Here is a 111639-nt window from a genome sequence, read left to right as displayed (position 1 = left end):
GAAAGCCGTAAAGCCTAGAGAAATCATAGCTTTACGGCTTTTTTATTGCCCAGGCTTTCTCACCTATTCCCAGCGCATCCCACGGTTGACGGGGGCATGTATCCTGCGTTACCAAACAGCTCTATCCGATTTTCGGTAGCGGCCACTGAATTCAAGCAGCTTCCCGACGTTCAGCGTGAGTTTCTTGGCACGATACCAACCTGCATACCGAACGGGTTAAACACGCTATTCAAGGTCTGGACGGTCGGATTGCTTTCATCATGCTCTAGCTGCCGCAAAGCCCGCAGGGACAGCTTACACATCTGTGCGAACCTTGCTTGCTGCAACCCTGTCACGTCCTTGCGTAATCGCCGCACGGCCTCTCCGATTGTCATGTCTCCAGAAGCCAGCTGCTCCTGTAGCTCGGTGAGAATTCTGTCGCGCTCAAGAATGTCCATTAGATGAGTCCCCAACTTTTGAGCCGTTGAGGCAGATCTCGCAACGCGATGCGCGGATGGTTCATTGTCGCTGCGGGCAACCCATCAGCACTCAGCAAGTCAGGCAAAGCCAGAAATGTTTGTGCTGCTGCCCTGAGCCGCTGAAATAGCTCATCAGCCTCGACCCACTCAGCCGCTTCATTGCAGGCAGCTTGCCAGTCGACCTGACCGGCCACCTCAATTTGCTTTGGCCATTTTGTTGTACGCGTTACACCTTCATCATCCCTAACCATGGGAGCCAGATCATAGATTGGGGCCAGGCTCACGCCTTGCTCAGTCCGAAGGATTGAAGTGTTTCGCCCATGATTGTCTGAATTGCCAAGGATCTGATTCAGTAGATCACGCCGCATGTACTCGAAGACTAAGTCACCCACCTGGTGGGCCTGTCCAACGTTTTGCCATAACGCAACCAAGTTGCGTAGCACATCCGAATGCGACATATAGCTGCCAGCTTCGACTACGCCCGACAGTGAATACATCGACTCAACAGCGACACGATTAACCCCGGCAGGACCAACCCCACGATCAAAGCGATGCATCCACAGGCTGGGCTTCTTTCCCTCCTCCAAAGCCAATCCTTCAGCCGCAATGGTATCGAGCCCCAACTGCCGAACCGCTCGATAGAAGCAGTACTCGCTGCGGAGAATGTCCTGATCAGTCTGGCTGGCTTTGTTGCGGGCGAATTTCACAAACCAGTGCTGCACAGCATCTGCATCGGGCAATACAGCGTCGGGGTGCAATGCGCCATGGCGATCTTCGGTTAACAGTAGCTTGGGCGCTTCACCGCCTGCTCCAGTAGCGCCACCAATGGCTGCGCCCTGCTCGTAGGCATACTCCAGAAAGCGTGAGTCGCGACTGACCACTTCGTCTCGCGTGAACCCCAACACAGGGCTGCCTGCAATAACGTCTGCCGACTCTTTGATGCGCAAATTTCCAATAGGCGCTGGAGTACAGCGCCCCAATAGAAACAAATCCAGGCTCATCCCCTCCGGGCGCTCACCACTCAAGCGCTTCAGCAAAAAGCGTCTCGCCGCACCGGCAGGCAAAATATCGAAAAGAAAGGCCGGGGCCTGCTTACTTCGCCAAGAGTCCCAACCCAAGGGTAGCGTGGCACTGACCGCAGCATTCAGACGAGTGCTAATCGAGTCGAGGGAGCCCACTAGATAGCCCTGCTCGTACCCATACGTACAAGGACCATCCAACCCGAGGTCAGGCTGCTCGAAACCAATCCCCATGGCGTCCTGCCATTCACCACCGGCATAGATTTGTAGAGTGAGCTTGTGCATAGCGGTCACCGGCAACTTAATGCCCAAAACCTTATCCAAGCCATATAAAAAAGGCAATTAAATACCGAAAAGACTCTGAAACAATCAAAAATAGGCACTTTAATGCCCCCAAGACTTTTTACCCAGTAGCTATACAACCCAACACAGTGCTGGTTCAAATCCGCCGGGGTCGTTTGAACTAGACGATCAAGGCTATGATTTTAAAGGATTATATTGGTTTCATTGATTGCATGGATACAGCTCGGGATACAGCAAGCCGCGTGCTGCAACCTGTCAGCCCCTGGCCGTGACGGGCTAGCTGAAACTTTTTAATTCGCGGCTGTGTAAAAGCTACTGGGCGTTCGGTGTTGGGTCTTTGAGGCTCCAGGGATTTGGCTACCCCCCCCCATGGGCTTGCCGGGACCAGTAGCGGTGCAGGTTGTGGTGTGCCTGGCCAGGTTCTGGGGTGTATTGCCGTGTCCACCTTGCCACCTTTTCTTCAGGTGACGGACGCGAGGAAAAACAACACGTTAGGAGTTCGATCTGTCTGCTTTATAGCCAAAAAGGGTGGACAAAAGGCGCCGATTTCGCCGGGCCGGAAAATCCGCGAGCCGTGCGGGCCTGACGACCGTAGGCGCCAGATGGATGGCCAGAGGGATCCACTGGTCTGTCCGCTTACGGCGCTGACGATGCGGTGGTGGCTAGCTGCACCTATCAATAGGTTTTCTGATAGCGTTTCTGTCAACCACCCACCCTAGGATAGGAACCCACATGCGGCGCCAAAGAAAAATACAAATCATGCCAAGAGGCTCATCTAAATCTAAAAAACTGCAAACTGATAGCGCAACTAGCGCGCTGGACATATGGCTTTCGCGAATCAGTCAAATTTCACAGTTTGGTTTGTTTGCACTTACGGTGGGAGTATTTTATTTCACAGTAATACCTCTGTATAAAGTTGCGATGCTGGAAGAAAGCATCGCTCGCCGGGAACTTGAGTTAAATGAAACTAATGAGAAGCTAAAAGCAGCGACGCTTGACCTTGAGACGAAGGGTCGCGAGCTTTATGAGCGCGACCGCCAAGAAATAGTCGAAGGTATAGCCTACGTCGCACCATTTTGCTCTGGACTCATGGAGCCACCTAAAACAGGCGCTCCTGAAGAATCCAGCGAGCTTGGCGACAACATACTAAAGATCAATTCAGCGCAATGCTTGAGGGATAGAGTCAAAGAAAGCAAGTCTGAAGAAATACTTAGTCCTGCCGATAATTCCTACTTGGCACTAGCCATAGACAACATAGTCGCCAGGCTAGAGAAAGCCCAAAAACAAGCCTCGTTAGATATCGCCTCACTTCCAGAGCGAGCTGCGAAAGATCCGTCCATTCTCGCACAGAAGGGTTTTAACGAAGAGCATCTAGAAAACTTGCTAAATATCTTATCGCCTGGTTTTGTAAACGAGGAAGTTGCTCAGAAAGCTGCAATTGAGAGAACGCAGACAGAAATTGTTTTTGATTTCGCAGATTTTGTTCAGAAAGAAATTACCAAGCTAAGAAAAATTGAATGGCCTGATAGTAAGTCGAGAATTTAGCAAAACTGTTCCGACACAGAGATAGCTCACGTCCTCATACCGACTCCCCTGTAATCAATTCCTGACCGGGCGCCCAGCCCCGCCGTCTCTGGTGTGGGTGGCAGGGGCCGGGGTTAGCCGGTCTTGCTTATGTCTTGGCTTTGCCGCTCTCGGCCGGACTGTGCAGGGCGGCAAAGCCGCGTTCATCGAGCCAGGCATGCCAGCGCTCCAGGGCCTGCCGTTTCTGTGCCTCGGCCGTGGTGTGGATATAGGTCACGTCCAGGGCCTTCAGCGCATGGTTCAGCAGCAGCTCGCCAATCAGGTAATCAATGCCCAGGTCTGCCCAGGCTGTACGCGCGGTTTTCCTAAGGTCGTGGCTGGTCCACTCATCGCCCGCCAACACGGCAAAGGCGAGCTGTGCCGGCGTTTCGCTCAACGGTTGTGCCAGTGCTCTTTGCCCTGGGTGCGTGTCACGACGTAGAAGCTGCCGCGCTCGCGGTTCTTGCGGTAACGAAAGCGGAGCGGGCGCTGGGTGTCGCGCAGTTGGGTGATTGAGCTATCGCCTGCGTGCCGCTTGATCGCGGTTTCGGACAGGCTGACGGCAACGGATTTAGACATGGGGAGTCTCCAGGGTTGAGGTGATTTGGCGTGTGGTTTGCTGGTCGTAGTGCGCGCGCAGCTCGGAGCCGGCCGGGCAATGCGTGGGGGATTCTTCTCGCGCTTCGTCTATGAGGGCTTGTTTCGTTGAGCCTGCAACAACCTTGTTCGCCTTAATAATGCGCTGTGTCGTACTCATGCTGATGCCCAGCCGACTTGCAATTGCTGGCAGGGTGAAGCCGGCTTGGCGGAGTACCACGGCCTGAGCACTCTGGTCGGGAGTAGATTTTTTCCCAGACATCGTCATACCTCATCTTCAATGATGAGTAGCAGGGCTGGTTTCGGCGGGAGCTTGGCGAGTGCAAGTAGCTCGCTTTCTAGGCGGTCCCAGTTACTTGCAACTGTTACTGCTGGAAAGCCAGAAAATCGAGCAATCTCACCGATTTGAAAAGGAGCGAGCATCTCAAGGCATATACCAGACGGCCTGAGCGCTTCGGTGAGGGCGGTTACGATGGATTGTCGACTACGACTGCGTTGCGAGATGCTGGCAGCAGGCTGGCTGCGGCAGCGACGCCGAGAGGCGATGTCGTGTGTACGGCAGAAGTGGTAGGCCGAGTCTTTTGTCCAGCGTATGCCGTCTGAACGTGGGTGGCTGTTGTTCAGGTGTTCGGCTAGACGTCGGTACGAGTTGATTGGATTGCTGAGGAACTCACGCGCTTGATTTTCCAGGGACATCGTCTGTTTTCTTCCTATGGTGGTGTAGGGCTCTGGTCATGGTTGATTTCTCTCGTCGTGTTTATAGTTAATCTGCCACTGCGGGCAGTGCTTGCATCATAGGCGCTCTAGCGTCTAGCGTCTACATCTGTGAATCATATAAATCGTTGATTTGCAAGCGTTTTCTAGATCTTGTTCCAGTGTCGCTTTATGGTCGCTATTCCCAAGCCCGTCTTTTCAGCGACTTCAGCCTGACTCAGCATTTGTGCTTTTAGTCGCTGGACTTCTGCTGTGGTTTTGACAGCTTCTGGGCGTCCGAGACGCTTGCCTTCGGCTTTAGCGCGCCGCAACCCTGCTTGGGTGCGCTCAATGAGCAAATCACGCTCAAACTCCGCGACCGCCCCTAGAACCTGCATCGTCATTTTTCCCGCTGCGGATGTCAGGTCGACGCCACCAAGGGCAAGGCAGTGGACCCGGATTCCGACAGATGCGAGCGTCTCAACAGTGGTTCGAACATCCATGGCGTTTCTTCCGAGGCGATCTAGCTTACTGACGATCAGTACATCGGCTGACTCCATCCGCTCCATCAGCTTCTGAAATCCTGGCCTCTCCTTAGCAGCGATGCTGCCAGAGATGACTTCCTCTACGACCCGTTGAGGCTGAACGTCAAAACCTGCTGCTTTAATTTCTTGCACTTGGTTTGCGGTGGTTTGGCCGTCAGTAGAAACGCGAGCGTAAAGGAAGGTGCGGGACATGTAGGCTTTCCAGATCGGTATCGTTTAAGGTGGTATCATTGTTATCTGGTATCAACAATTCGTCAAGGCTAATTTGTTGTGTTGGTTTGGTGGTGGTTCTATTGGCATCATTTAATGGTCGTTTGATGCGACTGGGGATGTTGCATTGCTGTAGCCGTTTAGGCATGCCTTTTCGCTGCTGGCCAATGCCTTTACCGCGCGCGAGTGGGATATGATCTGTGTTGATTCATTCGGCATGGTGTAGAACATCTGCCGGTATTTGGTTTTTTAAATGGACATTCGGTGCGCTTATTGTACTTACCCGTAGTCCTGTCTCTGAGCTGAAAACATGGAGATTTTGATGAGTAATGTCTCGCTGGAGGAGGAAATTTCTACAGCTGTTGGCGAGGTTCGGACAGACTCGTTCGATATGACTTTTGGTGAAATTGCAAACTTGCATGTGAATAAAGAGCTGGTCATTCAACCCGAGTATCAACGCTTATTTCGTTGGTCAACACAGCAAAAATCTCACTTGATTGAATCAATACTTTTAGAGCTGCCTGTGCCGCAGATTTTTGTCATTGAAAATCCGGATGGTGTTCTAGAATTAATTGATGGACTGCAAAGAGTTAGCACTATTCTTCAGTTTATGGAACCCGAGAGCATTGGTTTAGAGCAATTGGTTTTGGATGGATGCTCTCTGATTCCCGGGCTTAATAATATTACTTTCTCCGGATTGCCTTTATCTCTTAGGCTACGCCTTAAGCGCTCCCCCATAAGGGTTGTGGTAATCAAGAAGCAGAGTAAGGGCTTCTTGCGTTATGAAATGTTTAAGCGCCTAAACACCGGAGGCTCTAATCTAGAACCTCAAGAGATTCGCAATTGCTCTGCAAGGATGGTGGGTGAGGCTGGCATAAACTTCTATAACTTCCTGGTTCGCTTATCAGGCAGTGAAGATTTTTCTGCGTGCGCAGAGTATCTATCTCAGCCTGACAAGGAGAAAAAGGCGGCCGAGGAGCTTGTATTGCGTTTCTTTGCAGTAAAAAATTACATCAACGAATTTAAAGGCAGCGTAAGAGACTGGTTAGATAATTACATGGAGGGAATATTGCTTGAGGTTCTCCCATTTGATTATGAAAAAGAAGAAGTTTCATTTATTCAAACATTAGCTTTGGTTCGGTCTAAGTTAGGCGATACTGCATTTCTTCGCTACAGAGGTGACATGCCTGTAGGCTCGCTACCTCCAGCATATTTTGAAGCCATTGCAATGGCCTTCAACTCCGAATTCGATAATGTCAAAGATAAGGCTCCTGATGTTTTGCGGCGTGCGGTATCTGAATTAATTCAAGGAGATGAATTTCGGAATGTCACTGGGCCAGGCGCAAACTCCAGAGAGAAAATGAGGGCGCGTATTAGTCTCACGGCACAAGCAATTGTGGCTGCATAATGATCTTTGATCAGGCAATTGAAAATGATCTCAAGTGGAGAGAGGCAGAACTAGCCTCTCTTAAGCGCTTAGCTATAACTGCCCCAGAGGGAAGCGTCTCAAGAAAAAGCATCTTACGTGCAATGTGGGCTATTCTTTATGCGCACTACGAAGGCTTTACTAAGTTTTGCTGGGATACGGTGTTTGATCACATACAGTTAGAGGGAATCCCTAAAGGGGCGCTGTCTGAAAACTTCTCGTTGATCGCTATGGAACGAAACTTTAAAGAGCTAAGGGGGAGAATGGATGCGGCATCGCTATTGCGCTTTTTTAATGGCGAGCTAGCTGCGATCCTGGCCGAAAATGCAGAATTCCCGGAGGATTTTCGGCTTAAGACTGAAAGTAATCTCTGGCCAAATGTTTTCGAGCGCGAGTCATTACGAATTGGCTTAATCTGCCCCGAACTGAATAATCATCGATCTCGAATAAAAACTTTGGTAGGGCGCAGGAATGAAATTGCGCACGGCAATGGAATTGTAATTAACACACTAAATGAATATAACGAATACGAGAATTCAGCTATCTGTTTAATGCACGATTTAGCTTTGAAAGCAATTGAGCTATTGGATGGAAAGCATTATTTGGCGGAAAGGTAATTTCTGCCAGGACATTTATCTGGATTGCCTCTCGAAATATAAAGCCCGCCAGTTAGCGGGCTTTTTTAAAACTCATATTATTCTAGGCCGTCTGCTCCGATGGCTTTTTATACTCTTGACAAGAGTCTCTCCAAATCGCTCCACAAAATCTACCTTATAGCTTGTGAGCCCCCGAATGGCGTCAGGCATTGGCAGTAGATTCAGTGCTTCCAGCTTGTGCCGAACTGCGGCACCGCCGTCGTAATGCATTCCTCCCATATCCTGGGCGACGCGCCCAGATATTGCATCAGTTACGGTTTTGTCTATTGTGCTATTTAGCTGCTCTTCAGGTGCATGGCCTGTGATTAAGTCAATAATGTGCTGTCCTGCCTTGCGTTCCCCGTCACGCCGAGCGTGTCGCAAGTTGGTCTCTAACGTATGGCGGAACGAGTAAAGACTTTTGCCATCGTTTGCTTTGTGAACGCCTATTGCGACTAAATAGCCTTTCGGGCCTTCATTGAAAAACTTGCCGGCGCTTTTAGCCCACCCTTCCTTGTTATGGTCAACCTCCTCGCTCCGTGCTGGCAGGTAGGCGAGACCATCTCCAAACAATTTTTTCTGGCGTTCGCGCCGCTGGCTATCTAAATAGTCAAGAAAACCCAGCTCAATCAGGCGTGGATGAATTGGAACCTGCCTAGCTTCCTCTGTCTTGACTCGTTTTGCCTCAAAGGCTCTCGGGTCGTCCGGGCAGAAGTCGAAGCAAGGGTGCCCTTCAATTTCTCGAATGTCGGCAGTGTCGAGCTGGGCTATTTCGTTTGTCCTGGCACCAGTGAAGTAGGCAACCAATGGGAGCCAGAACCAGAAAGGGTAAGCTTTGGTTCTGTTGCTTGGCGGAGCACCTTGGTAGATGTAACCGGAGAAAATTGCTTCAACATCCGATGGCGAAAATGGCACACCGTCATGACTTCGTTTCGTTACCCGCGTCTGCACTGGCTTGATTAACAGGTCATCTGCTCGGATCGTGGTCAGGTCAAGAAACCGGGCGTGCTCTTGCATTTGTTTCATGGAGCCGATGAGAGCTCTTACCCGTTCGTGACCGGCCATCTCCTCCGGGTCTTCGGTCACGAAATCGGTAAGAGATGTCGGCGGGTCAATTGAAGCTTTGGCTCCGGACTTCACTTTGCGTGCGGCGTCGTAGGCCGCCTGCCAATCATTTTTGCTTAGCTGGCATACGGGCTGGTGCTTCGTCAGTATGGTCATTGAACGGGCCCGCCGTTCGCGCTCTTCCAGCGTTCCGCCATGCTTGGCCTGGCCACCCCTTGCAGTGGTGTCGGCCCTATCCCGCTCAAGCTGGTGTTGCCAGACCTGATAAAGCGTCCAGCCAGCCATTGCAGGGTCAACGCTAATTGTTGGGGGCGATGCCTGCGCCGCACCAGCACCAGCACCAGCACCAGCACCAGCACCAGCACCAGCAATTCTGCCCCGCGCCAAATCTTCCCGTAGCTTTGGCAGAATCGCTCGCAACTCTGTTGGATTGTAGGTACGGGAGCGTTCAAGCAAGTCTTGTGCTGTGCTCTCTAGGTCGATTGGGATCGGGCGGCCATAGGCACCTGTCAGCAGACGTTCAACTTCACGGCGACGCTGGCGGGCCTCGCTTTCCTGCTCGGAAAGAATAGGCTCGTCCGGCTTGCTCTCGTCCTTCGGGCTTGAGAAGTCCAACAACTGCTCGGTTTCCGTCCGTTTCAGGGATGAAGAAAGCTCCGGGTGTAGCTCAAGCAGGTCTGCATAGTCCGCATCTGTGAAACCTAGTTCGTCACGCTCTAGCACGCGTATTACCCTGTCAAAGGCCGCTTCATAGCGGGCAGCATACTGCCGGGCACGCCTACGGGCCAGCCTAAGGCTGTCTGTTCTCAGGGTTCGTCTGATTTCACGCTGTCCGTTGAGCACGGCGCGAAGCGAGCGCGGAATCACAATGCGAAAGTAAAAGGTTCCATGACGATTGAGCGTCAGGTAGGAGGGTGAAGGTTTCATGCTGGGCACCAGATGATGCCCCACATGAATGTGTCACCTCAGTGTCACACCGGCCTGAGGTGGCCGGTGTACTGAGCACAGAAGCCCGAAATCAGGCCGCTGTGTAAGGATATGGTGGAACCGGGGGGATTTGAACCCCCGTCCGCCAGTTCTCCGCTATTGGTTCTACATGCTTAGCCGTGTCTACTGAGTTAACCCTTGGCCGCCCGACGGGCAGGGTGCTTTGGGCGAGTTGTGTAAGTTTTAGGCGCTTCGTCCACAACGTACTAGGCGACGATTCTGTTCTATATGACAATCATTTCGGGTTTACAGACATCCCCTAATGATTGCTGGAGCCGAAGCTACCAGAAGTGCGACTAGGCTGCTTACGCAGCTAGTTGGGCACCGTAATTGTCATCATTGGCAATTATAGAGTTTTGCAACAGTGGATTTACGAGTTCTGTTACCAACTCGGCATGCCCCTCAAGTTTCGCTACCGGCGTCGAATCCTAATCGGCCCCAAAACTTGTGTTGCTGGTACTGGGACGCGAGTTTACGCCAAAGGTTCCACAGCGTCGACCCGGCAATTGCCGGGCGGACGCTGATGCGGCTTACCGGCTATGATTGCATCCTGCAGATTCGCTATGTCTTTTTGATGAGACTTCTCGTATGCCGCGCGCGTCGCGTTACCCTTTGCGTCAGTGGATCTGGCGCGCTTTTGTGCAGAGTGCGCTGATTCCGCTGATTCTGGTCGAGTCGGTGTTGATCACGGTGTACCTGCTGAGCAATGCGGCGATTCGCGATGCGCAGATCGAGCATTTGCAGCAGAGCGCGCTGGAAGATTTGTCGGCGGCGGTGGCGCGTGAAGGCCAGGTGATCGATGGCCGCCTGCGTTCGGTGGAGGCGCAGGTACAGATTTTCCGTGATGCGGCGCGCAATGCCCTGGATAACTCTACGTTTCAGCCCGATGCGCTGGAGCGCCAGCGCCATGCGCTGACTGAGAGCGGGGTGTTCTACAGCCGTAGCGATGATGGCCGGGCGGCTTCCTTTTATGCCAACAGCACGCCGCTGGCCCAGCAGGACCACGCCAAGGCCCTGCGTCTGTCGCAACTCGATCCCCTTATGCGTTCGATCCAGGCGGCTAACCCGCGCGTAGCGGCGGCCTATTTCAATAGCTGGGACAGTTATAACCGCATCTATCCCTTCTTTATGACGCCTGAGCAGTATCCCCATGACATGGTGATACCCGATTACAACTTCTATTACCTGGCGGATGCCAAGCACAACCCCGAGCGCAAGGTGGCCTGGACCGATGTCTACCTCGACCCGGCGGGCATGGGCTGGATGATGTCGGCGGTGGCGCCGGTGTATCGCGGGGATTTCCTCGAAGGGGTAGTGGGCCTGGATATCACGGTCGGGCAGATGCTCGGTGAGATCGGCGAGCTGGATGTGCCCTGGCAGGGCTATGCCATGTTGGTCAGTCGTGATCACAACATCATGGCCTTGCCGAGTGCTGGTGAGGAGGATTTCGGTCTGCGCGAGCTGACCGAATACTCCTATGCCGAGGCGGTGCGTCGCGAAGTGCTCAAGCCCGAAGACTTCAGTTTGACCAAGCGCGCGGAAATGCAGCCGCTGTTACAGGCCATGGCCGCCGGACAGGGCAATGTGCAGGAGGTGCTGCTGGGCGGGCGCAAGCAACTGATCGCCTGGAGCGAGATTCCGCAAACCGGCTGGCAACTGCTGCTGGTGGTGGATGAGGCGCATATCTTCAGCGAGACCAATCGTCTGGCCGAGCGCTACCTGCATATCGGTTACCTGCTGATCGTCGGCCTGGCGCTGTTCTACCTGTTGTTCTTTGTGCTGATGTGGCTGCGTTCGCGGCGTCTGAGCGAGCAGTTGGTGCGGCCGATTGATGGGATTGTCGGGATGATGCGCGAGCTGGGGCAGGGCAACTATCAACCCGCCGCGCCGAGTAGCCAGATCGACGAATTGGTGAGCATGGCGGCAGCGGTGCAGCACACTGGTGAGCAGCTGCAGGCCAGTGAAGTGCAGCGGGTGGAGGCGCAGCGGATTCTCCAGCTGGTGCTGGAAAACACCACGGAAAGCCTGTGGGAGGTCGAAGCGCGGAGCATGAGCATCACCCTCAGTGAACGCTTCCTCAAGCGCTTCGGCCTGACTCATCCGAATATGAGTTTCAGTGAGTTCAACCAGCGTGTGCACCCCAATGACTTGGAGCGTATTCGCCATCTGCGTCAGCTGTTCGCCAGCAGTGGCGAGGAGCGTTTCGAGGCGGAATACCGTTACGCCGATGCCAATGGCCACTACGTCTGGCTGCTCAGTCGCGGCAAGGTGCTGGAGCGTGACAGTGAGGGGCGCGCCTTGCGCGTGGCCGGTACCCATGTGGATATCACCCGGCTCAAGCAGGTGCAGGAAGACCTGCGCCGCGCCAGCCTGGATGCCCAGGCCGCCAGCCAGGCCAAGAGCCGCTTTCTGTCGAGCATGAGCCACGAGCTGCGCACGCCACTCAATGCGATTTACGGTTTTGGCCAGTTGATCGAGATGGAGGCACAGGACAAGCCCGAGGCCAAGCTGGAAGCCGATTACGCCCGCGAGATCGTCAATGCCAGCCGTCATCTGACCTCACTGGTGGACGACATTCTCGACTTATCAAGCATCGAGAGCCGCCGCCAGCAGCTCAAGTTACAACCCGTGGAAGTCGGCGCGCTGCTGCATGGCTGCGCCGAGCTGGTGCAGCCGGAAGTGCAGCAGCGCCAGTTGCAGTTGCAGGTGTTGGCCGAAGCCGACGCCGGCCTGTACGTGCAGGCGGACATGCGCCGGGTGCGCCAGGTGGTGCTTAACCTGCTGTCCAACGCGATCAAGTACAACAGTCCGCAGGGCCTGATTCGTATGGGCTACGAGGTGCGCTCGAACTGTGTGCGGTTATGGGTTGAGGACAACGGCGCGGGGCTGACGGCCGAGCAGCAGGCCAATCTGTTTCAGCCGTTCCAGCGTCTGGGTCGGGAAAACTCCAACATTCCTGGCACCGGAATCGGCCTGGTACTGTGCCGTGAGTTGGCCACCTTAATGGCTGGCGAGATGGGCTTTAGCAGCAACGCTGGCACGGGTAGCCGCTTCTGGATCGACCTGCCCGGCGCTGCGCCGCCCGCAGCGCAGGCTGCTGCTGATATGGCGTGCGTGTCAGCGCAGCCCAAGCAGCTGGCCGAGGTGCTGTGTGTGGAAGATCACCCGGCCTGCCTCAAGGTGGTTCAGGAAGCCCTGCGTGAGTTTGCCGAGGTGCGTGGCGCCGGCTCGGTGCAACGGGCGCTGGCTGAGCTGGAACAGTGCACGCCGACCCTGCTATTGCTCGATCTGGACTTGCCCGATGGCGACGGCATGCAGGTGCTGGATGCGATGCGCCTTAACCCGCGCTTGCAGGCGGTGCCGGTGTTGGTGATCAGTGCGGCGGCGGATGAGGCCGTGTTTGCCGAAGCGCGGCGGCGCGGCGCCCAGGCGTGCCTGGCCAAGCCGATTGACTTGGCTCAGGTTCGTCGCGTGGCGCTTAGCTTGCTGGGACAGGCGCTTTGAACAACCCTTCGACGTTCAGCCGGTTCGGGCTACTCGCTGGCTTCGAGTAACTGCAGCGCTTCACCCAGCACCTTGACCGACTCGCCATGGTTGCCGGCCTTGTGCAGGGCTTCGCCTTCGGCGCGTAGCTGCTGGACTTGCGCGAGTACCGTGGCATCGCCCGGTGGGTCGGTTTTCAGCAGTCCATCGATCTTGGCCATATCCGCCGGGCAGTGCATGGCCCAGAGCGAAGTGCTGAGAAGTGCTGTAGCAAGGAACGTGGCAATACGGCGCATGGTGTGGCTCCAAGGGTGTGGGTAAGGTTTCAGTATAGAAAGCCCTCACCCAGTGACTGAGCCGTTGGTCACTCAATGCGTGGCGCAGCTGACCCGATCCAGCAGATAGACCAGCCCGTGGTAATCGATACCGCCGTGCTGGCTCAGGCCGATTTCGCAGGTGCGGCTGGTGCTGATGCCTTCTTCACAGTACTGCACCGCGGACTTCAGGCTGCGCAAGGCGTGGCCGTTCAGCTCAGGGGTGGTAAAACCCTTGTCACCGGCAAAGCCGCAGCAGTGGATGCCTTCGGGAATGACTACCTCATTGGTGCAGCGACGCACGATATCGATCAGCCCCTGCGCCTCGCCCAGGTGCTGGGTGCTGCAGGTGACATGCACCGCCACCGGTTTGTCCTGCGGGGTGATCTGCAGGCGGTCGAGCAAGTGCTCGCGGATAAACTTCACCGGATCGTGCAGGTTCAACCGGGCGTCGAGGCCGTCCTGCAGCAGGCGCAGGGTGCAGGGGCTGGTGTCGCAGTAGATGGGGTCGAGGCCGCCGCGGCTGGCCTTGAGCAGGGCGTCGATCAGCTCCTGCTTCTTGCGTTCGGCCTGCTCGCTGTAACCCTTGGAGGCAAACGGCTGGCCGCAGCAGAGGTTGTCCAGCTCAGCCGGGAACACCACCTGGAAGCCGCCTTTCTCCAGCAGCGCGCGGGTCTTGTCGAGCAGCGGCATTTGCTCGCTATCTGTTGCTGCAGGACCCATGGCGCGGGACACGCAGGCCGCCAGATAGACCACCCGCGGTCGTGCATCATCAGTGGCCTTGGGCAGGTACAGGCGCTGCACGGGTTGCGGCAAGGCCGGGGTCCACTGCGGCAGGCGGCCCTGGCTGGCCTTGCTCAGCGCTGCCGAGGTGCGGCTAAGCAGCGGCGCGCCCAATAGCAGGCGCGCGCCGTTGGCCACCTGCAGCATCAGCCGCGCGCCCTGCATGGCGCGGCGGAAGTTGTTGGCCAGCCAGTCGGCGCTGCGCTGGTGGTGGGCGTCGCGGCTGCGCAACTGGCGCACCAGATCGCCGGTGTTGATGCCCACCGGGCAGCGTTGGGCGCACAGGCCGGTGGCGGCGCAGGTGTCGATGCCCTGGTACTGATAGGCCGCTTCCAGCTCGCGGGTGTCGATGCCGGCGCGTTTTTTCGCCTGGATATCGCGCCAGATCACGATGCGCTGGCGCGGGCTCAGGGTCAGCCCCTTGGAGGGGCACACCGGCTCGCAGAAGCCGCACTCGATGCATTTGTCGACGATGGCGTCGGCGGCCGGCAGCGGCTTGAGATTTTTCAGGTGGATATCGCGATCCTCGGAGAGGATCACGTCCGGGTTGAGAATGCCCTGGGGGTCGAGCAGGCGCTTGATCTGCCACATCAGCTGGTAGGCGTCCGTGCCCCACTCCAGCTCGACAAAGGGCGCCATATTGCGCCCGGTGCCATGTTCGGCCTTGAGCGAACCGCCAAACTCTACGGCCACCAGTTGCGCTACGTCGTCCATAAAGGCCGAGTAGCGGGCGATCTGCTCGGGCGTTTCGAAGGCCTGGGTAAACACGAAATGCAGGTTGCCTTCCAGGGCGTGGCCGAAAATGATCGCCTCGTCGTAGCCGTGTTTATCGAACAGCGCGAGCAGGCGGTTGACGCCTTCGGCCAGCTGTTCGATGGGGAAGGTCACGTCCTCGATGATCACCGTGGTGCCGGTCTGCCGTACTGCGCCAACGGCGGGGAAGGTGTCCTTGCGTATTTTCCACAGCAGGTTGTAGACGGCCGGGTCTTCGCTGAAATCCACCTGCTTTTCCAACGGGAAGTCGGCGATGGCGACCATGATCAGTTGCAGTTGTTCGTGCAGCAGGCTCTGGCTGGCGGCGCGCGATTCAATTAACAACGCACAGGCGCTCGTAGACAAACCCTTGACCCATTCCGGCATGCCGGGTTTGTCCTGCACCGAGCGCAGGCTGCGCCGGTCCAGCAGTTCCACGGCGGACACCGGCTGCTGCTTGAGCAGGGTCACCGCGCGGCAGCAGCTCTGCACATCGGGGAACACCAGCAGGGCGCTGGCCTTGTGCGGGTGGTCGGGCACGGTGTGGTAGGTCACCGCGCTGATAAAGCCCAGGGTGCCTTCGCTGCCGACCAGCAGGTGGCTAAGGATATCGATGGGCTGGTCATAGTCGACCAGTGCATTCAAGGACAGGCCGGTGGTGTTTTTCAGCCGGTACTTGTGGCGAATCTTCGCCGCCAGTGCGCTATTGGCGCGGGTCTGCCGGCCCAGTTCGGCGAGCGCTTCGAGCAGGTCGGCATGGCTGGCGGAAAAGCGCGTGACGCTGAGCGGGTCTTCTGTGTCCAGCACGCTGCCATCGGCCAGCACCAGGCGCATGCCGGCCAAGGTGTGGTAGCTGTTCTGCGCGGTGCCGCAGCACATGCCGCTGGCGTTGTTGGCGACGATGCCGCCGATCTTGCAGGCGTTGATCGACGCAGGGTCAGGGCCGATCTTGCGCAGGAAGGGCGCGAGTACGGCATTCGCCGCCGCGCCGATCACCCCGGGCTGCAGGCGGATCTGCCTGCCCTGGCCGCGCACTTCCCGGCCGTTCCAGTTATCGCCCAGCACGATCAGCACCGAGTCGCTGATGGCCTGGCCGGACAGGCTGGTGCCGGCGGCACGGAAGGTCACCGGCACCTGATGGACGCCGGCCAGCCTGAGCAGGTCGACCACTTCCAGCTCCGCCTCGACGCGTACCACCAGCTTGGGGATCAGCCGGTAGAAGCTGGCATCGGTGCCGAAGGCCAGGGTGGAAAGCGGGTCGTCGAAGCGCCGTTCCGTCGGGATCAGGCGCTCTACGGCGGTGAGAAAAGCGGCGGGCAGGCTCATGCAGGCTCCGAAGGTCTGGGGTTCTGTGTCTGTAGGAGCCAGCTTGCTGGCGATCGGCGTTCGGCACAGCATCGCCAGCAAGCTGGCTCCTACAAAAGCGGGGCAGCAGTCGGTTAGCGGCCCAGCTCCCGCACCAGCGAATCGGTAGTGATCTCGCTGATCGATTTGGCCCCGGTCAGCACCATGGCCACGCGCATTTCCTTCTCGATCAGCTCCAGCAGGTTGCTTACGCCCTCACCACCAGCGGCGGCCAGGGCGTAGATAAAGGCGCGGCCGAGCATCACCGTGTCGGCACCCAGGGCCAGCATGCGCACCACATCTAGGCCGGTGCGGATGCCGGAGTCGGCGAGAATCGCCAGCTCACCCTTCACCGCATCGGCAATTGCCGGCAGGGCGCGGGCGCTGGACATGACGCCATCGAGCTGCCGGCCGCCGTGGTTGGAGACGACGATGCCGTTGGCGCCGAAGCTCACCGCGTCCTTGGCGTCCTGCGGGTCGAGGATGCCCTTGATGACCATCGGGCCGTCCCAGAATTCGCGAATCCATTCCAGGTCTTTCCAACTGATCGAGGGGTCGAAGTTGTTACCCAGCCAGCCGATATAGTCGGCCAGGCCCGTGGGGTTGCCCCGGTAGGCGGAGATATTGCCCAGATCATGCGGCTTGCCCAGCAGGCCGACATCCCAGGCCCAGCGAGGGTGGGTCATGGCTTGCAGCATGCGCCGCAGCGGGGCGTTCGGGCCGCTCATGCCGGAATGGGCATCGCGGTAGCGCGCACCGGGCACTGGCATATCGACGGTGAACACCAATGTGGTGACACCGGCGGCCTTGGCGCGCTCCAGGGCGTTTTTCATAAAGCCGCGGTCTTTCAGCACATACAGCTGAAACCACATCGGCCGGTCGATGGCCGGCGCCACTTCTTCAATCGGGCACACCGAAACGGTCGACAGGGTAAAGGGGATGCCCTTGGCGGCGGCGGCCTTGGCGGCCTGCACTTCACCGCGACGGGCGAACATGCCGGTCAAACCGACCGGGGCCAGGGCCACCGGCATACTCAGGGTTTCACCAAACAGACGGGTTTCCAGGCTTAGCTGCGACATATTGCGCAGCACGCGCTGGCGCAGGGCAATGTCTGCCAGGTCGGCGACGTTGCGCTTAAGCGTGTGCTCGGCATAGGCGCCGCCGTCGATGTAGTGGAATAGAAACGGCGGCAGCCGGCGTTGGGCGGCGGCGCGGTAGTCGGTGGAGGCAGAAATGATCATGGGCTTCACTCGATGCAGAAGGTCAATGCGCGCCCCGCGAGGCACGCCACAGTGGCGGTCAGTTGGCCATCAGTGGGTCGCTGATACCCAGCACATATACGGCAAGCAGCGCGATCAGGCCGGTAAACAGCACGTAGTACAGGGTAGGCCAGACGGTCTTGCGCAGGGTGCTGCCTTCGCGGCCCAGCAGGCCCACGGTGGCCGATGCCGCGACGACGTTGTGAATCGCTACCATATTGCCGGCGGCAGCACCAATCGCCTGCACCGCGACGATCAGCGCGCTGGAAATGCCCAGGCTGCTGGCCACGCCGAACTGGAACTGGCTGAACATCATATTGCTGACGGTGTTGGAACCGGCGATAAAGGCGCCCAGGGCACCGACGCTCGGCGCCAGCAGCGGGTAAATGCCGCCCACGCTATCGGCCACCCAGCGCGCCATCAGGATTGGCATGCTCGACAGCTCGGCGGCGTTGACCCCGGAGTTGATCAGGATGCGCACCATCGGCACGGTGAACAGCAGCACAAAGCCGGCGCTCAGCAGCACGCCCGAGGATTCCTTGACCGCCGAACCGAGGTCGCGCAGCTTCATGCCGTGGAAGAAGAAGGTGGCGATGACCACGGTCACCAGAATGCCACCCGGCAGGTACAGCGGCTGGAAGTTGGCAGCGATGCCGGTTTCGCCGAGCAGGTCGGGGAAGTTCAGCATCACGCCTTTCAGCGCCGCACTCACCTCGGGGAATACCCGGCTGATCACCAGCAGCACGCCCACCAGTACATAGGGCAGCCAGGCGCGCAGGGCGCTCATCGGCTTGGCGGTCAGTTGCTCGAGTTTCATTTCCACGCTGCCCAGCCACTCGGCTGGCCATTTGTCCACCGGAGCGAAATCCCAGGTGCTTTTCGGCAGCAGAAAGCCCAGGCGTGCGGAGCTGGTGACAATCGCCAGGCCAAGCAAACCACCGCCCAGCGACGGGAACTCCGGACCGAGAAATACCCCGGTCAGCGCATAGGGAATGGTAAAGGCCAGGCCGGCGAAGAGGGCAAATGGCAACACTTCGAAACCGGCTTTCCAGCTTTTCTCGGCGCCGAAGAAGCGCGTCAGCATCAGCACCATCACCAGTGGCATCACGGTGCCGACGGTGGCGTGGATGATCGCCACTTCACTGGTGATCAGCTGCAGAAACTGCGCCCAGGACGAACCTTGCTCCACCAGTTGCGCGCCGATGCTGGCCGAGTCCAGGCCGGTGTTGATGCCAACGATGATCGGCGTACCCACCGCGCCGAAGGACACCGGTGTGCTCTGCACCAGCATGCCGAGCATCACCGCCGCCATGGCCGGGAAGCCGATGGCCACCAGCAGCGGCGCGGCGATGGCGGCAGGTGTACCAAAGCCGGACGCGCCCTCGATAAAGCAGCCGAACAGCCAGGCGATGATGATCGCCTGAATGCGCCGGTCCGGGCTGATGGTGGCAAAGCCGGCGCGAATCGCGGTGATGCCGCCGGAATGCTTGAGGGTGTTGAGCAGCAGAATCGCGCCAAAGATGATCCACAACAGCCCAAGGGTGATCAGCAGGCCTTGCACGGTGGAGGCCAGCACGCGGTTAAAGCTCATGTCCCAGGCAAACAGCGCAACGCCAGCGGTAAGCAGATAGACCAAAGGCATGGCGTGTTTGGCCGGCCAGCGCAGGCCGATCAGTAGAACGGCGGCTAGCAGGATGGGCGAAAAGGCCAGTAGAGCAAGAAGACCCGTCGACATGCTGGTCTCTCCTTAACGCTGCGCGATGCGCATGGGTGAATGCGGATGTGCGTCGGCGTGCAGCGCTGCGGCGGGGATAAGCAATAAAGCCGGCATGGGGGAGACCTCGTTGGATTCTTGGAATTGTTCTGTTTTGGCAAATTGGTAATACCAATTTACAAGACTGCGCGGTCAGGTTAAAAGTGCAGACGCTAGCCTGTCAATTGGTCGCCTTGCGACTTTGGTCGTAAGGCGGCGTCTTGCTAGGCTGGGATTGCGGCGATAGGCTTGCCGGCAGCGGGCCGCAAAGGCCCATGGCAGGTGGTCAAACCAATGGAGTGCGGGCTATGGAAGTGGGGTCGGTGCGTCAGCGCCGTTTGTCGGACGATATCGTCAGCCAACTGGAGACCATGATCCTCGAAGGCACGCTCAAGGCCGGCGAACGTCTACCGGCGGAGCGGGTACTGGCCGAGCAGTTCGGCGTATCGCGGCCATCGCTGCGTGAGGCGATCCAGAAGCTGGCGGCCAAGGGCCTGTTGGTCAGTCGGCATGGCGGCGGCAACTATGTCGCCGAGACCCTGGGTTCGACCTTTAGCGACCCGCTGCTGCACCTGTTGGAAAGCAACCCCGAAGCCCAGCGTGACCTGCTGGAGTTTCGCCACACCCTGGAAGGCTCCTGCGCCTTCTATGCCGCGCAGCGCGCCACTGAGCTGGACCGCCAGCGCCTGGGCGAGGCCTTTGCCGCGTTGCAGGATTGCTACAGCCGCAGTGGCAAGGTAAGCCGCGCCGAAGAAGGCACTGCCGATGCCAACTTCCACCTGGCGATTGCCGAAGCCAGCCACAACGCCGTACTGCTGCACACCATCCGTGGCCTGTTCGACCTGCTCAAGCGCAACGTGCTGACCAATATCGGCGGCATGTACGCCCAGCGCGACGAAACCCGCGACATGCTGATCGAGCAGCACCGCAATCTGTACCAGGCGATTATCCAAGGCCGCGCCGAGGATGCCCGCGCGCTGTCCAACCGGCATATCGACTATGTGCAGGAAGTGCTCGCCGAAGTGCAGCAACAGGCCCGCCGCGAACAGCGCGCACAGCGCCGGGGCAGCACGCGTTAGCGTCTGGGTAAACGCGGTCTATGTGCGCTTGTGGGGTGACAAATGCTTTCCGTGGGTAGGTTTTTACTCGCTAAGGGTGAACAAACCCGGCAAGCTCCAGAGCGCTGTTGTAGCAACCTTTCTGTCAGGCACTTAAACGCCAAAACGCTCGGAGATAGTTATGCCCCCTATGGATACTGAGCAACAACTGGCGGCCCGTCTGGCCATTCTGGAAAACCCTGAGGCGCAGGACTGCACCGTGTATCGCGCGGATGACCAGGACCCGGAAGCCGAGGAAGTGGACCTGGGTGATGCCAAGGTGCTGTTCTGTGGCCCGTTCGAAGCCCCGGCCGACTGGGATGCGGCAGAGCGTGAAGATTATTTCGGCGACAGCGCGCCTGAGCTGTTCGTCAATGCACGCATCGAGTGTGAGGCCAAACCGGGTTCCAAAGGCCATTTCACCGTGGACATCGGTGACTACGTGGCCGCCCAGCCCGGCCTGGGGGAAGTCGTGATGTTCTATGTGCACGACTACCTGGAAGATGACACCGGCTGCACCTATGTGCTGCTGCGTGATGAGGAAGTGCTGGAGTAATCCGGCCTTTCCTTCTGCTATGTACCGCCTTGGTAAGTGTGACGTGCGCAGGTAGGTTGGTGTTGAGCGCAGCGAAGCCCAACGGGCAGAGGCATGTCTCGTTGGGCTTCGTCGCCTTGCTCCTCAGCGGAACGCCGCCCGACCCAACCTACTCGCTTTGCCCATTTTTCCGCTGACCGTCTATCCGTCGTCTGCCCTGTAGTACCGGGTTATTACCCGCGCCTGATGGATCGGGATAACACTCTGTGCTTGTCAATTCATTGAAGGGAGCAGGCACATGACAGCGAAGAAGATTCTCATGCTGGTCGGCGACTACGTCGAAGACTACGAAGTGATGGTGCCGTTTCAGGCGTTGCTGATGGTCGGTCATCAGGTGCACGCCGTGTGCCCGGACAAGACTGCCGGGCAAAGCGTACGCACCGCCATCCACGATTTTGAAGGCGAGCAGACTTACAGCGAAAAGCCGGGGCACAACTTCGCCCTCAACTTCGACTTCGCTCAGGTCAAGGCCGAAAACTACGATGCCCTGTTGATCCCCGGTGGTCGCGCCCCGGAGTACCTGCGCCTGAACGCTCAGGTGCTGGCGTTGGTGCAGGCCTTCGACACGGCTGGCAAGCCGATTGCGGCGGTTTGCCATGGCGCGCAATTGCTCGCTGCTGCTGGCGTGCTTAAAGGCCGCGAGTGCAGCGCTTACCCAGCCTGTGGCCCGGAAGTTACCCTGGCGGGCGGGCGCTATATCGATATCGCCGTGGACCAGGCCCATGTGCAGGGCAATCTGGTCACCGCTCCGGCCTGGCCAGCGCACCCTAACTGGCTGGCCGCATTCCTCGGCCTGCTGGGTACGCAGATCACGCTGTAAACTGCTGGGGCCAACCCGGCCTTAACATTCAGGGAGGTGAGCCGCCATGTGCGAGCTGTATGTCAAAGCCGATCCGATTCTCTACGAGTCCCGTGCCCGCTCGCTGCGCATTCGTGGCGTGGTCACCACCCTGCGTCTGGAAAATCAGTTCTGGGACATCCTGCGCGAAATCGCCGAAGTCGATGGCATGACCACCAATCAGCTGATTACCAAGCTGTATGACGAGGTGATGGACTACCGCGGTGAGGTGGTGAATTTCGCCTCGTTTCTGCGCGTCAGCTGCACCCGTTACCTCAGCCAGCGTCGTGCGCCGGCTGAGCTGAGTCTGGTGCGTTCCATCAGTCAGTAGCCGTCACTGCGGCGCAGGGGCTGTGATGCGCAGTTGCGGATCACCCAATGGATGGCTGAGTGCATCAAAGAAGCGCAGTGCCACCTGCTGTTCGGCGAACAGGCTGCTGAAGTGCTGCTTCTGCTGCGCAATAAACAGCGGGTTGTGCGGGTAGATCGAGATGGCCAGGGTCTTCAGTTCGGCTTGCTGCAAGGCCTGGATCAGGTGCTGATCCTGCGCCGCCAGGCTGTGGCCGAAGATGCACAGCTTGTCCTTCGGCTGCGCCAGCTGGCTGTAGCAGAACGACAGGTAGTCGGAGCTGCGGATGGCCTTGAGCTTGTCCGCGCTGCTGCCTTCGTTGACGAACAGCGGAATATCGCCCAGCTGGTTGATGGCGAAGCTGGCCAGCAAGGTGCTTTCCGACGAATTGAGGATGCGCGTGCTGCCATCGATATTTTTCACCAGGTGCATGCCGCCGTGCAGGTAGAGCATGCGTGTGGCATTGCCCTGGCGCTGGCAGTCGCCGGGGGCGAAGGTCGAGTCCGCGCCTCTGAACATATCTTCAAACGCGTCCGGGGCCTGCATCACGGCCCAGTAATTGAGCAGATCGTAATTGCCGGAATACACCGTCTGGTACTGGCTAAGCGCACTGTTGATCCGCGCCAGGCTGGCGGCCTGCATCTGACTCCAGGGAATATGCACCGCACGCACGGCGTGGATCAGCGCTTCCTTGATGGCGAAGTAACGATGGCGCGGCGAGGAGGAGTTGATGGTCAGCGCGGCATTCACCCGGATGCTGTTCTTCAGTGCGCTGAGCACCTGCTCGAAGTTACTGGTATCCAGGGCGCGGAACACGCTGAGTTCGGTCGCGCTGAGCGGGCGGTTGCGCGTGGTCTGCGCCTCGTCAAACAACGAGAAGTAGGCGAACTTGCGCCATACCGCCAGGCTCGCGCCGTTGCCGATCAGCAGCTCGGGGAAGCCGATGCTGCTGTTCAGGCTGTTCCAGTCTTCCAGTTCGCCAGTAAATGCCGGGGTTTGCATAATCGCTAGTTGTCACCTTGGGATCAGGGCGCGACTTTAACATGGGGCGGGGCAACTGCCGGCTTGGCCGCTGCGGCCCATTGCACCGCCAGGATGCTACCTAGCACCGCAATCAAGCCCAGCAGCGCCACGCCGGTGATGCTCTGCCCGAGCAATGCCCAGCCGAGCAGCACCGCCACCAGCGGGCTAAGCAGCCCCAATGACGACACCGCCACCGGCGCCAGCCGAGCGATACCGCGAAACCACAGCACATAGGCCAGCAGTGCACCGAACAACGACAGGTAGGCATAACCCAGCCACTGCAACGGGCTCAGCTGCGGCAGCGGTGGGTCGATCAGCCAGGCTACCGGTAGCAGAAACAGCCCGCCAATCAGCAATTGCCAGCCGGTAAAGGCCAGCAGCGGCACAGTCGGCCGCCAGCGCCGCGTAAGATAGGTGCCGCTGGCCATGCAGGCGGTGCCGACAAAGGCGGCGGCAATCCCGATCGGGTCCCAGCTGGCCCCAGGTGCCAGCAGCAATGCAGCCATCCCTGCGATACCGACCACGCTGGCGACGACCGCCACAGACGCCGGCCGCTGCTGATCCATCGACCACACCAGACCCATCACCAGCAGCGGTTGAATCGCCCCGACCACCGCCGCCAAACCGCCCGGCAAGCGGTACGCGGCGACAAACAGCAGCGCCTGGAACAAGCCGATATTCAATGCCGCCAACACCAGCAAGCGCGGCCATTCGCCGCGCTTAGGCAGATAGCGGCTGTACAGTACCAACAGCAGGCCGGCGGGCAGGGCACGCAGCAGGGCGGCGGTAAAGGGCCGGTCCGGCGGCAGGATCTCGCTGGTGACGATATAGGTCGAGCCCCAGATGGCCGGCGCTAAAGCCGTGATCAACCCATCCAGCCAGGTGCTACGCGATGCTGAGCTGCCCATGCATTTGTCTCGCATTCAAGATAAAATGCGAGGCTAATAGCGACTTGTCTTGAGTTCAAGATAAATTTCCAGGGGTAAGCCAATGGCAGTCCAGCGACAGATGGATGCGGTCGATGCAATTCTTCAGCAGTGGCGCCGCGAGCGGCCGGACCTGGATGTCAGCCCGATGGGCGTGATCGGCCGGCTGGGGCGCTGTGCATCGCTACTGCGGCGCGAGCTGGACAAACTGTTCAGCAGCTTTGGCCTGACCGCCTGGGAGTTCGACGTGCTGGCCACCTTGCGCCGCTCCGGCGAGCCCTACCGGCTGGCCCCGACGACGCTGTTCTCGACCCTGATGGTCACCTCCGGCACCATGACCCGGCAGTTGCAGCAACTTGAAGGCGCAGGCTGGGTCAGTCGTCTGGCCAACCCCAGTGATGCGCGCAGCCTGCTGGTGCAACTGACCCCGGCCGGACTGGAGCTGATCGACCGTGCGGTAACCGCGCATGTGGCGAACGAAGCGCGGCTGCTGGCGCCGATTGCCGCCACCGAGCTGACGCAACTGGAGGCGCGGCTATCCGAACTGCTAGCGGTGCTGGAACCGACTGGCGAGTGAGTTTTCTGCAAACCCGGCCGTAAGCAGGCCTGCTAGACGAGGTGCATGATGAGCAACGAATTGGTGATCGAAGATATTCAACTGGGCGATGGCAAGGAAGTAGTCAAAGGTGCGCTGATCACCACCCAATACAATGGATTTCTCGAAGATGGCCGCAAGTTCGACTCCTCCTATGATCGCGGCAAGGCCTTCCAGTGCGTCATCGGCACCGGTCGGGTGATCAAGGGCTGGGATATCGGCATGATGGGCATGCGCGTCGGTGGCAAACGCAAGCTCTTCGTCCCCGCCCACCTGGGTTATGGCGAGCGCGAGTTCGGCGCGCATATCAAACCCAATTCCAACCTGATCTTCGAGATTGAACTGCTGGAAGTGCTGACGCGCGATGATTGAGCCGTGCTTCCAAAGGGCCTGCGCTTGGCGGTTATAGACCCAGTTGCGAGAGCCCTGGATGGTTATCGGGACGACGACCCAAGGGCCAGCGGAATTTGCGCTCGGACTCTTGAATCGGCAGGTCATTGATGCAGGCAAAGCGCTGGGCCATCAGGCCGTTTTCGGCGAATTCCCAGTTCTCGTTGCCATAGGAGCGAAACCAGTTGCCCGAGTCGTCGTGCCATTCGTAGGCATAGCGCACGGCGATGCGGTTATCGGTAAAGGCCCATAGCTCCTTGATCAGGTGGTACTCCAGTTCCTTATGCCATTTGCGCTCTAGAAACGCCTGCGCCTCGGCACGGCTGGAGATGAACTCCGCGCGGTTGCGCCATTGGGTGTCCGGGGTATAGGCCAAGGCTACTGTCGCTGCATCGCGGCTGTTCCAGCCATCTTCGGCGACACGGACTTTCAAAGTGGCAGACTCACGGGTAAAGGGTGGCAACGGTGGGCGCGTTTCTGTTCTGGACATGGCGGTGGCTCCTGTTTGTGTATAGAGGTGAATAGCCGACTAGAGATCCAGCACCAGAGGTTGGATACCACTTTCTTGCTGCGCCGGCACCGCGCAGCAGATCAGCACGCTGTCGCCCTCCGGCAGTTGCGCGGGGGGATTGGGGTAATGCACGTGACCGCTGACCAGGCGCGTTTTGCAGGTGCCGCACGAGCCGCCACGGCAGCTGAAGTCGGGGTTAAGGCCACGGCTTTCCGCCAGCTCCAGCAGGCTGCCACTGCCCGGTGCCCAGCGCGCCTCCTTGGCCGATGAGGCGAAGTAAACCGGCACCGGCGCACTGGCGGCGGGTAGCTGAATCGGCGCAGCCGACTGTTCAACCGCCAGGCGTTGCAACGTCGAGGGGCCGAAGGCCTCGGCATGGATGCGCTGATCGGCAATGTTCAGCGCCCGCAGCCCGTCGTACATGGCCTGCAGAAAACCGCCGGGGCCGCACAGGTAAAAGTCGTAGTCATCCAGCGGCAGTCGCGCCTTGATCTGGGCGAGGTCGAGGCGGCCGGTGATATCAAAGTCACGGCCAATAACCGCCTCAGTGCCTGGGCTGCTCAACGCGCGGTGGATATGCAGGTGTTTGGCATCGCGCTGTTGCAGCGCCTTGAGTTCAGCCTGGAACGGCAAGTCTTCCAGGGTTCGGGCGCTTTGAAACAGATGCACAGGGCGCTGCCGCTGCTGCTGATGATTTTGCGCGGCCAATTCCCGGAACATCGAAAGCAAGGGCGTGATGCCGACCCCGGCAGCGATCAACACCACCGGACGCTCGGTATCCGCTGTAAGGATGAAGCTGCCCATGGGTGGACGAACCTCTAACACATCGCCCACCTGCACCTGCTTATGCAGGTGGTGCGAGACCGGCCCCTGGGCTTTAACGCTGATGCGGATATACCCGTCGGACGGCGCGCTGGAAACGCTGTACGTACGGACCAGCGGTGCCCCAGCGCCAGGGACGTGCAGGCGCACCGGCATATGCTGCCCAGGCGTGAATGCCACCGCCGCCTGATCCAGCGGCTGGATATAAAGCGAGCGGATGTCCTGGCTCTCCTGCTGCACCCCGGTCACGCGCCATTGCTGCCACTGCCGGCGTTGCTCCCTTTGCTGCAGCTTCTCATCCGCGTCAGCCCAGGTGCCGGTGGCCAGGCTGGTGGGGGCGTAGTCGTGAAACTCCCAGCGCAGCGAGGTTGCCGCCGGGCGCAGCACTACCTGTTCAACATCGAAGGTCCAGAGGCGCTCGGCACCTTCAAACGCGTTGATCATCGGGCTGTCGAGAATCAGCTCGGTGCGCCCTGTGAGTTGCAGCATGTCGCCCGTGGCGAAGTCGACAAACAACAAGCCGGCAACAGGATTGGCCTGCAGGTTGCCCAGGGTGTTGAAGAACAGGTTGCCGGCGTAATCGGGGATGGTCAGCCGGTTGCCCTCGACTTTGACAAAGCCGGCGCGGCCGCCGCGATGGGATACATCCACCGAACGGCTGTGCGCGTCATGGTCAAAGTAGCTGGCGATAAAAAAGGTATCCGCCGCGCGGATCATCGCGGTGGTGCGGGCATTCAGGACGGTGAAATCTTCGCGTGGGGCGCGCTGCTGCAGTGGCTGCGGCGTGCGGCTATAACCGCGTGCCTGGATGTACTTGGGGCAGTTGCCGTAGGAGTGCTCGACCGCCACGGCAAGGCCAGCAGCAGACACCTGCTGGATCACCCCGTTGATGCGGTTGCGCCGGCGCGTGTGCAGCTCGATGCCGAGCAGGCCAATCGCCTGGCCGGCCTGCAGGCCGCTGGCGGCCGGGTCCTGCGCGTCGGGCTGAACCGCCAATAGCAACTGCTGCGGATCGGGCGAGGTGACGAAACCTTGCGGCCCCTCAAGCAGAGTCGCCCAGGGCCGCTGCTGTGCATCGACTGCGCCGACCAGCATAAACGGCAGCTGCTGGTAGAACTCGCGGTGCTGCTCGGGCATGTAATCGCGGATGACCTTCTGCCCGATCACCTCCAGCCGTTCGGCGACGCTGTAGATTTCCTGCAGCTGTTTTTCCCCGGCATGCCAGGGCGAGTGACGGTGCTTGGGCCGATGGTCCATGGAACGTGCTCCTCAAGAGGGCTCAGACTGCCTGCAGACCTGCTGCGGTGCGCGGCATAGGCACAAAACCCGGCAGCGCTTCGACCCGCTCCAGCCAGACGCGCACATTCGGGTAAGGCTCAAGCGAGACATTGCCTTCCGGTGCATGGGCGATATAGGTGTAGTTGGCGATATCGGCGAGGGTCGCTGTGTCACCCGCCAGGAAAGGTGCGCTAGCCAGTTCACCGTCCATCACCTTGAGCAGGGCGTGGGAACGCGCGATCACCTCTGCGGCATTCAATGCCGCGCCGAACACCGTGATCAGTCGGGCAGATGCCGGGCCGTAGGCCAGTTGCCCTGCCGCCACCGACAGCCAGCGCTGAATGCGCGCAGCCGCGACGGGCTCTTCAGACAGCCAGGCCCCCTTGCCATATTTTTTCGCCAGGTAAACCAGAATGGCGTTGGAGTCGCTAAGGATGGTGCCGTTGTCATCGATCACCGGCACTTGCCCGAAGGCGTTGAGGGCGAGGAATTCAGGCTTTTTATGTGCCCCATTGGGGATGTCGACAAATACCAACTCGGTGGGCAGTTGCAGCAGTGACAGCAACAGCTCGACGCGATGGGCGTGACCGGAAAGCGGGACACGATAGAGTTTGATGGCGGGCTGAGGCATGGTGCGGCTCCTTAGTGAGGGTCAGATGAACCAGCGCGCGTCACGCTACGTCGGCGGCTCTTGCGCTGGTAGGTTCATGCTGCGCTCACTCGCGGTTGGGCAGAATCCCCATGCAGAGCAATGCATAATTTCGTTTTATAAAAGAATGGCGTTGCAGGCGGGCGTGACAGCTGCGCCCTGTTAGGCAAGAAATGCCGGGTGGGCGCGCAGTCTGGGTGTGGCGAAATCGATAAAGGTGCGCACCCGCGCTGCGGCCCGGCGACCATCGCGGTAGAGCAACTGTGCGGGCAGGTCCGGGCTGGCAAAGTCGCTCAATACTGGTTCAAGCAGGCCGCTCTGCAGTTCGTGGTGCACCTCATAACTCATGCAGCGAATCAGTCCTAACCCCAGAGTCGCGGCATGGATGGCCGCTCGCTGGGTGGTGCAGGTCAGCACCGGCGCGGGTTTTACCAGGCGCGTGGCGCGCTCGCCGCGAAAGCGCCATTCGTTGTGTTGGCCGAGCGCCGTGGTCAGTACGCTGCGATGTGCTCTGAGGTCGTCAGGCGTTTGCGGGCGCCCCCACGTTGCCAAGTAGTCGGGAGAGCCGCAGACAATCGGCTGCACCCGGCCCGCCGGCATGGCGAAGCCAGACGAGTTCGGCAAATGGCCCACCACCAGGGCGATATCAAGGCCTTCCTCAAGCAGGTTGGGCACCTCTTCGCTGGCCCGGGTGACCAGCTGCACATCGGGGAAGGCATCAAGGTAGTCGAGGGCGATGGGCATCAACACCTGCTGATCCATCAGCAGTGGTAACGACAGGGTCAGTTGCCCGGCGGGGTGCGCATGCACGCCGGCGGCGGAGCGTTCGGCAACTGCGGTGTGTTCAAGGATCTGCCGACAACTCACGGCAAACTGCTCGCCCGCCGGACTCAGGTCAACGCCGCGCGGCCCGCGCAGCAGCAGCGTGTTATTCAGTCGCGCTTCCAGTGCGCCAATGCTGCGCATGATGGTCGCGGGGGAAAGCGCCAGCTGCCGCGCCGCTGCTGCCAGACTGCCGGCTTGCACCACAGCGGCGAACACCTGCATCTGCCGATAGCGGCTCATGCGCTAGGCACTCCCGACCTGTTGCAGCGTCGGGTCCTGTAGGAAGCGGCCGGTACAAAAGTCGACAAAGGTGCGCACCTTGGCCGGCACCCGACCGCTGCCTTGATAGAGCACATGCACCGGTATTGCTGCAGCCTCAAAGGTATCGAGGATGATCTCCAACTCACCCTTCGCCACCCGCTCGGCCACCTGATACGAGAGCACCCGCGTCAGCCCCCAGCCCAGGCATGCGGCATTGATCGCCGCCTGATTGGAACTCACCAGCAGGCGCGGCGTGGGGTGCAGGGTGAGGCAGCTGGTGCCGAGGTTGAACTGCCAGTCGGTGAGCAGGCTGCTGGCCGAGGACATCACGATGGGCGCGGTCATTACCTCCCTGGGCTCCTGCGGTCGACCAAAACGTTCGAGAAAGGCCGGCGCGGCGCAGACAACCGGACGAATCTGCCCAACCTTGATGGCCTGCAGGCCGGTTTCCGGCAACTGACCGATACGGATGGCGACATCCACACCTTCATCGACCACGTTTATCAGGCGATCCACCAGCAGGGCGTTGATTGTCACCTGCGGGTGGGCTGCCAAGTACTCAGTAATCAGCGGAATCAGGTACAGCTCGCCGAACATCACCGGTGCCGTCACGGTCAGGTTACCCCGTGCCCGAATACTGCTGCCGGTGGCCAACTCTTCGGCTTCGTCCAGCTCCAGCAGGATGCGCTTGCAGTCGTCCACATAGCGCCGGCCCGCTTCGGTCAGGCGCAGGCTGCGCGTGCTACGCGCCAACAGCAGTGTGCCTAGGCGTTTCTCCAAGCCGGCAATCACTCGGGTCACGCTGGGCGGCGACATGCCCACCAGTTTGCCGCCCCCGGCAAAGCTTTCCGCCTCTGCCACGGCCAGCAGTACCTTCATCTCCTGAAACCTGTCCACACTCACCGCCCAAGGTCGAGACTGACTTAAAAAATTGCATAAGGCGCTACTAGCTTAGCGTTGTGCATGCAAACAACGTCATTCCCAATGCTTTCTCCAGCTTGGCAAGTTGCGTGGATACTGACGGCTGCGCCAAATGCAAAGCCCTGGCTGCTTCGGTGACATTATGGAAAGGCACAGTTTCCAGAGCATGCGCTGATCCTCGGCCGCCCCGGCGAAACCTGGTTTCGCAAAGGCATTCTTGAGCGCGAATGGTTGATTGAATAGATTACCAGCCGATCACACCCACTGATCATTGCGCTTGCGCCGCACCCGCAGCATGGTCGGCAGAATCAATCCTGCGAGTAGCCCGCCACCGGCGATGCCGCCGCCGTAGGCCATATAGCGCATCAGTACCTGCTGGTTTTCCTCGCCTAGCTGCGCTTGCAATTCGCGCAACTCAGAGTTCGCTCGGCTCAGTTCGATATCCAGCGCCGAGCGCGCGGTTTGCAGTTCGTCGATCAGGGCTTTGCGTGAATCCAGGGTTTCCTGCATGCCTTGTACGCGGGTTTTCCAGGTGTCGTTGATGCCGTCCAGTTCGGCGCTGAGTTCCGTCACTTTCTGTTCCAGCTGCGGCAGGCGCTCGGCTTGGCCGGGCACGTCCTGCAGGTCGCGGTTGGCGATCCATACGGCGCTGCCGTTTTCGCCACGCACCTGGCTGTAGTCGCCAGAGGTTTGCAGCAGGGTGACCTTTTGCCCGGAGACCAGGGTGCCGACGATACGGTAGCCGTCGGTTGGGCCACTGCGGACATAGGTGTTCAGGCTGTCGCTGACCCAGCGGTTGTTGCCGGTCGCATCTTCGGCGTGGGTGCTGGCGCTTGCCAGTAGGCAGGCCGCGAAGGCCAGCTTGTGCAGAGCGGGAAAGGTCGTGGCGTGATGACGGGATAGGGACATGGGGCAATCTTCACATGGCGATTAAACGAAACCCTCAGGCGGGTGCGATAAGTGCCGGCCAGGCGCATAGCGGTGAGCCATTGGACGGCCGGAATGGTGCGGCGCCATGCAGCTGCGCGCTGGGCAAATGGCCATGCAACCCACCCGGCGGGCCGACAGCAGGCAGACACTGGGCGAGCGCGGGGAGTTCACTCGGCGGCGGCTTGCGGGATGGATGGTTGGTGTTTCTGCCCAGCTTGTTGCTTGGTTCACAGCCTGGGGCCGCGATCAGCCAGCGCTAAAAACAACAAACCCTGCACGTGGCCGGGTTTGTTGGGGTTGCAGTTGGGCTTACTTGATCTCGACCGCCAGGCTGTCGTGGATCTTTTTGTTCCAGATCGCCGGGCCGGTGATGTGCACCGACTCGCCCTTGGTGTCGACGGCCACGGTGACCGGCATGTCCTTGACCTCGAACTCGTAGATGGCTTCCATGCCCAGCTCGGCGAAGGCCACCACGCGCGACTTCTTGATCGCCTGGGCCACCAGATAAGCGGCGCCGCCGACGGCCATCAGGTACACGGCCTGGTTGTCCTTGATCGCTTCGATGGCAATCGGGCCGCGTTCGGATTTACCGATCATCCCCAACAGGCCGGTGCTTTCGAGGATCTGCCGGGTGAACTTGTCCATCCGCGTGGCGGTGGTCGGGCCGGCTGGGCCTACCACTTCTTCGCGCACTGGATCGACCGGGCCGACGTAATAGATAAAGCGGCCTTTGAGGTCCACCGGCAGGCTTTCGCCTTTATTGAGCATGTCGACCATGCGCTTGTGCGCGGCATCGCGGCCGGTGAGCATCTTGCCGTTGAGCAGCACGGTTTCGCCCGGCTGCCAGCTCTGCACGTCTTCCGGGGTCAGGGTATCGAGGTCGACGCGGCGAGCGCTCGGGCCGGCTTCCCAGACGATTTCCGGGTAGGCGGACAGGTCCGGCGCTTCCAGCTCGGCCGGACCAGTGCCGTCGAGCACGAAGTGGGCGTGACGGGTGGCGGCGCAGTTGGGGATCATGCACACCGGCAGGCTAGCGGCGTGGGTCGGGTAATCCATGATCTTCACGTCCAGCACGGTGGTCAGGCCGCCGAGGCCCTGGGCACCGATGCCCAGCTGGTTGACCTTGTCGAACAGTTCCAGACGCAGTTCTTCGATACGGTTGGAAGGGCCGCGGGCCTGCAGTTCGTGGATGTCGATGTGCTCCATCAGCACTTCCTTGGCCATTACCGCGGCCTTCTCGGCGGTGCCGCCGATGCCAATGCCGAGCATGCCCGGCGGGCACCAGCCGGCGCCCATTTCCGGCACGGTCTTGAGTACCCAGTCGACGATCGAGTCGGACGGGTTGAGCATGGCCATCTTCGACTTGTTCTCGGAGCCGCCGCCCTTGGCCGCGACATCCACTTCCACCTTGTCGCCGGGGACGATGGAGTAGTGGATCACCGCCGGGGTGTTGTCCTTGGTGTTCTTCCGCGCGCCAGCTGGGTCGGCGAGGATCGAGGCACGCAGGACGTTCTCCGGCAGGTTGTAGGCGCGGCGCACGCCCTCGTTGATCATGTCGTCGACGCTCATGGTGGCGCCGTCCCAGCGCACGTCCATGCCGACTTTGATGAACACGGTGACGATGCCGGTGTCCTGGCAGATCGGCCGGTGGCCGGTGGCGCACATGCGCGAGTTGATCAGGATCTGCGCCATGGAGTCGCGCGCGGCGGGGGACTCTTCGCGCAGGTAGGCCTCATGCATGGCCTGGATAAAATCCACGGGGTGGTAATAGGAGATGAATTGCAGGGCGTCGGCGACGCTCTGGATCAGGTCGTCTTGCTTGATCACGGTCATGCTTGGCGCTCCTTTTTGTAGGGGTAGGAGTAGGGCAGGAACTTCGAACCACGCGGGGTCACGGCCCGGCGCAGGGCTATCAAGGTCAAAGGACAAGGCCAAAGCACAAGATAAAAAGGCGCGATAGTATACCGCGCGCACCGTCAGGCGGACACCTGTACGGCCCGAGACCATGGTCGCTGATCGGCCACTTGAGCCGACTAATGACGCAGCAGCGGCCTAGGCATTGTGTGATCACAGGGGTACAGTGGCGGCTAGATGCCAGCATGGGACGGAGCCCATAAACCCATGAGCCTAAGCAGCCAGCGGGTAACCCAGCGATCTCTGCAAAGCCTGCTGCTGAAGCGTTTCGGCATGGCAGTGGCAACCTATGCGCTGACCGGTCTGTTGTGCTGGATCGGCGTATTTGCCGGGCTGCTGCATGCATCACCGGTCATGGCCTAGACCATCATGGGCCTGGCTGCACTCAGCCAGCTGCTGTTCCTTTGCCTGTTTCTGTCGCACGCCAATCTGCGTTTCGCCGATCCCAGCCTGACTGAACCCCAGGTGTTGGTGGCATTGACCTGGCTGACGGTGTTGCTGTCGCTGTTTAGCCAAGGGCGCGGCAGCATGCTGGTGATTTATCTGCTGATCTTGTTGTTCGGCGTGTTTCAGCTGCCGCCGCGGGTCTTCGCCCGTTGCGCGCTGTTTGCCTTTTTTGGCTTTGCCGGCCTCAACCTCTATGAAGCCTATACTCTGCAGCTGAGTGAGCCGCGCGTGGCGCTGATGCAGGCGAGCGTGCTGGCGGTGGTGCTGATTTGGCTGTGCCTGTTTGCCAGTTACGCCCAGGCCCTGCGTCAGCGCATGCGCCAGCGGCGTTTTGCCCTGCAGGCGCATCAGGACACCCTGCGTGGCATGATGCGCCAGCTGGAAGACCTGGCCGCCACCGATGAGCTGACCGGCCTGTGCAACCGCCGGCACTTCCTGCGTCTGGCCAGTCGTGAGCTGGAAGGGCTGCGCAGCGGACGTCAGCATGGCCTGGCGTTGCTCGATCTGGATCATTTCAAGCGGATTAACGATGCCCATGGTCACGCTGCGGGAGATCGCGTCCTGCAAACCTTCGCCGCCGTCGCCCGCGCCTGTTTACGTGATGGTGATGTGGTGGCCCGCTACGGCGGTGAGGAATTTGTGTTGTTGTTACCCAATACCGAAGCCGATCAGTTCACCGCCTGTTGCGAGCGCCTGCGTGAGGCCTTTAGCCGTGCCGAGCCGCTGGGCGTCAAGGTGGCCAGCTTGAGTGTGTCCATCGGCATGACCCTGCTGACCGTGCACGATGATCTCGACGAAGCCCTGCAACGTGCCGACCAGGCGCTGTACCAGGCCAAGCGTGACGGGCGTAACCGTTGCGCGGCGACCTGGGAGGATATGGATGCCTGAGTTGCGGGTCGCTGAACACTGCCTTGAGGTCGCCCCCGCCAGTAACCTGCTGGACAGTCTGCTGGCTGCCGGCATTGCGGTGCCCTACAGCTGCCGCGCGGGCAGTTGCCATGCTTGCCTGGTGCGCTGCGTGGGCGGCGAGTTGCTCGATGGCAAACCGGAAGCCCTGGACGCTGCGCGGCGCGAACAGGGCTGGCGCTTGGCCTGCCAGTGTCGGGTAGTCGAGGACGTGCAGGTCGAGGTGTTTGACCCGCTGCGCGATGCGGCTCCAGCGCTCATTCACAGTTGCGATTGGCTCAGCCGCGATGTGCTGCGTCTGCGCCTGACTCCACAGCGGCCGCTGCGCTACAGCGCCGGCCAGCACCTGCAGCTCTGGACGCCCAGCGGGATTGCCCGGCCTTACTCATTGGCCAGCGTGCCGGGCGATGATCCCTGGCTGGAATTGCATATCGATTGCCGCCAGGGCGGCGCGTTTGCCAGCGCGGCGCGAGCGTTTCAGCCCGGTGACAGCCTGCGTCTGGGTGAGTTGCGCGGTGCGGCGTTGCACTATGACCCGGACTGGCAAACCCGCCCGCTCTGGCTGATGGCTGCCGGCACTGGGCTGGCGCCGCTGTATGGGGTGCTGCGCGAGGCGCTGCGCCAGGAGCATCAGGGGGCGATCCGGGTTATTCACCTGGCCCATGATGCGTCCGCGCATTACCTGGCCGAGCCCTTGCGGGCACTGGCGGCCAGCCATCCGCAGGTGCAGGTGGAGCTGCTGGTGGCGGCCGAGTTGCCGGCAGCTTTGGCCGAACTGCGCCTTGTTTCACGGCAAACCATCGCCTTACTCTGCGGCCACCCCGACAGCGTCGAAACCTTTGCGCGCCGCCTGTATCTGGCAGGTTTACCGCGTAGCCAGGTGTTCGCTGACGTCTTTTTGCCCCACGCGCGCTAGCCGGTCAGGTTCTCAGCTCGCGGGTGGCCTGCCGTGAGGATTGATGATGAGCGAGCACCTGCTGGTTGAGCGTGAACAAGGGTTGCTGACTCTGCGCATGCACCGCCCCGAGAAAAAGAATGCCCTGACCCGCGCCATGTACAGCGGCATGGCCGACGTGCTGGTGCAGGCCGATCAGGATAAAAGCGTGCGTGCCGTGCTGATAACCGGTGGCGAGAGCTGTTTTACCAGCGGCAACGATGTCGCCGACTTTATCCAGGCGCCGCCCAGCGGGCTGAACAGCGAAGTGTTCCGGTTTATGCAGGCGCTGTTCGAGTTCAGCAAACCGGTGGTGGCCGCGGTTAACGGCCCGGCGGTGGGCATCGGCACGACCCTGCTGCTGCACTGCGACCTGGTGTATGTCAGCCGTGATGCCACGCTGAAGATGCCCTTCGTCAACCTGGGTCTGTGCCCCGAATACGGTTCCAGCCTGATCCTGCCGCGTTTGCTTGGCCACGCCCGCGCTGCCGAGTTGCTGCTGCTCGGGCAGAGCTTCACAGGCGAACAGGCCGCCGCCTGGGGCATGGCCAATCAGGCGCTGGAGAGCGGCGTTGAAACTCTAGCCAAGGCCCGTGAAATGGCCCTGCGCTTTCAGCAACTGGCTCCGGCCGCTGTGGCGGACAGCAAACGCCTGATGCGCGCGCCGGGTCGTGAAGAGTTGCGCCGGGTAATCGAAGAGGAGGGCGCGCTATTCGGCCAGCGCCTGCGCTCGCCGGAGGCCATCGAGGCGCTGACCGCTTTTATGCAGCGGCGCACCCCGGATTTCTCTCGGTTCACGTAGGGCGTGGATGGGTTACGGCACAGCAGATTTTGTGCAGGCCGTTGCCCTGACGTTAGGCGCCTAACCCATCCTACGGGGCTTGGCGCAATCCAGGCGGCGCGATTGAATGTCCGTTGTGAATAAATTGCAGTGCGGATTACACCAAGGCTTCGCCTACATGCAGCAGCTTCATGGTGTTGGTGCCGCCGATCGTGTGGTAACTGTCGCCCTTGGTCAGAATCACCCAGTCACCGGCCTGCACCACGCCGCGCTTGAGCAGTTCATCCACCGCCGCCTGGCTGACTTCGCTCGGCTGCAGCGCCGCCGGGTCGAAGGGTACCGGGTAGACGCCACGGAACATGGCCGCGCGGGCCTGGGTCTCGCGGTGCGGTGAGAAGGCGAAGATTGGCACCGAGGAACGGATGCGCGACATGATCAGCGGCGTGTAGCCACTTTCGGTCAGGGCGATGATTGCTTTGACGCCGGGGAAGTGGTTGGCCGTGTACATGGCTGCCAGGGCGATGCTTTCGTCGCAGCGCTCGAACTCGGTGCCCATACGGTGGCTGGAGGTCTTGCTGGTCGGGTGCTTTTCCGCGCCCAGGCAGATGCGCGCCATGGCCTGCACCGCCTCCAGCGGATAGGCGCCGGCGGCGCTTTCCGCCGAGAGCATCACCGCGTCGGTGTAGTCGAGCACGGCGTTGGCCACGTCGGAGACTTCCGCGCGGGTCGGCATCGGGTTGTGGATCATCGACTCCATCATCTGCGTGGCGGTGATCACCGCCTTATTGTGGCGGCGCGCATGCAGAATGATTTTCTTCTGGATGCCGCACAGCTCGGCGTCGCCGATTTCCACACCGAGGTCGCCACGGGCAACCATGACCGCGTCACTGGCGCGGATCAGGCCGTCGAGGGTTTCGTCATCGGCCACGGCTTCGGCGCGCTCAATCTTGGCCACCAGCCAGGCGGTACCGCCGGCTTCGTCGCGCAGCTGGCGGGCGTAGTGCATGTCGTCGGCATCGCGCGGGAAGGACACGGCCAGGTAATCCAGCGCCATCTCGGCGGCGAGCTTGATGTCGGCCTTGTCCTTCTCGGTCAGGGCTGGTGCCGTCAGGCCGCCGCCGCGGCGGTTGATACCTTTGTGGTCGGACAGCGGGCCACCGATGAGCACTTCGCAGTGCAGGGCATCGCTGGTGGCGCTAACCACGCGCATCACCACGCGGCCGTCATCGAGCAGCAGTTCGTCACCGACGCCGCAGTCCTTGACCAGGTCCGGGTAGTCGATACCGACGATATCCTGGGTGCCGGCAGTCAGCGGGTGGCTGGTGGAGAAGGTAAAGCGGTCGCCGAGTTTGAGTTCGATGCGCTTGTTGGCGAATTTGGCGATGCGGATTTTCGGGCCTTGCAGGTCGCCGAGCAGGGCGACATGCCGGCCATGCTTGGCGGCCAGTTCGCGCACCAGCTTGGCGCGGGCCTTGTGCTCGTCGGGCGAGCCGTGGGAGAAGTTCAGGCGGGCGACATCCAGGCCGGCGATGATCAGTTGTTCAAGTACTTCGGGGCTGTTGCTGGATGGGCCAAGGGTGGCGACGATTTTGCTGCGGCGAATGGTCATGCACGGACTCCTGAGTTGCGAATGAGCACGAGGCTACTATGGCGCACCCCTGTAGTCATTGTTCCTCTGCACTACCTGGCCCGGCCTGCTAGCGATTAAGCGCCTGGTCCAGATGGCGGGCGGCCTTGTGGTTCAGCGCGCTGCTGGGATATTGCACCAGCAGGCGGCGCAGGTAGGTGATGGCCTTGTCGCGGCTGACCTGGGGGTTGTCCGGGGCCAGGTGCATAAGGCCGAGCTGGTACAGGGCCTTTTCCTTGATATCGGCGGGGATGCCGGGGTCGCTCAGGGCCAGCAGGTACAGTTCTTCGGCTTCGCCGACGCGGTTTTTCAGTACGGCGCGCCGCGACAGCAGGGTCATGTCCGGGTCGAGGCTGGGCTTATACAGATCAAGCTGCTGATTGGGCTTCCAGTGCGTGAGCAGCTCGCGTGAGGTCTTGTGCACCGGCTCGTCTGCGCGCTCGCGGATCATCAGGATGCGCGCCTCGGCCCGTTCGGCGGCGCGGCTGGCGGGGAACTGGTTGAGCACCTGATAGAAATAGTTGAGCGCCTTGTTGTCGTCGCGCTGCTCGTTGAAGCGGTTCATATAGAGCAGGCCGATCTGGTACAGCGAGATGGCGCGCACCTCGTCGCTAAGCTTCTCGTCACGGTAACCGCTCAGGTACAGCTGCTCGGCCTGTTCGCTCTTGGCATCGCGGATGGCCTGGGCGCTGTAGGTCAGCAGGTCGCCTTCATCCTCAATGGCGGCGAGCATGCGGTTATTCTTCAGGGTTTTGTATTCGACCACTTCGTTGGTGGTGATCTGCGCAATAAACAGCGGCGTGGTGGGCGAGCAAGCGCTCAACAGCGTGCTACACAGCAGCACGAGCAGGCGAGATGGCGACGACATGACAGCTCCTGGGCACAATGGCCGTTGCGCGCCAGTCTAGTCAGGCATGCGGACGCTGGCCAAGTGGCGAGCGGCATTACCCATCAGAGGATATGGTGCTGCAGAATTTTCCCGGGCAGTCGATACACTGCTCATTGAGGAGAGGCTTATGCGAATTCTTGTGTTGGTACTGCTGGTGCTGAGCGTGATGGGGTGTAGCCGGCATAGTCTGGACAGGCATTTGAACAATGCCTATGAGGCCTATGAGCGTGGCGAATGCGAGGAAGTGATCCTGTCTCTGTCCAAGGCAGAGCGCCGCAGTCGCTCGCGCAGCTATATACAGCCGGAAATCTCTCTGCTGCGCGGCCAGTGTCTGGAGCGTCAGGCGCTGTTCGTCGATGCCATGCAGACCTATCAGTTTATTGCGACGCATTACCCAACCAGCGAGTACGCCTACCGTGCCCGCGCGCGCATGGATACCTTACGTCAGTTGGGGCATGAGAGTGTCGATGCGCCAGTCAAGGTCACCCCGGTCAAACCCTGACCGCTGGTCGTTACAGGCCATAGAAGGCTATTCTCGGCGGTAAGCTGAGCATTTACGGGAGGGAATCCATGCGCATCTTGTTGTGCCTGTTGTTACTGCCAGGGTTGGCAGCTGCGGAAATCTATCGCTGGACCGATGCCAATGGCCAGGTGCATTTCGGCCAACGTCCAGCGGCGGCTGGGGCCGAGAAGGTTGAGGTCAAGCCGCAGGTGGTTGAGCGTGACCAGCTGACCCGCGAGCGCGAAGAACGGACCACTCGTTTTTACGATGCGCGTCGTGAAGAGCAGGCGCAGGCCTCGGCGGTGGCTGCGCAACACCAGGCCAAACGCGCCGAGGAGTGCCGTGAGCTGCGCCGGCAGTTGGCCTCTATTCCCGAAGGACGCAGCTATTACCGTACCGAAGCGGATGGCCAGCGCAGCTTCTATACTGATGAGCAGGTCGATACCGCTCGTCAGCAACTGCAAAGCCGAGTGTCTGAACGCTGTTCCTGAAACTGGTTTAAGCGCAGTAGTGGGGCCATACTCAATGGCCATCTATAGCGATTTGCCACTATGCAAAAGCATGTTCAGCGCAGCATCGAGCGCCATCAGTTGCCCTACTACCTGAAGGTGTTCAACCGCATTACCGACAAGCCCATGGGCTATATCGGTAACGTCTCCCTGGACGGGCTGATGCTGATCAGCCAGCTGCCTCTGCTGGTGGGTGCGCGCTTTGATATGCGCCTGAAGATTCCAGGGCGCGATGCGCCGCACTGCATCGATTTCTCGGCTACCTGCCAATGGTCTCGCGAGGATGTCACCCCCGGCTGTTATGACTCTGGCTTCGCTTTGGTTGCGCCGCCGGGCGATTATGTCGAAATGGTCGATGCGCTACGCCATTACTTTAGTTTCCGGCCTATGGCCGCGTCGGCCTGACGGCATTTTTAAGCGATTTCCAGGCATTAAACCCTTTGGCAGGGCTCACAACCGCACTGCGGCATTGCCTCGTTTGGTGCCCGCCGCATGATTGAACGGGGCGCTCTGAGCGCGAGGCTGGTTGCGCTTTAGGCAAAAAACTACGCCCCGACTCAATCGCGGCGTAGGGAGCGGTCCGCCTCGGTTAAGCGGGTTTCACAATCAGAATAAAGCCGGCTCTCGGGCGCGCCAAGGTCTAGCGATATTCACACAGGTAGGCGGTATCAGCTGCTACCTTAAGCTGGAACTTGCTGTCGGCCGGCACGGTGAACTGGCTGCCGCTGCTGAAGGTTTGCCAGTTTTCGCTGCCTGGCAGTTTCACGGTCAGGGCGCCGGCGACCACGTGCATGATTTCCAGCTGGTTGGTGCCGAATTCGTACTCGCCTGCAGCCATTACGCCAATGGTGGCCGGGCCTTCAGCCATGCCGAAGGCGATGGATTTGACGGTGCCGTCGAAGTATTCATTGACCTTGAACATCTGCAGTTCCTCGAAAGGGGATTAAAAAGGCTGGTTGCCAGTAGCGGCAGGCCATAAAAAAGGCATGCCAGTATGCCCAAGCGGTTTTTCTGCGTCATCTGCTTTGCACCGGCAACACCAGCGGCAGCAGCCGGGCGGTATTACGCGCATCGGTCAGGGCGCGGTGCTGCTGGCCCTGGAACTGCAGGCCAGCCAGATTCAGCGCCATCTTCAGGCCAATCGGGCTGGGCAGTTGGCGGGCTTCGGCGAAGCGTTTTTTCAGGTTGAGATGGGCGATCTGGCTCAGTTGGCTCTGCAGTTCGTGGGCGCGCCATTCCTGTTCGAGCTGACGGCGATCGTAGTCGCCCCAGCTGGCCCAGCCCGCCAGTTGCCCTTGATGGGCCAGCAGCCAGCGTTCGAATTGCGCCCACACTGCACTCAGCGGCGCGGCGGCATCGACATCGGCCTGGCTGATCTGGGTGAGCTGACGGCAGAAGTGGGTCAGGTGCGGGCGCCGGGTGGGTCGCACGAAACGCTGGAAATACGCGATTTCATGGCCGCCAGGGTTGACCAGACTGGCGCCAATTTCGATGATTTCCATCTCTGTGACCGGCCAGCCGCCTTCTTCGGTGGTGGCTTCCAGGTCGATTACCAGCCAATACTGCATAAGCCCTCCTTAGCGTGCGGCGAGTATGGAAGCAGTTTCGGCGTTGGGTAAAGCCTATTGGTCGGGTGCATCTATACAGTTTTGCCCTATGGCTGTACTGGCGCTGATCCCATGTGGCGGGCATGCTTGCAGGCGGGTTCGTATCCGCCATACCGCGCGGATATGCGGTTAACTAGAAGTGCGCTGCGGATGGCGCCCGACAGTAGAGGTGGATATGGCAAAGCTGGCGTTTATCGGGCTGGGCGTAATGGGTTATCCGATGGCCGGGCACCTGGCGCGCGCTGGGCATCAGGTGTGTGTGTACAACCGCAGCGCCGCCAAGGCCGCGCAGTGGGCCGCCGAATACCCTGGCAGCCTCGCGCCAACCCCGCGTGAAGCGGCCGCGGGTGCCGAATTTGTGATGGTCTGCGTGGGCAATGATGATGACCTGCGCAGCGTGGTGCTGGGCGAGCAGGGCGCTTTCGCCGGTATGCAGCCTGGTGCGGTGCTGGTCGATCACACCACAGCCTCGGCGCAGGTCGCCCGTGAATTGGCCGAATTGGCAGCCGCGCGCCAGCTGGGCTTTCTCGATGCGCCGGTGTCTGGTGGTCAGGCGGGGGCGCAGAGCGGTGCGCTGACCATTATGGTCGGCGGTACGGCTGCGACCTACGCCAGGGCTGAGCCGATCATTCAGGCCTATGCACGCATGGCCCGGCTGATGGGCGAGGCCGGCAGCGGCCAGCTGACCAAGATGGTCAACCAGATCTGCATCGCCGGGCTGGTTCAGGGCTTGTCTGAGGCCCTGCATTTCGCCGAGTGCGCGGGCCTGGACGCGCATGGCGCGATGGAGGTGATCAGCAAGGGCGCAGCGCAGTCCTGGCAGCTGGAAAATCGGCATAAAACCATGCTGGCCGGCGAGTTCGAGCACGGCTTTGCCGTGGACTGGATGCGCAAGGATCTGTCGATCCTGCTGGCCGAAGCCCGCAGCAATGGCGCGCAGCTGCCGGTCACCGCGCTGGTCGATCAGTTCTATGCTGATGTCCAGGGCATGGGCGGCGGCCGTTGGGACACTTCCAGCCTGTTTGCCCGTCTGCACAAGCGCTAAAGCGCCTGAGATTGCCTGGCGGCCGAGAACGGCCGTCTATACTGTGCGCAAAGCCAGGCCGGATTCGGCGCTGTTTTCACTATCCCAGGCACTGTTCATGGATGATCAATTTGCATTTAGCGACGACAACCTCCCAGGCGCTCCCCGTCAGCCCGTGTGGCGCGTGTTGGCCGTTGATGATGACGCCGACTTTCAGCGCGCCACCGCCTTCGCCCTCAGCGAACTGGAGCTACTGGGCGGGCGTATCGAGCTGATCCAGGCCTTTAGCTGCCGTGAAGCCTCGATGCTGTTGGCCAAGCACCATGATATCGCCCTGGTATTGCTCGATGTGGTGATGGAAACCGAAGATGCCGGCCTGCGCCTGATCAAGGCGTTGCGCGAGGTGATCGGCAACCGCGAAACCCGTGTGGTGATGCTCACCGGCGAGCCTGGCCTGGCCCCGGCCCATGAGGTGATGCGTGATTACGACATCAATGATTACTGGACCAAGAGCGAGCTCGGTGCCGAACGTTTGCTCACCGTACTCACCGCTGCGGTACGCGGTTATGCCCAGCTCAGGGCGGTAGCCAACGCCCGGCGTGGCTTGCAAATGATCGTCGAGTCGAGCAATGCGTTGTTCTGCTCGAAAAATACCCGCGAGCTGTCAGCCAAGATTCTCTCGGAAATCACCGCGCTGCTTGGGCTGCAGACCGAGGGCATTATCTGTGTGCGCGCCGACGAGGGCGACAGCACAGCGGTGCCGAATGCGCGGATTGTCAGCGCCAGTGGGCGCTTCTTCGCCAGCATCGACGCTCATCTGGACGTGTTGCAGTCGCCGGTTGCCGCGGCTGTGCGGCAATGCCTGCAAGCGCAGCAGACCCTGCGCCTGAGCGATTGCACGGTATTGTTCTTTCCGCGCTTTCAGGCCGGTGCCGACTACGTCTGTTATATCGACAGTACGCGGACGCTGGATGACACCGAGCTGGAGCTGCTCAAGGTGTTCAGCGCCAGCATCAGCCGTGGCCTGTACAACGTTGCACTGTTCAGTCGCCTGGAGGAAATGGCCTATCAGGATGACCTGCTGAAGATCCCCAACCGCAATGCGCTGATCCGCATGCTGGACATGACGCTGAAGTCCGAGGCCAAGGATCAGCGGGTGCTGGTGTTGATCGATATCGACAATTTCTCCGGAGCCAACACCGCCTTTGGCACTGGATATGGCGACTTTATCCTCGGCCTGGTGGCGAAGAAGCTGCGCGACGCCTTCACCCATGAGGTGCTGATTGCGCGGGTGCGCGATGACCTGTTTGCCATCCTCGGCCCGCCAACGCAGGTCAATGCCGCTGACGTGGTGGCACTGTTTCGTCGGCATAAGCGGCCCTATGAACTGGGTCAGGTGCACAGCCTGAGCAGCGTGACCATGCACCTGGCCGACTTTACCGGCAGCGCCAGCGTGGCTCTGCAGGATGCGCTGCTGACCCTGAAACAGGCCAAGCGTCTGGGCCATGACCAGCACGGCGTCTATGATCCGCGCCTGCAAGGTGCGCATGCCGAGTCCTACCGCATGCTGCTGGCCCTACGTGATGCGGTGGAGGCCGGGCAGATCAGCGTCGAGTTGCAGCCACAGATCGACCTGCAAACCCGTCGCGTCACCGGTGTGGAAGCCCTGGCGCGCTGGCGCAAGGCCGACGGCAAGATGGTTCCGCCCTTGAGTTTTATCCCCCTGGCCGAGGCCACCGGTTACATCCTGCCGTTGGGCGATCTACTGATGCGTTTGGCCCTGCAAGCCGCGAAGCAGCTGGCCGATGCCGGTTACCCGCAAATCCGCGTCGCGGTCAACGTTTCCGCGCCGCAGCTGCTGCAACATGACTTTATCGAACGGTTTAATTCGCATTTGCAGGCCGCTGGGGTCGCGCCTGAGCAGATCGAGGTGGAAATTACCGAATCGGTGGCCATGCGCACCTTCGATACCGTCTGTGAAAAGCTCCGCGCGCTGCGCGCCATGGGCGTGGAGGTGGCCATCGATGACTTTGGCACCGGCTTCTCATCGCTCAGCTACCTGCGTTTGTTGCCGGCGGATCGGCTGAAAATCGACCGCAGTTTTATTCTGGAAATTGGCGAGGTCAGCGACCAGCAGATGATCGCCGAGGCGGTGATCCAGATTGCCGCACGGGTCGGTATGCAGGTAATTGCCGAAGGGGTCGAGACCCAGCAGCAGGCCGACTGGATTCTCCAACACGGCTGTCGGCAGGCGCAGGGCTATCTGTTTGCCAAGCCGATGGCCTGCGCCGATTTGCTCAACTGGCTAAGCGCCTGGCCGGAGCGCCCGACCTGATGCAGCAAGCCTGGCGCAGTCGACTGTTAGCGCAACCGGTCAGGCGCAACCTGTTGCTGTTATTTGTGCCGTGGACCCTACTGATTCTGCTGCTGATGGCGCTGCTCTATGAGCGCCTGCTGGATGCGCGGCTGGAGCCGCTACTGCGCGATCAGCAGATCAGCCTGAATGAGGGCGGCGGCGTGCTCAATCGGCACCTGGCGACCTTGCGCGGCAATCTGCAATTTCTCACGCAACAGCCGCTGTTGGCCGAGGTGCTGCGCGACCCCAGTGCGGACAACCGGCGTGCCCTGAGTCAGCTGTTTATCGAGTTCGCCCGCAGCAGCGCGGTCTATGACCAGATTCGTTGGCTGGACGAGCGAGGCGCGGAGCAGGTGCGGGTCGATTGGCTCGATGGTCAGCCGCAGGTTCGCGAGCAAGCACACTTGCACAACCAGGCGCAGCATTACTACTTCGTGGAAACCATGAACCTGCCGCAAGGCGCATTCTACCTCTCGCGTTTTGATTTGAATGCCGACTCCGGCGCCGTCGAGCGACCGCTCAAGCCCACGCTGCGTGGTGCCGAGCCGATCTTCGATGGCGAGGGCAAACGGCGCGGCATTCTGATCCTCAATTATCTGGGGCAAGTGCTGCTGCAGCGTCTGGCCGAGGTGTCCAAGCTCTATGGCAACAACCTGACTCTGGTCGACCATGAAGGTTACTGGATGCTTGCCGCCGATGCGCAGGATGCCTGGGGCTTTGCCTTGGGCAAACCTGAGGCAACGCTGGCCAGCCGCTTTCCCGATAGCTGGCGGCGTATGCAGGCCGCACGCAATGGCGTGTTTAGTGATAGTGCCGGCTACTGGGCGTTCAATCAGTTCGACCCTTATCAGCGTGGTAATAAAACGGTAGAAACGGGTGAGCGCTGGCTGCTGGTTTCCCATCTACCCGGTCAGCAGGTGCAGGCGCTTAGGATGGCCGTGCTCTGGCAGGTGCTGTTGTTCGTGTGCGTGATGCTCTGCCTCGGTCTGTTGGTGGTCTTGCGTCTGGGTTTAGCGGAGTTTGAGCGTAATCAGGTGCGTGAGGCGCTGGAAGTCAGCAGTCAGGCGTTGCAGCAGCGCAATACTGAGCTGCGTGACACGGTTGAGCAGCTGCAGCGCACGCGCGGCGCCCTGATCCAGGCGGAAAAGCTCTCTTCGCTGGGCACCCTGGTGGCCGGCGTGGCGCATGAGCTCAACACCCCGATCGGCGCGGCCAGCATGGCTGCGTCAACCCTGGATAAAGGCAACCAGAGCCTGCAGAAGAGCCTCACTGAAGGGCTGCAGCGTTCGGCGCTGGAGCGCTATGTGCAACGCAATGATGAGGGTCTGGCGATCATCCTCAATAGCCTGACGCGTATGGCGCAACTGACTCGGGCCTTCAAACAACTGGCCAGCGACCGGGCGAGTACTGAGCGGCGCCGCTTTGATCTGGTCGAGTTGGTGGGCGAGGTCATGCTGCTGTTTACCCCCAAGCTCAAACAGTCCAACCATCGTGTGCAGCTGGAGTTGCCGCAGAGCCTGATGCTCGACAGCTATCCGGGGCCTTTGGGGCAGATTCTGCAAAACCTTATCGACAATGCGCTGATCCACGCTTTCGACTCGGGCATGAACGGCGTGGTGACGGTGCGGGTTGACCATGACAAGGTGCGCTGCGAGTGCGTGATTGAAGTCTGCGATAACGGCGATGGCATGAGCGAAGAGGTGCTGGGCAAGATCTTTGATCCGTTCTTTACCACCCGCCGCGGGCGTGGCGGCACCGGGCTTGGTTTGCACATCACCCACCAGCTGGCGGTGGGTATTCTTGGCGCAGAACTGCAGGTACGTAGCGCGCCGGGGCAGGGCACGCAGTTTCGCCTGCGCCTACCGCTCGCCTGAATCTGCACGTGACCGGCTGCCAAGCCGCCTACGCCCACGTAGAATCGTCGGCCTGTGCCCCGTGCTGTTGTGTTTGAGGTTTTCCTGTCATGAATTGCCGTGCCGGCTGCGGCGCCTGCTGCATTGCCCCCTCGATCAGCTCCCCCATCCCCGGTATGCCCGCTGGCAAACCGGCGGGTGTGCGCTGCGTGCAGCTGGATGCCAATAACTTCTGCCTGATCTTCGGCCAACCCGAACGGCCTGCGGTGTGTTCGGCGTTTCATGCCGCCGAGTATGTGTGCGGCAGTACTACGGCAGAGGCCCTACAGTTGATCGGCTGGCTGGAGCAGAGCACGGCAGTTGCCGTCTGATACTGTGGCGCTAGGTTGTCGGCTGGCGGAGGCATGATGGTGCGCTTTACAGGGCTGTTCTTGGGGCTTGCCGCGTTGCTGGCGATGAGCGGGGCGCAGGCGGCGCCATGGCGTCTGGTCAAGGATGAGGCGGGCATTCAGGTCTATCTGCAGCAGGTTCCCGGCTCAAGCTTTCAGGCGTTTCGCGGGGTCACCCGTATACGGACGGATATGCCGCGCCTATTGGCCTTACAGGATGATGTCAGTGCGGCGTGCGCCTGGATTCATGCCTGCAGCGAGCAGCGGCTGCTCAAACATGAGGCTGATTTAAGCTGGGCTTACAGCCGCTTCCATACACCCTGGCCGGTGCAGCCGCGTGACTCGATTCTGCAGGTGACTACCACGCGGGATGCCGATGGCCGGGTGACTCGCACCCTGCGTGGGGTGGCCGATTATTTGCCGCTGCAGCCAGGCTTTGTGCGGGTGAGCAAGGTCGAGGGTTTCTGGAGCCTGATACCGCGTGGGGGGGAAATCGAAGTGATCTATCAGGTGCATTCCGAGCCGGGCGGCAGCGTGCCGGCCTGGTTGGCCAATAGTTTTGTCGTGGATGCGCCGTTCAACACCTTGCAGGGGCTGCGTCAGCTGGCTGAACAGCCGTAGAGCGAGCTATCCAGATGACAAATGGCTGAGGCCGGCTACTCGGCCGCTGCGTGCCGTCTGGTAAGCGCCAGGGCCAGGGGCCTAACGGGTCGGCATTAGCCAGCCGGCGCTGCTTAACTGTGGCGGGAGCGGGGCTTACTGCTGTACTTTCAGGTCCAGCGACAGGTCACGCGCCGCTTTGGTGGCCAGTACGCCCATCAGTTGGCTGATTTCATCCTGGCGGCTGCTGGCACCGTCGCTAGCGCCCCCCATCATCACGCTCGGCACCGGCGCCTGGGCAGCCGCTTGCGCCCAGACCTTGTTGATCGCGATCAGTGCATCGAGCTTGGGTTGCAGCGCGCCGTCGGCCTTGATCACTGCTTCACGGGCATAAGCCTCGGCATCGGCGGTGATCTTCGTCGCGTCGGCGGTGATCGCCGCTTTGTCGCGCAGCAGCTCGGCGGTCTGCTTCTCGATCTCGGCGCGGCCTTTTTCCCGTTCGGCGTTGATACGTGCCAGTTGCTTTTCGGTTTCCGCCTGGGTGGTGCGTTCGATCTGGTCGCGCAGGGTTTCCTGGCGGCGCGCTTCGACTTCCTTTTCACCACGGGCGGTCACCAGCAGCTTCTCTTCTTCTTCCTTGAGGCGGTTCTGCCGCGCTACGGCCAGCTCAGCCAGGGCCTGCTGCACCTTGACCATGCGCTGCTTGTATTGCGGGTTGGGGTCGACGTTGGTGATGCGCGCCTCGACCACTTCCACGCCGTATTTGCGGAACTGCTGTTGCTTGCGTACCGGAATGCCCTTGCTGTCCATGACCTTCTCGGTGACGAATTGGCTGACATTGTTGTCGCCGAATGCGCCTTGCTCGGTACCTGCTTGCAGAATCGCGGTCTGGCTCGGCTGATGGCCACGCGGGCCGCGAATTTCTTTGCGCTTGATCAGGTACAGGCCGTCATTCAATTGATTTTCGAACTCGGCGGCAAATTCGCTGCGCGCGCCGGCATAAAAATCATCGGCGCTCATCAGCGAAGCGGTGGCCTGCAGGGTTTCTTTGATAGCCGGCACCAGCGCGGTTTTGATGAAATTCTCCGGGTTGCGGTATTCCTGGGCGATTTTCAGGAATTGCTCGCCCGCGGGCAGGCGAAAGCGTGCCGAGGACTCGACCTTGGCGTCGACGTTGCCGAGAAACACAATGGGGAAGGCTTCGATGGTCGCGCCGAGTGAGTCGTTATCGCTGCTGTCGTCGATGGCCAGGGCTTCGGTGAGTACCGATTGCACGCTCAGGGCCTTCTTCCAGGCGGTGGCGCGGCCGAACCATTTGGTGGCGTAGCCAACGTCATCGATCACTTTCTCTTCACCGAAGATGGTCCGCACGTGGGTGGCAAAACCGGCTTCGTTATAGAAGAACACGCTGTTGAAGGTGACAAAACTCAGCGCAATTAGGGCGGCGGGGGCGATGGCGTATTTGAACAGGTATTCCTTGCTGAGCAGCATGATCGATCCTTGATGGCGTTTTGAGGTCGCCGATGCTGCTGATCGGCGAGTCGTCCGTCAAGAGGCGGCGTTCAGCGCTTTGTGCGCGCCGTCAAGGTTTCACGCAGGTTCAAGAGCGAAGGCGCTTTGCTGCATGCCTTGGCGGTCTGCCTGCAGTGCCCAGCCTTGTTTATCCCAGTCGCCCAGCACGATGCGTTGCGCGGGTTGGCCGTTGACTTGCAGGTGATGGATGGCGGGGCGGTGGGTATGGCCGTGAATCAGGGTGCGTACGCCATGCTCGACCATGACTCGCGACACTTCGTCTGGGGTGACGTCGATAATCTCGCTGGCTTTCATCCGCGTTTGCGTGCGGCTTTCATTACGCAGTTTGCGCGCCAGTTTTTGCCGGGTGTTCAGCGGCAGGTTGCGCAGGATAAACAGCGCAATCGGGTTACGCAGCCAGCGGCGCAGCTTCATATAACCGATGTCCTGGGTGCACAGGCTGTCGCCGTGCATCAACAGCACGCGCTCACCGTTCAGTTCGATCACGCAGGGGTCGGGCAGCAAGGTGCAGCCGGCTTCGCGGCAGAAGGCCTTGCCGATTAAGAAGTCGCGATTGCCGTGCATCAGGTAGAGGCGCGTGCCGCGCTCGCTGAGTTGGCGCAGGGCCCCAGCAATCTCGCGTTGAAAGGGGCTGATGGCATCGTCGCCGATCCACACCTCGAAAAAATCGCCGAGGATATACAGCGCCTGGGCCTGGACCGCGCGGGTTTCGAGAAAATGCAGAAACGCCCGGCTGATGTCCGGGCGCTCCTGTTCAAGATGCAGATCGGAGATCAGCAGTATCACTCAACGATCTCGGCGCGCTCGATGATCACGTCATCAACCGGTACATCCTGGTGGCCGGATTTGCTGGTGGTGGCTACGCCCTTAATCTTCTCGACCACGTCCATGCCTTCAACCACTTCACCGAACACCGCGTAGCCCCAGCCTTGTACGGTCGGCGCGCTGTGGTTGAGGAAGCTGTTGTCGCCGACGTTGATAAAGAACGGCGCGGAGGCCGAATGCGGCTCCATGGTGCGGGCCATGGCCACGGTGCCGATCTTGTTGGCAACGCCGTTGTTGGCTTCGTTCTTGATCGGCGCGCGGGTGGCTTTCTGCTTCATGCCCGGCTCGAAACCGCCGCCCTGGATCATAAAGTTGCTGATCACGCGGTGGAACACCGTGTTGTTGTAATGACCTTCTTCGACGTACTGCTTGAAGTTGGCCACGGTTTCCGGGGCTTTGTCTTCGAACAGGTTAAGGGTGATAACGCCGTGGTTGGTGTGCAGCTTGATCATGGGGGAATCGCTCTGTCGATAAATCCGTGAGCCGCTGAATTTCCAGCAAAGGGCATTGCAGCGGTTCTTGGGCCTGTCAGGGGGTTGACAGCTTCGGCTATCATAAGCGCTTTGTTTTAGTCGGCCTACCCTGAGCGCCTGTTTCGACCCGTTGAGCTTCGGCCTGCCGGATCATCAACGGCCTGCTAAGCCGCGCCACGCAACCGTTAAGGACACCATGAGCAAGCCTACCGCCGAAAAAGCCGCCAACTTCTTGCGCCCCCTGGTCCAGGCCGATCTGGATGCTGGCAAGCACGCCAAGATCGTCACCCGTTTCCCGCCGGAGCCCAATGGCTACCTGCACATTGGTCACGCCAAGTCGATCTGCCTGAATTTCGGCCTGGCCGAGGAGTTCGGCGGCGAGTGCAATCTGCGTTTCGACGACACCAACCCGGCCAAGGAAGACCAGGAATACATCGACGCGATCAAGAGCGATGTCGAGTGGCTGGGCTTCAAATGGGCGGGCGAGGAGCGTTATGCCTCCAATTACTTCGACCAGCTGCATGCCTGGGCCATTGAACTGATCAAGGCTGGCAAGGCCTTTGTCTGCGACCTGAACGCCGAAGAAATGCGCGCCTACCGTGGCAACCTCACCGAGCCGGGCAAGAACAGCCCGTTCCGTGAGCGTTCGGTGGCAGAAAACCTCGACCTGTTCGCTCGCATGAAGGCCGGCGAGTTTGCCGATGGTGCCCGTTCGCTGCGCGCGAAGATCGACATGGCCTCGCCGAACATCAACCTGCGCGACCCGATCCTCTACCGCATTCGCCACGCCCATCACCACCAGACCGGCGACACGTGGTGCATCTACCCGAGCTATGACTTCACCCACGGTCAGTCGGACGCCATCGAAGGCATCACCCATTCGATCTGCACCCTGGAGTTTGAAGACCACCGCCCACTGTACGAGTGGTTCCTGGCGCAGTTGCCGGTGCCGGCGCAGCCGCGTCAGTACGAATTCGCCCGTTTGAACCTGAACTACACCATCACCAGCAAGCGCAAGCTCAAGCAGTTGGTTGACGAGAAGCACGTCAATGGCTGGGACGATCCACGCATGTCGACCCTGTCCGGCTTTCGTCGCCGTGGCTACACCCCGGCGTCGATCCGCAATTTCTGCGACATGATCGGCGTCAACCGCGCCGGCGGCGTGGTCGATGTGGGCATGCTGGAGTTCGCCATCCGTGACGACCTCGACGCTAACGCCGGCCGCGCCATGTGCGTACTGAAGCCGCTGAAAGTGGTTATTACCAATTATCCGCAAGGCCAGGTCGAGAACCTGGAGCTGCCGCGCCATCCCAAGCAGGATATGGGCGTACGCGTGCTGCCGTTCAGTCGCGAAATCTATATCGACGCGGGCGACTTTGAGGAAACCCCGCCGGACGGCTTCAAGCGTCTGATTCCCGGTGGCGAAGTGCGCCTGCGCGGTAGCTACGTGATTCGCGCGGATGAGGCGATCAAGGATGCCGCCGGTAATATCGTCGAATTGCACTGCAGCTACGACGAAAACACCCTGGGCAAGAACCCCGAAGGCCGTAAGGTCAAGGGCGTGATCCACTGGGTGCCGGCCGCCGAGAGCGTGGAGTGCGAAGTGCGCCTATACGACCGCCTGTTCCGCTCCGCCAACCCGGAGAAGGACGAGGAGGGCGGCAGCTTCCTCGACAATATCAATCCAGAATCATTGATTGTGCTTAAGGGCTGCCGCGCCGAGCCATCGCTGGCCGAAGCTGCACCGGAAGAACGCTTCCAGTTCGAGCGCGAAGGCTACTTCTGCGCCGATATCAAGGACAGCAAGCCGGGTGCGCCGGTGTTTAATCGTACTGTCACCCTGCGCGATTCCTGGGCTTGATCAAGCCGAACGCGTCATAGACCGGGCCAGCGCGCTGGCCCGTGGTTTTCCAAGGAACCCCGATGCTCTCGATCTACAACACGCTGACCAAAAGCAAAGACGTCTTCAAACCGCTGGTGGGCAACCAGGTGCGCATGTATGTGTGCGGCATGACGGTTTACGACTTCTGTCATATCGGTCATGCGCGGGTGATGGTGGCGTTCGATGTGGTGACCCGCTGGCTGCGCCATCGCGGCTATGAGGTGACCTACGTGCGCAATATCACCGACATCGACGACAAGATCATCAAACGCGCGGCCGAGAACGGCGAGCCCTTCGAGGCGCTGGTCGAGCGCATGATTGCGGCCATGCACGAAGACGAAGCGCGCCTCAATGTGCTGCGCCCGGATCAGGAGCCGCGTGCCACCGGGCATATTGCCGGCATGCACGCGATGATCCAGACCCTGATCGACAAGGGCTTTGCCTACGCGCCGGGTAATGGCGACGTGTATTACCGCGTCGGCAAGTTCGTCGGTTACGGCAAGCTGTCGCGCAAGAAGATCGAAGACCTGAAGATTGGCGCGCGCATCGAGGTTGATGAAGCCAAGCAGGACCCGCTGGACTTCGTCCTGTGGAAGGGCGTCAAGCCGGGCGAGCCGAGCTGGCAGTCGCCTTGGGGCGCAGGGCGGCCGGGCTGGCATATCGAGTGCTCGGTGATGTCCACCTGCTGCCTGGGCGAGACTTTCGACATTCACGGCGGCGGCCCGGACCTGGTGTTCCCGCACCACGAAAACGAAATCGCGCAGAGCGAAGCGGCCACCGGCAAGCTCTACGCCAATGCCTGGATGCACGCCGGCGCGGTGCGCGTGGATGGCGAGAAGATGTCCAAATCCCTGGGCAACTTCTTCACCATTCGCGAGGTGCTGGAGAAGTATCACCCGGAAGTGGTGCGCTACCTGCTCGTATCCAGCCACTACCGCAGCCCGATCAACTATTCCGAAGACAGCCTGCGTGAAGCCAAAGGCGCGCTGGAGCGTTTCTACAACGCACTTAAGGGCCTGCCCTCTGCTGCACCTGCGGGCGGTGACGCCTTTGTCGAGCGTTTTGCGGCAGCCATGGACGATGACTTCAACTCGCCAGAAGCCTGCGCCGTATTGTTCGAACTGGCCCGTGAGATCAACCGTCTGCGCGAAAGCGATCTGCAGGCCGCTGCTGGTCTGGCGGCGCGTTTAAAGGAGCTGGCCGGGGTGCTCGGTGTGTTGCAGCTGGAACCTGAGGCTTTCCTCCAGGCCGGTGCCGCCGGCAAGGTCGATGCTGCCGAAGTCGAAGCATTGATTGCTGCACGTCTGCAGGCCCGCGCCGAGAAGAACTGGGCTGAGTCCGATCGTATTCGCGATCAGCTCAGCGCCATGGGCGTGGTGTTGGAAGATAGCAAGGGCGCTACCACCTGGCGTCTGGCCGACTAGCGCCGTTGTTTGAATGGAAAAGGCCGCTTTCGAGCGGCCTTTTTTACTGCGCGCGGGTTGCTAGTTCCATATCCAGTTCCACAGCCCCGGCAGGCGGGCGTATTGCAGTGGGTCGCCGAGGGCGCGTCTGAGGGCGGCGCGTTGCAGGGCGTCGCGCTGGCCATAGAACGGCTGTTTATCGGTGGCCAGGCCCACATCTTCGGCCACATCCATCAGGATCTGCAGGTATTCCTGCATATGCCGCGCGGTGTAGGGGTTGAGGTCATGGAAGGTCACCACCACCGGGATCACCCCATCGACAGCCGGCAAGGCGCCGACGCTGATCTGCTGTGCGGCCCGCGCCAGCTGGTCACGCAAATTGCTGCGCCGGCGCAGGCTGCCGTTGATACCCCAGGTCTTGCCATCGTTGGCGCTCAGGTCGGTCAGCAGCAAGCGCAGGCCGTGCGCCTGGTAGGCGGCGAAGGTGCGTTCGTCGTAGTTCCAGAAGGGTGGGCGTACCAGGCGCGGCGCGGCGCCGCTGATGGCGGTCAGGTCGGCTACGCCATCTTTCAATGACTGTTCCAACGCCGCAGGGCTAAGGAAGCGGTGATTGGCATGGCCTGGGGTGGCCGTGTGAAAACCCAGTAGATGCCCCTCACGTTGCTGACGGCGCAGCAACGCCTGACCCTGCACGCTGCCACCGGCTCCGGCAGCGCGGGTCTGGACAAAGAACAGGGCCTTGATTCCGGGCTGGATCGGGTTGTCCGCCAGGCTGTCGAGGATCTGCTCGGTTGGATTATCGCGGGTGCTGGCACTGGGGCCGTCATCGAAACTCAGGAGAAAGCGTATCGGCTCAATTTCGGGGTTGGGTGGGGGCGGCGCAACGCTGCTGCAGGCGCTCAACAGCAGCATGCTGATTAAGGCGTAGGCCAACTGCGTGATTCGCGAAAAGGCGTTGGTTGGAGTTGCGGGGTAACGCATTAGGCTATGGCTCGCGAGGGAAAGGATTGGCAGGGCGCAGGCGCGGGTGGTCGAGGGTGCGCGGAGTCTATGCGGCGGTGCTCGCAGTGGGAACCTGTAATTAGCGATCTAGCTGTTTCGACCCTATCCGGGCCGTATAAGTCCATGGCTGGTGAATAAGGTTGCCTCAGGCCGGGTTCGCAGGCGATTTAGCGCGCCGCCAGGCCCACTTCCCGTAGCCGCTTGTACAGCGTGTTGCGGCTCACCCCGAGGCTGCGCGCCAGGTGCGAGATATTGCCGCCGCAGGCCTGGTACTGGCTGGCTAAGTCATCCGCACTGGCCAGCGGTTGCAGTGGCGGCTGGGTGGTAGCTGTTGGCCCGGTGGCTGGCTGTAAATCGGCAAAGAAATCATCCGGCAGGTGTTCGGCACGGATCTGCTGGTCCTCGGCCATGGCCAGGGCAATCTGCAAGACGCTGCTCAGTTGACGCAGGTTGCCGGGCCAGGGGTGACGCTCGAACAGGCTCAGCACCTCCTGACTTAGCCCTGCCCATTGCTGCGGCTCGCGGTGGTAGTCCCAGATGCGCTGGACCATGGCGGCCTTGTCGGTACGTTCGCGCAGCGGCGGCAGCTCCAGGTTGAGGCCGCTGATGCGGTAGTAGAGGTCCTGGCGAAACAACCCGCTTTCCACATCCTGGCGCAGCGGACGGTTGGTGGCGGAGATCAGGCGGATATCCACCGGGTACAGCTCACTGCTGCCCAGCGGTTGCACGCAGCGCTCCTGCAATACCCGCAGCAGACGGGCCTGCACGCGCAGCGGCATATCGCCGACTTCGTCGAGAAATAGCGTGCCTTTATCGGCCTTGCGGATCAGGCCGATGCTGCCTTTCTGGTTGGCCCCGGTAAACGCGCCTTTTTCATAGCCGAACAGCTCGGACTCCACCAGCTCGGCGGGAATGGCCGCGCAGTTGACCGCGATAAACGCCTGGCTGGCCCGCGAGCTGGCGTGGTGCAGGGCTTTGACGAAGACTTCCTTGCCGACCCCGGTTTCGCCATGTACCAGGATCGGGATATTTTTTTCCAGCAGGCGCTCGGCCTGGCGCACGGCTTTATCGACCCGTGGGTCGCCGAGGTTGAGCGAGGCCAGGGTGAATGGGCGGCGAGTGGCGCTGGCCGGCGGCTGCTGGGCTTGGCGAAAGTCGCGCGCCTGGATTGGTAAGGGTTGCTGCGGGCGTTTGATCTGCGCGTGAAAGCGAAAGCGTCCGCTGGCGCGCAGGTTGAACGGCAGCGCCTCGGGTTGATTGAGCAGTTGCTGCAGCGGTACATCGAACAGGCTTTCGATATTCACCTGGGCCAGGCCTACACCCAAAAGGCTGTCGGCACGGCGGTTGGCGGAAACCACCTGGCCTTGCTCATCAAAAATCAGCAGGCCGGCCCAGGGGCTGCTGAGGTTATCCAGGCTGGTGTTGAAGCTCAGCTGGAAGTAGCGCTGCTGGAACAGGTTGAGAATCAGGCGGTTCTCCACCGACTGGCTCATCATCTTGACCATGCCCAGGGTGTGCGAGGGCGGCAGGTAGCTGTCACTGGAGACATCCAGTACCGCGATCATCTGCCGCTGCTCATCAAAAATCGGCGAGGCCGAGCCGGTCATAAAACGGTTGGCTTTGAGAAAGTGCTCATCGTGCTGAATGTGGACGGCCTGGGCGCAACTCAGGGCGGTGCCGATGGCATTGGTGCCGGTGTAGCGCTCCAGCCAGGTGGCCCCGGCGACGAAGCCGGCGGCGCGGCTGGGCTCGATAAAGCGTTGGTCACCCCAGGACTGCAGCACCTGGCCCTGGTGGTCGGCCAGCATGATCAGGCAGTTGGAGTTGGCCAGGATGGTGCCGTAGTAGGGCAGCACTTCCTTGTGGGTGGTGTGCACCAGAGCGTGCTGGCTTTCCAGCAGGGCGCTGACTTCACCGCGCTCGGGCTGGTTGAAGATCGGGGTGCTCTGGTGGGTCAGGCCGTAGTCACGGCAGCGGGTCCAGGAGTCCTGGATGATGGTCTCGTGGGGCAGGGCGGTGACAGCGTCAGCCATGACAGGGTTCTCGCGCGGGTTCTTGTTGTTATGGGCCACGGTCTGCGCCGGGTCTGTGCAGTGTCGCCGAAGGCTGTTCAATGTCAACGCTGTGACTGTTCAGTTGTTCACTGTGCACTGTTCAAAAGTGTTCAGTGGTGTTTGGGCTGGCTGCCTAAATTCACCTGCAGTTGTTTTAAATCAATGGCTTGGAGTAGTTGAAACGGGTTGGCACGGAACTCGCCTTGTAGCTGGGCAGATAACAAGAAAAAGGACGGCCCATGTCACTTACCCTGGAGCATGTCACGCGGATCGTTGATCACCAGCTGTATATCGACGATGCCTGCCTGAGCTTCGAACCCGGCTCCTTCAATGTGCTGCTGGGGCGCACGCTGTCTGGCAAGACCAGCCTGATGCGCCTGATGGCGGGTCTGGATAAGCCCACCAGCGGACGTATCCTGATGAATGGCGCGGACATGACCAATGTCTCGGTGCGCCAGCGCAACGTTTCCATGGTTTATCAGCAGTTCATCAATTACCCGACCCTGACGGTGTTCGAGAACATCGCTTCGCCGCTGCGTCAGGCTGGGGTGAGCAAGGCCGAGATTCTGGAAAAGGTCCACGCCACGGCGCAGATGCTGCGTATTGAGGGTTTGCTCAAGCGCTACCCGCTGGAGCTGTCCGGCGGCCAGCAGCAGCGCACGGCGATGGCGCGGGCGCTGGTCAAGGATGCCTCCTTGATTCTGTTTGATGAGCCGCTGGTCAACCTCGACTACAAGCTGCGTGAAGAGCTGCGCCAGGAAATGCGTGAGCTGTTCCAGGCCCGCCACACCATTGCCATCTATGCCACCACCGAGCCCAATGAGGCCCTGGCCCTGGGCGGCACCACCACCATCCTGCATGAGGGGCGGGTGGTGCAGAGTGGCAAGACCGCCGAGGTCTATCACCGCCCGCAGCAGGTGCTGGCCGCCGAGCTGTTCTCGGAGCCGGCGATCAACCTGATGCCGGGGCGCGTCAGCGGTACCGAAGTGAGCTTTGCCGATACCGTGCATTTCCCGCTCAACCCGGACCTGCAAGGCATTGCCGAAGGTGAATACCGCTTCGGTGTGCGCCCCAGCCATATCGGCCTGGTGCCGTCCAACGATGACGATCTGGAGTTGGCGGTAACGGTCGAGCTGGCCGAAATCAGTGGTTCGGAAACCTTTCTGCATGTGCGCAACGAGCAGTTCGTGCTGGTGCTGCATCTGCCGGGGGTGCATGAGTACGACGTGGATACGCCGATCCTCATCTATATCCCCACCCACAAGCTGTTTGTCTTCGCCGCTGACGGGCAGTTGATCCAGGCGCCCAGCCGCCGCTTGGGGAGGGTTGCCTGATGGCCGAGATCCGTTTGCATAACCTGGCCCACAGTTACAGCCGCGCGCCGGCTGGCGCGGCCGACTACGCCATCCGCGAGATGAACCATGTCTGGGCGCAGGGCGGCGCCTATGCGCTGCTGGGGCCTTCGGGCTGCGGCAAGTCGACCCTGCTGAATATCATTTCTGGCCTGCTGAGCCCGTCCCATGGCGAGGTGCAGTTCGATGGCAAGGTGGTCAATGCCTTGGCCCCGGAGCAACGCAATATCGCTCAGGTTTTCCAGTTTCCGGTGGTCTACGACACCATGACGGTGTTCGACAACCTGGCCTTCCCCTTGCGCAACCAGGGCATGAACGAGGCGAAGATTCTCAGCAAGGTCAACGAAATTGCCGAGGTGCTGGAGCTGCACCCGTTACTGCACAAGCGTGCCCGTAATCTGACCGCCGACGAGAAGCAGAAGGTCTCCATGGGTCGCGGTCTGGTGCGCGATGACGTGTCGGCGATTCTCTTCGATGAGCCGCTGACGGTGATCGACCCGCACCTGAAGTGGAAGCTGCGGCGCAAGCTCAAGCAGATTCACGAGCAGTTCAATATCACCATGGTCTACGTCACCCACGACCAGCTGGAGGCCTCGACCTTCGCCGACAAGATCGCGGTGATGTACGGCGGGCAGATCGTCCAGTTCGGCACTCCGCGGGAGTTGTTCGAGCGACCCAGCCATACCTTTGTTGGCTACTTTATTGGCAGCCCGGGGATGAACCTGATCGATGTGCTGCCCTATGCCGGCGGTGTGCGCTTCAACAACACCGTGCTGCCGTTGTCGCCGGCGCTCAATCGGCGCCTGGCCGAGCTGCCTGGGGCCAAGCTGAAAATCGGTATCCGCCCGGAGTTTGTCCACGTCTGGGATGGCCCCAACGAAGACGCGCTGTGTGGCGAGGTGGTGCACGTCGAAGACCTCGGCACCTACAAGATTCTTACCCTCAAGCTCGATGGCCAGTCGCTCAAGGTGCGTCTGCAGGAAGACCAGCCCGTGCCGCAGCAGCAGGTGTACCTGAGCTTTCCGGCGCAGTGGCTGATGCTCTATGCCGATGACTTTCTGGTTGAGGCGCAAGCGCTGGAGGTGCAGCCATGAAGGTGCAGAACAACAAGGCCTGGTGGCTGGTGCTGCCGGTATTTCTGCTGGTGGCGTTCAGCGCCATCGTGCCGATGATGACGGTGGTCAACTATTCGGTGCAGGATATTTTCGATCATTCCACGCGCTATTTTGTTGGCGTCGACTGGTACAAGCAGGTGCTGCAGGACACCCGCCTGCATGACTCGCTGCTGCGCCAGTTCATTTTCTCCGCCTGCGTGCTGCTGATCGAAATTCCCTTAGGCATTGCCATCGCCCTGTGCATGCCGACCAAGGGGCGCATGGCCTCGCTGGTGCTGATCGTGCTGGCGATTCCGCTGCTGATTCCGTGGAACGTGGTCGGCACCATCTGGCAGATCTTCGGCCGTGCCGACATCGGTTTGCTCGGCTGGAGCCTGAACAGCCTGGGCATCAGCTACAACTACGCCTCCAACACCAGTGACGCCTGGGTCACGGTGCTGATCATGGACGTCTGGCACTGGACCTCGCTGGTGGCGCTGCTGTGCTATTCGGGCCTGCGCGCCATCCCCGATGTGTATTACCAGGCCGCGCGCATCGACCGCGCCTCCGACTGGGCCGTGTTCCGCCATATCCAGCTGCCCAAGCTAAAGAGCGTGCTGCTGATCGCGGTGATGCTGCGCTTTATGGACAGTTTCATGATCTACACCGAGCCCTTCGTGCTGACTGGCGGCGGGCCGGGCAATGCCACCACCTTCCTCAGTCAGACCCTGACGCAGATGGCCATCGGCCAGTTCGACCTGGGCCCGGCGGCGGCGTTCTCCTTGGTGTACTTCCTGATCATCCTGCTGGTGTCTTGGCTGTTCTACACCGCCATGACCCACAACGATAAGACTCGCTGAGGCCGACCATGACCCTACGCAAGAAGGTGGTACTGGGGCTGTATGTCCTGTTCCTGCTGGTGCCGATCTACTGGCTGCTGAACATGTCGTTCAAGAGCAACACCGAGATTCTCGGCGGCCTGACGCTGTGGCCGCACGGCTTCACCCTGGACAACTACAAGGTGATCTTCACCGACCCGAGCTGGTACGAGGGCTATCTCAATTCCCTGTATTACGTGTGCCTGAATACGCTGATTTCGCTGACGGTGGCGCTGCCGGCGGCCTATGCGTTTTCGCGCTACCGCTTCCTCGGTGACAAGCACCTGTTCTTCTGGCTGCTGACCAACCGCATGGCGCCACCGGCGGTGTTTTTGCTGCCGTTTTTCCAGCTGTACTCGTCCATCGGCCTGTTCGATACGCATATCGCCGTGGCGCTGGCGCACTGCCTGTTCAACGTGCCGCTGGCGGTGTGGATTCTCGAAGGCTTTATGTCCGGGGTGCCGAAGGAAATCGATGAGACCGCCTATATCGACGGCTACAGCTTCCCGAAATTCTTCGTGAAAATCTTTATCCCGCTGATTGGCTCGGGCATCGGCGTCACCGCGTTTTTCTGCTTTATGTTTTCCTGGGTCGAGCTGCTGCTGGCGCGCACCCTGACCTCGGTGGATGCCAAACCGATTGCCGCGGTGATGACCCGCACGGTGTCGGCGTCGGGGATCGATTGGGGGGTGTTGGCGGCGGCGGGGGTGTTGACCATTCTGCCGGGCATGCTGGTGATCTGGTTTGTCCGTAACCATGTGGCCAAGGGCTTTGCCCTGGGCCGGGTATAGGAGTCGCGACTATGGATTGGATGGCCTGGACCCTGCCGACGGCGTTGTTTTTCGGCTTTATCGGCATGCTGCTGGTCGGTATGACGATCTGGGAGCTGCGTTCGCCCTGTATCGAGCGCAAAGGCTGGTTGCCGATTGCCACTACTCGTGGTGATCGGCTGTTTATCGGTCTGCTTGGAAGTGCCTACCTGCACCTGCTGGTGGTGGGCGTGACCGATTGGAGTGTCTGGATAGCCTCGCTGCTGTCCCTATTCTGGTTGTTTGCTGTGATGCGTTGGGGCTAAGTCGGGCGGCCCTGGGCGCGCCCGTTGCTTGGGCGTGGCCATGACCCGCTTGCCTCATTCCAAACCCTGAGATGGAGGTCTCTATGTTCGACAATAACAACAAAACTCGACATAGCATGGCGCTGGCTGCCCTGCTGACATTGTCCGGCTTGAGCGGCGCAGCCTGGGCTGATGCCTACGAAGAAGCGGCAAAGAAGTGGATCGGCGAGGAGTTCAGTCCCTCGACCCTCACGCCCGAGCAGCAGCTCGAAGAGTTGAAGTGGTTTATCAAGGCCGCCGAGCCGTTTCGCGGCATGAGCATCAGTGTGGCCTCGGAAACCATCGCCACCCACGAGTATGAGTCCAAGGTGCTGGCCAAGGCCTTCAGCGAAATCACCGGGATCCAGCTCAAGCACGACCTGATGCAGGAAGGCGACGTGGTCGAGAAGCTGCAAACCCAGATGCAGTCGGACAAGAACATCTACGACGGCTATATCAACGACTCCGACCTGATCGGCACGCACTTTCGCTACGGCAAGGCCGTGGCGATCAGCGACATGATGGAAGGTGAAGGCAAGGCCGTCACCTCGCCGACCCTGGATCTGCAGGATTTTATCGGCCTGTCCTTCACCACCGGGCCCGACGGCAAGCTGTACCAGTTGCCTGATCAGCAGTTCGCCAACCTGTATTGGTTCCGCGCCGACTGGTTCGAGCGTCCGGAGTTGAAGGCCAAGTTCAAGGAAATTTACGGCTACGAGCTGGGTGTGCCGGTCAACTGGTCGGCCTATGAGGACATCGCCGAGTTCTTCTCCGAGAAGGTCAAGGAAATCGATGGCCAGCGCATCTATGGCCATATGGATTACGGCAAGAAAGACCCGTCGCTGGGCTGGCGCTTCACCGATGCCTGGTTCTCCATGGCCGGCGGCGGCGACAAGGGCCTGCCCAACGGCCTGCCGGTGGACGAGTGGGGCATTCGCGTCGACGGTTGCCGCCCGGTGGGTTCCAGCGTTGCCCGTGGCGGCGATACCAACGGCCCGGCGGCGGTGTATGCCACCAGCAAGTATGTCGACTGGATGCGCCAATACGCGCCGCCGGAAGCCCAGGGTATGACGTTCTCTGAATCCGGCCCGGTGCCGGCGCAGGGCAGCATCGCCCAGCAGATTTTCTGGTACACCGCTTTTACCGCCGACATGACCAAGCCCGGTCTGCCGGTGGTTAATGAGGACGGCACACCGAAGTGGCGCATGGCGCCTTCACCGAAAGGTCCGTATTGGGAAGAGGGCATGAAGCTGGGTTATCAGGACGCCGGTTCCTGGACCTTCCTCAAGTCCACCCCGGAGAAACAGCGCCTGGCGGCCTGGCTGTATGCGCAGTTCGTCACCTCGAAAACCGTCTCGCTGAAGAAGACCCTGGTTGGCCTGACGCCGATTCGTGAGTCGGATATCAACTCGCAAGCCATGACCGAGGCCGCGCCGAAACTCGGCGGCCTGGTGGAGTTCTACCGCAGCCCAGCACGGGTGCAGTGGACCCCAACCGGCACCAACGTGCCTGACTACCCGCGTTTGGCTCAGCTGTGGTGGCAATTCATTGCCGAAGCCGCCAGTGGCGACAAGTCGCCACAAGAGGCGCTGGATGGCTTGGCAGCGGCGCAGGACACCATGCTAGGCCGCCTGGAGCGTTCCGGCGTACTGGGCGAGTGTGGGCCCAAACTCAACGAGCCGCGTGACCCGCAGTACTGGCTGGATCAGCCGGGCGCACCGAAGCCCAAGCTGGCCAACGAGAAACCTCAGGGCGAAACCATCAACTACAACGAGCTGCTGAAATCCTGGGAACAAGCCCGCGACTGACGCTGCGGATTGAGCCCGGTCTAAAAACTATGCCCAAGTTGCGTGTTGCCAGGCGCTAAACCCTGGTTGGATTGAGGCGTACAGCGAAGCCCAACGAGATATGTCGATGCTTGTTGGGCTTCGCTACGCTCAGCGCCAGCCTGGCCTTTGCAGGCAGCACCTAACCCAGGCATAGCCGTAAAATGCCCCCCGAGCAGGCTGGGTAAAAACCTCGAAACCTGCAGGCGAGTTGGAATCAATGCCCGAATCATGCGATACGGGCATTGTTGTTTATGGGCGATAGCCAAGTGAAGCTCGTCAGCAGGGCGACCTGTGTCCGCCAGTGCTGGAAGACTCGGTTGCAGGAGCAGCCGTGCCGGTGATCAGCGCCATTGTGGCGGGCCTGAGCGCAAGACTGGCTGAGGCTCAGGCAACAACGCAAACGCCCCGAGTCAATCGGGGCGTTTGCTGTGGTCTGGTTCAGTTCAGCGCGTTTTCACCGTCTCTGTGCTGGACGGTGTGGGTGGGCGGTCTCCAGGCTTACTGCGCGAGCATCTGGGCGATGGTCGGGTCCTTGAAGGCGCGAGTCAGGGCGTCGCTCAATACATCGCTGATCAGCTTGGTGTTGGTTGCCTGGTTGGGCACCATGCCGAAGCGCTGGTTCAGCGACGCGCCGTAACGGCCGCTGTAGCGACGGCTGCTGTTTTGTACATCGACGCGGAAGGTCGCGGTCATGTCAGCTTCGGTCACGTACAGGCCCTCTTTCGGCGACTGGTACTTCAGTTCCGCCAGGGTCAGGGTCAGCTGTGGCGCGTTGTAGGCATTGGCGCTGGGGGTAAAGCCAAGCAGGCGCACGGCCGCTTCCGCCTGGGCCTGCAGCTTGGGCAGGATGTCCTGGCCGGTCACGCTGATGGCGCTGGTTTCTGGGTAAAGACCGCCACGGGTGCCCAAGACTGGCGAAGGACGACCATCGGCCACCCGTACCACCACCGGCTGGCCCTGGCCAACGGCGGTCAGCGGGCTATTGAGTTTGGGTTGTGGGCTGAGTTGTTGCGGGCTGTGGGCGCAACCCACCAGAGTAAGGCTGGCAACAGCCACCAGACCAAACAGCAGACGATGCAGCATGCTCAACTCTCCATAAATAAGGGGCAGAAGTGGTACGCAGTATAACCAGCGTGGTAAATGCCTGACAGCGCTGCTTGCTAGGACGGTTGTTGTGACCGCAGGTTCCCGTAACGCTCTTGTCATGCGCGTCAGGCATAAGACTTTAGTCTTCCCTGTTCGTGAGTGACTCGTCATGTTTTCACTGCGTAGCCTGCTCGCCCCGCGCCGTCCGATGCGCTCATTCGTTCTCCTCGATGCGCAAGGCATCTGCCGCGCCTTGCGCCAGTCAGCCCAGGCGCCACAAGGCTCTGGCTGGCTTGAGGTGCAACACAGCTGCCTGAGCTGGCTCAATCGACCGCTGCCAGCCGGCGTCAGAACCGCCCAGGTCACACCATGCCTGCGCGTACGGCAAACGCTGGCGGCCTGACCGGTGGAAGAAGAAAAGTCACGCCAGGCGATCAATTTTCCTGCTTTGCCCTTATAATCGCGCCCCGATTATAAGGACGCCTCCTGTTCGGGCCCTGCCGTCACGCTGATGCACCATTCATCGGCCGCGCCCCAGAGAGTCGCCCACTTCGCGCTGCCTTCCGGCTGCCGATTTTCCCATTGTGAAATGCCATGCAGTTGCTGCAATGGTCGCTTTACGTCGCGGAAAAGTCGGCCCGGGCAGACGTGTTTTGAGGTTCACGACTCCAAAAGAGCGTGAAAAAACGGTTTGGAAAACTTCACAAGAGTGTGGCGAAAATGAACGATCTCGCGGTTGGCATCTGCACCCAGAAGCCTGCTTCCTGCAACCCTGAGCGTCTCGCCGACTGCTGATTGGCTGTGTGCATACACAGGCTGACTAACGTCTATTGAGTGCTGGTTTGCGGAGAAGTGGTAATGGCGCAAAACGATTACGAAACAATGGATGTGGTGCTGGTTGGTGCCGGCATCATGAGTGCGACCCTGGCCGTACTGCTGAAAGAGCTCGACCCGGCGATCAAGCTGGAAGTCCTCGAAATGATGGCCTCCGGCGCGATTGAAAGCTCCAACCCGTGGAACAACGCGGGCACCGGCCACGCCGGCCTGTGCGAGCTGAACTACACGCCGGAGTCGGCGGACGGTTCGATCGACATCAAGAAGTCGGTGACCATCAACACCCAGTTCGAAGAATCCAAGCAGTTCTGGGCCTACCTGGTCGAAAAAGGCCGCTTTGGTTCGCCCAAGTCGTTTATCAACCCGGTGCCGCACCTGAGCTTCGTTCGCGGCCAGAAAGGTATCGACTACCTGAAGAAGCGCTTTGCCGCGCTGACCGTGCACCACGCCTTCGCCGAGATGGAGTACACCGAAGACCGCGCCACTATGGCCGAGTGGATGCCGCTGATGCTGCCGGGCCGCGACCCGCACGAGCCGATTGCCGCCACCCGGGTGATGGCCGGTACTGACGTCAACTTCGGCACCCTGACCAAGCACCTGCTCGACCACCTCGGCCAGCAGGCAGACGCCAAAGTTACCTGCAGCCAGAAGGTTGTCGGCCTCAAGCGCAATGCCGATGGCTGGCGCGTCAGCGTCAAGGATCAGCAGAACGGCAACAGCCGTGAGATCCAGGCCAAATTCGTCTTCCTCGGCGCCGGTGGCGCGGCGCTGCCGCTGCTGCAGATGTCCGGCATTGCGGAAGGCAAAGGTTTTGGCGGCTTCCCGGTCAGCGGCCAGTGGCTGCGTTGCGACAACCCGGACGTGGTCAAGCAGCACCAGGCCAAGGTCTACAGCCAGGCTGCAGTCGGCTCGCCACCGATGTCGGTACCGCACCTGGATACCCGCGTGGTGGATGGCAAGACCTCGCTGCTGTTCGGTCCTTACGCCGGCTTCTCGACCAAGTTCCTGCGCCACGGCTCCTTCCTCGACCTGCCGCTGTCGGTACGCCCGAACAACATCGGCCCGATGCTGGCGGTGGCGCGCGACAACTTCGACCTGACCCGCTACCTGGTCAAGGAAGTGTTGCAGTCCGAAGAGCAGCGCCTGGAAACCCTGCGCGGCTTCTACCCGGAGGCCAAGGCTGAAGACTGGCGTCTGGAGATGGCCGGCCAACGCGTGCAGATCATCAAGAAGGACGCGAAACACGGCGGCATCCTGCAATTCGGTACCGAACTGGTGGCTGCCGAAGACGGCTCCATCGCCGCCCTGCTCGGCGCCTCGCCAGGTGCCTCGGTTACCGTGTCGATCATGCTCGACCTGATCCAGCGCTGCTTCGGCGCGCAGGTCAAATCCGAGCAGTGGAGCCGCAAGCTGAACGAGATCTTCCCGGCTATGGGTGCCGTGCTGGCCCGCGATGCCGAACGCTACCGCGAAGTGCAGGCGCGCTCCGACGCGTTGCTGCAGCTGGAACAGACCGTCAGCGCTTAAACCATCGCCGCGGCGTGAAAACGCGCTGAACTGAGGTTGGTCAGAATGCCGGCGCCCCGATTGATTCGGGGCGTTGGCATTGTTGCTGGCTAAACCTCAGCCTTGCACTCAGGTCCGCAGTTCAGTCATGCGTGCCGGCCGAGATTCCCTCGCCTGGCCTGCGGGGACAGAGAACAACAAGGCCCGCACTTAACCATGCGGGTCTGGTGTGCAGCTTGCCGGCAGGCCGCCAGGTTTTCTTCTGCCCACTATTGCTCGGGGCTTTTTTACATCGGTGTTTTGCTGCCTACGGCAAGCACCCTGGCTTCAGGCGGCTTCGCTGTAAAACTCGGGCAGGCTTATGCCGGTGCGCGTGTCTATGTCTGGCAGGGCGTAATGCTCATGGCCGCCCATGGCGCAGTAGACCAGCCAGTGGTCGTCCTGCACATTGAAAGACAGCCCGTCGATGACGGCATCCACGTCATCCAGCGAGTCGATCAGGTAGTCGCGGTCTTGCGGTTGGGCGTGCAGCATGCGGTATTCCTCCATGGATGTTTAAGACCTGTCGCCGTGCTTGAGCCTTTTGGGCCGCAGCATTGGGACGAGTGTTAGACCATAGCTCAGGTAGATGACAGTATTTAGACCACTTGGTCATAGCGACTGCGATTCGTCGGAATCGAACCGCGAGCGCGGCAACCTTAGGTAGACTCCGCGGCCGTATTTGGACTGCCCGATAGTGCATCGGGTGTGCTGCTAATCAGGCGCGGTGTTGATCGCCTGCCTTATAGACGTAGAGGTTGAGCATGTCGTTGCAAGCGCTTTGGTTGCTGATCGAAGGTCAGCCTGGGCAGTGGCTGAATGGACTGGCGCTGTTTTTTGCCCTGGCCGGTGCCTGGTTGCTGTTGGCCACCCGCATGCGTGAGCAACGTGCATCGGCGCGTCTGCTGGCCGGCAGTGAACTGAATGAGTTGGCGCAGGAGGCCTATGCCTGTGATGAGCCGACGCTGCGCCTGAACCAGTTTTTCTATCGGTTTGGCTACGCCTGCCTGGCGTCGGCCTTGCTGCTGTCCTGGTTTAGCACGCAGCTGTAACTCGATTTCTCGGCTAATAAAAACGGCAGCCAATGGCTGCCGTTTTTTCTGGCTGGGCTTTGCCTACAGCGGCAGGCCGGCCTTGATCCGGTACTGGTTACGCACCGGGTTGGCGTATTGCAGAATCAGGTAGGGCTGTTGCTCGCTCGGGCAGTTGGCCAGGCGCCGTTGCCACTCGCTCTTGGCGGCGCTGAGTTCTGCGGCGGGGAATAGCTCGGCGGCGCTGGGCACGGCCAGTTCCGGGTCGCGCTCAGTCCACATGGCATAGGCCAGGTAATGCACGGGAAACAGCCGATAGCCGCCGAGAATCTGCCGGTCCATTTCCGCTGCCAGCAGTTTGCTGTCTTCCAGGCCCTGGCTGACCGGCGCGCCGAAGTGTATGTGCACGCGGCCTTTATAGCCGGTGATGCCGAGGGCGATGCTCTGGTCATCCTCGCCGGCGGTCTTGGTGTAGCTGCCACTGCTGGCGCGGATAGACAGCTCTCGGGCCTTGGCCTGGTCGCAGGGGTCGTACTCGTAGCTGATCGATACCGGCGTCAGACGCAGGGCATTGATCACCTCGGCGAACGGCTCGCCCTTGCGGCTCATATGGAACATCTTGAGGATCGCCGAATCGGTACGGTCATCACCATCCTTGGCGCGGCCCTCGGCCTGGGCGATCCAGATCGACTCGCCATCAGTGCGGATCGAGTGATTGATATAGGCCGACAGCAATTGGTAAGCCGCCAGCTTCTCGCGCCGTCCGCTGATCGAACGGTGCACGATAAAGCTCTTGTTCAGGCGCATCAGGTCGCTGACAAAGGGCTTCTGCAGCAGGTTGTCGCCGATGGCGATACGCGGCGTTGGCAGACCGGCGTGGTACACCGCGTAGTTGACGAACGCCGGATCCATGACGATATCGCGGTGGTTGGCGAGGAACAGGTAGGCGTTGCCGGCCTGCAGGTGCTCGATACCGGAATAGCTCACACCATCGGTGGCCTGTTCGATGGTGCGGTCGACATAGCTCTCGATGCGCGTCTGCAATTGCGCCACCGAACTCACATCGCGAAACTCAAGACGCAGGCGATAGGCTATAAGTGGTTTAAGCAGCCAGCCTAAAGGTGCCGCCAGGCGCGGGAAGCGGAATTGAGTGAGGATGCCGAGAAACGCATCGTCGGCCAGCAGGCGCGCCAGCACGGCCGGGACTTCGGCGTCGGCGTAAGGTCGGATGGCATCGAATTCGCCCATCATGTTCTCTTGTTGTGGTTGGCTATGGATATACGTACTGCGCTGGTCGTCGCGCATGACAATGCTTATTGCGCGACCGCAGGGCCAGCTATAGACCGGCGATTATACGCCCAAGTCACAAGGAGACAGCGATGCTGGAAAGCCAGGACTACCAATGCCCCTATTGTGGTGAGCAGGTTGAAGCGCTGCTCGACCTGTCGGCCGGCGATCAGCAGTACATCGAAGACTGTCCGGTGTGCTGCCGGCCCATCGTGTTTTCGTTGCAGACCGATGGCGAGGACTGGCACCTGGACGTGCGCGGGGAGAATGACTGATGCAGCGAATCTACGAGCCGCAGGACCTGATGGAAGGCGAGCTGCTGCTGGGGATGCTCGCCAGCGAGGGGATCGACGCCTACCTCACCGGGCAACACCTGGCTGGCGCAGTGGGCGAGTTGCCTGCCTGCGGTCTGCTCGGGGTGATGGTTGAGGATGAACAGGCGCCCCGCGCACAACAGCTGATCGCCGCGTACAATGCTGCGCTGCCGCTGCCCGGTGATGAGCCGGAAAGCTTTCAAGGTTCGTTACTCTGCTAAATCTAGTCTGCTGGCGCACCTGATTTACTGCTTGCTGGCCGCCAGGTCGGTGCATTGACTGCTGAACGCTATCGAGTTGCCCATGTGTGGACGTTACGCCCTGTTCCGTTGGACGCCAGCATTTGCGGCAATCCCCGGTTTTCCTGCCGATCAGTTACCGCACTGGAGCATCTCGCCCAATAGCCAGGTGCTGCTACTGCGCAATATTGAGGGCGAGCGCCAGTTGACCCGTGCGCGTTGGGGGCTGACGCCGCCCTGGTTGACCGACCTGACCAAGACGCCCGCCCAGGCCCGTGCGGAAACCCTGGCCGAGCAGCCGATGTTTCGTGAGGCGTTTCGTCTGCGTCGCGGTCTGCTGCCGGCCAATGGCTTTTATGAGTGGCGCGGCACCGCGCGCAAACGCCCGTACTGGCTCACTGGCGAAACCACGCCGCTGTACTTCGCTGCTTTGTGGGAAGCCTACCCGGTTGCGGGGTGTGTCTACCTGAGTGCGGCGGTGGTGACTCAGGCGGCAGCCAGTCAGCGACGCCCGCTGATTCTCGATGAGGCCGGCCAGGCCGCCTGGTTGGCCGCCGATACCCCAGCAGCCGAGTTGCAGGCCTTGCTGGCGAGCCCGCCGCCGGCGCTGCGCGAGCGGGTGTTGGCCACGCTGATCAATGACCCCAAGCTCGATGCGCCCGAGTGCCTGACCCCGGCGTAGCCAACGCAATATAAAAAAGGGTGGACTGTACGGCAGTCCGCCCTTTTTATTGCAGCTTGATCAGACCTTGAACTGGTTGATCAGCCGGCGTTGCTGTTCGGCCAGCTTGGTCAGTTCGGCGCTGGCCTGGCTGGCTTCGTCGGCACCGCCGGCCACTTCATTGGCGACCTGGCCGATATTGGTGACGTTGCGGTTGATGTCTTCGGCCACCGCGCTTTGTTCTTCGGCGGCACTGGCGATCTGCGTGTTCATCTGATTGATCACCGAGACCGCCTGGGTGATCGACTCCAGCGCTGCGGCGGCCTGACTGGCCTGCTGCACGCTGATCTCGGTCTTGCCCTGACTGTCCTCCATGACCTTGACCACGTCGCGCGTGCCCTGTTGCAGCTGCTGGATCATGGCCTGGATTTCTTCGGTGGCCTTCTGGGTTTTCTGCGCCAGGTTGCGCACCTCATCGGCCACCACGGCAAAGCCACGGCCCTGTTCACCGGCGCGGGCGGCCTCGATGGCGGCGTTGAGCGCGAGCAGGTTGGTTTGCTCGGCAATCCCACGAATCGCCACCAGGATGGCGGTGATGTTCTCGCTGTCCTTGGCCAGCGTTTGCACCACGGTGACCGCGCGGCCAATTTCCTGCGCCAGGGCGGCAATTGCCTCGGCGGTGTGCTGCACGGTCTGTTTGCCCTGGTTGGCGGCGCGGTCGGCATGGTTGGCGGCCTCGGCGGCATGGGTGGCGTTGCGCGCCACGTCCTGGGCGGTGGCGGTCATTTCATGCACGGCAGTGGCGACCAGCTCGATCTCCGCCAGCTGTTTCTGCACGCCGGTGTTGGTGCGGATGGCGATGTCGGCGGTGTGTTCGGAGGAGTCGCTGACTTGCTGCACCGAGCTGACCACCTGGGTAATCATGCTTTGCAGCTTGCCGAGGAAGGTATTGAAGCCCTTGGCGATATCGCCCAGTTCGTCGCTGCGATCCACCTCCAGGCGGCGGGTTAAATCGCCATCACCCTGGGCGATATCGTCGAGCATGATCACCATCTGCCGCAGGGGGCGGGCGATGCCATAGCCGACGAACCAGATCAGCAGCATGCCAGCAGCGGCGACCAGAAGACCGACCAGGGCCATGCCCAGGGTGTCAGCCTCGGCCTGTTCGGTAAGACCGGTTTGCAGTTCTTGCAGGTCGGCGAATACCGCGCTGGTCGGCAAGACGATAGCCAGGGTCCAGCGTGTCGAGGTGCCAGCGACGTGGAAGGGCTGCAGCAATTGCAGCAGCTGGCGTTGCTCGTCGAGTTTGTTGATCGGCTGATTATTGCTGCTCTGCTTGAGTTGATTGAGCAGTTCGGCGTCGATGGCCTTGCTGGCTGGTTGGCCAATCAGGCTGGCATCCTGGGTCGCGGCAATCAGGTTGCCGTTGGCGGCGATCAGGGCAAGCTCGCCCGCGCCATCGTACAGTTCGCTTTTGGCGATATTCAGGCGCTCCTGGATAAAGTCCAGGGCCAGATCATTACCGGCAATGCCGCGGAACTGGCCATTGACCATGATCGGCGCATTGAAGGCGGCGACCAGCACCTGCTTGCCGCCAAAGTCGTAGGAGGCTGGATCAATCACGCAGGGCTTGCCGGTTTCCTTGGGGCACAGGTAATACTCGCCGGTGCGCACCCCGGTAGGCTGAACTTCCTCGCTTTCCATCTGCGCCACGGTCAGGGCGTCGAGCTTCAGTTGGTCGCCATCGCGGTACCACCAGGGCATAAAGCGTCCGGTCTGGTCATAGCCGTTTTCCTGCTGATTGACGTAGAGATCGTCGTTCTGATCGAAGGCGTTGGGTTCCCAGCCAATATAGAGGTCGAGCAGTTCCGGGTTGGCCTTGAGGTAGTCACCGACCAGTCTGCTCAGTTCCTCGCGGGTCAGGCTGATGCCGTTGCTGGCGTCAGTGCTGGCCATTTGGCTGTTGAGGGTGGCCAGGGTTTTTGCCACTGTCATGGGGTGTTCGAATTGGCGCTGCAGTTGGCCGACCTGGGCTTGGGCCAGGGCGCTCAGGCGCTGATCGATGACATCTTCCAGTAGACTTTGGGTGCGCTCTTGCACCTGGGCCTGGGTGCGTGCTCCGGCAAACAGGGCGTAGAGCACCAGGGCGACGACCACTGCGAGGATGCTGGCCCCCGCCATAAGTGCCACGGAGGACTGGATCGACTTGAATCGCATGGGGACTCCTCAAGGTGCTGGTTGCGCCTGTGTCTGGCTATCGGCCGTCTAGCGCCAAAGCATTAGCAGGCCGTTGAAAAACTACCGGCGTGGCCGATACGGCATGCCCGCTTCCCTCATCCGGCGCTTCGCACCACCTTCTCCCGGCGGGAGAAGGGCATAAGGAGGGCGTCGCTGCGCGACTTTCACGCTAAAAACGCTCATTTACAGCGCGTAAACTCCGCTTTTTACTCGCTTCGCTCACCCTGCGGGCCAGCCTTCGGCTGTTACTCCGCTGCGCTACGTTTTGCCTGTTTTTGCCTTGTCTCGGCTGCCTCGCCTACATTTTTCAACGGTCTGTTAGTGCTCTTGCAACTAGCAAAGAAGTTTGTGGGTCATAGCGCAAGTGGTGCAGGTTGTTTTGCCCAGATGCACGGCCTAGCATACGGTCCCTGTTGTGAAGGAGAGCTGACATGAATACCCCATTTCGGCTGGCCAGCCTGGCGCTCTGCGGCCTGCTGACGGCCTGCCAGGCGGTGAACACCACCAGTGGTGGCGCCGTAGGTGTTGAGCGCAAGCAGTACATGTTCAGCATGCTCTCGAGCCAAGAGGTCAATCAGATGTATGCGCAGTCTTATCAGCAGACCCTCGGCGAGGCGTCCAGCAAGGGCGTGCTGGATAGAACCAGCAATAACGCCAAGCGTCTGCGCGCGGTTGCCAATCGCCTGATCCCGCAGGCGCCATTGTTCCGCCCGGACGCGGCGCAGTGGCAGTGGGAGGTCAACCTGATCAAGAGCCCTGAGCTGAACGCCAACTGCGGCCCGGGCGGCAAGATCATTTTCTACAGTGGGATCATCGACAAGCTGAAGCTGACTGATGATGAGATCGCCGCGATCATGGGCCACGAAATGGCCCACGCCCTGCGCGAGCACAGCCGTGAGGCGATGTCCAAGGCCTATGGTGTGCAAATGGCCAAACAGGGCGCGGGCGCCTTGCTCGGCCTGGGTTCTGGCGGCATGGCCATGGCCGATGCGGCGGTGCAGTACGGCATGACTCTGCCCAACAGCCGTGGCAATGAGAACGAGGCCGATCTGATTGGTCTGGAACTGGCGGCCCGGGGTGGCTACAACCCTAATGCCGCAATTAGCCTGTGGCAGAAAATGGCCGCCGCCAGCGCAGGTGCGCCGCCTGAGTTTATGAGCACGCACCCCTCGTCGAGCAGCCGTATTAGTGCCTTGCAGGCGGCAATTCCGAAAGTGATGCCGTTGTACGAACAGGCCCGCTAAAACCCGCGCACAGCAAAAAGCCGCCTGAGTAGGCGGCTTTTTGCTGTGCGCTAGTTATTCAAGGCAACGCCTTGGCGGCAAAGGGTTGGGTGGCCAGGCCCAGTTGCGCGCGGAAGCTTTCCATGTCGAACATAGTGCAGATTTCCTGGATTTCATTGCTCGGGGTAAGGGTCCAGAAGGCCATGGCCGAGATGCTCAGCACCTTGTCGCTGGGCGGGTAGCCGAGCGCAGGCTTCTGGATGGTGCCGATCAGGGTGCTCCAGGTGACCACCTTGTTGTCCTCGGCGATGCATTCCTCGATCACCACCTGCAGGTCCGGCATGGCATGGCGGATGTCCTGCACCATCTGGGCAAAGGCCAGGCTGCTCAGCGGCCTGCCGATAAACGAGCTCTTGTAGAGAAAGTCTTTGCTGTGCAGTTGCTCGGCCAGTGCAGTACGGCCTTTATTCCACGACAGGTCGATATGCTGGCGTACCAGTTTTTTTCGATTATCCAGTGACATAGGTGTCTCCCTGACGGCTGAGTGGGCAGGATGTTGCGCACTGTAGCAGCCGTCTGGAAGCTGGGGTATTGGCCGAAACGCCAGCGTCCTGGCGTCAACCTGATGTCAAATCAGCCCGCTGAATTTCAGCGCCTGATACCCCGCATACACGGCCAATGCGGCAAAGGCGCAAGCGGCCATGCGGCGAATCAGGGTCAGGGGCAGGCGTTCGGCGGCAAAGTTACCGGCTAGCACCACCGGCACGTTGGCGATCAGCATGCCCAGGGTGGTGCCGATCACCACCAGGATAAAGTGTGGGTATTGCGCGGCCAGCATCACCGTGGCGACCTGGGTCTTGTCGCCCATTTCCGCGAGGAAGAAGGCGATCAGGGTGGTCAGGAACGGCCCGTAGCGCTTGAACTTGGAGCTTTCACCGTCATCCAGTTTGTCGGGGATCAATGTCCACAGCGCTACCGCAACAAAACTGGCGGCGAGCGTCCAGCTCAGGGTGGCGGGGGAGAAGAAGCTGGCCACCCAGTTGCCAATCGCGCCGGCAGCGAAATGGTTGGCCAGGGTGGCGACCACGATGCCGCAGATGATCGGCCGGGGCTGGCGAAAACGTGCAGCCAAGAGCAAGGCGAGCAGCTGCGTCTTGTCGCCGATTTCGGCCAAGGCCACGATAAAGGTTGGAACAAACAGGGATTCGAGCATCAGCCTTTCCTAAAGGGGCGGGTCGACATGGCTATGACACGTACAGCCTTCCCGCCCCGGGTAAGGTGTGCGTGTCATAGGTCTGGTCAAACCGCAGGCCCCGCTGAGTGGGCCTTGGGTCGCACGCGCCATGCTCTGCTGAGCAAGTATGTTGACGCGTGCCGGGCGAGCTGGCGCTCGCGGGAGACTACTCCCCTAGGACGCGCGCATTCTGCCCGCGCATCCCTGATAGGGCAAGCCCCGTTCAGCCTTTGCGGGCGCGGTAGATGCGAAAGCCCTTGGCGTCGGCCAGGGTCTCGCAGGGGCCGAGGTGCTGTTCGATCAGCGGTGGATATTTGAGAAAGCTGTTGGCCACCAGGCGCAGTTCGCCTTGGCTGGCCAGGTGCTGGCTGGCTTGGCGCAGCAGGTGTTCGGTGGCCTGGTAGTGGGTGTGCACGCCCTGGTGAAAGGGCGGATTGCTGAGGATCGCACTCAGCCCTCTGGGCGCGGCATCGATGCCGTCACCATTGATCACGTCAGCTTGCAAGCCGTTGGCGGCCAGGGTCAGGCGGCTGCTTTCGACGGCGAAGGCGTCGACATCCAGCAGGGTGATCTGGCTGTCCGGGTAGCGGCGCTTCAGCGCCGCGCCGAGTACCCCGGCTCCGCAGCCAAAATCCAGGATATGCCCGCTGGGCAAGCCGTCGAGGTGCTCAAGCAGCAGCGCGCTGCCAAGGTCCAGGCGGCCATGGCTGAAGACGCCCGGCAGGCTGAGTACCTGCAGCGGTCCGTCGGCAAGGGCCAGTTCATAGCGTTGCGCCAGGCTGTGCAGGTCCGGTGTGGCGGGGGCGTGCTCAACCCGTACCTGCCAGAGCTGGCAGTGGCGCGCGCTGTCGAGCTTGCGCGCCTGGCCAAAGCTCGCCAGCTGCTTGGCGGCGCGTTCAATGCCGGCGCGTTTTTCACCCACCAGAAACAGCTCGCGGCCGCCCAGGCGCGCCGCCAGGGCATTGAGCAGGTAGTCGGTCAGCTCGCGGGATTTCGGCAGAAACAGCACCGCGGCCTGAAACTCATGCGCGGGCGGGCTGACGCCGAAGTGGCAGCGCTCGGCAAAACGCGCATCGAGCAGCGTGTGCTCGCCGGCATGCCAGCTCCAGCCATTGGCCTCGGGGAATTGACCGAGCAGGTCATCCGCCGGCAAGCCGGCCAGTAGCAGCGGGCCGCTGAACAGATCGGCCTGGCGCAGCAGTACTTCGCTTCGCGGGTCCATAAGCGCTCCTTGAAAAAAGTCGCGTAGCTTAGCGCTTAGCTGACAACGCGCACAGGCGCGCCGTTGAAGAAGGCCAAGGCGTTTTCACTGAGTTGGCCGACGATACGTTGCCGCGCTTCGCGGCTGCCCCAGGCGCTGTGCGGGGTGATGATCAGGCGCGGAATATCGGCAGCGAGCAAGGGGTTGCCGTCTTTCGGCGGCTCCTGGGTCAGCACATCGGTTGCCGCGCCGCCCAGGTGGCCGGCGCGCAGGGCGTCGGCCAAGGCCTGTTCGTTGATCAGGCCGCCGCGGGCGGTATTGATCAGAAAAGCCGTGGGCTTCATCAGGCGCAGTTCGCGGGCGCCGATCAGGTTCAGGGTGTCGCTGTTTAGCGGGCAGTGCAAGGTCAGCGCATCGACCTGGGGCAGCAGTTCATCCAGTGGTAGGCGGTCGGCACGGGTTGGTCGGCCGGGTAGCTGGCCGAGCAGCACACGCATGCCAAAGGCTTCGGCCAGGCTGGCGACTGCGCCGCCCAACTCGCCATGGCCAAGCAGGCCGAGGGTCTTGCCGTGCAATTCGATGATCGGGTAGTCGAGCAGGCAGAACTGCTGCGCCTGTTGCCAGCGGCCGGCGCGCACGTCGCGTTGGTAGTCGGGCAGGCGCGTGGCCAGCGCGAGTAGCAGCATCAGCGTGTGTTGTGCCACCGATGGCGTGCCGTAGCCCTGGCAGTTACTGACCACCACGCCATGGGTGCGGGCGGCAGCCAGGTCAATCGGGTTGGTGCCGGTGGCCGCAACCAGGATGAGCTTCAGCTGCGGGCAGGCGGCGAACACCTCGGCATTTAGCGGCACCTTGTTGCTAATGGCCACCTGTGCGCCCTGCAAGCGTTCGATGGTTTGCGCCTGGGTGCTGTGCGGGTACAGCTGCAGGTCGGCAAAGCAGGCGCTCAGGCTGGACAGATCGAGGTCGCCCAGGTCGAGTGAGTTGTGGTCGAGAAAGACGGCGCGGTGACTGTTACTCATCAGCTGTATCTATCCTGCGGGTTTGGGCGGGGAGTATGGTGGCGAGCCTAACAGAATCGTTTCGACGTCGCGGAGCCGCCCCATGTACTGGACCGAGTTTTTAGCTGTGGCGCTGATCCACTTGCTGGCCGTGGCCAGCCCCGGCCCGGATTTTGCGATTGTGGTGCGCGAGAGTGTGGCGCACGGGCGGCGTGCCGGGATCTTCAGCGCGATTGGGGTGGGCTGCGGGATTTTTATCCATGTGGCCTATTCGCTGCTAGGTATCGGCTTGATCGTGTCGCAGTCGATTGTGCTGTTCAACGCGCTGAAATGGTTGGCGGCGGCTTACTTGTTGTATATCGGCATTCGGGCGCTGCGTGCCAAGCCGGCAAGCCCGCGTGACGCCGAGTTGAGCCTGGCTGAAGGTCCGCGTTCGTCGCGTGCGGCCTTTGCCGCCGGGTTTGTCACCAATGGCCTGAATCCCAAGGCCACGCTGTTCTTCCTGTCGCTGTTTACCGTGGTGATCAACCCGCATACGCCGCTGCCGATTCAGGCGGGCTATGGGGTTTATCTGGCGGTGGCCACGGCGCTGTGGTTCTGCATGGTCGCGCAGCTGTTCAGCCACCAGCGGGTGCGTGCCGGCTTCGCGCGCATGGGCCACTGGTTTGATCGCTTGATGGGCGCGGTGCTGGTGGGGCTCGGGGTGAAGTTGGCCTTCAGCGAGTTGCGCTAAGCCAAGCGCTGTAATGAAAACGCCCCGTATCAGCGGGGCTTTTTTGCTAGTGCAGAGCCGATTTACTCGTCTTTGCCTTTGCTGCGCATCGCCCGCTGCACTTCGCGGTCGGCGTCGCGTTCTTTCTCGGTGTGGCGCTTGTCGAAGTCCTTCTTGCCCTTGGCCAGGGCGATCTCGCACTTGATCAGGTGCGCCTTCCAGTAAAGCGACATGGCCACGCAGGCATAGCCTTTCTGCTGCACGGCGCCGAACAGCTTGTCCAGCTCGCGCTTGTTCAGCAGCAGCTTGCGGGTGCGCGTCGGGTCGGCGATCACGTGGGTACTGGCCGCTGTCAGCGGGGTGATGTGGCAGCCCATCAGCCAGGCTTCGTCGTTTTTCAGCAGCACGTAGCTGTCGACCAATTGGGCCTTGCCGGCGCGCAGACTCTTCACTTCCCAGCCGGACAGGACCAGGCCAGCCTCGAACCTGGATTCGACGAAGTAGTCGTGCATCGCCTTCTTGTTTTGCGCGATGGTGCCTTGCGGGTGTTTCTTTTGTTTAGCCATAGGGCGCGCATTATAGGGAGTCACTGGCGCCGGCGCTATGTGTGCGGCAGGGCAAAATCAGCTTTGCCAGGCGCCGGGTGCTGCGCGGCGTCGGCTGCGCTTGAGCCGCCCTGGCGAATCCCCGACAATGCGCGATCTTTTTAATAGAACGGGCTAGCCGAGCATGGCGAACGATAAGGTTTCGATACACGGCGCCTGGGCCAGTCGTTGGGTGTTTATTCTGGCGGCGACCGGCTCGGCCGTCGGCCTGGGTAATATCTGGAAGTTCCCCTATATGACCGGCATGTACGGCGGCGGGGCGTTCGTGATGATGTACCTGGTGTGCATCTTTATGGTCGGTCTGCCGATCATGCTGGCGGAAACCCTGATCGGTCGGCGTGGCCGGCAGAGCCCGGTGAATACCCTGAAGACCCTGGCCATCGAATCAGGCGCTTCGCCGAAATGGTCCTGGGCGGCGTTGGTGGGGATGGTTGCCGCCCTGCTGATTCTGTCGTTCTACAGCGTGGTGGCCGGCTGGTCGCTGGATTACATCCTCAGCATGGGTGGCGGCCAGTTTGCCGGCGTCAGCGCCGAGGGCGCTGGGGCCGCGTTTGGCGCGCTGACGGCCGATCCCTGGCGGCTGACCCTGTGGCATACGCTGTTTATGCTGCTGACCGGCTTTGTTATCGCCCGTGGCGTGGTGGCCGGGCTTGAGCGCAGCCTGCGGATCATGATGCCGCTGCTGTTTGTGCTGCTGCTGGTGCTGCTGGGTTACAGCATGACCACTGGCTATTTTATGCAGGGCTTCCACTTTCTCTTCGATTTCCAGCCGGATCGCGTGCTTGATGGCGTGCTGGCGGCCATGGGCCATGCCTTCTTTACCCTGAGTGTCGGCGTGGGTTCGATCATGGTCTACGGTTCGTATATGCCGAAGAACGCCTCGATTGGCGGCACCATTCTCACCGTCGGTATTCTCGATACCCTGGTGGCGCTGACGGCCGGTATGGCGCTGTTTCCCATCGTCTTTGCCGGCGGTTTGGAGCCAGGCGCCGGGCCGGGGCTGATGTTTGTCACCCTGCCGGTGGCGTTCGGCAATATCGCCTTTGGCCAGGTGATGGGCACGCTGTTCTTTATCCTGGTGCTGATCGCGGCCTGGACTTCGTCGATCTCCATGCTGGAGCCGGCGGTGGCCTATCTGGTCGAGCGCACCAAGCGCAGCCGGGTGCTGGTGACCAGTGTGCTGGCGTTGCTCTGCTGGGTGGTCGGCATGGGCACGGTGCTGTCCTTCAATCTCGGGGCTGAGGCGAAGTTCTTTGTCTTCGGCGAGGATGGTTTCCACCTGTTCCAGTGGGGCGCCGAGGGTGGGCGGAATTTCTTCGACAGCATTGATTACCTGACCAGTCGCATTCTGTTGCCGTTCGGCGGCCTGGCGTTCGCCCTATTCGCCGGCTGGGTGCTCAAGCGTGAGGCGGTGCGTGAAGAGCTGGCGCTGCAAAGCCCGCTGCTGTTCAACCTGGTGTACTGGCTGATCCGTGTGGTCGCGCCGATTGGCGTGCTGATCGTGTTTATCGCAGAGCTGAGCAAATGATCGCCGGCCTCCTGTTTAGCCAAGTGGTTGGGTTATGAGTACGCATATCCAGCGTTCGGCGCTGTTGCCTTATCCGGCGCGGGCGCTGTTTGATCTGGTCAATGATGTGGCCAGTTACCCGCAGTTTCTGCCCTGGTGTTCGGCCAGCGAAGTGCTTGAGGCCAGCGACACGCATATGCGCGCCAGCCTGGTGGTGGCCAAGGGCGGCTTGAGCCAGCGCTTTGTCACGGCCAATACCCTGGTGCCGGGCGAGTTGATCAAGCTGAGCCTGGTCGAGGGGCCGTTCACCCAGCTGTATGGGCATTGGGAGTTCAAGGCGTTGGGCGACAAGGCCTGCAAGATCAGCCTCGATCTGACTTTCGACTACGCCGGGCCACTGGTGCGGGCAACGCTTGGACCATTGTTCAACCAAGCCACCAATACCCTGGTCGACGCTTTCTGCCAAAGGGCCAAGCAACTCTATGGATAAGCCAAACATCGTAGTTGAGGTGGTCTATGCCCTGGCCGACAAGCAGAAGCTGCTGCGTCTGAGCCTGCCTTATGGCACGACCGTGCGGCAGGCGGCGTTGCAGTCCGGGATGCAGGCGCACTTTGCCGATCTGGACCTGCACAACAGCCCACTGGGAATCTTCGGCAAGGCGGTGAGCAAGCCCGATGAGCGCGTGCTGGAAGATGGTGAGCGGGTAGAGATCTACCGACCGCTGATCGCCGACCCAAAGGAAGTGCGCAAGCAGCGTGCGGCCAAAGCGGCGCAAGCCAAGGCCGAGGATGCTGGGCAATAAGCGTTGATGCTTGGCCCCAGGCTCGGCATAGCCGTACGGATAGCACTGCGCCAGCCGGGTGGCCGGCGCAGTGCGGCTAGCGGTTAACCGCGGTAGTAGCGCTGCGGCACAAACGGGGTCTTGGCCACTTTCATCGCTACGCGCTTGCCGCGCACCAGGGCCCATACCTCGGTATCCAGGGCGATATGGCTGCTCTGCAGATAACCCATGGCCACCGGGGCGGCCAGGGTCGGGCCGAAGCCGCCGCTGCATACGCTGCCGATCACGTTGCCGTCGGCATCGACGATTTCCGCACCTTCACGCACCGGTACCCGCTCCTGCGGCAGCAGGCCGACGCGCTTGCTGGCCACACCTTCTTGCTGTTGAGCGAAGATCCGCGCTGCACCGGGGAAACCGCCGGCACGGGCGCCATCGGCGCGGCGCGGTTTGGACATGGCCCACAGCAGGCTGGCTTCGATCGGCGTGGTGGCGGTGCTCATGTCGTGGCCATACAGGCATAGACCGGCTTCCAGGCGCAGCGAATCGCGTGCGCCGAGGCCAATGGCCGCCACTTCCGGTTCGGACAGCAGGCTGCGCGCCAGGGTTTCGGCGTGCTCGGCCGGCAGCGAGATTTCGAAACCGTCTTCACCGGTGTAGCCGGAGCGGCTGACGTAGCAGTCGACGCCGAGCAGACGCACTGGGGCGAACTGCATAAAGGTCATCTTCGCCACCTCGGGCGCCAGGCGTGCCAGCACCTCGAAGGCTTGCGGGCCTTGCAATGCGAGCAGCGCGCGAGCTTCGAACAGGCTTTCGATTTGGCACTGGCTGCCAATATGCTTGTGCAGGTGGGCCAGGTCCTGCTCCTTGCAGGCGGCGTTGACCACTAGGAACAGCGTGTCGTTACCCAGGTTGGCGACCATCAGGTCGTCGAGGATGCCGCCGTTGTCATCGGTGAACATGGCGTAACGCTGCATGCCCACGGGCAGGTCGATGATATCCACCGGCACCAGGCTTTCCAGCGCCTTGGCAGCCTCTGCGCCGCGCAGGACGATCTGGCCCATATGCGAGACGTCGAACAGGCCGGCGGCTTCGCGGCAGTGCAGGTGTTCTTTCATCACGCCGAGCGGGTACTGCACCGGCATGTCATAGCCGGCGAACGGCACCATGCGCGCACCGAGTTCGAGATGCAGGGCGTGTAGCGGGGTTTTCGCCAGGGTTTCAGTGGTCATGCGGTTCTCCATTGATATCGTGGGTGGGGCGAATTTCGACCCCTCTCCCTAGCCCTCTCCCCAGAGGGGTGAGGGGATGGTTTCAGTGTTGTGGCTGAGGGCGGCGGAAATCCGCGAGCTCGCAATCGGCGATCAGCATTCGATAATATTGACCGCCAGGCCGCCGCGGGCGGTTTCCTTGTACTTGTTGTTCATGTCGGCACCGGTCTGGCGCATGGTGCGGATGACTTTATCCAGCGAAACGAAGTGCTGGCCGTCGCCGCGCAGGGCCATGCGTGCGGCGTTGATCGCCTTGACCGAACCCATGGCGTTGCGTTCGATGCAGGGCACCTGAACCAGGCCGCCAATCGGGTCGCAGGTCAGGCCGAGGTTGTGTTCCATGCCGATCTCGGCGGCGTTCTCCACCTGGTTGACGCTGCCGCCCATGACCTCGCACAGCGCGCCGGCAGCCATCGAACAGGCCACACCAACCTCGCCCTGGCAACCGACTTCGGCACCGGAAATCGAGGCGTTTTCCTTGTAGAGGATGCCGATGGCGGCAGCGGTGAGCAGAAAGCGCACCACGCCGTCGTCGTTGGCTCCGGGGATAAAGCGGCTGTAGTAGTGCAGCACCGCCGGCACTATGCCGGCCGCGCCATTGGTGGGCGCGGTGACCACGCGGCCGCCGCTGGCGTTTTCCTCGTTGACCGCCAGGGCATAGAGGTTGACCCAGTCGAGCACGCTCAAGGCGTCGCGCAGGCTGGCTTCCGGGTGCTTGCACAGCTGGCGGTGCAGATCGGCGGCGCGGCGTTTGACCTTGAGCCCGCCGGGCATGATGCCCTCGTTGCGGCAACCGGCTTCGACGCAATCCTGCATCACCTGCCAGATATGCAACAGGCGCGCGCGGGTCTCGGCCTCCGGTCGCCAGGCGGCCTCGTTGGCCAGCATCACCTGGCTGATCGACAGCTGGTGTTCGGCGCAGTGCGCCAGCAGCTGCTTGCCGGTGGTAAAGGGGTATTGCAGCACGGTGCGATCTTCGACGATGCGGTCGGCTCCAGCGGCCTGTTCATCGACCACAAAACCGCCACCCACCGAGTAGTACTCGCGCGAACGAATCTGCAAACCGGCGGCGTCGAAGGCGCGAAAGATCATGCCGTTGGGGTGAAAGGCCAGCGGTTTGCGGATCATCGCCAGGTGCTGCTTCTCGACAAAACGGATGGCTTTCTCGCCGAGCAGCTTGAGCTCAAAGCTGCTGCGAATGGCCGCCAGACGGGCGTCGACGCTGCTGGTGTCAACCGTGTCCGGCTGTTCGCCTTCCAGGCCGAGCAGCACCGCTTTATCGCTGCCGTGGCCCTTGCCGGTGGCGCCGAGGGAACCGTACAGCTCCACCTTCACCGAGTCGGTGGCCGTCAGTAGATCATCGCGGCGCAGCCCCTCGGCAAAGCGCAGGGCGGCCAGCATGGGGCCCACCGTATGCGAACTGGACGGGCCGATGCCGATCTTGAAGAGGTCAAAAACGCTAAGTGACATGCTTGCTCCGACTGCGTGTTTTGCTGCCGCCCTTGTGGGGCGGCGATGATGCGACGCGCTGGGTAACCGCGCCGCGAGTGGCAAAAACTGCGTACCGTTCTAGTCAGCGTAGACCGGGAAGCTGGCGCACAGGTCGGCGACCTGACCGCGAACCTGTGCGATCACTTCGGCGTCATCCAGCTTATCGAGGATGTCGCAGATCCAGCCGGCCAGGGTGCGGCACTCGCCCTGCTTAAAGCCGCGGGTGGTGACGGCCGGGGTGCCGATGCGGATGCCGGAGGTGACAAAGGGCGACTGCGGGTCATTCGGCACGGCGTTCTTGTTCACCGTGATATGTGCCGCACCGAGGGCCGCGTCGGCGGCCTTGCCGGTGAGGCCCTGCTTGATCAGGCTGACCAGCATCAGGTGGTTGTCGGTGCCGCCGGAGACCACGTCATAGCCGCGCGCAACAAACACCTCGGCCATGGCCTGGGCGTTGTCGATCACCTGTTGCTGATAGGCCTTGAAGCCCGGCTCCAGGGCTTCCTTGAAGCACACCGCCTTAGCCGCGATCACATGCATCAGCGGGCCGCCCTGGCTGCCGGGGAACACCGCCGAGTTAAGCTTTTTCTCGATCTCCTCGTTCTTGCGCGCGAGGATCAAACCGCCACGGGGGCCGCGCAGGGTCTTGTGGGTGGTGGTGGTGACCACATCGGCAAAGGGCAGCGGGTTGGGATAAAGACCCGCCGCGACTAAACCGGCGACGTGGGCCATATCGACAAACAGGTAGGCCCCGACCTTGTCGGCAATTTCACGGAAGCGGGCGAAGTCCAGGGTGCGTGAGTAGGCACTGAAGCCTGCGACAATCATCTTCGGCTTGTGCTCAAGCGCCAGGCGCTCGACCTCGGCGTAATCGATCAGGCCGTTCGCGTCGATGCCGTACTGCACCGCGTTATACAGCTTGCCGGAGGACGACACCTTGGCGCCGTGGGTCAGGTGGCCGCCGTGGGCCAGGCTCATGCCGAGGATGGTATCGCCGGCATTGAGCAAGGCCAGGTACACCGCGCTGTTGGCGGAAGAACCGGAGTGCGGCTGCACGTTAGCGTAGTCGGCACCGAACAACTGCTTGGCGCGCTCGATGGCCAGGGCCTCGACCACATCGACATGCTCGCAGCCGCCGTAGTAGCGCTTGCCCGGATAGCCTTCGGCGTACTTGTTGGTCAGGCCGCTGCCTTGGGCCTGCATGACGCGCTGGCTGCAGTAGTTTTCCGAGGCAATCAGCTCGATATGGTCTTCCTGGCGCTGCTCTTCGGCGTTGATCGCGGCGAGCAGGGCGTCGTCGTAGCCTTGCAGTTGGTCGTGCTTGCTAAACATGGTGAGGCCCTCTTTATTTTTATAGGGATGCAACTAACCCGCCTCGGCTGGAGGTGAGTCGAAATTCTTGGGTAAACAGAGCCGTAGGATGGGTTGAGCGCAGCGATACCCATCATCAGCACCGCGCGCCCCTTGATGGGTTACGCGGTGCGCAGAGCGGGTGTCAGCAATGCGAGAGGTGGCCCGCACCGCTAACCCATCCTACGGTTACATCGCCTTAGGCGTCCTGATACGCCTCGATGGACGGGCAGGCGCAGATCAGGTTGCGGTCGCCGAACACGTTGTCCACGCGGCCGACCGGCGGCCAGTACTTGGCCTCGATCAGGCTGGCCACTGGGTACACGGCCTGCTCGCGGCTGTAGGCGTGAGTCCACTCGCCGACCAGTTCCAGGGCAGTGTGCGGGGCGTTCTTCAGCGGGTTGTCGTTGGCATCCAGCTGACCGGCTTCCACCGCACGAATCTCGTTGCGGATGGCGATCATGGCGTCGCAAAAGCGGTCCAGTTCTTCCTTGGATTCACTTTCGGTCGGCTCGATCATCAGAGTGCCGGCCACCGGGAAGGACATGGTCGGGGCGTGGAAGCCGAAGTCGATCAGGCGCTTGGCCACGTCGTCGACGCTGATGCCGCTGCTGTCCTTGATCGGGCGGATGTCCAGGATGCACTCGTGCGCCACCAGGCCATTGCTGCCGGAATACAGCACCGGGTAGTGCTCTTCCAGGCGGCGGGCGATGTAGTTGGCGTTGAGAATGGCCATCTGCGAGGCGCGCTTGAGGCCTTCGCCGCCCATCATGCTGATATACATCCAGGTGATCGGCAGGATGCTGGCGCTGCCGAACGGCGCGGCGCTGACAGCACCCTCTTTGCGTGCCATATGACCGTGGCCGGGCAGGAAGGGGATCAGGTGGGCTTTCACGCCAATTGGGCCGACGCCTGGGCCGCCACCGCCGTGGGGGATGCAGAAGGTCTTGTGCAGGTTCAGGTGCGAGACGTCGCCGCCGAACTTGCCTGGGGCGCAGAGGCCGACCATGGCGTTCATATTGGCACCGTCGATATACACCTGGCCGCCGTTGTCGTGAATGATCTGGCAGATCTCGCGGATGCCTTCCTCGAACACGCCGTGGGTCGAGGGGTAGGTGATCATCAGCGCCGCCAGACGCTCCTTGTGCTCTTCGGCCTTGGCCTTGAGGTCGGCGATGTCGACGTTGCCGCTGCTGTCGCAGGCGGTCACCACCACGCGCATACCGGCCATGCTGGCGGTGGCCGGGTTGGTGCCGTGGGCCGATTGCGGGATCAGGCAGATGTCGCGCTGATCGTCGCCACGGCTGTGGTGGTAGGCGCGGATGGCCAACAGACCGGCGTACTCGCCCTGGGAGCCGGCGTTCGGCTGCAGGGAGATGCCGTCGTAACCGGTGGCCGCGCAGAGCATGGCTTCCAGTTCAGTGGTCAGCTGGGTGTAGCCCTGGCTTTGTTCGATTGGGGCGAAGGGGTGCAGATTGCCGAACTCGGACCAGGTCACCGGGATCATTTCGCTGGCGGCGTTGAGCTTCATGGTGCAGGAGCCCAGCGGAATCATGCTGCGGTCCAGGGCCAGGTCCTTGTCGGCCAGCTTGCGCAGATAGCGCATCAGCTCGGTTTCGCTGTGGTAGCGGTTAAATACCGGGTGGCTGAGGATTTCCGATTCGCGCAGCAGGCCTTTTGGCAGCTGGGCGATTACACCGGCCGCCAGTTCAGCGAAGGCTGGAACCGCCTTGCCTTCGGCAAATACTGCCAGCAGCGCTTCGATGGCCGCCTGGTCGGTGGTTTCGTCCAGGGACAGGCCCAGGCGCTCGCTGTCGATTTCACGCAGGTTGATGCTGGCAGCGCGCGCCGCGGCGTGCAGTGTCGCGGTCTTGCCACCGGTGGCCAGGGTCAGGGTGTCGAAGAAGAATTCCTGCTCGACGCTATAACCCAGGGCGCGCAGGCCCTTGGCCAGGATCGCGGTGAACTGGTGCACGCGCTGGGCGATCTGGGTCAGGCCTTGTGGGCCGTGGTACACGGCGTACATGCTGGCGATGTTGGCCAGCAGCACCTGGGCGGTGCAGATGTTACTGGTGGCCTTCTCACGGCGGATATGTTGCTCGCGGGTCTGCATGGCCAGGCGCAGGGCCGGCTTGCCGAAGCGGTCGATCGACATGCCGACCAGGCGGCCCGGCATGTCGCGCTTGAATGCATCGCGGGTGGCGAAATAGGCGGCGTGTGGGCCACCGAAGCCCAGCGGCACACCAAAACGCTGCGCGCTGCCCAGGGCCACGTCGGCACCGAACTCGCCCGGCGCGGTGAGCAGGCACAGGGCCAGCAGGTCGGCAGCGACAGCGACCAAGGCATTGGCGGCGTGGAAGCGCTCGACCAGCTCGCGGTAGTCGAAGATGTCGCCATTGCTGGCCGGGTATTGCAGCAGCGCGCCGAAGTAGGCACTGGCGTCGCTAATCGCAGCTTCGTCGCCGATTACCACTTCGATGCCCAGCGGCTCGGCACGGGTGCGCAGCACGTCGAGGGTTTGCGGGTGGCAGTGCTGGGAAGCGAAGAAGGCGTTGCTGACCTTGTTCTTCGACAGGCGCTTGCAGAAGGTCATGGCTTCGGCAGCGGCGGTGGCTTCATCCAGCAGCGAGGCGTTGGCGATCTGCATGCCGGTGAGGTCGCTGATCAGGGTCTGGAAGTTCAGCAGCGACTCCAGGCGGCCTTGGGAAATCTCTGGCTGGTACGGGGTGTAAGCGGTGTACCAGGCCGGGTTTTCCAGCAGGTTGCGCAGGATCGGGCTTGGCGTGTGGGTGCCGTGATAACCCTGGCCGATGTAGGTCTTGAACTGCTGGTTGTTGGCCGCGATGGTCTTGATCTTGGCCAGGGCGTCGGCTTCCGACAGGCCCGGCTGAGCACCCAGCACGCTGGTGCCCTTGATGCTCTCGGGGATGACGTTATCGGTCAGCGCGTCGATGCTGGCGTAGCCGAGCAGTTCGAGCATGGCAGCGGTATCGGCGTCGCGTGGGCCGATATGGCGGGCGACAAATTCGTTCTGGGTGGTCAGCTTGGTCATCACACTCTCTCAGGCGTCAGCATTGGCGTTGAGCAGGCGCTCGTAGGCGGCCTGGTCGAGCAGGTCGGCTACCGCGCTGGCATTGGCCGGCCGGAAACGGAAGAACCAACCCTTGCCCAGGGGATCTTCGTTGACCAGCTCAGGGCTGGATTCTAGCTCGGCATTGACCTCGACCACCTCACCGTCCAGCGGCATGGCGATATTGCTCGCGGCTTTTACCGATTCCAGCACCGCCACTTCAGCACCCTCGGCGTAGTCCTGGGCGTCTGGCAGCTGGACGAATACCACGTCACCCAGGGCTTCCTGGGCATAGGCGGTGATGCCCACGGTAACCAGACCATCGGCATCCTGACGCAGCCATTCGTGCTCAACGGTAAAACGCAATTCGCTCATGTGTACTCCTCGAGTGGGGTGACTCGCCCTTTCTGTTGGGGGCGATGTGCTGGACGCGCGTGCCGGGCACGAGCGGAAGGTGGAATGACTATAGCAAGGGTGGTGCCATTGTTATTTTTATCAATAAAAACAATGACTTAATGTTATTTAAGCTGTTCGGCTTTGTAGCTGCTGTAGCGATTTCGATACGAGTGTGGCCGATTCATCCCTGGCACACAGCGCAAAGGCTCTGGCGTCGCGGGTGGAACGATTTGTGTCGCTTTCATTACGATGTATTTAAATCGATACGGTCGCCCGGCGGAACCCGCGATTAACCCCGCCGCAGGTGGCGCCGCGCGGCCTGGGTTGCACCGCCAGCAGCGACTAATCCTCCGCTGAGCCGCCAGGGCCATTCAGCCACCCTATAACGCGCCATTGAAATGCTCCATGGGCCGGCTGCAGAACGGCTTGTTAGCGGCGTATTCACTCTTTCGGCTGACAGGGCAAATACCTCTTTCGGGCGCTTATCGCCTATCTGGCGGCTGAGTAGCGTGTGGGCTCAACACGAAACCCGCTTTCCAGGAGAGCCGCATGAGAACAACAACAAGACATGCCATCTTCCAGCCCAGCGTTTTGGCGGTTGCCATTGCGCTTGGCTGTGTCGCGCCTGTTCAGGCAGTCACTTTCACCATCGGCGAGGTCGAGGCGCAGTTCGACTCCCAACTGTCCGTGGGGGCCAGTTGGTCAGTACGCGGCGCGGATCCTGACTTTGTTTCGGTCGCCAGCGGCGGTAAGGCCTCATCGCGCACCTCGGATGACGGCCGGCTGAATTTCAAGAAAGGCGAAACCTTCTCGAAGATCTTCAAGGGTATTCACGACCTGGAGCTTAAATACGGCGACACCGGGGTCTTTATCCGGGGCAAGTATTGGTATGACTTCGAGACCAAGGACGAGAGCCGTCTGTTCTATGACATCGACGATCACAACCGCAAGGAAGCGGCGCAATCCTCCGGTGCGCAGATCCTCGATGCCTTTATCTACCACAACTACAACCTGGGCGATAAGCCGGGCAGTGTGCGGGTCGGCAAGCAAGTGGTCAGCTGGGGTGAGAGCACCTTTATCGGCAACTCGATCAACTCGATCAACCCGATCGATGCCGCCGCCTTCCGCCGTCCCGGCGCGGAGATCAAGGAGGGGCTGATCCCGGTCAATATGCTCTATGTGGCGCAGAGCCTGACCGACTCCGTCAGCATGGAGGCCTTCTATCAGCTGGAGTGGGATCAGACCATCGTCGATAACTGCGGCACCTTCTTCTCCACCGCCGATGTTCTGGCCGATGGCTGCGATGACCGCCTGGCGGTGTTTGGCCCGGATCTGCCGCCAGGCGAGTCGAACAACAGTTTTGCCCCTGGGGAAAACGTCTACATCCCACGCGCGGGCGACCGCGACGCCCGTGACAGCGGCCAGTACGGCCTGGCCCTGCGCTGGTTCGCCGAATCGCTGAACGACACCGAGTTCGGCCTCTACGCGATGAACTACCACAGCCGTGGTCCGGTGTTCAGCACCATCCGCACCACCACGCCGAACTTCACCAGCTTTATCCCTGGTGCGCCGAATGCCGGCTACTTCCTCGAGTATCCGGAAGACATCCGCCTCTACGGCCTGAGCTTCCAGACCAACGTCGGCGGTACCGCGCTATCCGGCGAGGTCAGCTACCGGCCCAATATGCCGATGCAGATCAACTCCACCGACTTGTCATTTGGCGCGCTGGGGCTGCCCTTCAACCCGGTATTCGAATCCGCTCACGCCAAGAACGTCGCCGGTGCCGATATCCATGGCTACGAACGCAAGCCCTTTACCCAGGCGCAAGTCACGGCCGTGCACTTTATCGACCGGGTGCTGGGTGCCAGCCGCCTGACCCTGCTCGGCGAAGTGGGTTACAACCATATCAGCGGCATCAGCGACGCTCCCGGTGAGCTGCGTTTCGGTCGCGACCCTATCTATGGGGCTGGCGAATTCAGCGTGCCGGGTGTGTGCGCTGCGTTCAACGCGGCCAATCCCGATGAATGCCAGGGCGATGGTTTCTACACCAGCAGCTCCTGGGGTTACCGCCTGCGTGCCAGCGCCGATTACAGCAACGTCTTCGCCGGCGTCAACCTAAGCCCGAGCGTGGCCTGGTCACATGACGTCGATGGCTATGGGCCGAACTTCAACGAGGGCAGCAAGGCCATCAGCCTGGCGCTGAGTGCCGATTACCAGAACACCTACACCGCCAGCCTGAGCTACACCGACTTCTTTGGGGGTGAGTACAACACCATCACCGACCGTGATTTCGTCGCCCTGAGTGTGGGCGTGAACTTCTGATTAACCCAGTGCAAAGGATCCGAACACCATGAAGAGCACAAGAATCCTACAAGCGGGAGCGCTGGCGCTGACTTTACTCGCCAGCAGCGTGATGGCCGCAGTGTCAGAGCAAGAAGCTGCCCAGTTGGGCGCGAGTTTGACGCCCCTGGGCGCAGAAATGGCTGCTAATGCCGACGGCAGCATCCCGGCCTGGAGTGGCGGCCTGCCAGTCAATGCGGCCGCTGTTGATGACAAGGGTTTTCTGGCCGATCCGTTTGCCAATGAGCAACCACTTTTCATCATTACCTCGGCCAACGCCGAGCAGTACAGGGACAAACTCTCGGCCGGCCAGATGGCCATGCTCACGCGCTACCCTGAAAGCTACAAAATTGCGGTCTATGCAACGCACCGTAGCGCCGCTGTACCTGCGGCAATTGCCGAAGCGGCGAAGGTCAGTGCGCTTAATACCACCCCCGTAGACGGCGGTAATGGCCTGCAGAACTTCAATGCCAGTCGTTACTATGCGTTCCCGATCCCCAAGACCGGTGTTGAGGTGGTGTGGAACCACATTACGCGCTACCGCGGTGGTAACACTCGCCGTCTAGTGACTCAGGTCACGCCGCAAACCAATGGTTCATACAGCCTGGTGAAGTTTGAGGATGAAGTGGCATTTCCAGCGGACATGCCCGACCTTGATCCGAACAAAGGCAGCAATATCCTGCTGTATTTCAAACAGCGGGTGACTGCGCCCTCGCGCCTGGCCGGTAACGTGCTGCTGGTGCATGAGACCATCGACCAGGTCAAGGAACCGCGCCTGGCGTGGATCTACAACGCCGGCCAGCGTCGTGTGCGGCGTGCCCCGCAGGTGGCTTACGACGGCCCGGGTACCGCCTCCGACGGTATGCGTACCGCCGACAACTTCGACCTGTTCTCCGGCGCGCCCGATCGTTACGAGTGGAAACTGGTGGGCAAGAAGGAGATGTATATCCCCTACAACAGCTACAAGCTCGACTCGCCAGCGCTGAAGTATGACGACGTGATCAAGGCCGGGCATATCAACCAGGACCTGGCCCGCTACGAGCTGCACCGGGTATGGGAAGTGGAAGCCACGCTGAAGTCTGGTGAGCGGCATATCTATGCCAAGCGTCATATGTACTTCGATGAGGACAGCTGGCAGTTGGCTCTGGTCGATCACTATGACGGCCGTGGTCAACTGTGGCGGGTAGCCGAGGGGCATGCGCAGTACTACTTCAATCATCAGGTGCCGGGCTACACCCTGGAAGTGTTGTATGACCTGGTAGCTGGCCGCTACCTGGCCCTGGGCATGAAGAACGAGGAAAAAACCGCCTACAACTTCGGCTTCCGGGCCTCCGCCGCCGATTACACACCTGCCGCCCTGCGCAGCTCCGGCGTGCGTTGATGGCCAAGGTTGTTACCTCGTGATTGGGCGGCCTTCGGGCCGCCTTTTTTATGGCGCTGTCCCAGAAAGATGCTGCTGGCTGCTGTTGTGCTTGGTTGCCGCGGGTGGGGGTGGCGTTGTGGGCCTGGCCCTGGTTCGCGGCTAAGCCACGGAGTTGTGCGCATCAGGCGTCGCCTAGCTCCTGCACGACTCAATACAGAACGGCCCCGGCGCCTTTTTATCACCGGCCATCACCTGCTGTGATAGAGCTGTGAGTCATCGGTATTGAGGATTAGCCTGCAAGCATCCGGTTCCTGCAAGAACAATAAAACGAGCCGTCATGAACGCATTAGCGCCTTTCCCGCTGAGCGCCGCAGCGTCGGTCTGTGGCAGCGTGCAACGCCCACCGCCGGGGCATATCTCCCGGCTAGCCCTGCAGCAGCGGCTGCTGGTGCAAGACTGTCGTCTGCGCTTGCTGGTTGGCCCGGCCGGCTTTGGCAAGACCGTCCTGCTGGCCGATTGCGCGCGTCAGTGCCCGGGCCATTACCGCCTGCTCTGGCTGACCTGCGCTGGCGCAGGTCTGCATGCTGAGCAACTGGCTCAGCAGCTCGGCAAGCTGCTCGATTATCCCGCAGACCTCAGCAGCGGCGAGCTGCTGGCGACCCTGGCGCAGGAGTCGCGGCCGCTGTGGATCATGCTCAATGATTACCCGGCGCAACCCAATCACGCCCTCGATGACTTTCTTAATCAACTGCTGATGGTCACCCCGCCCGGCATCTGCTGGTGGCTGGGTAGCCGGCGGCGGCCGGTTTGCAATCTTTCGCGTTTGCTGCTGGAAGGCGAGTTGCTCGAACTGGGCGCCAGCGAGCTGGCCTTTAGCGAAGCGCAGGTGCTGGCCTGGTTGCAGCAGCTGGACCCTGCCCGCAGCGCCTGGGCGCCCGAGCTGCATGAGTTGACCCAGGGCTGGCCTGCGGCCTTGCGCCTGCGTCTGCTAGCGGCCCAGACCGAGCCGACTGTGCTGAGCGCGCCGCAGGATGGTGAGCATGACCAGCTGCTGGTCGAGTATGTCCAGCGCGAAGTGTTGCAAGGGTTGCCCGATGAGCTGTTGCAGATGCTCCAGCAACTGGCCCAGCTGCCGCGCTTCAATCCGGCACTGTGTGATCACCTGTTTGGTGTGGGCGAAGGCGCGCAGTGGTTACGCGCGCTGATCGACCGCGGGGTGTTTATCCAGGAGTTGGACGCCGCCAAGGGCTGGTATGGGCTGTTTCCGCCGCTGGCCCGGCTGCTGCAGCGGCAGGCGTCGCATCTGCCATGCAGCGCCCTGCATGTGCATGCCAGCCAGTGGTTTGCCGGCCATGGCGATATTCGTGCGGCGGTGGAGCATGCCTTGCTGGCCGGGCAACCGGAGGTAGCCGGCAGTTTTCTTGAGCGCTTTACCGAGGAGCAGGTGCTGCAGGGTCAGGACCTGGCGCTGATTCTGCGCTGGCGCAGCGAGTTGCCGGACAGCCTGCTGTGCAGCACGCCGCGACTGATTCTGCTCAACGCCTGGGTGTTGCTGCTGGTCGGCCGCCTGGATGAGGCGCAGAGCTGTATCAACCAGCTGGCGCGCTTTCAACCGCGCAGTGACGGGGCGCGGACCCGCGAGCTGTTCGCTCACTGGCAGGCCATCCAGGGCATCATCGCCTTCGGCCGAGTCTGTGCCGTGGATGCCCGCAGCCACCTGCATGAGGCCCTGCAGGGGCTGCCGCAAAGTGCGTGGGCGCAGGCGCTGCTATGCCGTTCGGCATTGACCCTGGTGGCCATTGGTGAAGGTCAGCTGGAGGTGGCGCACAAGCTCAGCTTCGAAGCCTTGAAGCAGGCGCGCCTGCATGGCAACCCGGTGTTTGAAGCCTTGCTGGAGCTGGACCACGCCCTGCTGCTGGAGACGCGGGGTGAATTTGCCCGCGCCGAAGCCTTGCTGCAGCGGGTGCTGACCGCGACCGAGCAGGCGACGCTGCGCAATACCCCGGCGCTGGGGCGAATTCAACTGCGTCTGGGGCGTTTGCTGGTGCGCCAGGGGCGTCGTGAGGACGCCCGCGTCTGGTTGCAAACAGGCCTGGATAATGCGCTCAACTGTGGTGATCCTGCAGCGTTTCACGGTTATCTCGGCCTGGCCGAACTGGCCATGGGCGGCGGCGATATTGCTGCCGCGTTTGCCCACCTGGCGCAGGCGGAGCGGCTGATGCAGCGTCAGCATGTCACTGAAACCCTGTACCGCGGCACGCTGTTACTGGCCAGCAGTCACCTGTGGATCGCCCAGGGCCATCGCCAGCGTGCGCGGGAAGCGGCCACGCGGGTGCTGGGTTATGAGCGGCGAGTCAAGGCGGTGCTGCCAACCCCCAACTTCCCCGAGCTGATTCCGCGTTTTCAGGCGCTGCTGCTGCAACTGGATCGCGAGCAGGGAGCGGATGTGCGCGCGCCTCTGCGGCGGTTGCTGGAGCGGGTCTCAGCCCAGGGCCGGCAGGCGCTGGCGAGCGAGTTGTGGCTCAGTTATGGCGACGCCTGCGCAGCCTTCGGCGATAACGCTGGCGCCGCAGACGCCCGCCAGAGTGGCCAGGCGCTGCAGCAGCGCTTGGGTTATCAGTGCCCATGGTTTCGGGTGGTCATGCAGACCGATGAGGCATCGACTCAGGCGCCTGCCGCCAGCGCCAATGCCCTGAGCAGCCGCGAGCTGGCGGTACTCGGCCTGATCGCCCAGGGGCTGTCCAACCAGGAAGTGGCCGAGCAACTGTTTATTTCCCTGCACACGGTGAAGACCCACGCCCGGCGGATCAACGGCAAGCTGGGCGTGGCGCGGCGCACGCAGGCGGTGGCCAAGGCCAAGGCGTTGGGCTTTTTCTAATGCAGCGCCGGGCTGGCGTTCAGTAGGCGCAGGCGCTGGTTAAGTTGCAGGTGCTGCGCCGGATCATCGCTGAGCAGCAGGGCGCACTGCAGATCGAAGCGCTCGCCCTGCGGACAATCGAGCAGTCGATAAATCTCCGCGCGGGCCAGGTGGTCATGCAGGGTCGGTGTGCCGAGCAGCAGCACGCGCTCGGCATCGCGCAGCGCGGCCAGTGGGTCATCATCCAGTTGATGCAGTTGCCGCAGGTTGCGCGACAGGCGCTGCAACATGCTGCGCGCATCGCAGGGCTGCAGCTGGCTGGCGCTTAACTCGGCAGTCGGGCCTAAGTGGCGTTGCAGCAGCTCGCGGCATTCACGGGTATACAGGCGGCGGCCGCTGCACGGGTCGAGCAGGTGATCGGCGCCCGGTACGCGCAGCAGAAAGTGCCCGGGAAAACTCACCCCCTGCAGCGGGATCGCCAGGCGCCCAGCCAGCTCCAGCGCGAGCAGGGCCAGGGATAACGGCTGGCCACGGCGGCGCAGCAACAGCTGATCCAGCAGCGCCGCCCTTGGCTGCAGCGGGCGTTCGTCGTCTTCATGGAAGTCCAGCTCACTCAGCCGGCGCAGCAGCGGTTGCGCCAGTTCCTGGACGGGTAGATTGGGCAAGCCCTGACTGACCTGCTGTTGCAAACCGTTGAGGCGTTGCAGCACCTCGGCCGGTTGCAGCGTTGGCTGGTGCTCCACGGCAATCCACAGTGCCGCCTCGAACAGCGCAGGCGGGTTTAGCTCCAGACAGGCAAGGCAGGCGGCGCGTGGGCTCATAGCAATCTCCCGATGTCTCTGGCTTTGTAGTCAAGCGCCGGGGCTTCGTCCAGTGAATTGTAGTGCGGACGCCAGGTTGCAACTGACCGCCGGACGGGTGTCGGCAGCGCCACTGCCTATACTGAGTGGCAAATCAGTACGGGAGCCACAGCATGTTCGCCATGATGGAAACCGCCCGGCTGGAGTCGTTGCACTTCGCCGTGGATCCGTTGACCGGTCTGCAGGCCATGATCGCCATCCACAACAGTCGCCTGGGCCCTGCGCTGGGCGGCTGTCGTTACCTGCCCTACGCCGACACTCACAGCGCCATCGAAGATGTGCTGCGCCTGGCCAAGGGCATGAGCTACAAAGCGGCGCTGGCCGGCGTGGCCCATGGTGGCGGCAAGGCGGTGATTATCCGCCCGGCCCATGTGGACAACCGTGGCGCGCTGTTCGAGGCCTTCGGGCGCTTTATCGAAACCCTTAACGGCCATTACATCACCGCCATGGACAGCGGCACCTCCAGCGCCGATATGGACTGCATCGCCCAGCACACCCAGCACGTCACCAGCACCACCGCCGAGGGCGATCCGTCGCCGCATACGGCCATGGGCGTGTTCACCGGAATTCGCGCCACCGCCATGGCGCGCCTCGGCGGCGACAATCTGGAAGGGTTGCGCGTGGCCATCCAGGGGTTAGGGCATGTCGGCTATGCCCTGGCCGAGCAACTGCACGCCGCCGGTGCCGAACTGCTGGTCAGCGACCTGGATACGGGCCGGGTGCAACTGGCGGTGGAGCAGCTGGGTGCCCACCCGGTGGCCAGCGAGGCACTGCTCACCACCCCCTGCGACATCCTCGCGCCCTGCGGCCTGGGTGGCGTGTTGAATGGCCAGACGGCCAGCCAGCTGCGCTGCTCGGCGGTGGCCGGGGCGGCCAACAACCAGTTGGCCAGCAGCGATGTGGCCGACACCCTGCAGGCCCGCGGCATTCTCTATGCGCCGGATTACGTGATCAACGCCGGCGGCTTGATCTATGTCGCCCTGCGCCATCGCGGCGAAAGTCTGCTGGCCATTACTAACCACCTGAGCCAGATCAGCCTGCGCCTGACCGAAATCTACGCCCATGCCCAGGCCGACAAGCGGCCGCCTTCGCGGGTGGCCGATGATTTGGCCGAGCGTCTGCTTTACGGCCCCTGAGGGGCGCACTGAAACCGCTGCGGGCCACAAGCCCGCCGCTCAGTGGACATCCACAAGATGTCGAGGAGTACCGCCATGCCTGACAACCTGAACCTGCCCTATACCCGCCTGATTGATCCCCAGGGCTGCCCAGTGGCCGAGCTGCCGGCCTGGACCACTCAACCCGACCTGCTGGCGCGCCTGTACCGGCAGATGGTGCTGACCCGCCTGTTCGACCAGAAGGCCGTGGCCCTGCAGCGCACCGGACGTATCGGCACCTATGCGCCGACCCTGGGCCAGGAGGCCATAGGCGTGGCCATCGGCGCGCTGATGCAGGCCGAGGACGTGCTGGTGCCCTATTACCGCGACACCGCGGTGCAGCTGATGCGCGGTGTACGCATGGAAGAAATCCTCCTGTACTGGGGCGGCGACGAACGCGGCAGCGCCTATGCCGACCCGGCGGTGGCCGAGGACTTCCCCCTCTGCGTGCCCATCGCCACCCAGGCCCTGCATGCTTGCGGGGTGGCCAGTGCCTTCAAGATACGTGGCCAGCACCGGGTGGCGGTGACCACCTGCGGCGATGGCGCCACCAGCAAGGGTGATTTTCTCGAAGCGCTGAACGTGGCCGGCGCCTGGCAGCTGTCGGTGGTCTTTGTGGTCAACAACAACCAGTGGGCCATCTCGGTGCCGCGGCGTATCCAGTGCGGCGCCGCGACCCTGGCGCAGAAGGCCCTGGGCGCCGGCTTTGCCGGTGAGCAGGTGGATGGCAACGATGTGCTGGCCGTCTATGCGCGCATGCAGGCGGCCCTGGAACGCGCCCGCCACGGCAAGGGCCCGGTGCTGCTGGAGTGCCTGAGCTACCGCCTGGGCGACCACACCACCGCCGATGACGCCACCCGCTACCGCGATGCTGCCGAGGTCAAGCAGGCCTGGCAGGAAGAGCCGATCAAGCGCCTGCAGGCCTTTATGGTCAGTCAGGGGCTGTGGGACGAGGGCCGCGAGCAGGCCCTGATAGGCGAGTGCCAGGCTCTGGTGCAGCAGGCGGTGGAGGCTTTCGAGGCGGTCGGCGAGCCGCCTGCCGAGGCGGCCCTTGAGTATGTCTATGGGCAGTGGCCGGCGGCCCTGGCCGAGCAGCGCGAGATGCTGCGCGAGCGCGCCGAACGGCGCCGGGAGGCCGGTCATGAGTGAGCAGAAAGTCAGCCTGCTGGAGGCGGTCAATCTGGCCCTGCACCGGGCCATGTACGAAGACGAGAATGTGGTCCTGCTCGGCGAGGATATCGGCGTCAACGGTGGGGTGTTCCGCGCCACCGCCGGGCTGCGCGAGACCTTCGGGATCAAGCGGGTGATCGACACACCCCTGGCGGAAACCATGATCGCCGGCCTGGCGGTGGGCATGGCTGCCCAGGGCCTGAAACCGGTAATGGAAATCCAGTTTATGGGCTTTATCTACCCGGCGCTGGATCACCTGGTCAGCCACGCCAGCCGCATGCGCAATCGCACCCGTGGCCGCCTCACTTGCCCAATGGTGCTGCGCACGCCGATGGGTGCCGGCATCCGTGCCCCGGAACATCACAGCGAGAGCACCGAGGCACTGTTCGCCCATATTCCCGGCCTGCGCGTGGTCATCCCCTCGTCGCCGGCACGGGCCTATGGCCTGTTGCTGGCAGCCATCGACGACCCCGACCCGGTGATCTTCCTCGAACCGACCCGGCTCTATCGGATGAACCCCCAGGAGTTGCACGACGACGGTAAGCGCCTGCCCCTGGACTGCTGTTTCACCCTGCGCGAGGGCAGCGACCTGAGCCTGATCAGCTGGGGCGCGAGCATTCACGAATGCCTGCAGGCCGCCGCGCAACTGGCTGCACGCGGGATATCCGTGGAGCTGATCGACGTGGCCTGCATCAAGCCGCTGGACATGCACACCCTGGAGGCTTCGGTGCGCAAGACCGGGCGCTGCGTGATCGTCCACGAAGCGCCGAAGAGCTGCGGGGTTGGCGCGGAGATCGCCGCCAGCCTCTACGAGCGCGCGCTGCTCGATCTGCAGGCACCGATCCAGCGGGTCACCGCGCCGGATATCCCGCCGCCGCTGTATCGCCTGGAGCAGCTGTATATCCCCGGGGTGGAGGACATAGTCGCGGCCTGCGAGGCGGTGCTCAATTACGCCTGAACGCGGCCCTCTCCACCGGCCCCTCTCCCGCAGGCGGGGGAGGGGCGTATCGCGATCCGTGGCGCGCTGCGGGATGGCCCCCTCTCCCATTTATGGGAGAGGGCTGGGGAGAGGGTGGCATGGCTGGAAGTGGATCAGGAGAACCCCATGAAGTATTTCAAACTGCCCGACCTGGGCGAAGGGCTGCAGGAGGCCGAGATCGTCGAATGGCACGTCAAGGCCGGCGATACGGTCAAGGCCGATCAATTGCTGGTGTCGGTGGAAACCGCCAAGGCCATCGTCGATATCCCCGCGCCCTATGACGGCGTGGTGCTCAAGACCTTCGGCGCCGCAGGCGACCTGCTGCATGTCGGCGAGCCGCTGGTGGCCTACGAGGGCGAGGCCGATGCCGGCACCGTGGTCGGCCGTCTGGAGGGCGGCGGCGGGGCGCAGGCCGACAGTTTCTTCGTCGGCGCTGCGCCGTCCACCCGCGAACACCTGGCGCCGCGGGCGACTCCGGCGGTGCGCCAGCTGGCACGGCAACTGGGCGTCGACCTGGGCAACCTTAGCGGCAGCGGTACGGATGGCCTGATCACCCGTGCCGATGTCGAGGCGGCAACCCAGAACGCCCGGGATAAATTCGGCGGGGAGAAAGTGCGCGGTGTACGCCGCAGCATGGCGATCAATATGGCCCGCTCCCACGCCGAGGTGGTACCGGTGTTTATCGTCGGCGACGCCGACCTGCACCGCTGGCCCCAGGCGCGCGATCCGCTGGTAAGGATCGCCCAGGCCATCGCCGCCGCCTGCCAGGTCGAGCCGCTGCTTAACAGCTGGTTCGACGGCAAGTCGCTGTCGCTCAAACAGCACCCACAGCTGGACCTGGGTATCGCCGTGGACACCCCGGACGGTCTGTTCGTGCCGGTGCTGCGCAACGTCGGCGCGCGCAGCGCCGAGGACCTGAAAAATGGAGTGGCGAGCCTGCGTGCGGACGTCAAGGCGCGCTCCATTCCGCCCCAGGAAATGATGGGTGCGACCCTCACCCTGTCCAACTTCGGCACCCTGTTCGGCCGCTACGCCAACCCCATTGTGATTCCGCCGCAAGTGGCGATTATCGGTGCCGGCGGCATCCGCGACGAGCCGGTGGCAGTGGACGGCAAAGTCGTGGTGCACCCGATACTGCCGCTGTCGCTGACCTTCGACCACCGCGCGGTCACCGGCGGCGAGGCGGCGCGGTTTCTCAAGGCGTTGGTGCAGGCGCTGGAGGCACCTGAGGATTGAGTCCGGCTATTCAGGCGCCACATTCGCCCAACGCAGGCGCTTGCGTCCGGGCATTTCGACCTTGGGCAGGCTGTGCTGGTCGAGCACGGCAGTTTCGTCCAGCAGGCCATTGAGGTGCAGGATATAGGCGGTGACGGCATATACCTGATCGTCGCTCAGGCTCTTCGGCGCATAGTGCGGCATGGCCCGGCGGGTGTAGTCGAAGAGGCTGGTGGCGTAAGGCCACTGGCCGCCCACCGAGAGCAGCAACAAGGGGTGCTCGCTGATGCGCAGAATCCGCAGCGGGTCGTCGAAGCTGAAAAAGCCGTCGCTGCCCACCAGACGCGCCGCCGGGCCTTGTTTGCCATTGGCGCTGTGGCAGGCGGCGCACTGGTTGGCATACAGCTCGCCACCTTGGCGCACGCTGCCCTGGCCCGGGGGCAGGTTGCGCCCATCGGGGAATACGCTGATGGCATAGCGCTCAATGGTTTGCTGCGATAACGGCTGGCCGAAGTCGATCAGCGGCTGCGCCGCCGCACTGCCAGTCAGCGCCAGTAGCAGCCATAAACTACGCATATGCATTTTCCACCTCGCCTTCGTTGCTCACCCGCCAGGCCTGGATGGCGTTGTAATGGTTGAACGAGTGGGCGGCGTAACGGCTGCGCCATTCGCTGCGGGTCGGCTGGGTGTTGCCATGTTCGTCGGTGGCGCGGCTGAGCAGGGTGGTGGCCGCGCCCGTCCATTGCCAGGGGATGCTGAAGCGGGTCAGCGACTTGTCCAGCACCGGCGCCTGCAACTGTGCCAGCGCCCAGGTCTGACCGTTGTCGGCAGACACCTCGACCTTGGCGATGCGCCCCAGGCCGGACCAGGCCAGCCCGGATATCTCGTAGAAACCTTTTAGCTCGGGCAATTGCTGCAAACCGCTGGGGTGGGTGATCACCGACTTGACCTCCATGGGGAAGCCGAACGCGAGAATATCGCCGCCTTTGAGAATGCGCGTGTAGAGGCCCGACTCGTCCTTGCTGAACACCGGACTGTCGCTGACCTCCAGGCGGTGCAGCCATTTGACGCTGACATTGCCTTCCCAGCCCGGCACGAACAGCCGCAGCGGATAGCCCTGGGAAGGCCGCAGGCGCTCGCCGTTCTGGTAGAAGGCGATGATGGCGTCATCCATCAACTTACTCAGCGGCAGGCTGCGGCTGTGCGAACCGCCGTCGGCACCCTCGCAGATCACCCAGCGCGCCTCGGTTTTCACCCCCGCTTCGCGCAGCAGGTAGGACAGCGGCACGCCGGTCCATTCCGCGCCCGAGACCTGGCCGAACAGCTCCTGGCAGTCGGCATTGCGCGCCGTCGGCGAGATGGCATTGGCGGCGGTGTTGCCCGCGCACTCGAGAAACTGGATGCGCGAGACCATGGGGTAGCGCATCAGGCGCTGCAGGTCGAACTGCAGTGGGCGTTCGACCAGGCCGTGAATCATCAGCCGATGGCGTTCGGGGTCGATGGCCGGAATACCGTTGTGATGCACCGCGAAGTGCAAGCCGCTGGGCGTGATGCTGCCGCGCTGATGCTGCAATGGTGAATGCCAGATGCTGAAACCGGCGGTCTGCGCGGTAGTGGGTTGAAGCTGGCGCAACACCTGGCGTTCATGGACCGCGGGGCTGCCGTACGCGCTGTCGGCGCCGCCCAGGCTGGTCATCCAGGCCGGCATCGGCGGTTCGCTTGCGGCCAGAGCCCGGCCTGCCGGCGACAAGCCCAGGGCGGTGGCAAGGGTCAGGCCGTAACCGCTTTTGAGAAAGGCGCGGCGGTCGAGCAGGCCGTTACCGGCGACGAAGCGTAAAGCGGACTTATTCACCACAGACTCCCGGACGGCAGGGTGCCGTCGCTTTCACTTAATGACTATATAACTAGAATTCTAGTTATATAGTTGCATGCCTCGGCCCGGCTGTCTATTCTGCGCCGCATGGAAATCAATGAAGTCGCATCTTGCCTCGAGGCGCTGGGAAATCCGCTGCGTCTGCAGGTCTTCCGTACGCTGGTGCGTAGCGGTCCGGCCGGGCTCAACTTCGGCCAATTGCAGGAACGCATCGGCATTCCCCGCTCGACCCTGGCCCACCATCTCAACTGCATGGTGCAGGCTGGCGTGCTCACGCAGCAGCGCGACGGTCGTGAAGTCTTCAGCCGGGTCGATTTCGCCCGCTTGCAGCAGGCCCTGAGTTTTGTCATGGGCGAGTGTTGCCAGGACGGCCCACCCGCCTGAGCAGTCAGCGCTAATACGCTGTTTAAGTGCGGCTGGTCGGTTTGGCCGCGCGTTTGCCGGCGGCGCTGCCCTTGCTTGCGGATGCCTTGCGCGGCGCGGTCTTGCGTTTCTTCTTCCAGGGCGCTGCAGCAGCTGGGCTCGCCGGGGCGCTGATACTTATGCGCAAGCTGACGCAGCGCTGCACCTGCTTGCTCATCCACGCCGACTGTTTGCCGACGAACTCTTCCAGGCTCATCTCGCCGCTCTGCACCATATCCAGCGCCTGCTCCCAGATGGCCGTGGTGCCGGGGTCGGCGATGGCGCGCGGCACCGCATCGATCAGGCTGAAGGCCGCCGGGGTGGCCGCCAGCGCCTTGCCCTGTTTGCGCAGGTAGCCGCGGTCGAGCAGGCCCTGAATGATCCCGGCACGGGTTGCCTCGGTGCCGATGCCGGTGGTGTCCTTGAGCTTCTGCTTGAGGCGCGGGTCGTCCACCAGCTTGGCGACGTTTTTCATCGCCTTGATCAGGTCGCCCTCGGTAAAGGGCTTGGGCGGTTGGGTCCAGAGGTCCTTGAGGGTGACACCGGCCACCGCGCAGTCCTGGCCCTCGCGCAACGCCGGCAAGGGCTGCGCTGGCTGGGTTTCGCGACCTTTGCCGGGTGTCAGGGCTTCCGGCAGGGCACGCCGCCAGCCAGACTCGACTATCACTTTGCCCACCGCCCGCAGGGCCTGGCCGGCGCAGGTAAAATCCGCCTGGCTGCGGTCATATTCATGGTTGGGCAGAAACTGCGCCAGATAGCGCGCGCGGATCAGCGCATAGACGGCGCGCTGCTTGCCGACCAGTCGATCCAGACTCAGCGCCGCAGCCGTGGGGATAATGCCGTGGTGGGCGCTGACTTTGCCGTCGTTCCAGGCCCGCGAGCGGCGCTGCGCATCGAGGTGCGGCAGCAGTTCGGCCAGGCCCGGATCGCCCCGGCCCAAGGCTTGGAGAATCGCCGGCGCCTCGCCATGCTGGCTTAGCGGCAGGTAACCGCAATCGCTGCGCGGGTAGGTGATGAGCTTGTGGGTTTCATACAGCGCCTGGGCGATATCCAGGGTTTCCTGGGCGCCGAGGCCGAGCTTCTTCGAACAGACTTCCTGCAGCGTGCCCAGGTCGAACGGCAGCGGCGGCGCCTCGCCCATGCGCTCGGTGCGCAGCTTGACCACCCGCGCACTGGCGGCATTGCCGATGGCCGCGGCAGCCTGTTGCGCCAGCGCCGGGTTCAAACAGCGGCCTTGCTCGTCGCAGGCATCCTCGGGGACGCGCCACTGGGCGTTGAAGCTGCTGCCATCGGCCAGTAGCGCCACCTCGATGGCCCAGTAAGCCACCGGCACGAAGTCGGCGATGCTGCGGTCGCGGTCCACCACCAACCGTAGCGTCGGCGTTTGCACCCGGCCCACCGGTAATACGCCCTGATAACCGGATTGGCGGCCGAGCAGGGTGAACAGCCGGCTCATATTCATGCCGATCAACCAGTCGGCGCGCGAGCGGCCCAGGGCCGAATGGTAGAGGCTGAAGGTCTCCGCCCCCGGCTTGAGCGCCGCCAGGGCCTTGCGGATCGACGTATCGTCCAGCGCCGACAGCCACAGGCGCTGAATCGGCCCACGGTAGCGACAATGTTCGACCAATTCGCGGGCGATCATCTCGCCCTCACGGTCGGCGTCGGTGGCGATCACCAGTTCGCGGGCTTCGCCGAGCAGGCGCTTCACCGCCTTGAACTGGCTGGCGGTCTTGGCTTTGACCCGCATCTTCCAGTGCTCGGGAACGATCGGCAGGTCGGCCAGCACCCAGCGTTTGTAACGCGGGTCGTAGGCATCCGGCGGCGCGGTCTCGAGCAGATGGCCGATGCACCAGGTCACGGTTACATCGCTTCCCAGCCAACAGCCATCGCCACGTCGGTTGGCGCCGAGCACCTTGGCGATGTCCTTGGCCTGGGAGGGTTTCTCACACAGAAAGAGCCTATGCATGTCGCGCCGGCCTGTAGGGTTGCCCGGGTTATTCGGCGTCCTGACCCAGCTCGTTCAAAGCGTCCGGCTGGTTCTTGAAGGCCTTGGCAAAGATCTCGCGGTTCTTCGCCATATAGATGCCCAACTCCTCGCCCTGCTGCTCGCTTAGCGAGGGTACGGCCTTGTGCAACACCTCGGTGAGCAGTTCGGCCAGCTCCAGCATCTTGTCGTGACGATCGGCTTCGGCCTTATCCATAAACAAACGCTCCAAGTCCCGGCTGCTGCGGTACACCACTTCGACGGCCATTCATCACCTCTACGCCTTCACGCTGATGGGTTATAAGAAAACTGTTTATGCATACAGTGTCGGCGAGCATAAAGAACTCGCGCCGTTTTGAACAGCGGCAATCGCCACGCCGTGCCTGAACATCGCCAAATAAGGCGCTGGCGGGGTGAGTAGATGCCGCCTGGACAATGCCCCAGGCGGCGAGTGCGTGAATCAGCGGTCGCTGCGCAGTGGCCCGAATTCGCTCGGTACCCAGGCGTAGCCAGCGCCTTCACTACGCACGTGGCCAATACCGGGGAATGGCATGTGCGCCCCGGCGATCCAGAGCTTGTCGCGAGCGGCGTCAGCGAACACCTGTTTGCGGGTTTGCAGGGCTTGCGGGCTGTCGACATCGAACTCGATGACCACCTCGGGCTGGGCGAATTGCACGGCATGGCTGTGCACGATATCGCCCCATACCAGCAGGCTCTGGGCCTGGGAGCTGAATAGGTAGGAACTATGTCCCGGCGTGTGTCCCGGGGTTGCTACCAGGCTCACGCCTGCTACCAATGTATCGCCCTGGCTGTAGACCTTCAGCTTGTTGGCGGCGGAGTAGGGCGCTACCGAGGCTTGCGACATGCTGAAGAAACCCTGGTTGGCGGGCGGTGCCTTGGCGGCGATTTCGGCATTCAGCCAGTAGTCTGCTTCGGCCTTGGGTACGAATACCGTGGCATTCGGGTAGGCCGCCTGACCGTCTTTGCTGAGCAGGCCGCAGGCGTGATCGGGGTGCAGGTGGGTCAGCAGCACGGTATCCACCTGGTCGAGGCGGTAACCGGCGGCTTTGAGGTTGTTTTGCACCACCCCAAGGGTCGGCCCGAAGCACTGCGCGGCGCCGGTATCGACCAATACCAGGTTGCTGCCGGTGTTGATCAGGTAAGCGTTGACTGCGGTCTGCACACCCTTGCTCGACTCGATAAACATCTTCGCCAGCAGGTTCTGGATCGTTTCGGCGCTGGCGCCTTTGAGCAGTTTATTGTCGAGGTCGACATACCCGTCGTAGAGCGCGGTCACTTCGAAATCGCCGAGCGCCATGCGGTAGAAGCCAGGCACTTGCGTCAGCTGTTTAGCCACTGGCGCGGCGCTGGCAGCGCTGGGCAGCAGCAGTCCGCAGGCGAGGCTGCTGGCAAGGGTAGCGGCGAGTAGCGCTTGACGTGCGCGGGTTGAAGGTAAGGCCATGACGAATCTCCAATCGAAGTGAAAGCGCTGGGCTGACCACCGGCTCGCGCCATTGCATCGACGGCAGGGTCAGGCCGCTGGTTATGCGTTTTCAGCGGCTACTTGTCCAATACGTAAGATTTATCGGTGAATTACAAAAAACTAAGTCATGCTCAAGCCGGGTAAGCGAGCCCCCGGCGAATCACTTCTGCCGGCGCGCAATCAAGCTGTCTATCTAGGCTGTGCCGGCGTTCGCGGCGCAGTGCTGCGCTTGCTAGAGGTTGCGCGCGATGTTGAAACGTTTGCTGGCACATTGCCATTTGTTGGCCTTGCTGGGGGACGTGCCCCGGCCTAGTATCCGCGCATCTTCTTGCCGGTTTTCCCACTCTCTTGTGCAGGTGCGCCATGCTGCCGTTTGCAGGCCGTATCGAACGTAAGCTCTTTGCCTTGCTGGCCATCGCTTACTTGAGTCTGTTTGTGGTGGTCGGCGCGATCTGGGGCATTCGTGCAGACATTGTTGACGGGCGCAACCTGGAAAGCCTGCACCGCGCGTTGTACCGCCTGGCGGGCACGCTGTCGCTGCTCACCGATGCCGAAACCGGCCAGCGTGGCTACCTGCTGACCGGTAATGAGGCTTATCTGCAGCCCTACCTCAACGCCAGCGAACGCCTGGAGGGGCAACTTATGCGATTGCATAACACCCCCGCACTGGCCGATCACAAGGACGACCTGGTGGCCATCGAGCGGCTTGCCGAGATGAAAATGCAGGTGGTCAATGAAATTATCGACTTGCGGCGCAATAAAGGCTTCGGCGCCGCGCGCGAATTGATGCAGCTGAATCGCGGCAAGGTCTATATGGACGAGTTGCGCCAGCATATCACCAGGCTCGAGACGCACATCACCCAGGCTCTGGAGCAGCAGCGCGCCGATCTGTTGTTACGCTCGCGGGTGATGCTCTGGGGCGGCGGCACTATCGCGTTGGCCATGCTCGCGCTGCTGGTGTTGCTCTACCGCGACCTGCGTGGCGATTTGCGCGAGCGCGGTGAGTTGCTGAAACGCTTGGCGTTCGAATCACAGCACGACCCGCTGACACAACTGCCCAACCGTCGCGTGTTCAACGAGTCGCTTGACCAGGCGCTGGCCCTGGCCCGGCGCGCGGAACGTAAAGTAGGGCTGATGTACCTTGATCTGGATGGCTTCAAACCGGTCAACGATGAATACGGCCACGCTGCTGGCGACCGCCTGCTCAAGGCGATTGCCGAGCGCTGGTGCCAGGAGGTGCGTGAAGGTGAAGTGCTGGCACGCCTGGGGGGCGACGAGTTTGCGGTGATCGTTGAAGGTGACGCGCCGGCTATCGAGCGCCTGGCACAGCGCTTGATGGCGGCTCTGGATCAGCCATTGCTGGGCGACCTACCGCACGCGCGCGTCAGTGTCAGCATTGGCATGGCCCAATACCCGCAGCACGGCGAAGACCGTCGCTGGCTGGTGGCGGCGGCCGACGCGGCGATGTACCAGGCCAAGGAGGCCGGCAAGCAGCGCTATGCCTGGCCAGCCGGCATGGATGTAGGTGCTCCGGCCGGCTGATGTACCCTGGCCTGCCGTGCCTTTTCGCGGGCTGCCGGCTTCTTCTAAACGCTGCTTTGTTCCTGTCTGGCTTAACTAGAGCGAGCATCCTGCTCGCGCTGATCAAGGAGTTTGTGTGGTGAACAAGAACTGGGCCGAGCAGATGCGCGAGCGCATGCATGGGTTGGCGGAGTCGCTGGGCAATCTGTTGATGGAGGCGTTCCACTACCTGGCGCTGTTCGCCATCGGCGCGATCACCGCCTGGGCGGCGGTCATGGCCTTTCTCGGCATGCTGGACAAGGGCCATATCACGGTCGATGACATCCTGCTGCTGTTTATCTACCTGGAATTGGCGGCGATGGTGGGGATCTATTTCAAGACCAACCACATGCCGATCCGCTTCATGATTTATGTGGCGATTACCGCGCTGACCCGCCTGATGATTTCCGACATCTCGCACAACCATAAACCCGACATGGGCGTGGTGATGGTCTCTGGGGCGATTCTGTTGCTGGCCGTGGCGATTTTTGTGGTGCGCTACGCCTCCTCACGCTTCCCCGCAGTGCAGGCCGATGGGCCGCGGCGCAAACGCAATAGCGCCGATGAGGCGGCTGAGAAAGACGATACGCAGAGTGACGATTAAAGGCGAGTCAGTCGCCTAGCGGGGCAAACAGTGCCTGCAGGTCGTCTTCACTGAGCTGCAGCTGGGTCTGGCTGCCGCCTTCCAGTACGCCACGGGCCAGGTTGGCTTTGGCCTGCTGCAGCTGCTGGATCTTCTCTTCGACGCTGCCACGGGCGATCAGCTTGTAGACGAACACCGGCTTGTCCTGGCCGATGCGGTAGGCACGGTCGCTGGCCTGGGCTTCGGCGGCCGGGTTCCACCAGGGGTCGAAGTGGATCACCGTGTCGGCGGCGGTCAGGTTCAGGCCCGAGCCACCGGCTTTCAGGCTGATCAGGAAGATCGGCAGGGTACCGGCCTGGAACTGCTGCACCGGGGTGCGGCGGTCCTGGGTGCTGCCGGTGAGCTTGGCGTAGGGAATATGGCGCGCCTGCAATTCGGCTTCGATCAGCGCCAGCATCGAGGTGAACTGCGAAAACAGCAGCACCCGCCGGCCTTCGGCGAACAGCTCTTCGAGCATCTCCAGCAGGCCGCTGAGCTTGCCGGAATCCGCGCTGGTCAGGTTGCTGTCGCCTTCCTCACCGAGCAGGCGCAGGTCGCAGCAGGCCTGACGCAGACGCAGCAGTGCTTCGAGAATCACGATCTGGCTGCGGGCCAAACCCTGACGGGCAATCTCTGCGCGGACCTTCTGGTCCATGGCCAGGCGCAGGGTTTCGTAGCGGTCGCGCTGCGCCGCGCTGAGTTCGACCCAGTGGGTGATTTCGGTTTTCGGCGGCAGCTCGCTGGCCACCTGCTCCTTGGTGCGGCGCAGGACGAAGGGTTTGATCCGCCCGGTGAGGTGGGTCAGGCGCTGCTGGTTGGCGTTCTTTTCAATCGGCGTGCGGTAATCGCGGGTAAAACTCTTGCTGTCACCCAGCCAGCCGGGCATCAGAAAGTTGAACAGCGACCACAGCTCGCCCAGGTGATTTTCCAGCGGCGTGCCGGTCAGGCACAGGCGTTGTCCGGCCTGCAATTGCCCGGCAGCGACGGCGGCCTTGCTGCGCGGGTTCTTGATGTTTTGCGCCTCGTCGAGGATCAGCAGGCGGTAGCTGTGTGCGCTCAGCGCCTTGAGGTCGCGTGGCAGCAGGGCGTAGGTGGTGAGGATGATCTGCTGTTGGTCGATCTGCTTGAACAGCGCGCGACGTTTCGGCCCGTGCAGGGCCAGTACCTTGAGCTGTGGGGTGAAGCGCGCGGCTTCGTCCTGCCAATTGGGAATCAGGCTGGTGGGCATAACGATCAGCGCCGGCTGCTGCAAACGCCCGGCGTTGAATTCGCAGAGGATATGGCCGAGGGTCTGCAGAGTTTTGCCCAGGCCCATGTCATCGGCCAGCAGGCCGCCGACGTCCAGCTCGGCCAGCCCTTGCATCCAGGCCAGACCTTGCAGTTGATAAGGCCGCAGCTCCGCTTGTAGGCCAGCGGGCGGCTGCAAGCTAGCGCTGTCCAGGCGCTGCAGGCGCTCGGCGAACTCGCGCAGCCGGCCGCCGCCTTGCCAACTGAGGGCCGGGCCTTCCTGCAGGTGATTCAGTCGTGCGGCATCCAGGCGTGACAGGCGCAGACGCTGGTTGGATTCGCCGGGCTCGCGCACAAACAGCTCGCCGAGGGTTGCGAGCAGCGGTTTCAGTCGTGCCAGCGGCAAAGCCACGCGCTTGTGGCTATGCGGCAGGCTGACCAGCAGTACCTCATCGTCGTCGCGCTTGTTCAGCGCCTCGCCATTGAGCAGCCAGGGTTTTTGGCGGATGGCCTGTAGCAGAATCGGCAACAGGCTGATGCGCTGGCCTTCGATCTCGATCCCCAGTTCCAGGTCGAACCAGTTCTGCTCGGGGTCTTCCTCGACCTCGGCATACCAGTCATCGATGGCGGCGAGGTTGAACTGAAAGTCCGGCTGCATGCGGATCTGCCAGCCTTCCTCACGCAGCAGCGGCAATTGCTCGCGAACAAACTGCAGCCAGGCGGCCTCATTGGGTTGTTCGTAGGCTTCGCCGGCGCTTTCCGGCAGCGCTTCGCTCTGCCGCAGGGCCACTTGCAGGCCCGTCTGCTCCAGGCGTTTGCGCAGCAGCAGTTCACCATTCAGGTTACGCACGATGCGCAGGCTGAGGGTGGGGCTTTGCTTGATCAGCAGATCTTTAGCCTGCTTCCCCGACGCCAGATGGCCCTGGTAATCGAAGGCCAGGGCGGCGCGGTGCTGGGTCTGCTCCTGCATGCGGCCCTTGCGCGCATCGAAGTGCACGCGCACCAGGCTGCCGAGGCTGAGTACCGGGCTAGGTTGCAGGTTGTCCAGGCATTCTTCGCGGGCCTCTGGGCTGCTGACGATCAGCGGCGAGAGGTCGACGCCTTGCTCCTGCTGGGTTTGCAGGGTGAGCAGGGCGCTGGCCACGTGTTTGCAGTTGAAGCCCACCGGGCAGCTGCAATGGCCGGTGACGCCCCAGCCCTGGCCGTAATGGTGCAGGGTGATGCGCTGTTGATAGGTTTGGCTGCCCGAGCCACGGCAGCTGGCCAGCAGGGTGCTGTCCTTGAGGCTGAGCAGGCGGCTGCGACCTTGTGCGGCATAGCCCTGGCCGCGCTGCAGATCGCCCACGCCGAATTCCGCGCGCCAGTCTTCCTGGCGGATATGCAGCAGATCCAGGGGCATCAGCTGCGCCCTGCGAGGCAGTAGGTGTGAGTCGGCATAACGGCGACGTATCTGGAGAACAGCCGAGGATTCTGGCACAGCTCGCAGTGAATTAGGTGCTTAGCCGCTGAATGCCTGGCGATACTGCCCCGGTGTGGTGCTGAAGGCCTGGCGGAAACGGTTGTTGAAGTGGCTGGCGCTGGCAAAGCCGCAAGCCAGGGCCACTTCGGCCAGGGGCAATTTACGCTGTTGCAGCAGTTGCCGAGCCTGGCGCAGGCGCTGCGCCAGCACATAACGGTGCGGCGGCAGACCGAAGCTGAGCTGGAACATCCGCGCGAAGTGGTATTCGGACAGCGCACATACCCCGGCCAACTGGCCCAGGCTGAGCGGCTCACTGAGGTTGGCCTGGATAAACTCGCGCACTCGGCGGCGCTGGCTGGGGGCCAGGCCGCCGGTCAGGCGCAGGCCTTCGCGGCGGCCCACCTGAGATAGCAGGGCATGGTTGATCAGGCCATGGGCCAGGCTGCTGCCGAGCAGGCGTTCGGCCGGCTCTAACCAATCCAGCTGGCTGAGCTGACGAAAGCGCTGCGCCTGCTGCGCATCATCGAGAAAGGTGCCTTCGCGCAGCTCCAGTTCCCGTGGCTCACGGTCCAGTAGATGCACGGCCGCCAGGGCGAACTGCTCCTGGCTGATATACAGGTGGGCCAGCTGGATTTCACCGTTGATCACCCAGGCCGACTGATGCCCTGCCGGGAGGATGCACAGCTTGTCCGGCGCGCCCTTGCTGTGCGGGCTTTCGCGGCGAAAGGTGCCGGTGCCGCCGGCCAGGTAGCAGGACAGCGTGTGATGGCTGGGTGCCTGATAGTCGCGGGCATCATGGCGGTTGCTCCACACGGCCGCCGCCAGGCCGTCACCCAGTTCGGCGCTGCGCTGCAGGCGGGCGTTGGGCGAGCGGTGCATGCTCTGGAAAACCTGTAGGTGTTCGAGTTGCCACATAAATCCTCCGTCGCCCCCTGCTACGCCGGGCATGCTGGCGTGCCAGCCCCTCGCACCGAGAAATGCGCAAGATTGTGCAAGCGCTGTTCAGTGCTCATCAGGCCCGGCCCTCGTACCAGCCCTTGCTGTTATTGACCATGCGCAC

Annotated in this window: 102 protein-coding genes, 1 other RNA gene, 2 pseudogenes and 1 riboswitch; of the genes and pseudogenes, 50 read left to right on the top strand and 55 right to left on the bottom strand. The window is 61.8% G+C overall.

Annotated features, from left to right (window positions below; all coding sequences use genetic code 11):
- Positions 1-170 precede the first annotated feature (170 nt).
- Positions 171-437, bottom strand: coding sequence for a helix-turn-helix domain-containing protein (locus tag WA145_RS09165; RefSeq protein WP_422581283.1), 267 nt, complete (start codon positions 435-437; stop codon positions 171-173).
- Positions 437-1762: a type II toxin-antitoxin system HipA family toxin gene (locus WA145_RS09160; protein WP_422581282.1), complete on the bottom strand. Its 1326-nt coding sequence runs from the start codon at positions 1760-1762 to the stop codon at positions 437-439. Before WA145_RS09160 ends, WA145_RS09165 begins: the two co-directional genes overlap by 1 nt.
- A gap of 750 nt (positions 1763-2512) precedes the next feature.
- Between WA145_RS09160 and WA145_RS09155 the strand changes: the two genes are divergently transcribed.
- Positions 2513-3325, top strand: coding sequence for a hypothetical protein (locus WA145_RS09155; RefSeq protein ID WP_422581281.1), 813 nt, complete (start codon positions 2513-2515; stop codon positions 3323-3325).
- A 127-nt stretch (positions 3326-3452) separates the two neighbouring features.
- Here the strand turns inward: WA145_RS09155 and WA145_RS09150 are convergent, their stop codons facing one another.
- The 5 genes from WA145_RS09150 to WA145_RS09130 all read right to left on the bottom strand — a co-directional run bounded on the left by WA145_RS09150 (position 3453) and on the right by WA145_RS09130 (position 5370).
- Positions 3453-3740, bottom strand: a complete 288-nt coding sequence (locus WA145_RS09150) for a hypothetical protein (protein WP_422581280.1) — start codon at positions 3738-3740, stop codon at positions 3453-3455.
- Positions 3737-3922 (bottom strand): hypothetical protein, encoded by a 186-nt coding sequence (locus tag WA145_RS09145; protein ID WP_422581279.1) that lies wholly within the window; start codon positions 3920-3922, stop codon positions 3737-3739. Before WA145_RS09145 ends, WA145_RS09150 begins: the two co-directional genes overlap by 4 nt.
- Positions 3915-4202 carry a helix-turn-helix domain-containing protein gene (locus tag WA145_RS09140; protein ID WP_422581278.1) on the bottom strand — a complete coding sequence of 96 codons (288 nt, stop codon included), beginning with the start codon at positions 4200-4202 and terminating at the stop codon, positions 3915-3917. Before WA145_RS09140 ends, WA145_RS09145 begins: the two co-directional genes overlap by 8 nt.
- 2 nt (positions 4203-4204) lie before the next feature.
- Positions 4205-4636, bottom strand: a complete 432-nt coding sequence (locus tag WA145_RS09135; protein WP_422581277.1) for a hypothetical protein — start codon at positions 4634-4636, stop codon at positions 4205-4207.
- Positions 4637-4800: 164 nt separating this feature from the next.
- The gene (locus WA145_RS09130) at positions 4801-5370 is read right to left on the bottom strand and encodes a recombinase family protein (RefSeq protein WP_422581276.1); all 570 of its coding nucleotides are present in this window, start codon (positions 5368-5370) and stop codon (positions 4801-4803) included.
- Between the two features lie 340 nt (positions 5371-5710).
- Here WA145_RS09130 and WA145_RS09125 point away from each other — a divergent pair, with 340 nt between their 5' ends.
- Positions 5711-6796: a DUF262 domain-containing protein gene (locus WA145_RS09125; protein WP_422581275.1), complete on the top strand. Its 1086-nt coding sequence runs from the start codon at positions 5711-5713 to the stop codon at positions 6794-6796.
- Positions 6796-7431, top strand: a complete 636-nt coding sequence (locus tag WA145_RS09120; protein WP_422581274.1) for an MAE_28990/MAE_18760 family HEPN-like nuclease — start codon at positions 6796-6798, stop codon at positions 7429-7431. The genes WA145_RS09125 and WA145_RS09120 overlap by 1 nt, the downstream gene beginning before the upstream one ends.
- Before the next feature lie 72 nt (positions 7432-7503).
- On the opposite strand, the gene WA145_RS09115 is transcribed toward WA145_RS09120, so the two are convergent.
- Together WA145_RS09115 and ssrA are read right to left on the bottom strand one after the other, a co-directional pair.
- Positions 7504-9441, bottom strand: a complete 1938-nt coding sequence (locus tag WA145_RS09115; RefSeq protein WP_422581273.1) for a DUF6538 domain-containing protein — start codon at positions 9439-9441, stop codon at positions 7504-7506.
- A gap of 112 nt (positions 9442-9553) precedes the next feature.
- Positions 9554-9941: a transfer-messenger RNA gene (gene ssrA, locus WA145_RS09110) on the bottom strand.
- A gap of 148 nt (positions 9942-10089) precedes the next feature.
- Here ssrA and WA145_RS09105 point away from each other — a divergent pair.
- Positions 10090-13005 carry an ATP-binding protein gene (locus WA145_RS09105; RefSeq protein ID WP_422581272.1) on the top strand — a complete coding sequence of 972 codons (2916 nt, stop codon included), beginning with the start codon at positions 10090-10092 and terminating at the stop codon, positions 13003-13005.
- A gap of 29 nt (positions 13006-13034) precedes the next feature.
- Here the strand turns inward: WA145_RS09105 and WA145_RS09100 are convergent, their stop codons facing one another.
- From WA145_RS09100 to WA145_RS09085, 4 genes are all read right to left on the bottom strand, one after another.
- Complete coding sequence (locus tag WA145_RS09100) at positions 13035-13280, bottom strand: hypothetical protein (RefSeq protein ID WP_422581271.1); 246 nt, start codon at positions 13278-13280, stop codon at positions 13035-13037.
- A 72-nt stretch (positions 13281-13352) separates the two neighbouring features.
- Positions 13353-16160, bottom strand: a complete 2808-nt coding sequence (locus tag WA145_RS09095; protein WP_422581270.1) for an FAD-binding and (Fe-S)-binding domain-containing protein — start codon at positions 16158-16160, stop codon at positions 13353-13355.
- A gap of 113 nt (positions 16161-16273) precedes the next feature.
- The gene (lldD, locus tag WA145_RS09090) at positions 16274-17419 is read right to left on the bottom strand and encodes an FMN-dependent L-lactate dehydrogenase LldD (protein WP_422581269.1); all 1146 of its coding nucleotides are present in this window, start codon (positions 17417-17419) and stop codon (positions 16274-16276) included.
- Between the two features lie 58 nt (positions 17420-17477).
- Positions 17478-19172 carry an L-lactate permease gene (locus WA145_RS09085; RefSeq protein WP_422581268.1) on the bottom strand — a complete coding sequence of 565 codons (1695 nt, stop codon included), beginning with the start codon at positions 19170-19172 and terminating at the stop codon, positions 17478-17480.
- A gap of 326 nt (positions 19173-19498) precedes the next feature.
- Between WA145_RS09085 and WA145_RS09080 the strand changes: the two genes are divergently transcribed.
- The 4 genes from WA145_RS09080 to WA145_RS09065 all read left to right on the top strand — a co-directional run bounded on the left by WA145_RS09080 (position 19499) and on the right by WA145_RS09065 (position 22051).
- On the top strand, positions 19499-20269 hold the full coding sequence (locus WA145_RS09080) for an FCD domain-containing protein (protein ID WP_422581267.1): 771 nt from the start codon (positions 19499-19501) through the stop codon (positions 20267-20269).
- A 160-nt stretch (positions 20270-20429) separates the two neighbouring features.
- Entirely contained in the window at positions 20430-20843 is a 414-nt protein-coding gene (locus tag WA145_RS09075) for a hypothetical protein (protein WP_422581266.1), read from the top strand.
- Positions 20844-21120: 277 nt separating this feature from the next.
- Positions 21121-21702 (top strand): DJ-1/PfpI family protein, encoded by a 582-nt coding sequence (locus WA145_RS09070; protein WP_422581265.1) that lies wholly within the window; start codon positions 21121-21123, stop codon positions 21700-21702.
- Positions 21703-21748: 46 nt separating this feature from the next.
- Positions 21749-22051: a ribbon-helix-helix domain-containing protein gene (locus tag WA145_RS09065; protein ID WP_289240629.1), complete on the top strand. Its 303-nt coding sequence runs from the start codon at positions 21749-21751 to the stop codon at positions 22049-22051.
- A 3-nt stretch (positions 22052-22054) separates the two neighbouring features.
- Here WA145_RS09065 and WA145_RS09060 read toward each other — a convergent pair whose 3' ends face one another.
- Together WA145_RS09060 and WA145_RS09055 are read right to left on the bottom strand one after the other, a co-directional pair.
- A complete protein-coding gene (locus WA145_RS09060; RefSeq protein ID WP_422581264.1) occupies positions 22055-23071 on the bottom strand; it encodes a DUF4917 family protein in 1017 nt (338 codons plus the stop codon).
- A gap of 23 nt (positions 23072-23094) precedes the next feature.
- Complete coding sequence (locus tag WA145_RS09055; protein WP_422581262.1) at positions 23095-24000, bottom strand: DMT family transporter; 906 nt, start codon at positions 23998-24000, stop codon at positions 23095-23097.
- Between the two features lie 82 nt (positions 24001-24082).
- Here WA145_RS09055 and WA145_RS09050 point away from each other — a divergent pair, with 82 nt between their 5' ends.
- A complete protein-coding gene (locus WA145_RS09050; RefSeq protein WP_422581261.1) occupies positions 24083-24595 on the top strand; it encodes a MarR family winged helix-turn-helix transcriptional regulator in 513 nt (170 codons plus the stop codon).
- A 48-nt stretch (positions 24596-24643) separates the two neighbouring features.
- Positions 24644-24985: an FKBP-type peptidyl-prolyl cis-trans isomerase gene (locus WA145_RS09045; protein WP_422581260.1), complete on the top strand. Its 342-nt coding sequence runs from the start codon at positions 24644-24646 to the stop codon at positions 24983-24985.
- Between the two features lie 31 nt (positions 24986-25016).
- On the opposite strand, the gene WA145_RS09040 is transcribed toward WA145_RS09045, so the two are convergent.
- The 8 genes from WA145_RS09040 to WA145_RS09005 form a co-directional block, all read right to left on the bottom strand.
- Positions 25017-25493 (bottom strand): DUF1348 family protein, encoded by a 477-nt coding sequence (locus WA145_RS09040; RefSeq protein WP_422581259.1) that lies wholly within the window; start codon positions 25491-25493, stop codon positions 25017-25019.
- Between the two features lie 39 nt (positions 25494-25532).
- Complete coding sequence (locus tag WA145_RS09035; RefSeq protein WP_422581258.1) at positions 25533-27593, bottom strand: pyridoxamine 5'-phosphate oxidase family protein; 2061 nt, start codon at positions 27591-27593, stop codon at positions 25533-25535.
- A gap of 22 nt (positions 27594-27615) precedes the next feature.
- A complete protein-coding gene (locus WA145_RS09030) occupies positions 27616-28245 on the bottom strand; it encodes a glutathione S-transferase (protein ID WP_422581257.1) in 630 nt (209 codons plus the stop codon).
- Between the two features lie 180 nt (positions 28246-28425).
- On the bottom strand, positions 28426-29328 hold the full coding sequence (locus tag WA145_RS09025) for a LysR family transcriptional regulator (protein ID WP_422581256.1): 903 nt from the start codon (positions 29326-29328) through the stop codon (positions 28426-28428).
- 3 nt (positions 29329-29331) lie between these two features.
- Positions 29332-30228 carry a LysR family transcriptional regulator gene (locus WA145_RS09020; protein ID WP_422581255.1) on the bottom strand — a complete coding sequence of 299 codons (897 nt, stop codon included), beginning with the start codon at positions 30226-30228 and terminating at the stop codon, positions 29332-29334.
- A 67-nt stretch (positions 30229-30295) separates the two neighbouring features.
- Positions 30296-30424, bottom strand: a complete 129-nt coding sequence (locus tag WA145_RS09015) for a helix-turn-helix domain-containing protein (RefSeq protein WP_422581254.1) — start codon at positions 30422-30424, stop codon at positions 30296-30298.
- A gap of 101 nt (positions 30425-30525) precedes the next feature.
- Positions 30526-31179, bottom strand: a complete 654-nt coding sequence (locus tag WA145_RS09010; protein ID WP_422581253.1) for a TIGR04211 family SH3 domain-containing protein — start codon at positions 31177-31179, stop codon at positions 30526-30528.
- 330 nt (positions 31180-31509) lie between these two features.
- A complete protein-coding gene (locus WA145_RS09005; RefSeq protein WP_422581252.1) occupies positions 31510-33033 on the bottom strand; it encodes a fumarate hydratase in 1524 nt (507 codons plus the stop codon).
- 288 nt (positions 33034-33321) lie between these two features.
- Between WA145_RS09005 and WA145_RS09000 the strand changes: the two are divergent.
- The 3 genes and pseudogenes from WA145_RS09000 (at position 33322) to WA145_RS08990 (ending at position 36203) form a co-directional block, all read left to right on the top strand.
- Positions 33322-34449, top strand: a pseudogene (locus WA145_RS09000) (diguanylate cyclase domain-containing protein).
- Positions 34442-35383: an iron-sulfur-binding ferredoxin reductase gene (locus WA145_RS08995; RefSeq protein WP_422581251.1), complete on the top strand. Its 942-nt coding sequence runs from the start codon at positions 34442-34444 to the stop codon at positions 35381-35383. Before WA145_RS09000 ends, WA145_RS08995 begins: the two are co-directional and overlap by 8 nt.
- A gap of 46 nt (positions 35384-35429) precedes the next feature.
- Positions 35430-36203, top strand: coding sequence for an enoyl-CoA hydratase (locus WA145_RS08990; protein ID WP_422581250.1), 774 nt, complete (start codon positions 35430-35432; stop codon positions 36201-36203).
- Between the two features lie 136 nt (positions 36204-36339).
- Here the strand turns inward: WA145_RS08990 and pyk are convergent, their stop codons facing one another.
- A complete protein-coding gene (gene pyk, locus WA145_RS08985; RefSeq protein WP_422581249.1) occupies positions 36340-37791 on the bottom strand; it encodes a pyruvate kinase in 1452 nt (483 codons plus the stop codon).
- A gap of 88 nt (positions 37792-37879) precedes the next feature.
- Positions 37880-38677 carry a tetratricopeptide repeat protein gene (locus tag WA145_RS08980; protein ID WP_422581248.1) on the bottom strand — a complete coding sequence of 266 codons (798 nt, stop codon included), beginning with the start codon at positions 38675-38677 and terminating at the stop codon, positions 37880-37882.
- 148 nt (positions 38678-38825) lie between these two features.
- On the opposite strand from WA145_RS08980, the gene WA145_RS08975 reads away from it, so the two are divergent.
- The 3 genes from WA145_RS08975 to WA145_RS08965 all read left to right on the top strand — a co-directional run bounded on the left by WA145_RS08975 (position 38826) and on the right by WA145_RS08965 (position 40114).
- A complete protein-coding gene (locus WA145_RS08975; protein ID WP_422581247.1) occupies positions 38826-39200 on the top strand; it encodes a tetratricopeptide repeat protein in 375 nt (124 codons plus the stop codon).
- Positions 39201-39268: 68 nt separating this feature from the next.
- Positions 39269-39691 carry a DUF4124 domain-containing protein gene (locus WA145_RS08970; RefSeq protein ID WP_422581246.1) on the top strand — a complete coding sequence of 141 codons (423 nt, stop codon included), beginning with the start codon at positions 39269-39271 and terminating at the stop codon, positions 39689-39691.
- Between the two features lie 60 nt (positions 39692-39751).
- Positions 39752-40114, top strand: a complete 363-nt coding sequence (locus WA145_RS08965) for a PilZ domain-containing protein (protein WP_422581245.1) — start codon at positions 39752-39754, stop codon at positions 40112-40114.
- A 235-nt stretch (positions 40115-40349) separates the two neighbouring features.
- Here the strand turns inward: WA145_RS08965 and WA145_RS08960 are convergent, their stop codons facing one another.
- The gene (locus WA145_RS08960) at positions 40350-40631 is read right to left on the bottom strand and encodes a pyrimidine/purine nucleoside phosphorylase (protein WP_422581244.1); all 282 of its coding nucleotides are present in this window, start codon (positions 40629-40631) and stop codon (positions 40350-40352) included.
- Positions 40632-40725: 94 nt separating this feature from the next.
- Positions 40726-41277: an exonuclease domain-containing protein gene (locus WA145_RS08955; RefSeq protein ID WP_422581243.1), complete on the bottom strand. Its 552-nt coding sequence runs from the start codon at positions 41275-41277 to the stop codon at positions 40726-40728.
- Between the two features lie 208 nt (positions 41278-41485).
- On the opposite strand from WA145_RS08955, the gene WA145_RS08950 reads away from it, so the two are divergent.
- The 5 genes from WA145_RS08950 (at position 41486) to WA145_RS08930 (ending at position 47559) form a co-directional block, all read left to right on the top strand.
- Positions 41486-42361, top strand: coding sequence for an NAD(P)-dependent oxidoreductase (locus WA145_RS08950; RefSeq protein ID WP_422581242.1), 876 nt, complete (start codon positions 41486-41488; stop codon positions 42359-42361).
- A 97-nt stretch (positions 42362-42458) separates the two neighbouring features.
- Entirely contained in the window at positions 42459-44675 is a 2217-nt protein-coding gene (locus WA145_RS08945; RefSeq protein WP_422581241.1) for a putative bifunctional diguanylate cyclase/phosphodiesterase, read from the top strand.
- Positions 44675-46570 carry a sensor histidine kinase gene (locus WA145_RS08940; RefSeq protein ID WP_422581240.1) on the top strand — a complete coding sequence of 632 codons (1896 nt, stop codon included), beginning with the start codon at positions 44675-44677 and terminating at the stop codon, positions 46568-46570. Before WA145_RS08945 ends, WA145_RS08940 begins: the two co-directional genes overlap by 1 nt.
- Positions 46571-46659: 89 nt before the next feature.
- Positions 46660-46920, top strand: a complete 261-nt coding sequence (locus tag WA145_RS08935; protein WP_422581239.1) for a YkgJ family cysteine cluster protein — start codon at positions 46660-46662, stop codon at positions 46918-46920.
- Positions 46921-46956: 36 nt separating this feature from the next.
- Positions 46957-47559, top strand: a complete 603-nt coding sequence (locus WA145_RS08930; protein ID WP_422581238.1) for an START domain-containing protein — start codon at positions 46957-46959, stop codon at positions 47557-47559.
- 135 nt (positions 47560-47694) lie between these two features.
- Here the strand turns inward: WA145_RS08930 and WA145_RS08925 are convergent, their stop codons facing one another.
- The 3 genes from WA145_RS08925 to WA145_RS08915 all read right to left on the bottom strand — a co-directional run bounded on the left by WA145_RS08925 (position 47695) and on the right by WA145_RS08915 (position 50348).
- Positions 47695-49029, bottom strand: a complete 1335-nt coding sequence (locus WA145_RS08925; protein ID WP_422581237.1) for an SPFH domain-containing protein — start codon at positions 49027-49029, stop codon at positions 47695-47697.
- Between the two features lie 99 nt (positions 49030-49128).
- On the bottom strand, positions 49129-49857 hold the full coding sequence (gene lpxH, locus WA145_RS08920) for a UDP-2,3-diacylglucosamine diphosphatase (protein WP_422581236.1): 729 nt from the start codon (positions 49855-49857) through the stop codon (positions 49129-49131).
- Positions 49854-50348, bottom strand: a complete 495-nt coding sequence (locus WA145_RS08915; protein ID WP_422581235.1) for a peptidylprolyl isomerase — start codon at positions 50346-50348, stop codon at positions 49854-49856. The genes lpxH and WA145_RS08915 overlap by 4 nt, the downstream gene beginning before the upstream one ends.
- Before the next feature lie 217 nt (positions 50349-50565).
- On the opposite strand from WA145_RS08915, the gene WA145_RS08910 reads away from it, so the two are divergent.
- The gene (locus tag WA145_RS08910) at positions 50566-52230 is read left to right on the top strand and encodes a glutamine--tRNA ligase/YqeY domain fusion protein (protein WP_422581234.1); all 1665 of its coding nucleotides are present in this window, start codon (positions 50566-50568) and stop codon (positions 52228-52230) included.
- A gap of 62 nt (positions 52231-52292) precedes the next feature.
- Positions 52293-53675, top strand: coding sequence for a cysteine--tRNA ligase (cysS, locus tag WA145_RS08905; RefSeq protein WP_422581233.1), 1383 nt, complete (start codon positions 52293-52295; stop codon positions 53673-53675).
- Between the two features lie 60 nt (positions 53676-53735).
- Here cysS and WA145_RS08900 read toward each other — a convergent pair whose 3' ends face one another.
- Positions 53736-54566 (bottom strand): polysaccharide deacetylase family protein, encoded by an 831-nt coding sequence (locus WA145_RS08900; protein ID WP_422581308.1) that lies wholly within the window; start codon positions 54564-54566, stop codon positions 53736-53738.
- Between the two features lie 257 nt (positions 54567-54823).
- On the bottom strand, positions 54824-56689 hold the full coding sequence (locus tag WA145_RS08895; RefSeq protein ID WP_422581232.1) for a sigma-54-dependent Fis family transcriptional regulator: 1866 nt from the start codon (positions 56687-56689) through the stop codon (positions 54824-54826).
- A gap of 260 nt (positions 56690-56949) precedes the next feature.
- Between WA145_RS08895 and WA145_RS08890 the strand changes: the two genes are divergently transcribed.
- The 6 genes from WA145_RS08890 (at position 56950) to WA145_RS08865 (ending at position 62935) form a co-directional block, all read left to right on the top strand.
- On the top strand, positions 56950-58044 hold the full coding sequence (locus WA145_RS08890) for an ABC transporter ATP-binding protein (protein WP_422581231.1): 1095 nt from the start codon (positions 56950-56952) through the stop codon (positions 58042-58044).
- Positions 58044-59156: an ABC transporter ATP-binding protein gene (locus WA145_RS08885; protein WP_422581230.1), complete on the top strand. Its 1113-nt coding sequence runs from the start codon at positions 58044-58046 to the stop codon at positions 59154-59156. Before WA145_RS08890 ends, WA145_RS08885 begins: the two co-directional genes overlap by 1 nt.
- Positions 59153-60016, top strand: a complete 864-nt coding sequence (locus WA145_RS08880) for a carbohydrate ABC transporter permease (protein ID WP_160014187.1) — start codon at positions 59153-59155, stop codon at positions 60014-60016. The genes WA145_RS08885 and WA145_RS08880 overlap by 4 nt, the downstream gene beginning before the upstream one ends.
- An 8-nt stretch (positions 60017-60024) precedes the next feature.
- Positions 60025-60825 (top strand): carbohydrate ABC transporter permease, encoded by an 801-nt coding sequence (locus WA145_RS08875; protein ID WP_422581229.1) that lies wholly within the window; start codon positions 60025-60027, stop codon positions 60823-60825.
- 11 nt (positions 60826-60836) lie between these two features.
- Positions 60837-61109: a DUF2160 domain-containing protein gene (locus tag WA145_RS08870; protein ID WP_422581228.1), complete on the top strand. Its 273-nt coding sequence runs from the start codon at positions 60837-60839 to the stop codon at positions 61107-61109.
- An 83-nt stretch (positions 61110-61192) separates the two neighbouring features.
- Positions 61193-62935, top strand: a complete 1743-nt coding sequence (locus WA145_RS08865; protein ID WP_422581227.1) for an ABC transporter substrate-binding protein — start codon at positions 61193-61195, stop codon at positions 62933-62935.
- Positions 62936-63454: 519 nt separating this feature from the next.
- On the opposite strand, the gene WA145_RS08860 is transcribed toward WA145_RS08865, so the two are convergent.
- On the bottom strand, positions 63455-64039 hold the full coding sequence (locus WA145_RS08860) for a YajG family lipoprotein (protein WP_422581226.1): 585 nt from the start codon (positions 64037-64039) through the stop codon (positions 63455-63457).
- 172 nt (positions 64040-64211) lie between these two features.
- Between WA145_RS08860 and WA145_RS08855 the strand changes: the two genes are divergently transcribed.
- A complete protein-coding gene (locus WA145_RS08855) occupies positions 64212-64445 on the top strand; it encodes a hypothetical protein (protein WP_422581225.1) in 234 nt (77 codons plus the stop codon).
- A gap of 455 nt (positions 64446-64900) precedes the next feature.
- A complete protein-coding gene (mqo, locus tag WA145_RS08850) occupies positions 64901-66403 on the top strand; it encodes a malate dehydrogenase (quinone) (RefSeq protein ID WP_422581224.1) in 1503 nt (500 codons plus the stop codon).
- A 306-nt stretch (positions 66404-66709) separates the two neighbouring features.
- On the opposite strand, the gene WA145_RS08845 is transcribed toward mqo, so the two are convergent.
- The gene (locus WA145_RS08845) at positions 66710-66916 is read right to left on the bottom strand and encodes a hypothetical protein (protein ID WP_422581223.1); all 207 of its coding nucleotides are present in this window, start codon (positions 66914-66916) and stop codon (positions 66710-66712) included.
- Between the two features lie 269 nt (positions 66917-67185).
- On the opposite strand from WA145_RS08845, the gene WA145_RS08840 reads away from it, so the two are divergent.
- Positions 67186-67473: a hypothetical protein gene (locus tag WA145_RS08840; protein ID WP_422581222.1), complete on the top strand. Its 288-nt coding sequence runs from the start codon at positions 67186-67188 to the stop codon at positions 67471-67473.
- 63 nt (positions 67474-67536) lie between these two features.
- On the opposite strand, the gene WA145_RS08835 is transcribed toward WA145_RS08840, so the two are convergent.
- Positions 67537-68703, bottom strand: a complete 1167-nt coding sequence (locus tag WA145_RS08835; RefSeq protein WP_422581307.1) for a 1-acyl-sn-glycerol-3-phosphate acyltransferase — start codon at positions 68701-68703, stop codon at positions 67537-67539.
- A gap of 128 nt (positions 68704-68831) precedes the next feature.
- On the opposite strand from WA145_RS08835, the gene WA145_RS08830 reads away from it, so the two are divergent.
- The 3 genes from WA145_RS08830 (at position 68832) to WA145_RS08820 (ending at position 69974) form a co-directional block, all read left to right on the top strand.
- Positions 68832-69014 (top strand): CPXCG motif-containing cysteine-rich protein, encoded by a 183-nt coding sequence (locus tag WA145_RS08830; protein ID WP_422581221.1) that lies wholly within the window; start codon positions 68832-68834, stop codon positions 69012-69014.
- Positions 69014-69274, top strand: a complete 261-nt coding sequence (locus tag WA145_RS08825; protein WP_422581220.1) for a DUF2007 domain-containing protein — start codon at positions 69014-69016, stop codon at positions 69272-69274. The genes WA145_RS08830 and WA145_RS08825 overlap by 1 nt, the downstream gene beginning before the upstream one ends.
- A gap of 82 nt (positions 69275-69356) precedes the next feature.
- Complete coding sequence (locus WA145_RS08820) at positions 69357-69974, top strand: SOS response-associated peptidase (RefSeq protein WP_422581219.1); 618 nt, start codon at positions 69357-69359, stop codon at positions 69972-69974.
- A 60-nt stretch (positions 69975-70034) separates the two neighbouring features.
- On the opposite strand, the gene WA145_RS08815 is transcribed toward WA145_RS08820, so the two are convergent.
- Complete coding sequence (locus WA145_RS08815; protein ID WP_422581306.1) at positions 70035-70877, bottom strand: methyl-accepting chemotaxis protein; 843 nt, start codon at positions 70875-70877, stop codon at positions 70035-70037.
- Positions 70878-70892: 15 nt separating this feature from the next.
- Positions 70893-71057 (bottom strand): annotated as a pseudogene (locus WA145_RS08810) (HAMP domain-containing protein); the annotation flags it as partial.
- Between the two features lie 1565 nt (positions 71058-72622).
- On the opposite strand from WA145_RS08810, the gene WA145_RS08805 reads away from it, so the two are divergent.
- Positions 72623-73435 carry a M48 family metallopeptidase gene (locus tag WA145_RS08805; protein ID WP_422581218.1) on the top strand — a complete coding sequence of 271 codons (813 nt, stop codon included), beginning with the start codon at positions 72623-72625 and terminating at the stop codon, positions 73433-73435.
- A gap of 58 nt (positions 73436-73493) precedes the next feature.
- Here WA145_RS08805 and WA145_RS08800 read toward each other — a convergent pair whose 3' ends face one another.
- The 4 genes from WA145_RS08800 to WA145_RS08785 all read right to left on the bottom strand — a co-directional run bounded on the left by WA145_RS08800 (position 73494) and on the right by WA145_RS08785 (position 76871).
- On the bottom strand, positions 73494-73937 hold the full coding sequence (locus tag WA145_RS08800) for a ketosteroid isomerase-related protein (RefSeq protein ID WP_422581217.1): 444 nt from the start codon (positions 73935-73937) through the stop codon (positions 73494-73496).
- Between the two features lie 105 nt (positions 73938-74042).
- Entirely contained in the window at positions 74043-74627 is a 585-nt protein-coding gene (locus WA145_RS08795; protein ID WP_422581216.1) for a TMEM165/GDT1 family protein, read from the bottom strand.
- 76 nt (positions 74628-74703) lie between these two features.
- Positions 74704-74835: riboswitch (yybP-ykoY riboswitch) on the bottom strand.
- Positions 74836-74871: 36 nt separating this feature from the next.
- Positions 74872-75870 (bottom strand): methyltransferase, encoded by a 999-nt coding sequence (locus WA145_RS08790; RefSeq protein ID WP_422581215.1) that lies wholly within the window; start codon positions 75868-75870, stop codon positions 74872-74874.
- Positions 75871-75905: 35 nt separating this feature from the next.
- Positions 75906-76871, bottom strand: coding sequence for a 2-hydroxyacid dehydrogenase (locus tag WA145_RS08785; protein ID WP_422581214.1), 966 nt, complete (start codon positions 76869-76871; stop codon positions 75906-75908).
- An 82-nt stretch (positions 76872-76953) separates the two neighbouring features.
- Here WA145_RS08785 and WA145_RS08780 point away from each other — a divergent pair, with 82 nt between their 5' ends.
- Entirely contained in the window at positions 76954-77583 is a 630-nt protein-coding gene (locus WA145_RS08780; protein WP_422581213.1) for a LysE family translocator, read from the top strand.
- Between the two features lie 62 nt (positions 77584-77645).
- Here WA145_RS08780 and smpB read toward each other — a convergent pair whose 3' ends face one another.
- Positions 77646-78128, bottom strand: a complete 483-nt coding sequence (gene smpB / locus WA145_RS08775) for an SsrA-binding protein SmpB (RefSeq protein WP_422581212.1) — start codon at positions 78126-78128, stop codon at positions 77646-77648.
- A gap of 163 nt (positions 78129-78291) precedes the next feature.
- Here smpB and WA145_RS08770 point away from each other — a divergent pair, with 163 nt between their 5' ends.
- From WA145_RS08770 to WA145_RS08760, 3 genes are read left to right on the top strand one after another with little or no spacing between them, the layout of a single operon-like run.
- The gene (locus WA145_RS08770) at positions 78292-79695 is read left to right on the top strand and encodes a sodium-dependent transporter (protein ID WP_422581211.1); all 1404 of its coding nucleotides are present in this window, start codon (positions 78292-78294) and stop codon (positions 79693-79695) included.
- A 34-nt stretch (positions 79696-79729) separates the two neighbouring features.
- Entirely contained in the window at positions 79730-80164 is a 435-nt protein-coding gene (locus tag WA145_RS08765) for a type II toxin-antitoxin system RatA family toxin (RefSeq protein WP_422581210.1), read from the top strand.
- A complete protein-coding gene (locus tag WA145_RS08760; protein ID WP_422581209.1) occupies positions 80157-80477 on the top strand; it encodes an RnfH family protein in 321 nt (106 codons plus the stop codon). The genes WA145_RS08765 and WA145_RS08760 overlap by 8 nt, the downstream gene beginning before the upstream one ends.
- Before the next feature lie 83 nt (positions 80478-80560).
- Here the strand turns inward: WA145_RS08760 and gcvT are convergent, their stop codons facing one another.
- The 5 genes from gcvT to gcvH all read right to left on the bottom strand — a co-directional run bounded on the left by gcvT (position 80561) and on the right by gcvH (position 88010).
- Complete coding sequence (gene gcvT, locus WA145_RS08755; RefSeq protein ID WP_422581208.1) at positions 80561-81685, bottom strand: glycine cleavage system aminomethyltransferase GcvT; 1125 nt, start codon at positions 81683-81685, stop codon at positions 80561-80563.
- 132 nt (positions 81686-81817) lie between these two features.
- On the bottom strand, positions 81818-83194 hold the full coding sequence (locus tag WA145_RS08750) for an L-serine ammonia-lyase (RefSeq protein ID WP_422581207.1): 1377 nt from the start codon (positions 83192-83194) through the stop codon (positions 81818-81820).
- A 99-nt stretch (positions 83195-83293) separates the two neighbouring features.
- Positions 83294-84547: a serine hydroxymethyltransferase gene (gene glyA / locus WA145_RS08745; RefSeq protein ID WP_422581206.1), complete on the bottom strand. Its 1254-nt coding sequence runs from the start codon at positions 84545-84547 to the stop codon at positions 83294-83296.
- Positions 84548-84764: 217 nt separating this feature from the next.
- Positions 84765-87617 carry an aminomethyl-transferring glycine dehydrogenase gene (gene gcvP / locus WA145_RS08740; protein ID WP_422581205.1) on the bottom strand — a complete coding sequence of 951 codons (2853 nt, stop codon included), beginning with the start codon at positions 87615-87617 and terminating at the stop codon, positions 84765-84767.
- A gap of 9 nt (positions 87618-87626) precedes the next feature.
- Positions 87627-88010, bottom strand: coding sequence for a glycine cleavage system protein GcvH (gene gcvH / locus WA145_RS08735; protein WP_422581204.1), 384 nt, complete (start codon positions 88008-88010; stop codon positions 87627-87629).
- Between the two features lie 570 nt (positions 88011-88580).
- On the opposite strand from gcvH, the gene WA145_RS08730 reads away from it, so the two are divergent.
- The 3 genes from WA145_RS08730 to WA145_RS08720 all read left to right on the top strand — a co-directional run bounded on the left by WA145_RS08730 (position 88581) and on the right by WA145_RS08720 (position 94612).
- Positions 88581-90353: a DUF1302 domain-containing protein gene (locus WA145_RS08730; RefSeq protein ID WP_422581203.1), complete on the top strand. Its 1773-nt coding sequence runs from the start codon at positions 88581-88583 to the stop codon at positions 90351-90353.
- A 28-nt stretch (positions 90354-90381) separates the two neighbouring features.
- Positions 90382-91752, top strand: coding sequence for a DUF1329 domain-containing protein (locus WA145_RS08725; protein ID WP_422581202.1), 1371 nt, complete (start codon positions 90382-90384; stop codon positions 91750-91752).
- A 319-nt stretch (positions 91753-92071) separates the two neighbouring features.
- Positions 92072-94612 carry a LuxR C-terminal-related transcriptional regulator gene (locus tag WA145_RS08720; RefSeq protein WP_422581201.1) on the top strand — a complete coding sequence of 847 codons (2541 nt, stop codon included), beginning with the start codon at positions 92072-92074 and terminating at the stop codon, positions 94610-94612.
- On the opposite strand, the gene WA145_RS08715 is transcribed toward WA145_RS08720, so the two are convergent.
- Positions 94609-95412: a transglutaminase family protein gene (locus WA145_RS08715; protein ID WP_422581200.1), complete on the bottom strand. Its 804-nt coding sequence runs from the start codon at positions 95410-95412 to the stop codon at positions 94609-94611. The two genes, WA145_RS08720 and WA145_RS08715, sit on opposite strands and share 4 nt — an antisense overlap.
- 152 nt (positions 95413-95564) lie before the next feature.
- On the opposite strand from WA145_RS08715, the gene WA145_RS08710 reads away from it, so the two are divergent.
- The 4 genes from WA145_RS08710 (at position 95565) to WA145_RS08695 (ending at position 99990) form a co-directional block, all read left to right on the top strand.
- Positions 95565-96587: a Leu/Phe/Val dehydrogenase gene (locus tag WA145_RS08710; protein WP_422581199.1), complete on the top strand. Its 1023-nt coding sequence runs from the start codon at positions 95565-95567 to the stop codon at positions 96585-96587.
- 75 nt (positions 96588-96662) lie between these two features.
- Positions 96663-97754: a pyruvate dehydrogenase (acetyl-transferring) E1 component subunit alpha gene (gene pdhA / locus WA145_RS08705; protein WP_422581198.1), complete on the top strand. Its 1092-nt coding sequence runs from the start codon at positions 96663-96665 to the stop codon at positions 97752-97754.
- Positions 97747-98733, top strand: a complete 987-nt coding sequence (locus tag WA145_RS08700; RefSeq protein ID WP_422581197.1) for an alpha-ketoacid dehydrogenase subunit beta — start codon at positions 97747-97749, stop codon at positions 98731-98733. Before pdhA ends, WA145_RS08700 begins: the two co-directional genes overlap by 8 nt.
- Before the next feature lie 147 nt (positions 98734-98880).
- On the top strand, positions 98881-99990 hold the full coding sequence (locus tag WA145_RS08695; protein ID WP_422581196.1) for a dihydrolipoamide acetyltransferase family protein: 1110 nt from the start codon (positions 98881-98883) through the stop codon (positions 99988-99990).
- Positions 99991-99996: 6 nt separating this feature from the next.
- On the opposite strand, the gene WA145_RS08690 is transcribed toward WA145_RS08695, so the two are convergent.
- Positions 99997-100545, bottom strand: a complete 549-nt coding sequence (locus WA145_RS08690) for a c-type cytochrome (RefSeq protein WP_422581195.1) — start codon at positions 100543-100545, stop codon at positions 99997-99999.
- Positions 100538-101821 carry a sulfite dehydrogenase gene (gene soxC / locus WA145_RS08685; protein WP_422581194.1) on the bottom strand — a complete coding sequence of 428 codons (1284 nt, stop codon included), beginning with the start codon at positions 101819-101821 and terminating at the stop codon, positions 100538-100540. Before soxC ends, WA145_RS08690 begins: the two co-directional genes overlap by 8 nt.
- Positions 101822-101929: 108 nt before the next feature.
- Here soxC and WA145_RS08680 point away from each other — a divergent pair, with 108 nt between their 5' ends.
- Positions 101930-102226, top strand: coding sequence for an ArsR/SmtB family transcription factor (locus WA145_RS08680; RefSeq protein ID WP_422581193.1), 297 nt, complete (start codon positions 101930-101932; stop codon positions 102224-102226).
- 22 nt (positions 102227-102248) lie between these two features.
- Here the strand turns inward: WA145_RS08680 and WA145_RS08675 are convergent, their stop codons facing one another.
- The 3 genes from WA145_RS08675 to WA145_RS08665 form a co-directional block, all read right to left on the bottom strand.
- Positions 102249-104210 carry a DNA topoisomerase III gene (locus WA145_RS08675; protein WP_422581192.1) on the bottom strand — a complete coding sequence of 654 codons (1962 nt, stop codon included), beginning with the start codon at positions 104208-104210 and terminating at the stop codon, positions 102249-102251.
- Between the two features lie 28 nt (positions 104211-104238).
- Positions 104239-104496, bottom strand: a complete 258-nt coding sequence (locus WA145_RS08670) for a YebG family protein (RefSeq protein WP_422581191.1) — start codon at positions 104494-104496, stop codon at positions 104239-104241.
- A gap of 192 nt (positions 104497-104688) precedes the next feature.
- Positions 104689-105690, bottom strand: a complete 1002-nt coding sequence (locus tag WA145_RS08665; RefSeq protein ID WP_422581190.1) for an MBL fold metallo-hydrolase — start codon at positions 105688-105690, stop codon at positions 104689-104691.
- Positions 105691-106074: 384 nt separating this feature from the next.
- On the opposite strand from WA145_RS08665, the gene WA145_RS08660 reads away from it, so the two are divergent.
- A complete protein-coding gene (locus WA145_RS08660; protein ID WP_422581189.1) occupies positions 106075-107253 on the top strand; it encodes a diguanylate cyclase domain-containing protein in 1179 nt (392 codons plus the stop codon).
- A gap of 142 nt (positions 107254-107395) precedes the next feature.
- Positions 107396-107875 carry a phosphate-starvation-inducible protein PsiE gene (locus WA145_RS08655; protein ID WP_422581305.1) on the top strand — a complete coding sequence of 160 codons (480 nt, stop codon included), beginning with the start codon at positions 107396-107398 and terminating at the stop codon, positions 107873-107875.
- A 7-nt stretch (positions 107876-107882) separates the two neighbouring features.
- On the opposite strand, the gene WA145_RS08650 is transcribed toward WA145_RS08655, so the two are convergent.
- Both WA145_RS08650 and WA145_RS08645 read right to left on the bottom strand, forming a co-directional pair.
- Positions 107883-110519, bottom strand: a complete 2637-nt coding sequence (locus WA145_RS08650; protein ID WP_422581188.1) for a DEAD/DEAH box helicase — start codon at positions 110517-110519, stop codon at positions 107883-107885.
- A gap of 99 nt (positions 110520-110618) precedes the next feature.
- Complete coding sequence (locus WA145_RS08645; RefSeq protein ID WP_422581187.1) at positions 110619-111494, bottom strand: helix-turn-helix domain-containing protein; 876 nt, start codon at positions 111492-111494, stop codon at positions 110619-110621.
- Positions 111495-111639 lie beyond the last annotated feature (145 nt).

The sequence above is a fragment of the Pseudomonas sp. genome (assembly GCF_049301935.1).
Taxonomy (GTDB): domain Bacteria; phylum Pseudomonadota; class Gammaproteobacteria; order Pseudomonadales; family Pseudomonadaceae; genus Aquipseudomonas.
The sequence above is the reverse complement of the archived record's forward strand: the minus strand, read 5'-3'. Positions and strand labels throughout refer to the sequence as shown.

Excerpts from the sequence above, each read along its gene's own strand:
- WA145_RS08695 (WP_422581196.1), top strand. The coding sequence starts at position 98,881 with ATGAAGTATTTCAAACTGCCCGACCTGGGCGAAGGGCTGCAGGAGGCC.
- WA145_RS08900 (WP_422581308.1), bottom strand. The coding sequence starts at position 54,566 with ATGCTGCTGTTGAGCGCCTGCAGCAGCGTTGCGCCGCCCCCACCCAAC.
- WA145_RS08760 (WP_422581209.1), top strand. The coding sequence starts at position 80,157 with ATGGATAAGCCAAACATCGTAGTTGAGGTGGTCTATGCCCTGGCCGAC.
- WA145_RS09075 (WP_422581266.1), top strand. The coding sequence starts at position 20,430 with ATGCCCCCTATGGATACTGAGCAACAACTGGCGGCCCGTCTGGCCATT.
- WA145_RS08795 (WP_422581216.1), bottom strand. The coding sequence starts at position 74,627 with ATGCTCGAATCCCTGTTTGTTCCAACCTTTATCGTGGCCTTGGCCGAA.
- WA145_RS09100 (WP_422581271.1), bottom strand. The coding sequence starts at position 13,280 with ATGCGCCGTATTGCCACGTTCCTTGCTACAGCACTTCTCAGCACTTCG.
- WA145_RS08690 (WP_422581195.1), bottom strand. The coding sequence starts at position 100,545 with ATGCGTAGTTTATGGCTGCTACTGGCGCTGACTGGCAGTGCGGCGGCG.
- WA145_RS09125 (WP_422581275.1), top strand. The coding sequence starts at position 5,711 with ATGAGTAATGTCTCGCTGGAGGAGGAAATTTCTACAGCTGTTGGCGAG.
- mqo (WP_422581224.1), top strand. The coding sequence starts at position 64,901 with ATGGCGCAAAACGATTACGAAACAATGGATGTGGTGCTGGTTGGTGCC.
- WA145_RS09055 (WP_422581262.1), bottom strand. The coding sequence starts at position 24,000 with ATGGGCAGCTCAGCATCGCGTAGCACCTGGCTGGATGGGTTGATCACG.
- WA145_RS09025 (WP_422581256.1), bottom strand. The coding sequence starts at position 29,328 with ATGAGCCGCTATCGGCAGATGCAGGTGTTCGCCGCTGTGGTGCAAGCC.
- WA145_RS09160 (WP_422581282.1), bottom strand. The coding sequence starts at position 1,762 with ATGCACAAGCTCACTCTACAAATCTATGCCGGTGGTGAATGGCAGGAC.
- WA145_RS08955 (WP_422581243.1), bottom strand. The coding sequence starts at position 41,277 with ATGCAGTATTGGCTGGTAATCGACCTGGAAGCCACCACCGAAGAAGGC.
- WA145_RS09005 (WP_422581252.1), bottom strand. The coding sequence starts at position 33,033 with ATGACCGTGATCAAGCAAGACGACCTGATCCAGAGCGTCGCCGACGCC.
- WA145_RS08930 (WP_422581238.1), top strand. The coding sequence starts at position 46,957 with ATGGTGCGCTTTACAGGGCTGTTCTTGGGGCTTGCCGCGTTGCTGGCG.
- WA145_RS08720 (WP_422581201.1), top strand. The coding sequence starts at position 92,072 with ATGAACGCATTAGCGCCTTTCCCGCTGAGCGCCGCAGCGTCGGTCTGT.
- WA145_RS08725 (WP_422581202.1), top strand. The coding sequence starts at position 90,382 with ATGAAGAGCACAAGAATCCTACAAGCGGGAGCGCTGGCGCTGACTTTA.
- WA145_RS09030 (WP_422581257.1), bottom strand. The coding sequence starts at position 28,245 with ATGCCTCAGCCCGCCATCAAACTCTATCGTGTCCCGCTTTCCGGTCAC.
- WA145_RS08880 (WP_160014187.1), top strand. The coding sequence starts at position 59,153 with ATGAAGGTGCAGAACAACAAGGCCTGGTGGCTGGTGCTGCCGGTATTT.
- WA145_RS08785 (WP_422581214.1), bottom strand. The coding sequence starts at position 76,871 with ATGAGTAACAGTCACCGCGCCGTCTTTCTCGACCACAACTCACTCGAC.
- gcvP (WP_422581205.1), bottom strand. The coding sequence starts at position 87,617 with ATGACCAAGCTGACCACCCAGAACGAATTTGTCGCCCGCCATATCGGC.
- WA145_RS09050 (WP_422581261.1), top strand. The coding sequence starts at position 24,083 with ATGGCAGTCCAGCGACAGATGGATGCGGTCGATGCAATTCTTCAGCAG.
- WA145_RS08680 (WP_422581193.1), top strand. The coding sequence starts at position 101,930 with ATGGAAATCAATGAAGTCGCATCTTGCCTCGAGGCGCTGGGAAATCCG.
- WA145_RS08815 (WP_422581306.1), bottom strand. The coding sequence starts at position 70,877 with ATGATTACCCAGGTGGTCAGCTCGGTGCAGCAAGTCAGCGACTCCTCC.
- WA145_RS09065 (WP_289240629.1), top strand. The coding sequence starts at position 21,749 with ATGTGCGAGCTGTATGTCAAAGCCGATCCGATTCTCTACGAGTCCCGT.
- WA145_RS09120 (WP_422581274.1), top strand. The coding sequence starts at position 6,796 with ATGATCTTTGATCAGGCAATTGAAAATGATCTCAAGTGGAGAGAGGCA.
- WA145_RS09165 (WP_422581283.1), bottom strand. The coding sequence starts at position 437 with ATGGACATTCTTGAGCGCGACAGAATTCTCACCGAGCTACAGGAGCAG.
- smpB (WP_422581212.1), bottom strand. The coding sequence starts at position 78,128 with ATGGCTAAACAAAAGAAACACCCGCAAGGCACCATCGCGCAAAACAAG.
- WA145_RS09135 (WP_422581277.1), bottom strand. The coding sequence starts at position 4,636 with ATGTCCCTGGAAAATCAAGCGCGTGAGTTCCTCAGCAATCCAATCAAC.
- WA145_RS08890 (WP_422581231.1), top strand. The coding sequence starts at position 56,950 with ATGTCACTTACCCTGGAGCATGTCACGCGGATCGTTGATCACCAGCTG.
- WA145_RS09040 (WP_422581259.1), bottom strand. The coding sequence starts at position 25,493 with ATGTCCAGAACAGAAACGCGCCCACCGTTGCCACCCTTTACCCGTGAG.
- glyA (WP_422581206.1), bottom strand. The coding sequence starts at position 84,547 with ATGTTTAGCAAGCACGACCAACTGCAAGGCTACGACGACGCCCTGCTC.
- WA145_RS08650 (WP_422581188.1), bottom strand. The coding sequence starts at position 110,519 with ATGCCCCTGGATCTGCTGCATATCCGCCAGGAAGACTGGCGCGCGGAA.
- WA145_RS09035 (WP_422581258.1), bottom strand. The coding sequence starts at position 27,593 with ATGGACCATCGGCCCAAGCACCGTCACTCGCCCTGGCATGCCGGGGAA.
- WA145_RS08770 (WP_422581211.1), top strand. The coding sequence starts at position 78,292 with ATGGCGAACGATAAGGTTTCGATACACGGCGCCTGGGCCAGTCGTTGG.
- WA145_RS08965 (WP_422581245.1), top strand. The coding sequence starts at position 39,752 with ATGCAAAAGCATGTTCAGCGCAGCATCGAGCGCCATCAGTTGCCCTAC.
- WA145_RS08910 (WP_422581234.1), top strand. The coding sequence starts at position 50,566 with ATGAGCAAGCCTACCGCCGAAAAAGCCGCCAACTTCTTGCGCCCCCTG.
- WA145_RS09020 (WP_422581255.1), bottom strand. The coding sequence starts at position 30,228 with ATGAAGGTACTGCTGGCCGTGGCAGAGGCGGAAAGCTTTGCCGGGGGC.
- WA145_RS09145 (WP_422581279.1), bottom strand. The coding sequence starts at position 3,922 with ATGTCTAAATCCGTTGCCGTCAGCCTGTCCGAAACCGCGATCAAGCGG.
- WA145_RS08660 (WP_422581189.1), top strand. The coding sequence starts at position 106,075 with ATGCTGCCGTTTGCAGGCCGTATCGAACGTAAGCTCTTTGCCTTGCTG.
- WA145_RS08800 (WP_422581217.1), bottom strand. The coding sequence starts at position 73,937 with ATGTCACTGGATAATCGAAAAAAACTGGTACGCCAGCATATCGACCTG.
- WA145_RS09095 (WP_422581270.1), bottom strand. The coding sequence starts at position 16,160 with ATGAGCCTGCCCGCCGCTTTTCTCACCGCCGTAGAGCGCCTGATCCCG.
- WA145_RS08805 (WP_422581218.1), top strand. The coding sequence starts at position 72,623 with ATGAATACCCCATTTCGGCTGGCCAGCCTGGCGCTCTGCGGCCTGCTG.
- WA145_RS08730 (WP_422581203.1), top strand. The coding sequence starts at position 88,581 with ATGAGAACAACAACAAGACATGCCATCTTCCAGCCCAGCGTTTTGGCG.
- WA145_RS09130 (WP_422581276.1), bottom strand. The coding sequence starts at position 5,370 with ATGTCCCGCACCTTCCTTTACGCTCGCGTTTCTACTGACGGCCAAACC.
- WA145_RS08935 (WP_422581239.1), top strand. The coding sequence starts at position 46,660 with ATGAATTGCCGTGCCGGCTGCGGCGCCTGCTGCATTGCCCCCTCGATC.
- WA145_RS08750 (WP_422581207.1), bottom strand. The coding sequence starts at position 83,194 with ATGTCACTTAGCGTTTTTGACCTCTTCAAGATCGGCATCGGCCCGTCC.
- WA145_RS08825 (WP_422581220.1), top strand. The coding sequence starts at position 69,014 with ATGCAGCGAATCTACGAGCCGCAGGACCTGATGGAAGGCGAGCTGCTG.
- WA145_RS09070 (WP_422581265.1), top strand. The coding sequence starts at position 21,121 with ATGACAGCGAAGAAGATTCTCATGCTGGTCGGCGACTACGTCGAAGAC.
- WA145_RS08990 (WP_422581250.1), top strand. The coding sequence starts at position 35,430 with ATGAGCGAGCACCTGCTGGTTGAGCGTGAACAAGGGTTGCTGACTCTG.
- WA145_RS08835 (WP_422581307.1), bottom strand. The coding sequence starts at position 68,703 with ATGATGGGCGAATTCGATGCCATCCGACCTTACGCCGACGCCGAAGTC.
- pyk (WP_422581249.1), bottom strand. The coding sequence starts at position 37,791 with ATGACCATTCGCCGCAGCAAAATCGTCGCCACCCTTGGCCCATCCAGC.
- WA145_RS08895 (WP_422581232.1), bottom strand. The coding sequence starts at position 56,689 with ATGGCTGACGCTGTCACCGCCCTGCCCCACGAGACCATCATCCAGGAC.
- cysS (WP_422581233.1), top strand. The coding sequence starts at position 52,293 with ATGCTCTCGATCTACAACACGCTGACCAAAAGCAAAGACGTCTTCAAA.
- WA145_RS08765 (WP_422581210.1), top strand. The coding sequence starts at position 79,730 with ATGAGTACGCATATCCAGCGTTCGGCGCTGTTGCCTTATCCGGCGCGG.
- WA145_RS08840 (WP_422581222.1), top strand. The coding sequence starts at position 67,186 with ATGTCGTTGCAAGCGCTTTGGTTGCTGATCGAAGGTCAGCCTGGGCAG.
- WA145_RS09060 (WP_422581264.1), bottom strand. The coding sequence starts at position 23,071 with ATGCAAACCCCGGCATTTACTGGCGAACTGGAAGACTGGAACAGCCTG.
- WA145_RS09115 (WP_422581273.1), bottom strand. The coding sequence starts at position 9,441 with ATGAAACCTTCACCCTCCTACCTGACGCTCAATCGTCATGGAACCTTT.
- WA145_RS09140 (WP_422581278.1), bottom strand. The coding sequence starts at position 4,202 with ATGTCTGGGAAAAAATCTACTCCCGACCAGAGTGCTCAGGCCGTGGTA.
- WA145_RS08945 (WP_422581241.1), top strand. The coding sequence starts at position 42,459 with ATGGATGATCAATTTGCATTTAGCGACGACAACCTCCCAGGCGCTCCC.
- WA145_RS08790 (WP_422581215.1), bottom strand. The coding sequence starts at position 75,870 with ATGGACCCGCGAAGCGAAGTACTGCTGCGCCAGGCCGATCTGTTCAGC.
- WA145_RS08940 (WP_422581240.1), top strand. The coding sequence starts at position 44,675 with ATGCAGCAAGCCTGGCGCAGTCGACTGTTAGCGCAACCGGTCAGGCGC.
- WA145_RS09085 (WP_422581268.1), bottom strand. The coding sequence starts at position 19,172 with ATGTCGACGGGTCTTCTTGCTCTACTGGCCTTTTCGCCCATCCTGCTA.
- WA145_RS08675 (WP_422581192.1), bottom strand. The coding sequence starts at position 104,210 with ATGCATAGGCTCTTTCTGTGTGAGAAACCCTCCCAGGCCAAGGACATC.
- WA145_RS08665 (WP_422581190.1), bottom strand. The coding sequence starts at position 105,690 with ATGGCCTTACCTTCAACCCGCGCACGTCAAGCGCTACTCGCCGCTACC.
- WA145_RS08700 (WP_422581197.1), top strand. The coding sequence starts at position 97,747 with ATGAGTGAGCAGAAAGTCAGCCTGCTGGAGGCGGTCAATCTGGCCCTG.
- WA145_RS08645 (WP_422581187.1), bottom strand. The coding sequence starts at position 111,494 with ATGTGGCAACTCGAACACCTACAGGTTTTCCAGAGCATGCACCGCTCG.
- lldD (WP_422581269.1), bottom strand. The coding sequence starts at position 17,419 with ATGATCATTTCTGCCTCCACCGACTACCGCGCCGCCGCCCAACGCCGG.
- WA145_RS08970 (WP_422581246.1), top strand. The coding sequence starts at position 39,269 with ATGCGCATCTTGTTGTGCCTGTTGTTACTGCCAGGGTTGGCAGCTGCG.
- WA145_RS08875 (WP_422581229.1), top strand. The coding sequence starts at position 60,025 with ATGACCCTACGCAAGAAGGTGGTACTGGGGCTGTATGTCCTGTTCCTG.
- WA145_RS08980 (WP_422581248.1), bottom strand. The coding sequence starts at position 38,677 with ATGTCGTCGCCATCTCGCCTGCTCGTGCTGCTGTGTAGCACGCTGTTG.
- WA145_RS08995 (WP_422581251.1), top strand. The coding sequence starts at position 34,442 with ATGCCTGAGTTGCGGGTCGCTGAACACTGCCTTGAGGTCGCCCCCGCC.
- WA145_RS08885 (WP_422581230.1), top strand. The coding sequence starts at position 58,044 with ATGGCCGAGATCCGTTTGCATAACCTGGCCCACAGTTACAGCCGCGCG.
- pdhA (WP_422581198.1), top strand. The coding sequence starts at position 96,663 with ATGCCTGACAACCTGAACCTGCCCTATACCCGCCTGATTGATCCCCAG.
- WA145_RS08845 (WP_422581223.1), bottom strand. The coding sequence starts at position 66,916 with ATGCTGCACGCCCAACCGCAAGACCGCGACTACCTGATCGACTCGCTG.
- WA145_RS08855 (WP_422581225.1), top strand. The coding sequence starts at position 64,212 with ATGTTTTCACTGCGTAGCCTGCTCGCCCCGCGCCGTCCGATGCGCTCA.
- WA145_RS09080 (WP_422581267.1), top strand. The coding sequence starts at position 19,499 with ATGGAAGTGGGGTCGGTGCGTCAGCGCCGTTTGTCGGACGATATCGTC.
- WA145_RS09045 (WP_422581260.1), top strand. The coding sequence starts at position 24,644 with ATGAGCAACGAATTGGTGATCGAAGATATTCAACTGGGCGATGGCAAG.
- WA145_RS08820 (WP_422581219.1), top strand. The coding sequence starts at position 69,357 with ATGTGTGGACGTTACGCCCTGTTCCGTTGGACGCCAGCATTTGCGGCA.
- WA145_RS08655 (WP_422581305.1), top strand. The coding sequence starts at position 107,396 with ATGCGCGAGCGCATGCATGGGTTGGCGGAGTCGCTGGGCAATCTGTTG.
- WA145_RS08860 (WP_422581226.1), bottom strand. The coding sequence starts at position 64,039 with ATGCTGCATCGTCTGCTGTTTGGTCTGGTGGCTGTTGCCAGCCTTACT.
- WA145_RS09155 (WP_422581281.1), top strand. The coding sequence starts at position 2,513 with ATGCGGCGCCAAAGAAAAATACAAATCATGCCAAGAGGCTCATCTAAA.
- gcvT (WP_422581208.1), bottom strand. The coding sequence starts at position 81,685 with ATGACCACTGAAACCCTGGCGAAAACCCCGCTACACGCCCTGCATCTC.
- WA145_RS09105 (WP_422581272.1), top strand. The coding sequence starts at position 10,090 with ATGCCGCGCGCGTCGCGTTACCCTTTGCGTCAGTGGATCTGGCGCGCT.
- WA145_RS08670 (WP_422581191.1), bottom strand. The coding sequence starts at position 104,496 with ATGGCCGTCGAAGTGGTGTACCGCAGCAGCCGGGACTTGGAGCGTTTG.
- WA145_RS08865 (WP_422581227.1), top strand. The coding sequence starts at position 61,193 with ATGTTCGACAATAACAACAAAACTCGACATAGCATGGCGCTGGCTGCC.
- WA145_RS09010 (WP_422581253.1), bottom strand. The coding sequence starts at position 31,179 with ATGTCCCTATCCCGTCATCACGCCACGACCTTTCCCGCTCTGCACAAG.
- WA145_RS08780 (WP_422581213.1), top strand. The coding sequence starts at position 76,954 with ATGTACTGGACCGAGTTTTTAGCTGTGGCGCTGATCCACTTGCTGGCC.
- WA145_RS08925 (WP_422581237.1), bottom strand. The coding sequence starts at position 49,029 with ATGCTGCTCAGCAAGGAATACCTGTTCAAATACGCCATCGCCCCCGCC.
- WA145_RS08915 (WP_422581235.1), bottom strand. The coding sequence starts at position 50,348 with ATGATCAAGCTGCACACCAACCACGGCGTTATCACCCTTAACCTGTTC.
- WA145_RS08960 (WP_422581244.1), bottom strand. The coding sequence starts at position 40,631 with ATGTTCAAGGTCAATGAATACTTCGACGGCACCGTCAAATCCATCGCC.
- WA145_RS08830 (WP_422581221.1), top strand. The coding sequence starts at position 68,832 with ATGCTGGAAAGCCAGGACTACCAATGCCCCTATTGTGGTGAGCAGGTT.
- WA145_RS08710 (WP_422581199.1), top strand. The coding sequence starts at position 95,565 with ATGTTCGCCATGATGGAAACCGCCCGGCTGGAGTCGTTGCACTTCGCC.
- gcvH (WP_422581204.1), bottom strand. The coding sequence starts at position 88,010 with ATGAGCGAATTGCGTTTTACCGTTGAGCACGAATGGCTGCGTCAGGAT.
- WA145_RS08975 (WP_422581247.1), top strand. The coding sequence starts at position 38,826 with ATGCGAATTCTTGTGTTGGTACTGCTGGTGCTGAGCGTGATGGGGTGT.
- WA145_RS08715 (WP_422581200.1), bottom strand. The coding sequence starts at position 95,412 with ATGAGCCCACGCGCCGCCTGCCTTGCCTGTCTGGAGCTAAACCCGCCT.
- WA145_RS08870 (WP_422581228.1), top strand. The coding sequence starts at position 60,837 with ATGGATTGGATGGCCTGGACCCTGCCGACGGCGTTGTTTTTCGGCTTT.